This window comes from Pseudomonas sp. QL9 (assembly GCF_041409665.1).
Classification (GTDB): Bacteria; Pseudomonadota; Gammaproteobacteria; order Pseudomonadales; family Pseudomonadaceae; genus Pseudomonas; species Pseudomonas knackmussii.
The window spans coordinates 3,975,118-4,085,926 of the sequence record NZ_CP166971.1; the positions used below are offsets into that span (position 1 = coordinate 3,975,118).

Sequence of the window (110,809 nt, forward strand, 5' to 3'; positions counted from 1 at the left end):
CCTGGACGCGGATCGGTTGCTCGCGGTCCGTCGGGAGTGCCCAGGCGGCGGCGCTGCCGAGGCTGGCGGCGAGGCTGAGGAGTAGGGGGAGGGTATTAACGAACCTCATGCTGACCTCTTACGTTGGACAGCAGGAGCATCCGGCTGTCTTTCAGATACGCTTTCATTCCTATCGCCGTCGTCACGCCGTTGGGCTCGGTGATCTTAACGGGCTGTTCGGTTTGCGCATAATTCTGGTCCGGGAACACGGTCATGCGCGTAGTGGTTAGCAGCAGCGTGCGGTTCTCGGCATCAGTGCGCTTGACGCGGACATCGTCGATCAATTCGACCTGCTTGCCTTCCGGGCCGACCTCGGCGCGCACGCTCTGCACGTGCCAGGGCTGCGGTTGGCCTTCGCGGAAGAAGTACAGGTCGGGCGTGGTGACGTTGGTGACGTCGGTAGCCTTCATGTGTTCCAGGCGGTCGGCGGTCATCTCGTAGGCGAGCGTGCCGTCGATGCGGTACTGAACACTGTGGGCGTTCGCTGCGTAGAAATCGATCGCGTCATTGCTGGGCGGGATCTTGCGTTCGGTGAACAGGTCCAGGCGCACGTTCCAGTAATAGCCCATGGCGATCAGCAGGACCGCGATCAGGGCAAGGAGCAGCTTCTGGCGAAAAGTCTTCGGCATGTTCGGCTCTACAGATAAGCGCTTTGCGCCGCTTCCAGGTTGCCCTGGGCGCGCAGGATCAGTTCGCAGAATTCCCGGGCTGCACCTTCGCCGCCGCGCGCCTGGGTCACGCCGTGGGCGTGCTGGCGAACGAAGGCGTCGGCGTTGGCTACGGCCATGCCCAGGCCGACCCGGCGGATCACCGGCAGGTCTGGCAGGTCGTCGCCCAGGTAGGCGACCTGTTCATAGCCTAGCCCGAGTTCGGCTAGCAGTTGGTCGAGCACTACCAGCTTGTCCTCGCGGCCCTGGAACAGGTGCTGGATGCCCAGGTTCTGCGCGCGGCGCTCGACAACGGCGCTCTTGCGGCCACTGATGATCGCGGTGCGCACACCGGAGGCGATCAGCATCTTTATGCCGTGGCCGTCAAGGGTGTTGAAGGTCTTGAACTCGCCGCCGTCGGGGAGGAAGTAGAGCTTGCCGTCGGTGAGCACGCCGTCGACGTCGAACACCGCCAGGCGCACGCCGCTGGCGCGTTGCAGCAGATCTGCGGTCATTCAGATGACTCCGGCGCGGGTCAGGTCGTGTACGTGCAGTACGCCCACCGGGCGATCATTTCCGTCGACTACGACGAGAACGTTGATCTTGTGGTCGTCCATGATTTTCAGGGCTTCGGCGGCCAGCATGTCCGGGCGCACGGTCTTGCCGTGAACGGTCATGACCTGGTCGATGGTCACCTGGCGTACGTCCAGCCCCTTGTCGAGGGTGCGGCGCAGGTCGCCGTCGGTGAATACGCCAGCGAGTCGGCCGTCGTCGCCGAGGATGATGGTCATGCCAAGGCCCTTGCGGGTCATCTCGAGCAGAGCGCCGCTGAGCGAGGTGCCAGGGGAAACCTGCGGCAGTTCCTCGCCCACGTGCATGACGTTTTCCACTTTAAGCAGCAGTCGCCGGCCCAGGGCGCCGCCCGGGTGGGAGAATGCGAAGTCCTCGGCAGTGAAACCGCGGGCTTCCAGCAGGGCGATAGCCAGGGCGTCGCCGAGTACCAGGGAAACGGTGGTGGAGGAGGTCGGCGCGAGGTTCAGCGAGCAGGCTTCGTGCTCGACGCTGGCGTCCAGGTTGACCGCGGCGGCCTTGGCCAGCGGCGATTCCGGGTTGCCGGTCATGCTCACCAGGGTGATGCCCAGGCGCTTGATCAGCGGCAGCAGGGTGACGATCTCGGCGGTCGAGCCGGAGTTGGACAGCGCCAGGACCAGGTCGTCCTTGGTGATCATGCCCATGTCGCCATGGCTGGCTTCGGCCGGGTGTACGAAGAATGAAGGGGTGCCTGTACTGGCCAGGGTCGCGGCGATCTTGCGGCCGATGTGGCCCGACTTGCCCATGCCGACCACCACCACACGGCCCTTGCACTTCAGCAGGAGCTCACAGGCCAGGGTGAAATCCGCTCCGATTCGCGGCAGGAGGGCATCGACCGAGTCGCGCTCGAGGCTGATGGTGCGCTGTGCCGACTGGATGAAATCGTGATTCTGGCTCATGTTCCATTGGAATGGGGCGAGGGGAAGGGCGAGATTATAACGGTAAAGCGCGATGGGCATCATCCTGCTGCGTTCGATCTTGCGCACAGATTGCTGAACTCCTGCTGAACACGCGGTCTTCAGCGCTTGGGACGGGACCGACGGAGTGCTATAGTTCGCCGCCGTTCGGCCTGTCATGCGTCACCGTGCCTCAGCGGCTTGACGTGGCATTGCAGGGACAGGGCTGTCACGCAAGGAGTTCTATGAGCACCGATGAAAATTACGCTGTCGAATTGAAGGGAGTGACCTTCAAGCGCGGCAATCGCGCCATCTTCGACAACGTGGATATCCGTATTCCGCGCGGCAAGGTCACCGGCATCATGGGGCCGTCGGGCTGTGGCAAGACCACCCTGCTGCGCCTGATCGCCGCGCAACTGCGCCCCGCCAAGGGCGATGTGCTGGTCAACGGGCAGAACCTGCCCACGCTGGCTCGCGCCGACCTCTTCGACATGCGCAAACAGTTCGGCGTGCTGTTCCAGAGCGGCGCGCTCTTCACCGATCTGGATGTCTTCGAGAACGTCGCCTTCCCGCTGCGGGTGCATACCGAGCTGCCGGACGAGATGATCCGCGACATCGTCCTGATGAAGCTGCAGGCGGTGGGCCTGCGTGGTGCAATCGACCTGATGCCGGACGAGCTGTCCGGCGGCATGAAACGCCGCGTTGCGCTGGCCCGGGCAATCGCCCTGGACCCGCAGATACTCATGTACGACGAGCCGTTCGTGGGCCAGGACCCTATCGCCATGGGCGTTCTGGTGCGCCTGATTCGCCTGCTCAACGATGCCCTGGGCATCACCAGCATCGTGGTCTCCCACGATCTGGCAGAGACCGCGAGTATTGCCGACTACATCTATATCGTCGGCGACGGCAAGGTGCTCGGCCACGGTACGCCTGCCGACCTGCGCGATCTCGATGACCCGCGCGTGCGCCAATTCATGAAGGGGATTCCGGACGGCCCGGTGCCGTTCCATTACCCCGCGCGCGACTATCGCGCCGATCTGCTGGGAGAACGCTGATGCGCAAGACTTCACTGCTCGAGCGGATTCGCCTGCTCGGGCGGTCCGGCCTCGATGTGCTTGAAGCACTTGGGCGCTCCACGCTGTTCCTGGGCCACGCGCTGATCGGTCGGCGGGTTCCCGGAGGCATGGGCACGCTGCTGGTCAAGCAGCTCTATGCGGTGGGCGTGCTGTCGCTGGCGATCATCGTGGTGTCCGGCATCTTCATTGGCATGGTGCTAGCCCTGCAGGGCTACAACATCCTCAAGGACTACGGCTCGGAGCAGGCAGTAGGGCAGATGGTTGCCCTGACGCTGCTGCGCGAACTGGGCCCGGTGGTAACCGGCCTGCTGTTCGCCGGACGCGCCGGCTCGGCGCTGGCTGCGGAGATCGGCAACATGAAGTCGACCGAGCAGCTCTCCAGCCTCGAGATGATCGGTGTCGACCCGCTGCGCTACGTGATCGCGCCGCGCCTGTGGGCGGGTTTCATCTCCATGCCGCTGCTCGCTGCGATCTTCAGTGTCGTTGGCATCTGGGGTGGCGCCGCGGTGGCGGTGGATTGGCTGGGCGTTTATGAAGGTTCGTTCTGGGCGAACATGCAGAACAGCGTGCATTTCGGCGAGGATGTGCTCAATGGCGTCATCAAGAGCCTGGTGTTCGCCTTCGTGGTGACCTGGATCGCGGTGTTCCAGGGCTACGATTGCGACCCGACTTCCGAAGGTATCAGCCGCGCAACGACTCGTACCGTGGTCTATGGCTCCCTTGCCGTACTGGGGCTGGACTTCATTCTGACCGCTTTGATGTTTGGAGACTTCTGATGCAAACCCGCACCCTGGAAATCGGTGTAGGCCTGTTCCTTCTCGGCGGCCTGCTGGCCCTGCTGCTGCTGGCCCTGCGTGTCAGCGGACTGACCGTCGGGCATTCCAACGATACCTACCGGCTGTATGCCTACTTCGACAACGTGGCCGGCGTCACCGTGCGCGGCAAGGTGACCATGGCTGGCGTGACCATCGGCAAGGTGGTGGCAGTGGACCTGGATCACGACAGCTATCGCGGCCGCGTGACCATGGAGATCAACCGGGACGTCAACAACCTTCCCGATGATTCCACCGCGTCTATCCTGACTGCTGGTCTGCTCGGCGAGAAATACATCGGTATCAGCGTCGGCGGCGACGATCAGATGCTCAAGGACGGCGGTGTGATCCACGACACCCAGTCCGCGCTGGTGCTGGAGGACCTGATCGGCAAGTTCCTGCTGAACTCGGTCAATAAAGACGACACCAAGAAGTAATCGATGAGGATGAATGCCATGCTGACTCTCCTGCGTCGTGGCCTGCTGGTTCTGCTCGCCACGCTGCCCCTGTTCGCCAATGCCGCGCCTAGCCCGCAGCAAGTGGTGCAGCAGACCGTCGACAGCCTGCTGTCCGACCTCAAGGCCAACAAGCCGGCCTACCGTGCCGATCCCAAGCAGCTCTACGCCGCGCTGGATCGTATCCTCGGTCCGGTGGTGGACTCCGAGGGCATCGCCAAGGGCGTGATGACCGTCAAGTATTCCCGCCAGGCCACGCCCGAACAGGTCAAGCGCTTCGAGACCGTGTTCAAGAACAGCCTCATGCAGTTCTACGGCAACGCCCTGCTGGAATACGACAACCAGGACATCCGCGTGCTGCCGGCCACCGGCAAGCAGGACCCGGAGCGTGCTCCGGTGAACATGGAAATCCGCGACAGCAAGGGCACCGTCTATCCGGTGCAGTACACCATGATCAGCCAGAACGGCACCTGGCGCCTGCGTAACGTGATCATCAACGGCATCAACATCGGCAAGCTGTTCCGTGACCAGTTCGCAGATTCCATGCAGAAGAACGGCAACGACCTGGAGAAGACCATTGCCGGTTGGGACCAGGTAGTGGCCAATGCCAAGAACACCGCCAAGGGCCAGTCGCAAGACGGTGGTGATCAATGACCAGCCAGGCCGGCATCAGTGAAGTCGAGGCCGGCGTGCTGCATCTGAGCGGCGTCCTCGACTACCGCAGCGGTCCGCAACTGCGCGCCGAGGGTCGCAGTCTGATCGCGGCGACCCAGGCTCCGCGCCTGGTGCTCGACTGCTCGGCAGTGGAGAAGTCCAGCAGCGTCGGCCTGTCCTTGCTGCTGTCCTTCCTGCGCGACGCTGACCAGGCGAAGAAGCCGCTGGAAATCCGTGGCCTGCCCAAGGACATGCGTGACATCGCCAAGGTCAGCGATCTGCAGGAAATCCTGCCGCTCAAGGACTGACCGCCCGGGTGGGCGAAAGCCCTCCGTCCGCGAGCGCCATTGGCGGGGTTCGCAGGCGGGGGGCTTTTTTGTATCATTGCCGACCCGCGCGCGTTGAGCGCCGATCGAGGTCGAGCATGCAGGCGATTGAAGTCAAGAACCTCCTGGAAGAAAAACTCCCGGGAACCCAAGTCGAAGTGGAAGGCGAAGGCTGCAACTTCCAGTTGAACCTGATCAGCGATGAGCTGGCCGGCCTTGGTCCGGTCAAGCGTCAGCAGCAGATCTATGCCCACTTGAACGACTGGATCGCCAGTGGCGCCATCCACGCCGTAACCATGAAATTCTTCAGCCGCGCCGCCTGGGCCGAGCGCTCCTGAGTCGCCGGGGAAATACCTGCTATGGACAAACTGATCATTACCGGCGGCTCCCGCCTCGATGGCGAGATTCGCATCTCCGGTGCCAAGAACTCCGCTCTGCCGATTCTTGCCGCCACCCTGCTGGCCGACACTCCGGTCACCGTGTGCAACCTGCCGCACCTGCACGACATCACCACCATGATCGAACTGTTCGGTCGCATGGGCGTGCAGCCGGTGATCAACGAGAAGCTCAACGTCGAAGTCGACGCCAACAGCATCAAGACCCTGATCGCCCCCTACGAGCTGGTGAAGACCATGCGCGCCTCGATCCTGGTGCTCGGCCCGATGGTCGCGCGCTTCGGTGAGGCGGAAGTCGCCCTGCCCGGCGGCTGCGCCATCGGTTCGCGTCCGGTCGACCTGCACATCCGCGGTCTCGAGGCCATGGGCGCGCAGATCACCGTCGAAGGCGGCTACATCAAGGCCAAGGCTCCGGCCGGCGGCCTGCGTGGCGCGCACTTCTTCTTCGATACCGTCTCCGTGACCGGTACCGAGAACATCATGATGGCCGCGGCCCTGGCCAACGGCCGTACCGTGCTGGAAAACGCCGCTCGCGAACCGGAAGTGGTCGACCTGGCCAACTGCCTGATCGCCATGGGCGCGCAGATCCAGGGCGCCGGCACCGACACCATCACCATCGATGGCGTGAAGCGCCTGGGCGGCGCCAAGTACAGCGTCATGCCCGACCGCATCGAGACCGGTACCTACCTGGTCGCCGCTGCCGCCACCGGTGGTCGCGTCAAGCTCAAGGACACCGATCCGACCATCCTTGAAGCAGTGCTGCTGAAGCTCGAAGAGGCTGGTGCCCACATCAACACCGGCAACGACTGGATCGAGCTGGACATGAAGGGCAACCGGCCGAAGGCGGTGAACATCCGCACCGCGCCGTACCCGGCATTCCCCACCGACATGCAGGCTCAGTTCATCTCCCTGAACGCGGTCGCCGAAGGCACCGGCGCGGTTATCGAGACCGTGTTCGAGAACCGCTTCATGCACGTCTATGAAATGAACCGCATGGGCTCGCAGATCCTCGTCGAGGGCAACACTGCCATCGTCACCGGCGTTCCGCATCTGCGTGGCGCTCCGGTCATGGCGACTGACCTGCGTGCATCCGCCAGCCTGGTGATCGCCGGCCTGGTGGCCGAAGGCGACACCCTCATCGACCGCATCTACCACATCGACCGTGGTTACGAGTGCATCGAAGAGAAACTGCAACTGCTCGGCGCGAAAATCCGCCGTGTGCCGGGCTAAGGCTGAGCTGACATGCTGACCATCGCCCTGTCCAAGGGCCGCATCCTCGACGACACCCTGCCGCTGCTCGCAGCGGCAGGCATCGTGCCGACCGAGAATCCGGACAAGAGCCGCAAGCTGATCATCCCCACCACGCTCGATGACGTGCGCCTGCTGATCGTCCGTGCCACCGACGTGCCGACTTATGTCGAGCACGGCGCCGCCGACCTCGGCGTGGCCGGCAAGGACGTGCTCATGGAGTATGGTGGCCAGGGCCTGTACGAGCCGCTGGACCTGAAGATCGCCAACTGCAAGCTGATGACCGCCGGTGCGGTCGGCGCGCCGGAGCCCAAGGGCCGCCTGCGCGTGGCCACCAAGTTCGTCAACGTCGCCAAGCGCTACTACGCCGAACAGGGCCGTCAGGTCGACGTGATCAAGTTGTACGGCTCCATGGAGCTGGCACCGCTGGTCGGCCTGGCCGACAAGATCATCGACGTGGTCGATACCGGCAACACCCTGCGCGCGAACGGCCTGGAACCCCAGGAACTGATCGCCACCATCAGCTCGCGGCTTGTCGTCAACAAGGCCTCGATGAAGATGCAGCACGCCCGCATCCAGGCGCTGATCGATACCCTGCGCGACGCCGTCGAGGCGCGACACCGTCACTGATACTCACCGCGGTCCCATGACCGCGGCCGCCTATCCGTGTCATAGCCAAATTATCTCGGGTGCCCGCACGGTGGGCTTGCTAGTCTAGCGGCGCCCGAGATCACGCCAAATTTAAGAGGCCAGCTATGACCGCACCCTTCGCCATCCGTCGACTCAACGCCGCCGATCCGGACTTCGCGCGTCATCTGGACCATCTGCTGTCCTGGGAAAGCGTTTCCGACGACGCCGTGAACCAGCGCGTGCTGGACATCATCGCCGCCGTGCGCAGCCGTGGCGACGCCGCCGTGGTGGAGTTCACCCAGCGTTTCGACGGCCTCGAAGCGAAGTCCATGGCCGACCTGATCCTGCCGCGCGAGCGTCTGGAACTGGCCCTGACCCGCATCACCCCGGCCCAGCGCGAAGCCCTGGAAACCGCCGCCGCCCGTGTGCGCAGCTACCACGAGAAGCAGAAGCAGGACTCCTGGCGCTACACCGAGGCTGACGGCACCGTGCTTGGCCAGCAGGTCACCCCGCTGGATCGCGCCGGCCTGTACGTACCCGGCGGCAAGGCTTCCTATCCGTCGTCCGTGCTGATGAACGCTATTCCGGCGAAAGTCGCCGGCGTAGCCGAAGTCGTGATGGTGGTGCCGACGCCGCGTGGCGAGATCAACGAGATCGTCCTCGCTGCCGCCTGCATCGCCGGCGTCGACCGCGTCTTCACCATCGGCGGCGCGCAGGCCGTGGCCGCGCTGGCCTATGGCACCGAGAGCGTGCCGCAGGTGGACAAGATCGTCGGCCCGGGCAACATCTACGTCGCCACCGCCAAGCGCCACGTCTTTGGCCAGGTCGGCATCGACATGATCGCCGGTCCGTCCGAGATCCTCGTGGTCTGCGACGGCGGCACCGATCCGGACTGGATCGCCATGGACCTGTTCTCCCAGGCTGAGCACGACGAAGACGCCCAGGCCATCCTGGTCAGCCCGGACGCCGAGTTCCTCGACAAGGTCGCCGCCAGCATCGATAAGCTGCTGCCGACCATGGAGCGCGCCGAAATCATCCGCACCTCGCTGAGCAACCGCGGCGCGCTGATCCACGTCGCCGACCAGGCCCAGGCCTGCCAGGTAGCCAATCGCATCGCGCCGGAACACCTGGAGCTGTCGGTGGCCGACCCCGAAAGCTGGCTGCCGAACATCCGCCACGCCGGCGCCATCTTCATGGGTCGCTATACCGCCGAGGCCCTGGGCGACTACTGCGCCGGCCCGAACCACGTGCTGCCGACCTCCGGCACCGCGCGCTTCTCGTCGCCGCTGGGCGTATACGACTTCCAGAAGCGCTCGTCGATCATCTTCTGCTCGGCTGACGGCGCCTCTGTGCTGGGTGGCACTGCTTCGGTGCTGGCCCGCGGCGAGTCGCTGACCGCCCACGCGCGCAGTGCCGAATACCGCATCAAGAACTGAACCCCGTTTCGCCGCCCCGCGTGGGGCGGCCCTACAACGCATTCGAGGAGAGAAGGGCGATGAGCAAGTTCTGGAGCCCCTTCGTCAATGAGCTGGTGCCCTACATCCCGGGCGAGCAGCCGAAGCTGGCCAAGCTGGTCAAGCTGAACACCAACGAGAACCCCTATGGCCCGTCGCCCAAGGCACTGGCCGCCATGCAGGGTGAGCTTAACGACAACCTGCGCCTGTACCCGGACCCCAACGCCGACCGCCTGAAGCAAACCATTGCCGACTACCACGGCGTGCGCCCGAGCCAGGTGTTCGTCGGCAACGGTTCCGACGAGGTCCTGGCCCATGCCTTCCACGCGCTGTTCCAGCACGAAGGCCGGCCGCTGCTGTTCCCCGACGTGACCTACAGCTTCTATCCGGTCTACTGCGGCCTCTACCGTGTGGCCTTCGAGGCGGTGCCGCTGGACGAGCAGTTCCAGATCCGCATCGAGGACTACGCCAAGCCCAACGCCGGGATCATCTTCCCCAACCCCAACGCACCCACCGGCTGCCTGTTGCCGCTGGAAGCCATCGAGCGCCTGCTCAAGGCGAACCCGGACAGCGTGGTGCTCGTGGATGAAGCCTACGTCGACTTCGGCGGCGAGACCGCCATCAGCCTGGTGAATCGCTACCCGAACCTGCTGGTCGCGCAGACCCTGTCCAAGTCGCGCTCACTGGCCGGGCTGCGGGTCGGCTTTGCGGTGGGGCACGAGGACCTGATCGAGGCCCTGGAGCGGGTGAAGAACAGCTTCAACTCCTACCCGCTGGATCGCGTGGCGCAGGCCGGTGCGATTGCGGCGTTCGAGGACGAGGCCTACTTCCAGCAGACTTGCCAGGCGGTGATCGCCAGCCGCGAGAAGCTGGTCGGCGAGCTGCGCGGCATGGGCTTCGAGGTGCTGCCTTCGGCGGCGAACTTCATCTTCGCTCGTCACCCTCGGCATGATGCTGCCGAGCTGGCCGCCGGCCTGCGCGAGGAGGGCGTGATCGTGCGCCACTTCAAGCAGGCGCGAATCGCCCAGTTCCTGCGCATCAGCATCGGTACCGAGGAGCAGAATCAGGCTCTGCTGGACGCCCTGCGTCCGCGCATCTGAGTCGCTCCCGGCAATGAAGAACGGCGCCCTTGGGCGCCGTTTTTCGTTACTGCTGTTGTTGCTGCGGATTCGGCGCCGGCGGCGGACGCAGGCCGACTTCCGCCTGCAGGGTGAGGTGCTTGCCGTTGCGCAGGATCTCGATGGAAATGTGCTGGTTGGGCTTTGTGCGCGCCACCTGGTTCATCGCCTTGCGCCCGTCGCTGGCCGGCTCGCCATCGATGCTCAGGATGATGTCGCCAGGTAGCATGCCGGCCCGCGAGGCCGGGCCGTCGCGATACACGCCGGCGACCACGATGCCGGCCTTGTCCTGCAGGCCGAAGGACTCGGCCAGTTCCGGCGTCAGCGGCTGTACTTCGACGCCCAGCCAGCCACGGATCACCTGGCCGTGCTCGATGATCGACTGCATCACGTCGATTGCCAGCTTCACCGGGATGGCGAAGCCGATGCCCTGGGAGCCGCCGGACTTGGAGAAGATCGCGGTGTTGATGCCGATCAGGTTGCCGTTGGCATCCACCAGCGCGCCGCCGGAGTTGCCCGGGTTGATCGCGGCGTCGGTCTGGATGAAGTCCTCGTAGGTGTTCAGGCCGAGCTGGTTGCGCCCGGTGGCGCTGATGATGCCCATGGTCACGGTCTGGCCGACGCCGAAGGGGTTGCCGATGGCCAGGCAGACATCGCCGGTGCGGATGCCGTCGGAACGGCCGAGGGTCATGACCGGCAGGTCCTTGAGATCGATCTTGAGCACCGCAAGGTCGGTTTCCGGGTCGCTGCCGACCAGGCTGGCGGTGGTTTCGCGACCGTCGCGCAGGGCCACCACTATCTGATCGGCGCCGGCGGTAACGTGGTTGTTGGTCAGCAGGTAGCCCTCGGGGCTCATGATCACCGCCGAACCGAGGCTGGACTCCATGCGCTTCTGTTGCGGCAGGTTGTCGCCGAAGAAGCGGCGGAACAGCGGGTCGTCGAGCATCGAGTTGGTCGGCTTGCTGACCATCTTGGTGGTGTACAGGTTGGCCACCGCCGGCGCCGCGCGGGTGACGGCGTCGGCGTAGCTGACCGGGCCCTGCTGGATGCGGCTGAGCAGCGGCGCTTGTTGCAGATGCACTTCCTGCTGCGGCAGGCCGACCCACTCGGGGTTACGCTGGATGATCAGTAGCGCCAACAGGACGCCAACAAGCGCGGGCCAGCCGAGAAAACGCAGGGCCTTCAGCATCGGAGGGAATTCCTTGGGGTTGTCCGGCCTGGGGAAGGCCGTTAGGGTGGCCGCCATTATACGAGCGGCGTGCCAAGAAAGTAGCCGTCCGCACTGCAGTCTGGAGGAAAATCAATGACGATCGAGCTAAGTGTTCTGGTCGAAGAAGCCGACCGTTTCCTGGATGCCGCGCGCATCCAGGACTACTGCCCGAACGGCCTGCAGGTGCAGGGGCGTCCGCAGGTGCGGCGCATCGTCAGTGGCGTCACTGCCAGCCAGGCATTGCTCGATGCGGCCGTGGCCACCGAGGCCGATGCGGTGCTGGTGCACCACGGCTATTTCTGGAAGGGCGAGAATCCCTGTGTAGTTGGCATGAAGCAGCGCCGGCTGAAGACCCTGCTCGGCCACGACATCAGCCTGCTGGCCTATCACCTGCCGCTCGACCTGCATCCGGAAGTGGGCAACAACGTGCAGCTGGGCCGCCAGCTCGGCCTGACCATCGAGGGGCCGCTGGAGCCGGGCAACCCGCGCTCCATCGTGCTGGTTGGCGCGCCAGCGGAACCCATGGCGCCGGCCGACTTCGCCCGCCACGTTGGTGCTGTGCTCGGGCGCGAGCCACTGCTGGTCGAGGGCGACCGGCCGATCCGGCGCATCGCCTGGTGCACCGGTGGTGCCCAGGGCTACATCGACCAGGCGATTGCCGCGGGTGTCGATGCGTACCTCACGGGCGAAGTGTCCGAGCAGACCGTGCACAGCGCGCGGGAAAACGGCATCACCTTCATCGCCGCTGGCCACCACGCCACCGAGCGCTACGGCGTGCAGGCGCTGGGGCGTTACCTGGCCGAGCGCTTCGGCATCGAGCATCAGTTCATCGACTGCCCGAATCCGGCTTGACCGCGCGCTAGTTCCCCTTGGCCGCGTAACCGTGGCGCGCCTGGTCCACGGCTTCACCCAGCTTCCACACCGCCATGGCGTAGTGGGTGCTGTGGTTGTAGCGGGTGATCACATAGAAGTTCGGCAGGCCGTACCAGTACTGGTAGTTGCGGCCCATGTCGAGGCGCAGCAGGCTAGCGCTGGCATGGTTGCCGAGGGAGCCCTGCGGGCGCAGGCCCGCCGCACTCAAGGCGGTGACCGAATACTGCGTCTCGAAACCGACGTCCAGCGAGGGCGCCTGGCCGTATGCCGGGACGGCCACTATGTCGCCGGTCCGCCAGCCCTGCTGCTTGAAGTAGTTGGCGACGCTGCCGATGGCGTCGCGCGGGTTCCACAGGTCGATGTGGCCGTCGCCGTCGAAGTCCACCGCGTACTTGGCGAACGAGGACGGCATGAACTGGCCGTAGCCCATGGCGCCGGCAAAGGACCCGCGCAGGGCGAGCGGGTTGTCGTTTTCCTTGCGGCTGAGCAGGAGGAACTGCTCCAGCTCGTCGGCGAAGTAGTCGGCGCGGCGCGGATAGTCGAACGCCAGGGTGGCGAGCGCGTCGATGATGCGGGTCTTGCCCATCACGCGGCCCCAGCGGGTCTCCACGCCGATGATGCCGACGATGATTTCTTCCGGCACGCCATAGGTGCGCGAGGCGCGCTGCAGGTCGGCAGCGTACTGGTTCCAGAAGGCGACGCCGTTCTGCACGTTGTCCGGGGTTATGAACTTTTTCCGGTAGCGCAGCCAGGCACCGTTCGGGCCGTAGCTGCCGGGGTAGCTCACAGCCTGCTGGTCCATCAGGCGGATCACCCAGTCCAGCCGTTCGGTCTGCGCGAACAGCCCCTGCAGCTGCCGGCGGTCGAAGCCGTGCTCGCTGGCCATGCGCTCGATGAAGCGCTGCGCATTCGGGTTATTTGCGAAGTCGCCGGTCAGCGCGCCGCTCGTCTGCGCGCCCTGCCAGGGCACGTAGGTCTTCTGCGGAAGACTGCTGGCGGTGCTCTGTGGGGCGGGCGGCAGCGGAGGTGAAACGGGCTTGCTGCTGCATGCCGAGAGCAGGCACAGCGCGGGCAGGAAGGAAGCGATGCGACGCATGGGAAATCTGCAGGGTAGTGAGGCGGAGGAGGGCTATGGTAGCTCGGCGCGCGGGGCAGGCAAGTGCGGACATGACGCACTTCGCGGACGGTAGGCGAGGGATGTGCTATCCGATGGCCGGCCAGGACGTGTCGACCTGTCCGCTGTAGCCTCCTGGTTCCGGGCTGGAGCCCGCGCCGGGAGTCGCCTGCACGCCTTTGCGGGACTGAATGCGTATGGCTATATCGGTATATTTTTTTGGTATAAACCGCTCCCCGGTTAGAGCCTACGCGCTGTGGTAGAGTGCGCGCTCGTCTACGGCCCGAAGGCCGTCCATAAGCAATTCCGTGAGTAGCCATGGTCGACAAACTGACGCATCTGAAACAGCTGGAAGCGGAAAGCATCCACATCATCCGCGAGGTCGCCGCCGAGTTCGACAACCCGGTGATGTTGTACTCCATCGGCAAAGACTCCGCGGTGATGCTGCACCTCGCCCGCAAGGCGTTCTTCCCCGGCAAGTTGCCGTTCCCGGTGCTGCACGTCGATACCCGCTGGAAGTTCCAGGAAATGTATCGCTTCCGCGAGAAGATGGTCAGCGAATACGGCCTGGACCTGCTCACCCACATCAACCCCGATGGTGTGGCGCAGGACATGAATCCCTTCACCTACGGCAGTGCCAAGCACACTGACGTGATGAAAACCGAGGGCCTCAAGCAGGCGCTCGACAAGTACGGCTTCGATGCCGCCTTCGGTGGTGCGCGCCGCGACGAAGAGAAATCCCGCGCCAAGGAGCGCGTGTACTCGTTCCGTGACAGCAAGCACCGCTGGGACCCGAAGAACCAGCGCCCGGAACTGTGGAACGTCTACAACGGCAAGGTGAAGAAGGGCGAGTCGATTCGCGTCTTCCCGCTGTCCAACTGGACCGAGCTGGACATCTGGCAATACATCTACCTCGAGCAGATCCCGATCGTGCCGCTGTACTTCGCCGAAGAGCGCGAAGTCATCGAGATGAACGGCGCGCTGATCATGATCGACGACGAGCGCATCCTCGAGCACCTCACGCCTGAACAGAAGGCCAGCATCCAGAAGAAGATGGTGCGTTTCCGCACCCTCGGCTGCTACCCGCTGACCGGTGCGGTGGAATCCACCGCCACCACGCTGCCGGAAATCATCCAGGAAATGCTCCTGACCCGTACTTCCGAACGCCAGGGCCGCGTCATCGATCACGATGCCGCCGGTTCGATGGAAGAAAAGAAACGTCAGGGCTACTTCTAAGGTTCTCGCACCATGTCGCATCAATCCGATCTGATCAGCGAGGACATCCTCGCCTACCTGGCCCAGCACGAGCGCAAGGAACTGCTGCGCTTCCTCACCTGTGGCAACGTCGACGACGGCAAGAGCACCCTGATCGGGCGCCTGCTGCACGACTCCAAGATGATCTACGAGGACCACCTCGAGGCCATCACCAAGGACTCCAAGAAAGTCGGCACCACCGGTGACGAAGTCGACCTGGCGCTGCTGGTCGATGGTCTGCAGGCCGAGCGCGAGCAAGGCATCACCATCGACGTGGCGTACCGCTACTTCAGCACCTCCAAGCGCAAGTTCATCATCGCCGACACCCCCGGCCATGAGCAGTACACCCGCAACATGGCCACCGGCGCGTCCACCTGCGACCTGGCCATCATCCTGATCGACGCCCGCTACGGCGTGCAGACCCAGACCCGCCGGCACAGCTATATCGCCTCGCTGCTGGGCATCAAGCACATTGTCGTCGCGATCAACAAGATGGACCTGAAGGGCTTCGACCAGGGCGTCTTCGAGCAGATCAAGGCCGACTACCTGCAGTTCGCCGAGAAGATCCACCTGAAGACCAACTCGCTGCACTTCGTGCCCATGTCGGCGCTGAAGGGCGACAACGTGGTCAACAAGTCCGAGCGCTCGCCGTGGTACACCGGCCAGTCGCTGATGGAGATCCTCGAGACCGTCGAGATCGCCGGTGACCGCAATCTCGACGACATGCGCTTCCCGGTGCAGTACGTCAACCGTCCGAACCTGAACTTCCGCGGCTTCGCCGGTACCCTGGCCAGCGGTGTCGTGCGCAAGGGCGACGAGATCATCGCCCTGCCGTCGGGCAAGGGCAGCAAGATCAAGTCCATCGTCACCTTCGAGGGCGAGCTGGAGCAGGCCGGCCCCGGCCAGGCTGTCACCCTGACCCTGGAAGACGAGATCGACGTATCGCGCGGCGACATGCTGGTGCATGCCGACAACCGTCCGCAGGTCACCGACGCCTTCGACGCCATGCTCGTGTGGATGGCCGAGGAGCCGATGCTCCCGGGCAAGAAGTACGACATCAAGCGCGCCACCAGCTACGTGCCGGGCTCGATCCCGAGCATCACCCACAAGGTGGACGTGAACACCCTGGAAGAGACCGCCGCCAGCGAACTCAAGCTCAACGAGATCGCCCGCGTTAAGGTCAGCCTGGATGCGCCCATCGCCCTCGACGGCTACGCGCAGAACCGCACCACCGGTGCGTTCATCGTCATCGACCGCCTGACCAATGGCACCGTCGGCGCCGGCATGATCGTCGCCGCACCGCAGGCCGGTCAGAGCCACGCCAGCCACCACGGCCAAGGCGCTCACGTGAGCCGTGACGAGCGTTCCGCGCGCTTCGGCCAGCAGCCCGCCACCGTGCTGTTCAGCGGCCTCTCCGGCGCCGGCAAGAGCACCCTGGCCTATGCCGTGGAACGCAAGCTGTTCGACATGGGCCGCGCGGTCTATGTGCTGGACGGCCAGAACCTGCGTCACGACCTGAACAAGGGCCTGCCGCAGGATCGCGCTGGTCGCAACGAGAATTGGCTGCGCACAGCGCACGTTGCTCGCCAGTTCAACGAAGCCGGCCTGATCAGCCTGTGCGCCTTCGTTGCACCGAGCGCAGAAGGTCGCGAGCAAGCCAGGGCGCTGATCGGCGCCGAGCGCCTGGTCACCGTCTACGTGCAGGCTTCTCCGCAGGCCTGCCGCGAGCGTGATCCGCAGGGCTTGTACGCTGCCGGCCAGGACAACATCCCGGGTGAGTCCTTCCCCTACGATGTGCCGCTGGACGCCGATCTGGTGATCGACACCCAGAGCCAGTCGGTGGAAGAAGGCGTCAAGGCGGTCCTCGACCTGCTGCGTCAGCGCGGTGCGATCTGATCGCCGTCGCCTGACGTGAAAAAGCCCCGCTTCGGCGGGGCTTTTTCTTGGGGGCTTTTCGTAGCAGCGAGCTTGCTCGCGAACCGTCTTGCGCGATGCTGTTCGCGGGCAAGCTCGCTCCTGCAGGTTACATTCCTCCAGGCATGAAAAAGCCCCGCCTAGGCGGGGCTTTTGGTCACTGCGGCGCTTACAGCTTGCGCTTCAGGCCATAGGTTTCGTCCAGCGTGCCCGGGCCTTCGCCGGACTTCGGCGCGTAGTCCTTCGGCGCTTCGCCGGCGGCTGGCGGCGTCAGGCGCTCGCGGCGTTCGGGGTAGGCGTTTTCGGCGTGCAGAGCAGCCAGCAGGCGCTGCTTGGTCTGCTCGTCGAGAGCCAGGCGCTCGGCGCTTTCGGAGAGGTGCTCCTGCACGTCCTGGTAGCTCTGGGTGAGCTTCTTCACCAGGCTGGCAGTGGTGTTGAAATGGGTCACCACTTCGCGCTGGTAGCTGTCGAAGCGGTCCTGCAGATCGTCCACTTGGCGCTGCATCTTGTTGGGGGCGGCATTGGGCAGCACGCGAGCGATCAGGAAGCCGATGGCGGCTCCGACGAACAGGGCGATGACCGGCAGCAACCAGGTGGTGAGGGACTGTTCCACGCGAATCCTTCCTCTATAGACGGCTTTGCTTTACGTTAGCGGCTTGCACCTGCGCTGTACACCACGAGGCGAGGCCTCCGCATCGGCGCGGTATCGAGCTAGACGAGACGACCCGCTTCGGGGTCACGGAGTTGTTGTTTGTCCACCCGCGAAATTCCCCTGTTCATCGATGGGCCCGACGGTCCGCTGGAAGCCTTGCACCTGGATACGCCGGATGCCGTCGGGGTGGCGCTGATCTGCCATCCGCACCCGCTCTTCGCCGGCACCATGCAGAACAAGGTGGTCGCCACCCTGCAGCGCATCGCCCGTGACAGCGGCTACGCGACCCTGCGTTTCAACTTCCGTGGCGTGGGCCAGAGCTCGGGGACCTACGCCGATGGCCGTGGCGAGATCGACGATGCCCTGGCTATCGCACGCTGGCTGGGCGACAAGCATCCCGGCCTGCCACTGACCCTGATGGGCTTCTCCTTCGGCTCCTGCGTCGCCGGCAACGCCGCCGCTCGCCTGGAAGGGCAGGGCATCGCCCTGCGTCATCTGTTCATGCTGGCGCCGCCGGTAGAGCGTTTCGAGGTCGATTTGCCGCGTCAGTGCCCGATTACCGTGGTACAGCCCGAAGATGATGAGGTGGTGACGCCGGCGCGCGTCTACGCCTGGAGCGAATCGCTGGCATTGCCCCACGAACTGTTGCGCGTGCCCGAATGCAGTCACTTCTTCCACGGCAAGCTGATCGAGCTCAAGGACCTGCTGCAGCCCCGGCTCGCGCCGGCCGGCGTCGCGGGTTAACATCCGGACCGCTCATTTCCCCGCGTTGATTTCTGGTATCCCATGACGACCCGCATCCTCACCGGCATTACCACCACCGGCACCCCGCACCTGGGCAATTACGCCGGCGCCATCCGCCCGGCAATCGTCGCCAGCCGCGACCCGCAGGCAGATTCGTTCTACTTCCTGGCCGACTACCACGCGCTGATCAAGTGCGACGACCCGCAGCGCATCCAGCGTTCGCGCCTGGAGATCGCCGCCACCTGGCTGGCCTGCGGCCTGGATGCCGACAAGGCGACTTTCTATCGCCAGTCCGACATTCCCGAAATCCCCGAGCTGACCTGGCTGCTGACCTGCGTCTCGGCCAAGGGCCTGCTCAACCGCGCCCACGCGTACAAGGCCTCGGTGGACAAGAACGTCGAGGCCGGCGAAGACCCGGACGCCGGCGTCACCATGGGCCTGTACAGCTACCCGGTGCTGATGGCCGCGGACATCCTGATGTTCAACGCGCACAAGGTGCCGGTCGGCCGCGACCAGATCCAGCACGTGGAGATGGCCCGCGACATCGGTCAGCGCTTCAACCACCTGTTCGGCAACGGCAAGGAACTCTTCACCCTGCCTGAGGCGGTGATCGAGGAAGACGTGGCGACCCTGCCGGGCCTGGACGGTCGCAAGATGTCCAAGAGCTACGACAACACCATCCCGCTGTTTGGCACCAGCAAGCAGCTCAAGGACGCCATCGCCCGCATCGTCACCGACTCGCGCGCGCCGGGAGAGCCGAAGGATCCGGACAACTCCCACCTGTTCACCCTCTACCAGGCCTTCGCCACTGCCGCTCAGCTCGCCGAGTTCCGTGCTGCACTGCTCGACGGACTGGCCTGGGGCGAAGCCAAGCATCGCCTGTACGAGCTGCTGGAAAGCGAGCTGGGCGAAGCCCGCGAGCGCTACCACACGCTGATCGCCCGACCGGGTGACCTGGAGGACATCCTCCTCGCCGGCGCCGCCAAGGCACGCCGCATTGCTACTCCGTTCCTCGGTGAGCTGCGCGAGTCGGTGGGCCTGCGCTCGTTCCGCGAGCAGGCGCAAGTCGCCGGCGAAGGCAAGAAGAAAGCGGCCAAGAGCGCACGCATCGTCAGCTTCCGCGACGACGACGGCAGCTTCCGTTTCCGCTTGCTGGATGCCGCCGGTGAGCAGCTGTTGTTGTCGTCCTCCTTCGCTGACGGCAAGTCCGCTGGCGCGGTGAGCAAGCGCCTGCAAAGTGGCGAAGCCCTGGACCTGCGCGCTGAAGGCAACGCTTTCGCGCTCTGGCTGGACGGCGCGGCCGTGGCGCAGAGCCCCGAGTTCGCCGATGCCGCGGCGCGCGATGCCGCGATCGAACGCGTACGCGAGGCGCTGGTGCCGCAGGAGTAAACCGCAGGCTGCCATCCTCGACGGATGGCCGATTGCCAAGAAGCGGGGCCGTCGCTAAAGTGTCGGCCCCGTTTTCGTTGCCTTGCTACCGATCATGACGCCCCTTCAGCGCTACCAGGAAGACCTCAAACGTCCCGATTTCTTCCACGATGCTGCACAGGCCAATGCCGTAAGGCATCTGCAACGCCTGTACGACGAGCTGCTGGCAGCCGACCAGGCCAAGCCAGGGCTGTTCGGCAAGTTGCTCGGCAAGAAGCCCAGCGGTCCAGTCAAGGGCCTGTATTTCTGGGGTGGCGTCGGTCGCGGCAAGACCTATCTGGTGGACACCTTCTTCGACGCACTGCCGTTCAAGCAGAAGATGCGTACGCACTTCCACCGCTTCATGAAGCGCGTCCACGAGGAAATGAAGACCCTCAAGGGCGAGAAGAACCCGCTGACCATCATCGGCAAGCGCTTCGCCGAAGAAGCCCGGGTGATCTGCTTCGACGAATTCTTCGTCTCCGACATCACCGACGCGATGATCCTCGCAACCCTGCTGGAAGAGCTGTTCAAGAACGGCGTCAGCCTGGTGGCGACCTCCAACATCGTGCCGGACGGTCTGTACAAGGACGGCCTGCAGCGCGCCCGCTTCCTGCCGGCCATCGCGCTGGTCAAGCAGTACACCGAAGTGGTCAACGTCGACAGCGGCGTGGACTACCGTCTGCGCGCCCTCGAGCAGGCCGAGCTGTACCACTGGCCGCTGACCGAGCAGGCCGAGCAGGCCATGTCCCGTGACTTCAACAAGCTCACCCCGGACTGCGCCGCGGCGATCCGCGACGACGTGCTGATCATCGAGAACCGTCCGATCCGCGCACGCCTGACCTGCGACGACGTGGCCTGGTTCGAGTTCCGTGAGCTGTGCGACGGTCCGCGCAGTCAGAACGATTACATCGAGCTGGCGAAGATCTATCACGCGGTGCTGATCTCCAACGTCGAGCAGATGAACCCGGCCAGGGATGACCTGGCGCGCCGTTTCATCAACCTGGTGGACGAGTTCTACGATCGCAACGTCAAGCTGATCATCTCCGCCGAGGTCGAGCTGAAAGACCTGTACGTTGGCGGCCGCCTGGAGTTCGAGTTCCAGCGCACCCTCAGCCGCCTGCTGGAAATGCAGTCCCACGAGTTCCTCAGCCGCCCGCACCGTCCCTGACGGCAGCAGTGCTGCAAGTAAAAAGGGCTGCCCAATGGCAGCCCTTTTTCGTTCTTGCTGGGTGGATTCGCGGACGAGATCCGCTCGTGCATCCTGCCGCGGACTCAGCGCTGCGCGGTCTGTTCCTCGGCCGTCTTCAACAGCTGCTTGGCGCGCGCCACTTCCAGCGCTTCCATGGCATTGATCGGCTTGATCGCCACGGCTTTCTTAAGTTGCTCCAGCGCCTTTTCGTGCTGGTCGTCGCCATACACGTAGCCCAGGGCATTGGCGTATTCGTAGTGGCCGATCGGCAGGTCGTCGCTGGCGCGGAAGGAGCGGGCGAAGTACTGCTCCATCTGGTCGGCGCTGACGCCGTAGGTCATGCGACCGACCAGCTTGCCGACCTTGCGGATCACGCCGGCCTGGTACCCGCCGTAGAGGGCGAGGGCGAACGGCTGGTTGGGGCGCTCGGCGAGGATGGTATCCAGTTCCTTGGGGATATCGCCGGTGTAGCCGCGCTTGAGCACCACCGGTACCGGCAGTTCTTCGGCCAGGCGCGCTTTGGCGTAGGCGCGACCGAACTGGGCGATCGGGTCGGCATTGAGCAACGGGCCGGCCTGGTCGGTGTAGCTGATCACTTCCTCAAGTAGCTGCTGCTTGTCCGAAGCCGGGGCGAGGAACATGGCATAGAGCACCTGGGCGAACATGGCGGGCACCTGGCCGCCGACGCCGAGGGCTAGGCCGTCTTGCTTGGCCTGGGCGAAGTCGCCGCGGAACACCTTGCGCCACACATCCTGCAGCTTCTCGGCGTAGGCCTGGGCTTCTTCCGGCTTGCCGCTGAAGCCGCTGCCACTGGCTACGGTCTTGGTGACCGCGTCGGGATGAGCGGCGGCCATCTTCGTCACCCAGGTGGCGTCGGGGAATGGGTAGCCGCCGAAACCTCGGGTCAGGCGCGGCCAGGCGGCGCGCAGCTTGTCGCCGGAGTAGTCGAAGGCGCTCTGGTCGTAGGGGAAGGGTTTCCAGTTGTCCGCGCCCAGGGCGGGCAGGCACAGGCAGGTGAGCAGGACGAGCAGTAGGCGGCGCATGGCGAGATCCCGTGGTTTTTTGTTCTGCGTGGGGCGGCTCCGATCATAGGCAGCCGCCCCCGCTACGGGACCCATCCTACGGATGGCGTGTTTCAGGCTTCCTTCCGCCGGTACTGGTTGCGGAAATGGTTGGGCGAAAGCTTCGTGTGCTGGCGGAACAGACGGGCGAAGAAGCTCGCGTCGTCGTAGCCGACCTCGTAGCTGATGGTCTTGATGCTCTTGCGCGTCGTCGACAGCAGGCCGCGTGCGGTTTCGATGCGCAGGCGCTGCAGGTAGTGCAGCGGCTTGTCCCCGGTGGCGGCCTGGAAGCGCCGCATGAAGTTGCGGATGCTCATGCCGTGGTCGCGGGCCACATCCTCGAAGCGGAATTTCTCCGCGTAGTGCTCCTCCAGCCACTGCTGGACCTGCAGGATCGCCGGGTCGTGGTGCAGCTTTTGCCCGCCGAAGCCGAGGCGGCCAGGGGTGTAGCTGCGCTGCACTTCGAAGAGGATGTCGCGCGATACGCCCTGCGCCACGCTGGAGCCGCAGAAGCGCTCGATCAGGTAGAGGTAGAGGTCGCGCGAGGAGGTCACGCCACTGGCGCTATAGAGGTTGTCGGCGTCGGTAATGTGCTTCTCGCGGTTGAGCAGCACGGCCGGATAGCGAGCGGCGAAGGCGTCGAAGAAGCGCCAGTAGGTGGTCGCTTCCTTGCCGTCGAGCAGCCCGGCTTCGGCCAGCCAGTAGACGCCGGTGGCCTCGCTGCTGATCGCGCTGCCGGCGGCGTGTCGCTGGCGCAGCCAGGGCACCACTTGTGGATAACGTTCGAGCAGCTGGTCGAAGTCGCCCCAGAAGGCCGGCACTATGACCAGTTCGGAATCATCGAGGGCGCCATCCACGGAGAGCAGGTCGCCGCTGAAGGCTTTTACCGGCTGGCCATCGGGGCTGACGATGCGGGTTTGCAGGAGCGGGGTCAGGCCCAGGCCTTCCTGTCTGCCGAAGCGCAGGCTGGCCATGTGGAGGAAGTCCCTGGCCTGCATGAGGGTGGAGGCGAAGACGCCATCGGTCGCAAGGATACTGACCCGGTTGAGCGGGGATACGGAGAGTTCAGGCATCTTTCTTGTCATTGTTGTTGATCGCAGCGTTTGACGCTTATCTGGTCAAATCGCGGCTGGATCGTCTTATTTTTTGTCGCATGTGTCCAGTGCGCGATGTCGGGGCGCGCCCTACATTCGGCCCTTCGATGGCATCAGCACGGCACCAGGAGGTGACCATGATCCCCAGAACCCTGTTCAGTTCCGATCACGAGTTGTTCCGCGACAGCGTGCGCAAGTTCCTCGAACAGGAGGCCGTGCCCTTCCATCACCAATGGGAAAAGGACGGCCATATCGACCGCGGCCTGTGGAACAAGGCAGGCGAGGCGGGGATGCTTTGCTCGCATATTCCCGAAGCCTACGGCGGCATGGCTGCGGACTTTCTCTACAGCACCGTGGTCATCGAAGAGATCGGTCGCCTGGGTCTGACCGGCATCGGTTTCTCCCTGCATTCGGACATCGTTGCGCCCTACATCCTGCATTACGGCAGCGAGGCGCAGAAACAGCACTACCTGCCGAAGTTGATCTCCGGCGAGATGGTCGGCGCCATCGCCATGACCGAGCCGGGCGCCGGCTCCGACCTGCAGGGCGTAAAGACCACGGCGGTGCTCGACGGCGACGAGTACGTCATCAACGGCTCCAAGACCTTCATCACCAACGGCTATCTCGCCGACCTGGTGATCGTGGTCGCGAAGACCGATCCGAAGGGCGGCGCCAAAGGCACCAGCCTGTTCCTGGTCGAGGCAGGAACCCCGGGCTTCGCCAAGGGGCAGCGCCTGGAGAAGGTCGGCATGAAGGCCCAGGACACCTCGGAGCTGTTCTTCCAGGACGTGCGCGTGCCCAAGGAGTCGCTCCTCGGCCAGCCGGGGCAGGGCTTCATCTACCTGATGCAGGAGCTGCCGCAGGAGCGCCTGACCGTTGCGCTGGGCGCACTGGCCTCGGCCGAGGCGGCGCTGAAGTGGACCCTCGACTACACCCGCGAGCGCAAGGCGTTCGGCAAGGCAGTGGCGGACTTCCAGAACACCCGCTTCAAGCTGGCCGAGATGGCTACCGAGATCCAGGTAGGCCGCACCTTCGTCGACCGCTGCCTGGAACTGCACCTGCAGGGCAAGCTCGACGTGCCGACCGCGGCGATGGCCAAGTACTGGACGACCGATCTGCAGTGCAAGGTGCTCGACGAGTGCGTGCAACTGCATGGCGGCTACGGCTTCATGTGGGAGTACCCGGTGGCGCGCGCCTGGGCCGATGCCCGCGTGCAACGCATCTACGCCGGCACCAACGAGATCATGAAAGAGATCATTGCCCGCTCGCTGTAATGGTGCAGGCATGAAAAAGCCCGGCACTGGCCGGGTTTTTTCGTTGCGGGCGGATCAGGGCGCCGGGTTGGGCTGGTCCTTGTGGATCGCCTCGATGCCGGCCAGTACCTCGTCGGACAGCTTGAGCTCGAAGCTGCCTAGGTTGCTTTCCAGCTGCTCCAGCGAAGTCGCGCCGATGATGTTGCTGGTCACGAACGGCTGGCGGGTGACGAAGGCCAGGGCCATCTGCGCGGGGTCCAGGCCGTGCTGGCGGGCGAGGGTCACGTAGTGCGCGCAGGCGCGTTCGCTCTGCGGATTGGTGTAGCGGGTGAAGCGGCTGAACAGCGTGATGCGCGCGTTGGCCGGGCGTGCGCCGTTCTCGTACTTGCCGGACAGCATTCCGAAGGCCAGAGGCGAATAGGCCAGCAGGCCGCATTGTTCGCGGATGGCGATTTCCGCCAGGCCCACCTCGAAGGTGCGGTTGAGCAGGTTGTAAGGGTTCTGGATCGATGCCGCGCGCGGCCAGCCGCGCTGCTCGGCGAGCTGCAGGAAGCGCATGGTGCCCCAGGGCGTCTCGTTGGACAGGCCGATGTGGCGGATCTTGCCGGCGCGCACCTGTTCGTCGAGCACCTCGAGGGTTTCCTCCAGTGGAGTGAAGTCCTGCTCCTTGTGCTGATAGCCAAGCTGTCCGAAGAAGTTGGTGCTGCGCTCCGGCCAGTGCAGCTGGTACAGGTCGATCCAGTCGGTCTGCAGGCGTTTCAGGCTGGCGTCCAGGGCGGCAACGATGTTCTTGCGGTCGTGCTTGAGCTGGCCGTCGCGAATATGCGCGATACCGTTGCCCGGGCCGGCCACCTTGCTGGCGAGGATCCAGTCTGCGCGGTCGCCGCGCTGGCGGAACCAGTTGCCGATGATCTGCTCGGTACGCGAGTAGGTTTCGGCGCGCGGCGGCACCGGATACATCTCGGCGGTGTCGATAAAGTTGATCCCGGCGGCCTTCGCCCGCTCGATCTGCGCGAAGGCTTCTGCTTCGGTGTTCTGCTCACCCCAGGTCATGGTCCCCAGGCACAGGGCGCTGACTTTCAGATCGGTGCGGCCAAGCGGGCGGTACTGCATGGACTTCTCCTTGTGAAAACAAGTGCATGACGTAGTTGTAAATTCTGCCGAAATCTGCATAATTCCGCAGCCTTTCATCGGTGGGGGATGCCAAGCCTGCCGATCGATACATCTAGTCGTTACGGACGCACACTGACCCGAGCCCCAAATCGTGTCTGTTTCCGGCTGTCCTTGACTTGTCAAGGCAACCACTGTCCAGTAAGATTCGCCGTCTTATTTTCAGGCGGCCCCTGAGGCTATAACGAATGAAAACTTTCACCGCGAAACCAGAAACTGTTAAGCGCGACTGGTTCGTCGTCGACGCTGCCGGCCTGACCCTGGGTCGTCTGGCTACCGAAATTGCTCGTCGCCTGCGCGGCAAGCACAAGCCGGAATACACCCCGCACGTTGATACCGGCGACTACATCGTCGTGATCAACGCCGAGCAGGTTCGTGTCACTGGTGCCAAGACCACCGACAAGATGTACTACCATCACTCGGGCTTCCCGGGCGGTATCAAGTCGATCAGCTTCGAGAAACTGATCGCCAAGGCCCCTGAGCGCGTCATCGAGACTGCCGTAAAAGGCATGCTGCCGAAGAACCCGCTGGGCCGCGACATGTACCGCAAGCTGAAGGTGTACAAGGGTGCCAACCACCCGCACACCGCTCAGCAGCCTCAAGAACTGAAGATTTAACGGGATAGCTCATCATGTCGGCTAATCAAAACTACGGCACCGGCCGTCGTAAGACCGCTACCGCTCGCGTCTTCCTGCGTCCGGGTACCGGCAACATCTCCATCAACAACCGCAGCCTGGACCAGTTCTTCGGTCGCGAAACTGCTCGCATGGTCGTACGTCAGCCGCTGGAGCTGACCGAAAACACCGAGAAGTTCGACATCTACGTCACCGTCGTTGGCGGTGGTGTTAGCGGTCAAGCCGGCGCTATCCGCCACGGCATCACCCGCGCTCTGATCGAGTACGACGAGACCCTGCGCAGCCCGCTGCGTAAGGCTGGCTACGTGACTCGCGACGCCCGTGAAGTCGAGCGTAAGAAAGTCGGTCTGCGTAAAGCGCGTAAGCGTCCGCAGTACTCCAAGCGTTAATTTCGACGCTTCGAAAAAAACGCCCAGATCCAAGAGGACTGGGCGTTTTTTTATGCCTAGGATAAAGGTGGCTGGAAATTTATGCGGCAAGGTGTCGCACGGCTGGAGCGCCCGTGGTGCAAGGGCTGCAGCTTCTTGGTTGCCGGTAATTACCTTGTCAGCTACAGGGCTTTTCTTTACCATTTGGCGAATTTTTTCTGCGGCACACCTTTTACTCAAAGGCCCGAGAAGATAACGGGCTAAAGCTGATGGGAGACGACTGAATGAGTAATGACGGCGTGAATGCAGGCCGGCGTCGCTTCCTCGTCGCGGCCACTTCGGTGGTTGGCGCCGCGGGAGCTGTTGGTGCTGCGGTCCCGTTCGTGGGGTCATGGTTCCCCAGTGCCAAGGCAAAGGCAGCGGGGGCGCCGGTGAAGGTGAACGTCGGCAAGATCGAGCCAGGGCAGCAGGTCATCGCTGAGTGGCGCGGCAAGCCGGTGTTCCTGGTTCACCGGACCAAGGAAATGCTGGATGCCCTGCCAACCCTGAACGGCCAGCTGGCCGACCCCGAGTCAAAGTCCTCGGAACAGCCGCACTACGTCGATCCCCAGCTTCGCTCCATCAAGCCGGAACTCGCCGTCATCGTCGGCATCTGCACCCACCTGGGCTGCTCGCCGACCTTCCGCCCGGAAGTGGCGCCGGCTGACCTCGGTCCGGATTGGAAGGGTGGCTACTTCTGCCCCTGCCACGGTTCCCACTACGACCTCGCCGGCCGCGTCTACAAGGGGCAGCCTGCGCCCCTGAACCTGCCGATTCCGCCTTATGCGCTCGATGGAGATGTGCTGACCATCGGTGTGGACCAGGAGAAAGCCTGATGAACAAGTTCATGGCTTGGGTCGATGCCCGCTTCCCCGCGACCAAGATGTGGGAAGACCATCTGAGCAAGTATTACGCCCCGAAGAACTTCAACTTCTGGTACTTCTTCGGTTCGCTGGCGCTGCTGGTGCTGGTCAATCAGATCCTCACCGGTATCTGGCTGACGATGAGCTTCACCCCGTCCGCGGAAGAGGCTTTCGCCTCCGTCGAATACATCATGCGAGATGTGGACTACGGCTGGATCATTCGCTACATGCACTCCACCGGTGCATCGGCGTTCTTCATCGTCGTCTACCTGCACATGTTCCGCGGCCTGCTCTACGGCTCCTATCAGAAGCCGCGCGAACTGGTCTGGCTGTTCGGCATGCTGATCTACCTGGCGCTGATGGCGGAAGCCTTCATGGGCTACCTGCTGCCCTGGGGCCAGATGTCCTACTGGGGTGCCCAGGTGATCATTTCGCTGTTCGGTGCCATCCCGGTGATCGGCAACGACCTGGCGCAGTGGATCCGTGGTGACTTCCTGATCTCCGGCATCACCCTGAACCGCTTCTTCGCCCTGCACGTGATCGCCCTGCCGATCGTCCTGCTCGGCCTGGTCGTGCTGCACATCCTGGCGCTGCACGAAGTCGGCTCGAACAACCCGGACGGCGTGGACATCAAGAAGAAGAAGGACGAGAACGGCATCCCGCTCGACGGCATCCCGTTCCACCCGTACTACACCGTCAAGGACATCGTCGGCGTAGTGGTCTTCCTGTTCGTCTTCTGCACCGTGATCTTCTTCTTCCCGGAAATGGGCGGATTCTTCCTCGAGAAGCCCAACTTCGAGATGGCGAACCAGTTCAAGACCCCGCCGCACATTGCTCCCGTGTGGTACTTCACCCCGTTCTACGCCATCCTGCGCGCCGTTCCGGACAAGCTGATGGGCGTGGTCGCCATGGGCGCCGCCATCGCCATCCTGTTCGTGCTGCCGTGGCTGGATCGTAGCCCGGTTCGCTCCATCCGCTACAAGGGCTGGCTGAGCAAGATCTGGCTGGTGATCTTCGCGGTGTCCTTCGTGATCCTCGGCTACTACGGTGCGCAGGCTCCGTCCCCGCTGGGCACCACCCTGTCGCGTATCTGCACCATCCTGTACTTCGCCTTCTTCGTCCTGATGCCGTTCTATACACGGATGGAAAAGACCAAACCGGTTCCGGAAAGGGTGACTGGCTGATGAAAAAACAATTCGCCGCATTGATCCTGGCGCTGCTGCCGGTATTCGCTTTCGCCAACGAAGCTGGTCCCGAACTCGATCACGTCGACATCGACCTGACCGACAAGGCCGCGATGCAGGATGGCGCCCGTACCTTCGCCAACTATTGCATGGGCTGCCACAGCGCCAAGTTCCAGCGCTACGAGCGTGTCGGCAAGGACCTGGGGATTCCCGAGGAGTTGATGCTGAGCAAGCTGGTGTTCACCGGTGCGAAGATCGGTGACCACATGGAAATCGGCATGCGTCCGGCGGATGCCAAGGTGTGGTTCGGCGCTGCCCCGCCGGATCTGACCCTGGTGGCTCGTGTACGCGGCACCGACTGGCTCTACACCTACCTCCGCTCGTTCTACGAAGATCCCAAGCGTCCGTGGGGTGTGAACAACAAGGTCTTCCCGAACGTCGGTATGCCCAACGTGCTGGGTAGCGTGCAGGGTCGCCAGGTGATCGGTTGCAAGCAGGTTCAGGTCGAAGAGCATGGCAAGAAGCAATTCGATCCGCTTACCGGCACACCCTTGACCCACGAAGCATGCGATCAGCTCACCGTCCTGCCGAAGACTGGCATGGTCAACGAGGAGCAGTTCGACGAGAAGGTGAAGAACCTGGTGACCTTCCTGGCTTATTCGGCTGACCCGAACAAGCTGGAATCGCACCGCATCGGCACCTACGTTCTGTTGTTCCTGGCCTTCTTCTTCGTGTTTGCCTTCCTGCTCAAACGTGAGTACTGGAAGGACGTGCACTAAGCACGGCCGCAGAAAGCGTCACAAGCGCGCGCCCCCATGGGGCGCGCGCGTTTTTTTTACCGCCTTGAAAAGCGTGTGTGAGGAAGCCCGGCATGGCCGCAGTCAATAAGCTCACCTGTTACTCCGACCCTGCCGATCACTATTGCCATCGAGTCCGTCTGGTGCTGGCGGAAAAGAACGTGGTAGTCGATATCCAGGACATCGAGGCCGGGCGCTGCCCGCCCAAGTTGGCCGAGGTGAACCCGTACGGTAGCGTGCCGACCCTGGTTGATCGTGACCTGGCGCTGTACGAGTCGACGGTGATCATGGAGTACCTTGATGAGCGCTACCCGCATCCGCCGCTGATGCCGGTCTATCCGGTCGCCCGGGCCAATACCCGCCTGCTGATGCATCGCATCCAGCGCGACTGGTGCTCGCTGGTCGATCGCGTTCTCGACGATCGTCAGAAGGATGCCGATCGCGCCTTGGCGCGCAAGGAGTTGCGTGAGAGTCTTACCGGTGTATCCCCGCTGTTTGCCGAGAAACCTTTCTTCCTCAGCGAGGAGATGAGTCTGGTCGATTGCTGCCTGCTACCGGTACTCTGGCGGCTCCCAGTGCTCGGGATCGAGCTGCCGCGCCCAGCCAAGCCGCTGCTTGACTACATGGAGCGGTCGTTCGCCCGGGAGGCCTTCCAGGCCAGTCTGTCCCCCGTAGAACGTGATATGCGCTAAGGAATACCATGATGAACTCCAGTCGCCCCTACCTCGTACGAGCCCTCTATGAGTGGATCGTCGACAACGGTTGTACGCCGCATATCCTGGTGAACGCCGAGTATCCCGGGGTGCGTGTGCCGCCGGGTTACGCCAGCGACGGGCAGATCGTGCTCAATGTCTCGCCGACTGCGGTGCGCCATCTGCAGATGGATAACGAGGCGGTCAGTTTCGAGGGGCGTTTCGGTGGGGTGGCGCAGAGCCTGTACATTCCTTCGCAGGCGGTGATGGCGATCTATGCGCGGGAGAACGGCCAGGGCATGGTCTTCGATCTCGAGCCGCCGGTACCGACCGACGACGAAGACCTGCAGGATGACGAAGGGCCGAGCGACGAGCCGCCGCGGCCGAGTGGGCGCCCCAGCCTGAAAGTGGTCAAGTAAATAAAAAAGGCGATCCGAGGATCGCCTTTTTCATGCATGCGATTGTCAGTCGATGTACTCGAACAGGCGGACGATCCGCTGCACGCCGTCTACGTTTTGCACGACCTGAGTCGCCAGGTCACCTTCGCGCTTGGTAACCAGGCCCAGCATGTAGACGATACCGTTCTCGGTCACCACCTTGATGCGCGAGGAGGGTACGTTGGCGTCGCCGAGCATCTGGGTCTTGATCTTGGTGGTCAGCCAGGTGTCGTTGTTGCGGGCCAGCAGCGAGGAGGGCTGCAGCACCTGCAGCTCATTGTGCACGGTCTTGACCTTCTGCACGCTGCGAGCGGCCTGTTCGGCCTTGGTTTTCAGATCCGCGCGCGGGGTCTGGCCGGCGAGCAGGACCACGCCGTTGTAGCTGACTACGACCACGTGCGAGTTGCGGTCCAGGTCCGGATCGGCCTTGGAGACGTTGACCGCGACCTTGGTTTCGATCAGCGAGTCGTCGATGGTGCTACCGATGGTACGGGTGCCGCGGTTGTCGTCGATCGGCGATTCGCGGGTGGCGCTCAGGAAGCTGCTGCAGCCGCCCAGCGTCAGGCTGAGCAGGAGAGCTGCAACGATCTGCGGGGTACGGCTCATTCTTCGCTCCCGAAGAGTTGACGGTCGATCAGGTCGCACAGGCAGTGGATTACCAGCAGGTGCACTTCCTGGATGCGCGCGGTGACTTTTGCCGGAACGCGAATCTCGACGTCCTCGGGCAGCAGCAGCGAAGCCATGCCACCGCCGTCGCGGCCGGTCAGTGCCACAACCAGCATCTCGCGGTCATGGGCGGCCTGGATGGCCTGGATGACGTTCGCCGAGTTGCCGCTGGTGGAGATCGCCAGCAGTACATCGCCTGGCTGGCCGAGGGCGCGGATCTGCTTGGAGAAGACTTCGTTGTAGCTGTAGTCGTTGGCGATCGAGGTGATAGTCGAGCTGTCGGTGGTCAGGGCTACAGCCGGCAGGCTAGGGCGTTCGCGCTCGAAGCGGTTGAGCAGTTCGGAGGAGAAGTGCTGGGCGTCGCCGGCGGAGCCGCCGTTGCCGCAGCTGAGGATCTTCCCTTCGTTGAGCAGGGCGTTGACCATCACCATGCTGGCCTGCTCGATATGCGGAATCAGCACCTCGGTGGCCTGCTGCTTGGTCTCGATGCTGGCATGGAAGAGCTGGCGGATACGGGATTGCATGTCCATCAGGTGTGACCTTTCGTCGGGCGTCTGATCAGGTGTCAAAGGCGTTGGAGATCCAGTTCAGTTGAGCGGGCGAGTCGCCCGCGGAGTGCTGCACCGCGATGACGTCGAACCGGCATGGGTGCCGGGACCAGCGGGCTTCCTGTTGCAGAAAATGTTCGGCGGCGGCGGTAAGGCGTTGTCGCTTGCGTGCGTCGACGCTTTCCAGGGCGCCGCCCCAGGCCTCATGCCGGCGGCAGCGAACTTCGACGAATACTACTGTATCGCCGTCCAGCATGACCAGATCGAGCTCGCCGCGGCGGCAGCGCCAGTTGCGCGCCAACAGACGCATTCCCTGACCCTGCAAGTGCTCGCAAGCCAGGGACTCGGCCTGGCGGCCGAGCTCCTGGGCATTGCCCCGGCGGAATATCAAGGCGTGCTGTTCTCCAGCGGCTGTACCTGGCCGTTGCGGAACTCGGCCCAGGACAGGTGGCGCATCACGCGTTGGTTGGGTTCGAGGCTGAGGTTGCCCGTCAGGCCATCGATTTCCATGCCGGGTAGGGCTTTGAGCTCCGGCAGGCGCGGGGCCAGGCGGTAGGCGTCAGCCCCCATGGCGTACAGGCGGCCGAGGCTGGTGGCGGCCTGCGGCCACTGGGAGACGACCTGCTGGCGCAGCGGATTGCTGGTCTGCAGCAACCACGGCGTTTCGCAGAAGCGAATGCCGTTGAGGTCCTGGTCCTGCGCCGGATTGCTCGAGCCGGTGTACAGGTTGGAAGTGGCGTAGACCGGCAGGTCGCCGGCGTACTGGAAGGCCAGGGTCGGCTTGATCTGGCGGGCCTGCTGCGGAGTCGCTGCGAGGAAGATGAAGTCGATGTCCTGGCGACGCGACGGCTGGGTGTCGACGCTGCTATCCAGCACGCCCTGCAGTTTCTTGGCGCGACCTTCGCTCTGGCGCAGTTGCAGCAGATCGGCGATCTGTTGGGCGAGCTCGACTGGCTGGTCGACATGCTCGGCGGCGATCAGGGTGCCGCCGGCGGCCTGCCAATCGCGGCTGAAGGCTGCCAGTACTCGATCGCCCCAGTCGCCGCGCGGAACCAGCGCCACGGCACGACGCATGCCATCGCTCCAGGCGCGACGCGAGACTTCGCGGGCTTCATCCTCGGCCGACAGGCCGAACTGGAAGAGTTGCGCCGGGCCGGCCTGAGCGCTGTCGGTGTAGTTCAGGGCCAGGGTGGTGATCGGCAGTTGCGGACGCTCACCCAGTTGCTTGACCAGCGGCTTCTCCAGCGGACCTACGACCAGCTGTACGCCATCGGCTTGGGCTTGGCGATAGAAGTCATCCAGCGAGCGGATCTGGGAGCTGTCGTACATCTGGATCGCCGGCTGCTGTCCGCCGCCTTGCTGGGCTTGGTAGTAGGCCGCCATGAAGCCGTCTTGCAGGGCGCGGGCGACTCCGGCCAGTTGGCCTTGCTGGGGCAGAAGCAGGGCGATCTTGTTCAGCGGTTGCGCGGCCAGCGACTTGAGCTTCTCCAGCGCTTCCGGCATCTGCTTGGCGGCCGGGTGCTGCGGGTTCTGCTGGCGCCAGGCGTCGATGTTGGCCTGCTGCTCCTTGAGTGTGGACGCGCTCTTGACCACGCGCGCCAGCTCCAGCCAGCCGTTCAGGTCGCCTTCGTTGGCGTTGGTTTGCAGTTGTTCGGGCGGCAGACTGGAGACCAGTGCCCAGAGGGCTTCGTGGTTGGCCTTGCTGGCGTCGGCGTTGAGCAGCGGGTCGACGAAGACCCGCTCGCGGGCGGCGGCCAGCGTCTGGCCATCGGCTGCGAGGGCGAGGGCCTTGACCTGGCCGCTGCGGGCCTGCTGCTCGACCGGCAGTTCGCCCAGGTGGCTGAAGCTCGGATGGTCGAACGCCTTGAGCGCGGCCTTCGGTTTGTTGCGGGCCAGGGAGATCTGCGCGTCGAGGGTGCTGGCGAAGATCTGCTGCGCAGGCTTCAGGCTGTCCATCGGAACCTGCTCGAGGATCTGGCTGGCGCGGGCGATGTCCTTCTGCTGGAAGGCCAGGTCGGCGGCCGAGAGTTTCAGCAGGGCGGCTTCGTCAGGCTTGGCGCTGGCGGCCTGTTGCAGCAGTTGCTCGATGCTGGCGTTCGGAGTGCGCGGAAGTTCGCCGAGGTTGGAGGAGGGCGAGCTGGCGCAGGCGGCGAGCAGGGTGGCTAGGCACAGGGCGGAAAGCGGACGCAGTCGAGCGATCATCATCAGGCTTCTCGTGACGCATTCAAAGAGTCGGCAATTGTACCCAAGGCGGCAGGTAGAGGCGATGGCAGGCGCTGGAATCGGGATACAATGCGTGCTTTCCGACCCCGGAATTAAGGAGTGGTTCGTGTCCCTCGGTACCTTGTATGTAGTAGCGACTCCCATCGGCAACCTCGACGACATCAGCGTCAGGGCGCAGCGCACCTTGCGCGAGGTGGCGCTGATCGCTGCCGAGGACACCCGTCACTCGCTGCGTCTATTGCAGCACTTCGGCATAGAGACTCCGCTGGCGGCCTGCCATGAACACAATGAGCGCGAGCAGGGTGGGCGATTCCTGGCGCGCCTGCTGGCGGGCGACAACGTTGCTTTGGTCTCCGATGCCGGTACTCCGCTGATTTCTGATCCGGGCTACCACCTGGTGCGCCAGGCGCGCGCTGCAGGAATTGCCGTAGTGCCGGTGCCGGGGCCTTGCGCTTTGATCGCGGGGCTGTCGGCTGCGGGGTTGCCGTCCGATCGATTCATCTTCGAGGGCTTTCTGCCTGCCAAGACAGTTGGGCGGCGATCGCGGCTCGAGGCGCTGCGCGAGGAGCCGAGGACGCTGATCTTCTACGAGGCCCCGCATCGGCTGCTCGAGTGTCTTCAGGACATGGCCGAGGTGTTTGGCGAAGAGCGCCAGGCGGTTCTCGCACGGGAGCTGACCAAGACCTTCGAGACCATCAAGGGGATTCCGCTCGGCGAGCTGCGGGATTGGGTCGCGGCGGACTCCAACCAGCAGCGCGGCGAATGCGTGCTGTTGCTCGCGGGTTGGGAGGCGCCAGAAGCGGAAGGTGTTGATTCCGAGTCGCTGCGCGTGCTCGATCTGCTGCTTGCTGAGCTGCCGGTGAAGCGAGCGGCGGCGCTGGCTGCGGAGATCACGGGCTTGCGTAAGAACCTGCTTTATCAGGCCGCGCTGGAGCGCAAGGCGGAATAAGACCTTGGTGTCGGCCCAAACGTTCACGCTTGCAGGTGTCGGTTGCTGCCGTTAACCTTGTCGGCGGAGAGTCGATTGGACAGTCGCTGCTGCATGGTTTCCATGTGGGGGAGGAAAGTCCGGGCTCCATAGGGCAGAGTGCCAGGTAACGCCTGGGAGGCGCGAGCCTACGGAAAGTGCCACAGAAAATAACCGCCTAAGCGCATCAGCGCCGGTAAGGGTGAAAAGGTGCGGTAAGAGCGCACCGCACGGCTGGCAACAGTTCGTGGCTAGGTAAACCCCACTCGGAGCAAGACCAAATAGGAATCCAAGGCGTGGCCCGCGCTGGATTCGGGTAGGTCGCTTGAGGTACTCAGTGATGGGTATCCCAGAGGAATGGCTGTCCTCGACAGAACCCGGCTTACAGATCGACTCTCTCCCTATTCCCACTTCTTCCCACTCATGACCATTTGTCGCGCGACGGAAGAAGTTTCAATCTTAAGAAAGTCCTTTAAGTACGAAAGCCCAGTATTTTGAAAATACTGGGCTTTTTGCTGTTCTAAGGTCCGTCAAAACTCCTTCGATCCCCCCGAAAGTTGCGCTAAATCTCCGTCCCGTAAGGATTTTTCCCCGCGAGCCTGCCTTGACGGTGGGGAGCGTGCATTTCTATAGTGTGCGGAAGTGGTACGAAGTGGGTAAAAGTGGGATCAACTGGCACGGAAAGCCAACCACGGGGGAAACGCAGACGTGTTTCGCGGAGCTAACGCCATCAGTCTCGACGCCAAAGGGCGCCTCGCGATGCCGAGTCGGTATCGTGACGAGCTCGTTACGCGTTGCGGTGGCCAGCTCATCGTCACCATCGACGCTGTCGACCCTTGCCTCACCGTCTACCCCCTGCCCGAATGGGAAATCATTGAATCCAAGTTGCGCGAGTTGCCTTCGCTGCGTGAAGAAACGCGGCGCCTGCAGCGGCTGCTGATCGGCAATGCGGTTGATCTGGAGCTGGATGGTGCTGGGCGTTTCCTGGTGCCGCCGAGGCTGCGTGAGTACGCCAAGTTGGATAAGCGCGCGATGCTCGTCGGACAACTGAACAAGTTCCAGCTGTGGGACGAAGATGCATGGAATGCGGTGGCCGAGGCTGACCTCGCCGCCATCAAAGGACCCGGCGGTCTGCCGGATGAATTACGCGACCTTATATTGTGAGCCTGCCTGTGAACGCCACTTACCAACACATCACCGTTCTGCTCGAGGAGGCCGTAGAGGCCCTGAATCCTCGGGCGGGCGGTTGCTATGTGGATGGCACCTTCGGCAGGGGAGGGCACAGCCGAGCCTTGCTCGGCAAGCTGGACCCGGGCGGGCGGCTGCTCGGGTTCGACAAGGATCCCCAGGCGATAGCAACGGGGCAAGCACTGGCGGCCGAAGACGGCCGCTTCGTCGTTGTACAAAGGTCGTTCGCCGAGATGGGCGAAGAGCTGTCCGAGCGCGGCCTGCTGGGCAAGGTCGATGGCGTTCTGCTGGACCTCGGCGTCTCCTCGCCTCAGCTCGACGATCCCGAGCGCGGTTTCAGCTTCCTCAATGACGGCCCGCTGGACATGCGCATGAACCCCGGTCGGGGTGTTAGCGCAGCCGAGTGGATCGCCAGCGCCAGCGAAGAGGAAATCGCCCGCGTCTTCAAGGATTACGGCGAAGAGCGCTTCGCCAAGCGCATGGCGCGCGCCATCGTGCAGCGCCGTGCAGAGAAACCCTTCGAGCGCACCGCCGACCTCGCTGCGGTCATCACCGAGGCCAACCCCGCCTGGGAGAAAGGCAAGAACCCGGCAACCCGCGCCTTCCAGGGGCTGCGCATCCACGTCAACAACGAACTGGGCGATCTCGAGCAAGGTCTGGATTCCGCGCTCGAAGCGCTGTCCGTAGGCGGCCGTCTCGTAGTGATCAGCTTCCACTCCCTGGAAGACCGCATCGTCAAGCAGTTCATGCGCAAGCACGCCAAGGGCGAAGCAGACAACCTGCCGCGCGACTTGCCGATTCGCGCCAAGGTATTCGAGCCGCGCCTGAAGCTGCTCGGCAAGCCGCAGTACGCTTCGGAGGCCGAACTCAAGGCCAATCCGCGCTCGCGCAGCGCTGTCATGCGTGTGGCGGAGAAGCTGCGATGAGCCGCCTGTTCGCCAAGCGCCTGCCCACCGGCAGCTTCATCATGCTGCTGATGTTCATTGGCGTGCTGCTTTCGGCAATCTCGGTGGCCTATAGCGCCTATTGGAATCGCCAGCTGCTCAATACTCTCTATGGCGAGCTGAACGTGCGCGACAAGGCGCAGGCTGAGTATGGCCGGCTGGTTCTCGAGCAGAGCACCTGGACCGCTTACAGCCGCATCGAAATGTTGGCCACCGAACAGCTGAAGATGCGCGTTCCGGATCCGGCAGAAATCATCATGGTGGCGCCATGAAGAACCTTCAGGGCGCTCTCTATCCCTGGCGCTTCCGCGTCGCCATCGGCCTGTTGCTGCTGATGGTGGCCGCCATCGTCTGGCGGATCGTCGACCTGCACGTGATCGATCACGATTTCCTCCAGGAGCAGGGCGACGCGCGCAGTGTGCGTTACATCCCGATTCCGGCCCATCGCGGGCAGATCACCGATCGCAATGGCGAGCCGCTGGCCGTCAGTACGCCGGTCGCCACTCTCTGGGCGAACCCCAAGGAATTGGTGCTTGAGCGCGAGAAGTGGCCGACCCTGGCCCATGCGCTAGGCCAAACCAGCGAAGCCCTCAGCGCTCGCCTCGAGCAGATGGCGGACAAGGAGTTCATCTACCTGGTCCGCGGCTTGACTCCGGAACAGGGCGAGGCCGTGATGGCCGTGGTCAAGGCCAACAAGATTCCAGGCGTCTACTCCATCGAGGAGTTTCGCCGTTTCTATCCGGCAGGCGATGTGACCGCGCACGTGGTCGGCTTCACCGATGTCGACGATCACGGTCGCGAAGGTGTCGAGCTGTCTTATGACGGTTGGCTGGCTGGCGTGGCTGGCAAGCGCCAGGTCCTGAAGGACCGCCGCGGCCATCTGATCCGCGACCTGCAGGTCACCCGCAACGCCAAGGCCGGCAAGACCCTTACGTTGTCCATCGACCTGCGCCTGCAGTACCTGGCCAACCGCGAGCTGCGCAACGCAATCATAGAGAACGGTGCCAAGGCCGGCAGTCTGGTGATCCTCGACGTGCGCACCGGCGAGATTCTCGCCATGGTCAACCAGCCGACCTACAACCCGAACAACCGTCGCGACATGCTGCCGGAAATGATGCGTAACCGCGCCATGATCGACGTTTTCGAGCCCGGTTCGACCATGAAGCCGCTGTCCATGAGCGCGGCGCTGGAGACCGGACGCTGGAAGCCTACCGATACCGTAGAGGTCTATCCCGGTACCCTGCAGATCGGCCGTTACACCATTCGCGACGTATCCAAGACCGAAGGTCCGGTGCTGGACCTGACCGGCATCCTGATCCGCTCTTCCAACGTCGGCATGAGCAAGGTCGCCTTCGATATTGGCGGCCAGGCCATCTACAGCGTGATGCAGAAGGTAGGACTCGGCCAGGACACCGGCCTCGGCTTCCCCGGCGAGCGCGTCGGCAACCTGCCCAACTACCGCGACTGGCGCAAGGCTGAAACCGCGACCCTTTCTTACGGCTACGGCTTGTCGGTGACCGCGGTGCAACTCGCCCACGCCTACGCCGCGCTGGCCAACAACGGCCAGACCGTGCCGCTGACCATGATTCGCGCCGACAACCCGCCCAAGGGTAGCCAGGCCATTCCGGAGCAGGTCGCCAAGACCATCCAGGGCATGCTTCAGCAAGTGGTGGAGGCCCCGAACGGCGTATATCGCGCCCAGGTTCCGGGTTATCACGTCGCCGGCAAGTCCGGTACCGCACGTAAGGCGCAGGTCGGCACCAAGGGATACACCGAGAACGCCTATCGCTCGCTGTTCACCGGCTTCGGCCCCATGAGCAACCCGCGCTTCGTGGTGGCGGTCGTCATCGATGAGCCGAGCAAGGCCGGTTACTTCGGCGGCCTGGTTTCGGCCCCGGTATTCAGCAAGGTCATGTCCGGCACCCTGCGCCTGATGAACATTCCGCCAGACAACCTGCAAGCAACTCCGCAGCAAACCGCCAATGCTGCGCCCGATAAAGGAGGGCGTGGCTGATGCCGATGAGCCTGAACCAGCTGCTCCCGCAAGCGGAAGACAGCGTACTGATTCGTGAACTGACCCTGGACAGCCGTGCGGTCAAGCCGGGCGATCTGTTCCTGGCGATCCCTGGCGCTCAGCATGACGGCCGCGCGCACATTGCCGACGCTCTGGCACGCGGTGCCGCTGCCATTGCCTATGAATCTGAAGGCGCCAGCGGGCTGCCCTCCGGCGCCACGCCGATGGTTGCGATCAAGGGGCTGGCCGGCCAGCTGTCGGCTATCGCCGGACGTTTCTACGGCGAGCCAAGCCGCGGCATCGACCTGGTCGGAGTCACCGGCACCAACGGCAAGACCAGCGTCAGCCAGCTCGTGGCGCAAGCGCTGGATCTGCTCGGCCAGCGTTGCGGCATCGTCGGCACCCTGGGTAGCGGTTTCCACGGCGCGCTGGAAAGCGGCAAGCACACCACGCCTGACGCCCTGGCACTGCAGGCGACTCTGGCCCGTTTGAAGCAGGAGGGCGCTCGCGCAGTAGCCATGGAGGTATCCTCCCATGGTCTCGAGCAGGGGCGCGTGGCTGCGCTCGAGTTCGATGTTGCGGTGTTCACCAACCTGTCCCGCGATCATCTGGACTACCACGGCACCATGGAGGCCTATGGTGCCGCCAAGGCCAAGCTCTTTGCCTGGCCCGGCCTGCATAGCCGAGTCATCAGCCTGGATGACGAATTCGGCCGCCAACTGGCCGCCGAACAGCACGAATCACGGCTGCTGAGCTACAGCCTGGAAGACTCTGCTGCATTCCTCTATTGCCGCGAAGCGCGTTTCAGCGACGCCGGCGTCGAAGCGCAGTTGGTCACCCCGAAAGGCGAGGGCGTACTGCGTAGCCCGCTGCTCGGCCGCTTCAACCTGAGCAACCTGCTGGCAGTGGTCGGTGCCCTGATGGCCCTGGACTATCCGCTTGGCGAAATCCTGCCGGTCATTCCGCAGCTGCAAGGCCCTGTTGGTCGCGTGCAGCGCCTAGGCGGCGGCGAGAAGCCGCTGGTGGTGGTGGATTACGCGCACACTCCGGATGCTCTGGAGAAGGTGCTGCTGGCTTTGCGTCCGCACGTTCATGGCCAACTGCTGTGCCTGTTCGGTTGCGGTGGCGATCGTGATCGCGGCAAGCGTCCCCTGATGGCGCAGATCGCCGAGCGTCATGCCGACGCCGTGCTGGTGACCGACGACAACCCCCGCACCGAAGATAGCGCTCGCATCATCGAGGACATCCGCGTCGGTTTCGCCAATCCCGGCGTGGTGCGTTTCGTACCCGGCCGCGGTGAAGCCATTGCCCAGCTCATCGGCTCTGCTGGCGGCGATGACGTGGTGCTGCTGGCTGGTAAAGGCCATGAGGATTACCAGGAAATCAATGGCATCCGCCATCCGTTCTCCGATCTGGAAGAAGCCGCCAAGGCGCTGGCTGCCTGGGAGGTGAAGAATGCTTAAGTCGTTGCTGCTCAGCGAAGTTGCTGCGTCCCTGCAAGCTCGCGTGATTGGCGCTGATGTCGCGTTCGACGCGGTTAGCACCGATAGCCGTGCCATCGAGGCCGGCCAACTGTTCGTGGCCCTCAGTGGCCCGCGCTTCGATGGTCATGACTACCTGGCGGATGTCGCCGCCAAGGGCGCCGTGGCTGCCCTGGTTCAGCGTGAAGTGGCCGATTCGCCGCTGCCGCAATTGCTGGTCGCCGATACTCGCGTAGCGCTTGGCCAACTAGGTGCGCTGAACCGTGATGCCTTTGCTGGTCAGGTCGTAGCCATGACCGGATCCAGCGGCAAGACCACGGTCAAGGAGATGCTCGCCAGCATCCTCCGCACCCAGGGCGAAGTCCTGGCCACCCGCGGCAACCTGAACAACGACCTGGGGGCGCCGCTGACGCTTCTGCAGATCGGCCCGCAGCATCGTAGTGCGGTGATCGAACTCGGCGCTTCGCGCATTGGCGAGATCGCCTACACCGTCGGCCTGACCCGCCCGCAAGTCGCCATCATTACCAACGCCGGGACCGCCCACGTCGGCGAGTTCGGCGGTCAGGACAAGATCGTCCTGGCCAAGGGTGAAATCCTCGAAGGTCTGCCGGCTGACGGCACCGCCGTGCTGAACCTCGACGACCGCGCCTTCGAAACCTGGAAGGTCCGTGCTGCGGGGCGCCGCGTGCTGAGTTTCGCGCTGAAGAACAGCACTGCCGACTTCCGCGCCAGCGATCTGCAGCGAGATGCCCGTGGTTGCGTGGGCTTCACCCTGCAAGGCCAGGCCGGCGAGGCACGCATCCAGCTGAACCTGCTCGGCGAGCACAATGTGGCCAATGCTTTGGCCGCCGTCGCCGCCGCTTATGCCCTTGGCGTGCCACTGGTCGGGATCGTCAACGGCCTGCAGGCACTGCAGCCGGTCAAAGGGCGCGCGGTAGCTCAGCTCGCGACGAGCGGTATGAGAGTAATTGACGACAGTTACAACGCTAACCCGGCGTCAATCTGTGCGGCCATTGATATACTCGCCGGCTTTTCCGGCCGGACCGTTCTGGTCCTCGGGGACATGGGCGAACTGGGCGCATGGGCTGAGGCTGCACACCGCGAGGTGGGCGCCTACGCCGTGGGCAAAGTCAGCGCGCTCTACGCGGTAGGCCCGCTGATGTTGAACGCCGTCCAGGCGTTCGGTGACGGCGCCCGCCACTTCGCGGACCAGGCCAGCCTGATTCGCGCCCTGGCCGACGAACCCGCTACCACCACCATTTTGATCAAGGGATCGCGCAGCGCGGCTATGGACAAGGTCGTCGCGGCCCTGTGCGCTTCCCCCGAGGAGAATCATTGATGCTGCTGCTGCTCGCCGAGTACCTGCAACAGTTCTACAAGGGCTTCGGCGTCTTCCAGTACCTGACCCTGCGCGGCATTCTCAGCGTGCTGACCGCGCTCGCCCTGTCGCTGTGGCTGGGCCCCTGGATGATTCGCACCCTGCAGATTCGTCAGATCGGCCAGGCCGTGCGCAACGACGGTCCGCAGTCGCACCTGTCTAAGAAGGGTACCCCGACCATGGGTGGCGCCCTGATTCTCACCGCCATCGCCATCAGCACCCTGCTGTGGTCCGACTGGTCGAACCGCTATGTCTGGGTCGTGCTGGTGGTGACCCTGCTGTTCGGCGCCATTGGCTGGGTCGATGACTACCGCAAGGTGATCGAGAAGAACTCGCGCGGCCTGCCGAGCCGCTGGAAGTATTTCTGGCAGTCGGTGTTCGGTCTTGGCGCGGCGATCTTCCTCTACGTGACCGCCGAAACCCCGGTGGAAACCACCCTGATCGTGCCGCTGCTGAAGAACGTCGAGATTCCCCTGGGCATCGGCTTCGTGGTGCTGACCTATTTCGTGATCGTCGGCTCGAGCAACGCGGTCAACCTGACCGACGGCCTCGACGGCCTGGCAATCATGCCGACCGTGATGGTCGGCGGTGCCCTGGGCATCTTCTGCTACCTGTCGGGCAACGTGAAATTCGCCGAGTACCTGCTGATTCCGAGCGTGCCGGGCGCAGGCGAGCTGATCATCTTCTGCGCCGCCATCGTCGGCGCCGGGCTGGGCTTCCTGTGGTTCAACACCTACCCGGCTCAGGTTTTCATGGGCGATGTAGGCGCCCTGGCCCTTGGCGCGGCCCTGGGCACCCTGGCGGTGATCGTTCGCCAGGAGATCGTGCTGTTCATCATGGGCGGCGTGTTCGTCATGGAAACCCTGTCGGTGGTCATCCAGGTCGCCTCCTTCAAGTTGACCGGGAAACGGGTGTTCCGCATGGCGCCCATCCATCACCACTTCGAACTCAAAGGCTGGCCGGAGCCGCGCGTCATCGTGCGCTTCTGGATCATCACGGTGATTCTCGTGCTGATTGGCCTGGCTACGTTGAAACTGCGTTGAGGACTGATCGAGCATGAGCCTGATCGCTTCCGACCAATTCCGCATCGTTGTCGGCCTCGGCAAGAGCGGCATGTCCCTGGTGCGTTTCCTCGCGCGCCAGGGCACGCCTTTTGCCGTCGCCGATACTCGCGAGAATCCGCCGGAGCTGGTCACGCTGCGCAGCCAGTACCCGCAGGTCGAAGTGCGCTGCGGCGAACTGGACGCCGACTTCCTCTGCCGTGCGCAAGAGCTTTACGTCAGCCCCGGCTTGTCGCTTCGTACGCCCGCTCTGATCGAAGCGGCAGCTCGTGGTGTGCGGATGTCCGGCGATGTCGATCTGTTCGCCCGCCACGCCAAGGCGCCGATCGTCGCGATCACCGGTTCTAACGCGAAAAGCACCGTTACCACCCTGGTCGGCGAGATGGCCGCGGCAGCCGGCAAGCGCGTTGCGGTTGGCGGCAACCTCGGGACTCCGGCGCTGGATCTGCTGGCCGATGACGTCGAGCTGTACGTGCTCGAGCTCTCGAGCTTCCAGCTGGAAACTTGCGAGCCTCTGAACGCCGCGGTCGCTACCTGCCTGAACGTCAGCGAAGACCACATGGATCGCTACGACGGCATGGCCGACTACCACCTGGCCAAGCACCGCATCTTCCGTGGCGCCAAACAGGTCGTGGTGAACCGTGCCGACGCCCTGAGTCGTCCGCTGATCGCCGATTCGGTGCCGTGCTGGACCTTTGGCACCGACAAGCCCGACTTCAAGGCCTTCGGCCTGATCGAGGAGGGCGGTGAGAAGTCGCTGGCCTTCCAGTTCGAGACGCTGCTGCCGGTGCGCGAGTTGAAGATCCGCGGCGCGCACAACCAGTCCAACGCCCTGGCCGCTCTGGCTCTGGGCCATGCCGTCGGCCTTCCGTTCGAGCCGATGTTGCAGACTCTGCGTGAATTCGCTGGCTTGGCGCATCGCTGCCAGTGGGTTGGCGAACGCGAAGGCGTGAACTACTACGACGACTCCAAGGCCACCAACGTCGGTGCTGCCCTGGCAGCCATCGAAGGCCTGGGTGCCGATATCGACGGCAAGCTGGTGCTGCTGGCCGGCGGCGACGGTAAGGGCGCCGACTTCAGTGCCCTGCGCGAACCGGTCGCAAAGTTCTGCCGTGCCGTCGTGCTGCTCGGTCGTGATGCCGAGCTGGTGGGCGCGGCACTTGGCGACGACGTGAACAAAGTACGCGTACAGACCCTCGACGAAGCAGTCCGCAAGGCTGCCGAGCTTGCTCAGACGGGCGATGCCGTACTGCTCTCGCCGGCCTGCGCGAGCCTCGACATGTTCAAGAATTTCGAAGAGCGTGGTCGTCTGTTCGCCAAAGCCGTGGAGGAGCTCGCCTGATGTTCTCCTTCCTGCGCCCATACCCGTCCCCGCTGATCAGCCGCAACGGCATCGATCTGGACTTCCCGCTGCTCGCCGGATGCCTGGCGTTGCTCGGCCTGGGGCTGGTGATGGTGACTTCGGCATCCTCGGAAGTCGCGTCGGCGCAGTCGGGCAACCCGCTGTACTTCTCGGTGCGTCACCTGATCTACCTGGCCATCGGCTTCGTCGCCTGCGGCGTGACCATGATGACCCCGATGGAAACCTGGCAGCGCCTGAGCTGGAAGCTGCTCGGCGTGGCTTTCCTGTTGCTCATCGCGGTAATTACTCCCGGCGTCGGCCGAGAGGTAAACGGCTCGATGCGCTGGATCGGCTTCGGTCTGTTCAACATCCAGCCATCGGAGATCGCGAAGGTCTTCGTGGTGGTGTTCATGGCCGCTTACCTGGTCCGCCGCCAACATGAAGTCCGCGAGAGCTGGATCGGTTTCTTCAAGCCCTTCGCGGTCCTCCTGCCATTCGCCGGCCTGCTGCTGCGCGAGCCGGACTTCGGCGCCACCGTGGTGATGATGGGCGCTGCCGCGGCCATGCTGTTCCTCGGCGGTGTCGGCCTGTTCCGCTTCGGTCTGATGGTGGCTCTGGCAGTCGGTGCCGTTGCGCTGCTGATCTGGAGCCAGCCGTACCGGATGGCACGTCTGACCAACTTCAGCGACCCCTGGGCCGACCAGTTCGGCGCCGGCTACCAGCTGAGCCAGGCGCTGATCGCCTTTGGCCGCGGCGGCTGGCTGGGCATGGGGCTGGGCAACAGCATCCAGAAGCAGTTCTACCTGCCCGAAGCGCACACCGACTTCGTCTTCGCCGTGCTGGCCGAAGAGCTGGGCATCGTCGGCGCACTGGCTACGGTCGGGCTGTTCGTCTTCGTCAGTCTGCGCGCGCTCTATATCGGCATCTGGGCCGAGCAAGCCAAGCAGTACTTCTCCGCATATGTGGCCTATGGTCTGGCTTTCCTCTGGATCGGCCAGTTCCTCATCAACGTTGGTGTGAACGTCGGTCTGCTGCCGACCAAAGGCCTGACCCTGCCGTTCCTCAGCTATGGCGGCTCCTCTCTGGTGATCTGCTGTGGCTGCCTGGGCATGCTCCTGCGTATCGAGTGGGAACGCCGTACTGCCGTGGGCAGCGACGAATTTGAATTCAGCGAGGAGGACTTTGCCGATGAAAGGTAATGTCCTGATCATGGCGGGCGGTACCGGCGGACACGTGTTCCCGGCGCTGGCCTGCGCGCGTGAGTTCCAGGCCCGCGGCTATGCCGTGCACTGGCTGGGAACGCCGCGTGGCATCGAGAACGACCTGGTGCCGAAAGCGGGGTTGCCGCTGCACCTGATTAATGTCAGTGGCCTGCGTGGCAAAGGCCGCAAGGCTCTGCTGCGCGCGCCCTTCGATCTGCTCAAGTCGCTGCTCCAGGCGCTGGGCGTGATGCGCCAGCTGAAGCCGGTCTGTGTGCTCGGTCTGGGTGGCTATGTCACCGGTCCTGGCGGTTTGGCCGCGAAGCTGAGTGGCGCTCCGCTGGTGATCCACGAGCAGAACGCTGTAGCCGGCACCGCGAACCGCAGCCTGGCGCCGCTCGCCCGGCGTGTCTGCGAAGCCTTCCCGGATACCTTCCCGGCCAGTGCCAAGCGCCTGACCACGGGCAACCCGGTGCGCGCCGAGCTATTCCTCGACGAAGCCGCTCGCACCGAGCCGACTGGGCGCAAGGTGAACCTGCTTGTCCTGGGCGGCAGCCTGGGCGCCGAGCCCCTGAACAAGCTGCTGCCCGAGGCGCTGGCGCTGGTTCCCGCCGAGCAGCGTCCGGCTGTTCGCCATCAGGCCGGTCGTCAGCATGACGCTGTCACCGCGGAGCGTTATGCGCAGGCCGGTGTCGAAGCCGACGTCGCGCCCTTCATCAGCGACATGGCTGCGGCTTATGCCTGGGCCGACCTGGTGATTTGCCGCGCCGGTGCGCTGACCGTCAGCGAACTGACCGCGGCGGGCCTGCCGTCCTTCCTGGTGCCGCTGCCCCACGCGATCGACGATCACCAGACCCGCAATGCCGAATTCCTGGTACGGGAGGGCGCCGCCCGCCTGCTGCCGCAAAAGTCTACCGGCGCCGCCGACCTGGCCGCGCAGTTGTCCGAGGTACTGATGCATCCCCAATCCCTGAAGCAGATGGCCGCCAGCGCCCGGCGCCTGGCCATGCCCGAGGCTACCCGCACGGTGGTCGATGCCTGCCTGGAGGTGGCCCGTGGTTAAAGAGCCCAACGGCATCACCCGCACCATGCGGCGCATCCGCCGGATCCACTTCGTTGGCATTGGCGGCGTGGGCATGTGCGGTATCGCCGAAGTACTGCTGAACCTCGGTTACGAAGTATCCGGCTCCGACCTCAAGGCCTCCGCAGTGACCGAGCGCCTGGAGAAGTTCGGCGCGCAGATCTTTATCGGTCATCGCGCCGAGAACGCCGATGGCGCCGACGTGCTGGTCGTCTCCAGCGCGGTGAACAAGGCCAACCCGGAAGTCGCTGCTGCCCTGGAGCGCCGCGTGCCGGTGGTTCCGCGTGCGGAGATGCTGGCCGAGTTGATGCGCTATCGCCATGGCATCGCCGTAGCCGGCACCCACGGCAAGACCACCACTACCAGTCTGATCGCTTCGGTATTCGCCGCCGGTGGCCTGGACCCGACTTTCGTCATCGGCGGTCGTCTGAACGCTGCCGGCACCAATGCCCAGCTGGGCACCAGCCGTTACCTGGTGGCCGAGGCCGACGAGAGCGACGCCAGCTTCCTGCATCTGCAGCCAATGGTCGCGGTCGTTACCAACATCGACGCCGACCACATGGATACCTACGGCGGCGACTTCAACAAGCTGAAGAAGACCTTCGTCGACTTCCTGCACAACCTGCCGTTCTACGGACTGGCAGTGCTGTGCGTGGATGATCCGGTAGTCCGCGAAATTCTGCCCCAGGTGGCACGTCCGACTGTCACCTACGGCCTGAGCGAGGACGCCGACGTCCGCGCCATCAACATCCGCCAGGAAGGCATGCGCACCTTCTTCACCGTGCTGCGCCCGGAGCGCGAGCCGCTGGACGTCTCGGTGAACATGCCCGGCCTGCACAACGTACTGAACTCCCTGGCGACCATTGCGATCGCTACCGACGAAGGCATCTCCGACGAAGCCATCGTTCAGGGCCTGTCCGGCTTCCAGGGCGTCGGCCGACGCTTCCAGGTCTACGGCGAGCTTCAAGTCGAAGGCGGCAGCGTGATGCTAGTCGACGACTACGGCCACCACCCGCGCGAAGTCGCGGCGGTGATCAAGGCCGTGCGCGGTGGCTGGCCCGAGCGTCGCCTGGTGATGGTCTACCAGCCGCACCGTTACACCCGTACCCGCGACCTCTACGAAGACTTCGTGCAAGTGCTCGGTGACGCCAACGTGTTGCTGCTGATGGAGGTCTACCCGGCCGGCGAAGAGGCGATCCCTGGCGCCGACAGCCGCCAGCTGTGCCGCAGCATCCGTCAGCGTGGCCAGCTCGATCCCATTTATCTGGAGCGCGATGGCGACCTCGCTGCGCTGCTCAAGCCGCTGCTGCGTCCCGGCGACATCCTGCTTTGCCAGGGGGCTGGCGATATCGGCGGGCTGGCTCCGGCACTGATCAAGAACCCGATGTTCGGCGGCGACGCCACGAGGAAGGCGTGATGAGCGATGCACTCAAATCCACTCTCGATCCGCGTGCCTTCGGCCGCGTCGCCGTGCTCTACGGCGGCAAGAGTGCCGAGCGCGAGGTATCGCTGAAATCCGGCTCGATGGTCCTCAAGGCCCTTCAGGACGCCGGTGTGGATGCCTTCGGTATCGACGTGGGCGATGACCTGCTGCAGCGCCTGACCAGCGAGAAGATCGATCGCGCCTTCATCATCCTCCACGGCCGTGGCGGCGAAGACGGCAGCATGCAAGGTCTGCTCGAAGTCGCTGGCATTCCCTACACCGGTAGCGGTGTGCTGGCTTCGGCCCTGGCCATGGACAAGCTGCGCACCAAGCGCGTGTGGCTGAGCCTCGGTCTGCCGACCCCGGCCTATGCGGTGCTGGCCAGCGAAGACGATTGCCGTCGCGCGGCTGCGGAACTGGGCTTCCCGCTGATCGTCAAACCGGCCCATGAAGGTTCGAGCATCGGCATGGCCAAGGTGGACAGCGTGGAAGCGCTGATCGATGCCTGGCGCGGCGCCGCGCAATACGACTCGCAGGTTCTGGTCGAGCAGTGGATCAGCGGCCCCGAATTCACCGTCGCCATTCTGCGCGGCCAGGTGCTGCCGGCCATCGGCCTCGGCACCCCGCACAGCTTCTACGACTACGACGCCAAGTACCTGGCCAGTGATACCCAGTACCGCATTCCCTGTGGCCTGAGCGCGGAGAAGGAGCGCGAGCTGCAGCAACTGACCGCGCGTGCCTGCGAAGCGCTGGGCATCCAGGGCTGGGCGCGTACCGACGTGATGCAGGACGCCGAAGGGCGTTTCTGGCTCCTCGAAGTCAACACCGCACCGGGCATGACCGATCACAGCCTGGTGCCCATGGCCGCGCGCGCGGCCGGTCTGGACTTCCAGCAGCTGGTGCTGGCGATCCTGGCCGACAGCGTCGAGGCAAGGGGGTAAACCATGAACGGCGCCATGCTCCGTCACTCGCAACCTGGTATCGGCCGCGTGCCTGCACGCAAGCCGGTACCGCGCGGTGCCAGCCGCCTGGTGGCCAAGGAGCCTTTGAGCGCGCGCCTGCCGAAGCCGAACTTCAGCTTCGTGCGCTACCTGATGTGGCCGCTGCTGCTCGCAGTACTGGGTTTTGGCACCTATCAGGGGGCGCAGTACGCGCTGCCGTACCTTGACCGGCCGATCGCCAAGATCAACGTCGAAGGCGACCTCAGCTACATCAGCCAACAAGCTGTGCAGCAGCGCATTGCGCCGTTCGTTTCGTCGAGCTTCTTCACCATCGACCTGGCCGGCATGCGCCAGGAGCTGGAACAGATGCCCTGGATCGCCCATGCCGAAGTGCGTCGTGTGTGGCCGGACCAGGTGGTGATCCACCTCGAAGAGCAGCTGCCCGTAGCCCGCTGGGGCGACGAGGCGCTGCTGAATAACCAGGGCCAGGCTTTTGCGCCGCACGAGGTCTCGCACTACGAGCACCTGCCGCGCCTGTCCGGCCCGCAGTTCGCCCAGCAGAAGGTCATGCAGCAGTACCAGCTGCTCAGCCAGATGCTGCGTCCGCTGGGCTTCACCATCGCCAGCCTGGAGATGAGCTCGCGCGGCGCCTGGACACTGAGCACCGCGCAGGGCCTGGAGATCGTCCTCGGGCGCGACCATGCGGTCGAACAGATTCGCCGTCTTGTGACCATTTACGAGAAGGCATTGAAAGACCAGATATCGAAAATAGCGCGCATCGACATGCGCTACCCCAACGGCCTGGCCGTGGCGTGGCGCGATCCGCTGCCGCAAACGGACGTGGCCCAGGCCACGCCCGCGCAGTGATTTGAGGAGACAGCATTAACCATGGCAAGCGTGCAGAGCGGCAAGATGGTCGTCGGCCTGGACATCGGCACCTCCAAGGTGGTGGCGCTGGTGGGCGAGGTCGCGGCTGATGGCAAGCTGGAGATCGTCGGCATCGGCACCCACCCGTCGCGCGGCCTGAAGAAGGGCGTGGTGGTCAACATCGAGTCGACCGTGGCTTCGATCCAGCGGGCCATCGACGAGGCCCAGCAGATGGCCGGTTGCCGTATCCACTCGGCATTCGTCGGCATCGCCGGCAACCACATTCGCAGCCTGAACTCCCACGGCATAGTGGCGATCCGCGATCGCGAGGTCAGCCCGGCTGACATCGACCGCGTACTCGACGCCGCCCAGGCCGTGGCGATTCCGGCCGACCAGCGCGTCCTGCACACGCTGGCGCAGGACTACGTGATCGACAACCAGGAAGGCGTGCGTGAGCCGCTGGGTATGTCCGGCGTGCGTCTGGAAGCCAAGGTGCACGTGGTGACCTGCGCCGTGAACGCGGCGCAGAACATCGAGAAATGCGTCCGCCGTTGTGGCCTGGAAGTCGACGACATCATTCTCGAGCAACTGGCCTCGGCCTACTCGGTGATCACAGAGGACGAGAAAGAACTGGGCGTGTGCCTGGTGGACATCGGCGGCGGCACCACCGACATCGCCATCTTCACCGAAGGTGCCATCCGTCATACGGCAGTGATCCCGATTGCCGGTGATCAGGTCACCAACGACATCGCCATGGCGCTGCGTACGCCGACCCAGTATGCCGAAGAGATCAAGATTCGATATGCTTGCGCGCTAGCCAAACTGGCCGGTGCTGGAGAAACCATCAAGGTGCCCAGCGTCGGGGACCGGCCACCGCGGGAGTTGTCGCGTCAGGCCCTGGCCGAAGTCGTCGAGCCGCGTTACGACGAGCTCTTCACTTTGGTTCAGGCCGAATTGCGCCGCAGCGGCTACGAAGACCTGATCCCAGCAGGGATCGTCCTGACCGGGGGCACTTCCAAGATGGAAGGCGCCGTCGAGCTGGCCGAAGAGATCTTTCACATGCCGGTGCGCCTGGGCGTGCCGCACGGGGTCAAAGGACTGACTGATGTCGTGCGCAATCCTATCTATTCGACGGGCGTGGGCCTGCTCATGTACGGGCTGCAAAAGCAGAACGACGGGCCGTCCACGTCCGGCAGCAGCTATAGCGATGAACCCAAGACACCTGTGCTGGAACGGCTGAAACGCTGGGTCCAGGGCAACTTCTGATTTACCGGCGCGGTAAATGTAGGCGACACAACTAGAAAGGAAGGAGAGGGGAAAATGTTCGAACTCGTCGATAACGTCCCGCAAACAGCAGTCATCAAAGTCATCGGTGTCGGTGGTGGCGGTGGCAACGCCGTGAACCACATGGCCAAGAACAACGTCGATGGCGTGGAATTCATCTGCGCCAACACCGACGCTCAGGCGCTGAAGAACATCGCAGCTCGTACCGTGCTGCAGCTCGGCCCGGGCGTAACCAAGGGTCTGGGCGCTGGCGCCAACCCTGAAGTCGGCCGTCAGGCCGCGATCGAGGATCGCGACCGCATCGCCGAGGTGCTGGAAGGCGCCGACATGGTCTTCATCACCACCGGCATGGGTGGCGGCACCGGTACCGGCGCTGCTCCGATCATCGCCGAAGTGGCGAAAGAGATGGGCATCCTGACCGTTGCCGTGGTCACCCGTCCGTTCCCGTTCGAAGGCCGCAAGCGCATGCAGATCGCCGATGAAGGCATCCGCTCGCTGGCTGAAAGCGTCGACTCGCTGATCACCATCCCCAACGAGAAGCTGCTGACCATCCTGGGCAAAGACGCCAGCCTGCTGGCCGCCTTCGCCAAGGCCGACGATGTGCTCGCCGGTGCAGTGCGCGGCATCTCCGACATCATCAAGCGTCCGGGCATGATCAACGTCGACTTCGCCGACGTGAAGACCGTGATGAGCGAGATGGGCATGGCCATGATGGGCACCGGCGCCGCCAGCGGCCCGAATCGTGCTCGCGAGGCTACCGAAGCGGCGATCCGCAACCCGCTGCTGGAAGACGTCAACCTGCAGGGCGCCCGCGGCATCCTGGTGAACATCACCGCAGGTCCGGACCTCTCCCTGGGCGAGTACTCCGACGTAGGTAACATCATCGAGCAGTTCGCTTCCGAGCACGCGACCGTCAAGGTCGGCACCGTGATCGATCCGGACATGCGCGACGAACTGCACGTCACCGTCGTCGCCACTGGTCTGGGCGCGCGCCTGGAGAAGCCGGTCAAGGTCGTCGACAACACCGTGCAGACGCAGTCGGTCAGCGCCCAGGCGCCGGTTCAGCGTGAGCAGCAGTCGGTGAACTACCGCGACCTGGATCGTCCGACCGTGATGCGCAACCAGAACCACGGCGGCGCTGCCACCGCGGCCAAGCTCAATCCGCAGGACGATCTGGATTACCTGGATATCCCGGCATTCCTGCGTCGTCAGGCCGATTGAAGCGATTAATCAGGAGTATGGACGTGATTGGTGTTCAGCAAAGGGCGGTTCTGCTATCATCGCCGCCCATTGTTGAAAACAGTTCGCAACTTGCGCGAAAGCGGCCAAAGCCATGATCAGACAACGCACCTTGAAGAACATCATCCGGGCTACCGGTGTCGGCCTGCACTCTGGGGAGAAGGTTTACCTCACCCTGAAGCCGGCTCCGGTTGACTCTGGCATCGTGTTCGTCAGAACCGATCTGGACCCTGCGGTGGAAATCCCCGCCCGGGCCTCCAACGTTGGTGAAACCACCATGTCGACCACCCTGGTGAAGGGCGACGTCAAAGTGGACACGGTGGAGCATCTGCTCTCGGCCATGGCAGGCCTCGGGATCGACAACGCCTATGTCGAGCTGTCCGCGTCGGAAGTACCGATCATGGATGGTAGCGCAGGTCCCTTCGTATTCCTGATCCAGTCTGCCGGCCTGCAAGAGCAGGACGCAGCCAAGAAGTTCATCCGCATCAAGCGTGAAGTGACCGTGGAAGAGGGCGACAAGCGCGCCACTTTCGTTCCCTTCGACGGCTTCAAGGTGAGCTTCGAGATCGATTTCGATCACCCGGTCTTCCGTGGTCGTACCCAGAAAGCCGCGGTGGATTTCTCCAGCACTTCCTTCGTCAAGGAAGTCAGCCGTGCACGGACCTTCGGGTTCATGCGTGACATCGAGTACCTGCGTTCGCAGAACCTGGCACTCGGCGGCAGCGTGGAGAACGCCATCGTGGTCGACGAGTATCGCGTGCTCAACGAAGACGGCCTCCGCTACGAGGACGAGTTCGTCAAGCACAAGATCCTGGACGCCATCGGTGACCTGTATCTGCTGGGTAATAGCCTCATCGGCGAATTCCGCGGCTTCAAGTCCGGCCATGCCCTGAACAACCGCCTGCTCCGTGCATTGATTGCGGACAAGGAGGCCTGGGAAGTGGTCACCTTCGAGGACGCGAGCACTGCGCCGATTTCCTACATGCGACCCGCTGCGGCCGTGTGAGGAAACCCCTCCTTTCAGCTGTACTTTTAAAAGGTCACCTTCGGGTGGCCTTTTTTTATGGGTCTTTTTTGAGCGAAACGTTACTCAGTCTGACTTTTGGCCACGACTGGCCAGGCGCTCGAGAGCAGCTTTCAGACGCGGATTGCTGATGCCTTCGGCAGCCTCGTGAAGCGCCTCAGCGGCGGCGGGGGAGAGCTCTACGGTACGCGGCGGTTTGGCCGGCTCGATATGCGGCTGGACCTTGAAGAGAATGCGTGCCAGGCCGGCGAATTCATCGAATGCCTGCAACTGACGCAACAGGCGGCGTTGTTGGTAGCGCAGCCGCGTGGCCCAGTGGGCGTCGTTAATGACGAGTAGCAGGCTTCCGTCACGCCATGAGGCTACCCGGCAGTGGGGGCGCGCGGCCGGTTGCAACTGGCTGTCGAGCAACTGTTGCAGTTGTCCGAGGCGCTGGGCTTCGTTGAACAGCCCTTTCAACGGTTTGGCTTCGCGCAGCAGCTTGGTGGTGGCCTGGGCTGGGAGCGGGCGGAACGCCATGGCGATTGGTCCGGGACGGTGAGGTGCGATCTTAGCAGAATCGCTTTCGTTTCGGCCTTCGAGGTGACGCGGGTCTCAGTTCGGCCTTGAACTTTACTGGTCCGACACAATATAAAGCAGGCGGACTGCCTGTCCTTCCCTAGCAACTGCTCGGTCGGCGGATGGCTTGAAGTTACCTGTGCTGACATGGCACTTCAATCGTCCACGTTTCCGAGTAGAATGCCCCATTTGCCGTCGCTCCACTCCGCGGCCAGCCAGTCGGGCAGCCCTCCAATCCCCAAGTTCGGATGACCCAGTCGATATGTTTGCGCCTTTGTTGAAAAAACTCTTTGGAAGCAAGAACGAGCGTGAAGTGAAGCGCATGGCCAAGGCGGTCCAGGCCATCAATGCGCTCGAGCCCCAGATGGTGGCGCTTTCCGATGAGCAACTGAAGGCCAAGACCGCTGAGTTCAAGGAGCGCCTGGCCAAGGGCGAAACCCTCGACCAGCTTCTTCCCGAAGCCTTCGCCGTGGCCCGTGAGGCGGGCAAGCGCGTGATGGGCATGCGCCACTTCGACGTCCAGTTGATCGGCGGCATGACCCTGCACGAAGGCAAGATCGCCGAGATGCGTACCGGTGAGGGTAAGACCCTGGTAGGTACCCTGGCGGTCTACCTGAACGCGCTGTCCGGCAAGGGTGTGCACGTGGTCACCGTGAACGACTACCTGGCTCGCCGTGACGCCAACTGGATGCGTCCACTGTACGAATTCCTCGGTCTCACTGTCGGTATCGTCACCCCGTTCCAGCCGCCGGAAGAAAAGCGTGCCGCCTACGCCGCCGACATCACCTACGGCACCAACAACGAATTCGGTTTCGACTACCTCCGCGACAACATGGCCTTCAGCCTGGACGACAAGTTCCAGCGTGAGCTGAACTTCGCCGTGGTCGACGAGGTGGACTCCATCCTCATCGACGAAGCGCGTACGCCGCTGATCATCTCCGGCCAGGCCGAAGACAGCTCCGAGCTGTATATCAAGATCAACAAGCTGATCCCGCGCCTGAAGCAGCACATCGAGGAGGTCGAAGGCCAGGTGACCCAGCAGGGCCACTACAGCATCGACGAGAAGACCCGCCAGGTCGAACTCAACGAGCAGGGCCACCAGTACGTCGAGGAAATGCTCGGCGAGATCGGCCTGCTGGGCGAGGGCGAGAGCCTGTACTCGGCGCACAACCTCAGCCTGCTGACCCACGTCTACGCAGCACTGCGCGCCCACACCCTGTTCCACCGCAACGTCGAGTACATCGTCCAGGGCGACCAGGTCCTGCTGATCGACGAGCACACCGGCCGTACCATGCCCGGCCGCCGCCTCTCCGAGGGCCTGCACCAGGCCATCGAGGCGAAGGAAGGCCTGCCGATCCAGGCCGAGAGCCAGACCCTGGCCTCGACCACCTTCCAGAACTACTTCCGCCTTTACAACAAGCTGTCCGGCATGACCGGCACCGCCGATACCGAGGCCTTCGAGTTCCGCCAGATCTACGGCCTCGACGTGGTGGTGATCCCGACTCACCGCGCCATCGCCCGTAAGGACTTCAACGACCTGGTCTACCTGACCCAGGAAGAGAAGTACGCCGCCATCATCACCGATATCCAGCAGAGCAAGGCTCTGGGGCGTCCGATCCTGGTCGGTACTGCCTCCATCGAGACGTCCGAGTACGTTTCCCAGCTGCTGCAGAAAGCCGGTATCGAGCACCAGGTGCTCAACGCCAAGTACCACGAAAAGGAAGCCGAGATCATCGCCCAGGCCGGTGCGCCGGGTGCGATCACCATCGCCACCAACATGGCCGGCCGTGGTACCGACATCCTCCTGGGTGGCAATTGGGAAGCAGAGATCGCCCGCCTGGAGAACCCCAGCGACGAGCAGATCGCGCAGATCAAGGCCGAGTGGCAGAAGCGCCACCAGCAGGTGATCGAAGCCGGCGGCCTGCATGTGATCGCTTCCGAGCGCCACGAATCCCGCCGTATCGACAACCAGCTGCGTGGCCGTGCCGGTCGCCAGGGCGACCCGGGTTCCAGCCGCTTCTACCTGTCGCTGGAAGATAACCTGATGCGCATCTTCGCCTCCGACCGGGTGAAGAACTTCATGAAGGCCCTGGGCATGCAGTCCGGCGAGGCGATCGAGCACCGCATGGTGAGCAACGCCATCGAGAAGGCCCAGCGCAAGGTCGAAGGCCGCAACTTCGACATCCGCAAGCAATTGCTCGAGTTCGACGACGTCGCCAACGAGCAGCGCAAGGTGATCTACCACATGCGCAACAGCCTGCTGGCGGCAGAGAACATCGGCGAGACCATCACCGAATTCCGCGAGGAAGTGCTGAACAACACCATCAGCCAGCACATCCCGCCGCAGTCGCTGCCCGAGCAGTGGGACATCGCCGGCCTGGAAGCCTCGCTGTACAGCGATTTCGGCCTGAAGCTGCCGATCCAGCAATGGCTCGACGATGACGAGAAGCTCTACGAGGAGACCCTGCGCGAGAAGATCCTCGCCGAGCTGGTCGCCGCCTACAACGAGAAGGAAGACATGGCCGGCGCCGAGGCGCTGCGCACCTTCGAGAAGCAGATGCTGCTGCGCGTGCTCGACGATCTGTGGAAAGACCACCTGTCGACCATGGATCACCTGCGCCACGGCATCCACCTGCGCGGTTATGCGCAGAAGAACCCGAAGCAGGAATACAAGCGCGAATCCTTCGCCCTGTTCCAGGAACTGCTGGATTCGATCAAGCGCGACACCATCCGTGTCCTGTCCTTCGTGCAGGTTCGCCGCGAAGACCCTGCCGAGGAAGAAGCACGTCTGCGCCGCGAAGCCGAGGAAATGGCCAAGCGCATGCAGTTCCAGCACGCCGCCGCGCCCTCGATCGAGCAAGCGATCGCCAGTGCCGAGGAAGAGCATCCGGAAGGCCAGGAAAGCGCTCAGGTCGTGAACCTCGACCCGGTGCGCAACGAGCCGAAGATCGGCCGCAACGAGCCTTGCCCCTGCGGCTCCGGGAAGAAATACAAGCATTGCCACGGCCAGGTGAGCTGATTCTCCTGCCGTAACGACGACGCCGCGACCGGTCCTACCGCTCGCGGCGTTTTTCACATTCGATCCACCCTTTTTGTAAGGAGCACCTCCATGGCTGTCGGTCTCGGCCCGATCTCCACCCTGCACCCGGTCCCCGGCTTCGAACTCGGCATCGCGTCCGCCGGCATCAAGCGCCCAGGCCGCAAGGACGTCGTGGTGATGCGATGTGCCGAAGGCTCAACCGTAGCCGGTGTCTTCACTCTGAACGCCTTCTGTGCCGCGCCGGTGATCCTCTGCAAGCAGCGCTTCCTCGGCCCGGTGCGCTACCTGGTGACCAACACCGGCAACGCCAACGCGGGCACCGGTGAGGCGGGTCTGGCCAACGCTTCGGCGGTGTGCGCCAAGCTCGCCGAGCTGGTCGGTGTCGATCAGAACCAGGTGCTGCCTTACTCCACCGGCGTGATCGGTGAGCCGCTGCCGGTCGCCAAGATCGAAGCCGCCCTGCCGGCTGCCCTGGCCAACCTGGGCGCCGACAACTGGGCCGAAGCGGCCGCCGGCATCATGACCACCGACACCCTGCCCAAGGGCGCCAGCCGCCAGTTCCAGCATGACGGCGTGACCGTCACCGTGACCGGTATCAGCAAGGGCGCCGGCATGATCAAGCCGAACATGGCTACCATGCTCGGTTACATCGCCACCGACGCCAAGGTAGCCCAGGGCGTGCTGCAGGACCTGCTGCGCGATGCGGCGAACAAGTCCTTCAACCGCATCACCATCGATGGCGATACTTCGACCAATGACAGCTGCACGCTTGTCGCCACCGGCCAAGCCCCGCTGCCGGAAATCACCCAGGCCAGCGGTGCGCTGTTCAGCGCCCTGAAGCAAGCTGTGATCGAAGTCTCCATGGAGCTGGCCCAGGCCATCGTCCGTGACGGCGAAGGCGCAACCAAGTTTGTAACCGTGCAGGTCAACGGCGGTGCGAACCACCAGGAGTGCCTGGACGTCGGCTACGCGGTCGCGCATTCGCCACTGATCAAGACTGCGCTGTTCGCCTCCGATCCGAACTGGGGCCGTATCCTGGCAGCCGTTGGTTACGCCGGCGTGCCCAACCTCGACGTCAGCAAGATCGACGTATTCCTCGACGAAGTGTGCATTGCCAGCCGCGGTTGCCGCGCGGCGAGCTACACCGAGGACCAGGGTGCCCGAGTGATGGCCCAGGAAGAAATCACCATCCGCATCGAACTGGGCCGCGGCGATGCCAGCGAGACCATCTGGACCACCGACCTGTCCCACGAGTACGTGAAGATCAACGCGGAATACCGCACCTGATCCTCGGATTCCCGGTTTTCATCCCTGGATGAAAATCGGGAATTTGTCTTGGCGCGGCTCCGCTCGTATGGTCCTTGGATTAGACAAGGACCTATGAGGAGTGACGGAGATGTCCCTGACCCTGGTGATTGGCAGCAAGAACACTTCTTCCTGGTCGCTGCGTGCCTGGCTGGTCATGCAGCTGTCCGGCGCGGAGTTCGACGAGGTGCTGATTCCGCTTGGCGGAGCCGACACCGCCCGGCGCATTCGCGAGCATTCGCCTACGGGCAAGGTTCCGCTGCTCAAGTGCGAGGACGGCCCGATCTGGGATTCGCTGGCGATATCCGAATACATCGCCGAATGCTATCCCGAAGCCTACCTGTGGCCACGTGGCGAGGCTGCGCGGGCGCTGGCCCGTTCGGTCTGTGCGGAGATGCACAGCGGCTTTGTCGCCCTGCGTTCGAACATGCCCATGGACCTGCAGCGGCACCAGCCATTGGCCAAGGTGCCGGCCGAGGTCGAGGCGGACATCGCCCGCATCGTCGAGCTTTGGACGCTGTGTCGCCAGCGCTTCGGCCAGGACGGCCCCTTCCTGTTCGGCCACGCCAGCATCGCCGACGCTTTCTACGCCCCGGTGGCCACGCGCTTCCGTAGCTATGCCGTGGAGCTGCCGCCGCTGGCCAAGGCGTACGTGGACACCATCTACCAGTGGGCGGCCTTCCAGCCCTGGCTGAAGGCGGCCCTGGCCGAGCGGCATTGACCGCCGGCCGCTGAATCGAGGAGCAATGCAGTGAAACGAGTACATGTCGCCGCCGCCGTGATTCGCGGCGCCGATGGTCGGGTGCTGATCGCCCGGCGTCCGGACGACAAGCATCAGGGCGGCCTCTGGGAGTTCCCGGGCGGCAAGGTGGAGGAGGGCGAGCCGGTTCAAGCGGCCCTTGCCCGCGAGCTGGAAGAGGAGCTGGGGATTCGCGTCCAGCAGGCCCGCCCGTTGATCCGCGTGGCCCACGACTATCCGGACAAGCAGGTGCTCCTGGATGTCTGGGAGGTCTCGGCGTTCAACGGAGAGCCCCATGGCGCCGAAGGCCAGCCGCTGGTCTGGGTATCGCCACGCGAGCTGCCGGACTACGACTTTCCGGCAGCCAACCGGCCGATCGTGCAGGCCGCTCGTTTGCCCGAGCGCTACCTGATCACGCCCGATGGCCTGGAGCCGCAGGAGATCGTGCAGGGCATTCGCACCGCGGTGGCGAGCGGTGTTCGCCTGATCCAGCTGCGCGCGCCGAACATGTATTCCCCGGAGTACCGCGATCTGGCGGTGGACGCTGTCGGTTTGTGTGCCGGCAAGGCGCAGCTGATGCTCAAGGGGCCGCTGGAGTGGCTGGGCGACTTCCCGTCCGCCGGCTGGCACCTGACTGCCGAGCAACTGCGCAAGTACGCGCCCAACGGCCGGCCGTTCCCCGTCGATCGCCTGCTTGCCGCGTCTTGCCACAACGCGGAGGAGCTGGCGCTGGCCAGTGCGATGGGCGTGGACTTCATCACCTTGTCGCCGGTGCAGGCCACCGAGAGCCATCCGGGCGAGCCCGCGTTGGGTTGGGAAGCCGCACAGGCGCTGATCGAGGGCTTCAACCAGCCGGTGTTCCTGCTGGGGGGGCTCGGTCCGCAGGATGTCGAGCGTGCCTGGCAGATCGGTGCGCAGGGCGTGGCGGGTATCCGCGCGTTGTGGCCCAAGGCCGAGGGGTAGCGTTCCTTTGTAGGAGCGAGCTTGCTCGCGAATGGCCTCGCTGTGGGGCTGGTTCGCGAGCAAGCTCGCTCCTACGGGGATGTCTGGATCAAGTCGGTTTGTCTGCCGCCTTCCACAGCACTTCCGCGACGCCTTGACGCTTGGCGGCGATGCGCGCGGCGACGAACAGCAGGTCTGACAATCGGTTCAGGTAGCGCAGGCCTGCGCCTTCCAACGGTTCTTCCAGGTTCAGTTGCTGACAGCGGCGTTCGGCCTTTCGCGCCAGGCTGCGGCATACGTGGATCTGCGCCACCAGGCGCGAGCCACCGGGGAGGATGAAGTCCTTCAGCGGTTCGAGCTCTTCGTTCCAGGCGTCGATAGCCTGTTCCAGTCTTTCCACTTCCTGATCGCCCAGGGCGCGGTATTCGGGCATCGCCAGTTCGCCGCCGAGATCGAACAGGCGATGCTGGATGGGCGCCAGCACGCTGGTCAGCTGGTCCAGCGCAGCGCTTCGGGCTTCCTGGAGATCGGCTAGCAACAGGCCCAATTGACTGTTCAGTTCGTCCACGCAGCCGATCGCTTCGATGCGCGGATGATGCTTGGGTACCCGACGGCCATCGGCCAGGCCGGTTTCGCCGGCGTCGCCGGTACGGGTGTAGATCTTCGACAGGCGATAGCCCATGGTTCAGAGCTCCTTGCTGCGTACCGCCGGCAGCAGCGGCGCGGTGGGTGTTTCGTCGGCCAGCGGCAGGCGCAGGGTGAAGCAGGTGCCTTGGCCGAGCTCGGACTGCACCTCCATCTGCCCCTTGTGGTTGTTGGTGATGATGAAGTACGAGACCGACAGGCCCAGGCCGGTGCCCTGGCCGACTTCCTTGGTGGTGAAGAACGGCTCGAAGATGCGTTTGCGCACGTTTTCCGGCATGCCGACACCGTTGTCCTGGACCTGGATTTCGGCCCACGGCGGGTTGTACAGGGTGCGCAGGGTGATGCGGCCCAGCTCGCCTTCCTCTTCGTCGTCGCGCTGGTGGATGGCCTGGGCGGCGTTCTTCAGCAGGTTGAGCAGTACCTGCTCGAGTTCGTTGGCGATCGCCGGCACGGGGCCCAGGCGCGGGTCGAACTCCTGGACGATTTCCAGCGACTTGAAGTCGAAGCCGCCGGCGAGGTCGAAGTCGTTGCTGGCGATCTCCACGGCCTGCTCGATGAGCGCCGGCAGTTCGCAGGGCGACATCTGCCGGTGGCTGCGGCGGCTGAAGGCGAGCATGTGGGTGACGATCTTCGCCGCCCGCGAGCCGGCGTACTGGATGCCATCCATCAGCTTGGGAATCTCGCGTGCTTCGAGGTAGTGATTGAGGTCTTCCAGGTCGATGCCGATCTCCCCGGCCACTTCGAGGTTCTTCGGCAGGTCGTTCGACAGGCGCCGGCGGATGTTCTGCACGTTGTGCAGGATCGCCCCCAGCGGGTTGTTGATCTCGTGCGCCATGCCGGCGGCGAGACCGCCTACCGAGAGCATCTTCTCCGACTGCACCATCAGCTCTTCCATGCCCAGGCGTTCGGTGATGTCGTCGATGCGGATCACCGCGCCACGGCCGGTGCCGCCCATCAGCGGATAGAAGGTCAGGGCGTAGTGGCGCGGCGAGTCGGTCAGCGCCCAGGTCACCCGCTCGACGCGTTCGACCTTGTGTTGTTCGGCGGCGCGGGTGAGCTGCAGGAGGAAGGGCTTGAGCGAGGGGAATGCGAGGAAAACCGGCTGGTTCACCGCGTCGTCGAGGCTGGTGCCGGAGAGGCGGCTGGCCTCTTCGTTCCACTGGGTAACGTAGAGCTGCTCGTCCACCGCGATCAGCGCGGAAGGCATCGAGTCGATGATGCTGTTGAGGTAGTTCTGGAAGCCGGTGAGCTTCTTCTCGATCTTGCTGCGCACCTGGACTTCCAGTTCCAGCTTCCGGTTCGAGCGACGGGTTTCCTCGGCCAGGCCCTGGGCCTGTGCCACGGCTTCCTGGGCGTCGTCGCGGGCGCGCTTGAGCTGCTGCTCGCGGGCTTCGATGCGGGTCAGCATGGTGTTGAAGGCGTCGGCCAGGCGGCCGATTTCGTCGGCGTTGCCGGGCTCGGCGCGCAGCGAGTAGTTCTCCTCGTGGGTCACCTGCAGCGACAGCTCTTCCAGGCTGCGGATCGGCCGGGTGATCAGGCGGCGAATCTGCCGGGCGATGAGCATCCAGAGCAGCACGCTGACTGCGAGGATCGCCAGCGAGGCGCTGAGGGTGCCGGTGTAGAAGGCACCGGGCAGCTCGCTGCTGGCCACCAGCAGCAGGTAGCCGTTACGGCCGCCGGGCTGGGGGAGTTCGAAGAGGGCGTTGAGGCGGTATTCGTGTTCGCGCCAGCGTTCGAGGTGCTCAAGATGCTTGGGCAGCTCTACGGCGCCTTCGCGCGGTGATTGGGCGATGCGCTGGCCATCGGGATCATATAGCGCGGCGGCGCGTAGCGGCTGGTAGTCGTCGAGCTGCTCGAGCAAGGCGTTGGCCTGTTCCGGCGAGCTCAGCGCCGGATAGCTCAGGGCTGGGTTGGCGATCAGGCGGCCGATGGTCTGCAGCGCTTGTGGCGCCACGCTGTCCTGCGAGATCCAGTAGGCGGCGCTGATGAAGGCAAGGTTGGCCACCAGCATGACGGTGGCCAGCAGCACCAGCAGGGCGGCGAGGATCTTCTTGCCGACCGGCAGGTTTTCCAGGCGCTGGCGCAGGTTGACGAAGGAGGGCATGAAGGTTCGCTGTCCGGACGCGGGCGGGCAGGGTAGCCCGCCCGTCAGGCCTCCGGCAATCCGCGCTGGCGCAACAGTTCGCGCAGACGCAGATGCACTGCTTCCAGCCTTGGCTGGGCCAGGTTGCGGCGGCGTCCTTCGTTGCACGCGTGGGCCAGCAGATAGGCGATCTCGGTGCGGCGGCCGTTGGCGACGTCCTGGTACATGGACGAGAAGTTGCGTGCGGTGGCGTCGATTACCCGCTCCACTTCGCCTTGCAGTTCCCGCGCGGCCAGGGTGTAACCGCAGGCGTGCAGCAGATGACCGAGCTCGTCACAGAGCCCGGCGACTTCCTCTGCGTGGTTGGCCAGCTCGCCGTTGCGGCAATGGTGCAGCACGGTCAGCGGGTTGATCGCGCAGTTGAGCGCCAGCTTGCGCCATAGGCGCTCGAGGATGTCGGTGCTCCATTGCACGGGGATCTCGGCGCTGGCCAGGTCTTCCAGCCAGGCTGGCGCCGGGCCGCCGCGTTCGTCACCCAGCCAGGTTTGTCCGCGGCCGGCGAAGACCACGCGGAAGTCGCCGTCACGGAATGCGCCTTCGGTGCTCGATGCGTACAGGCAGCGTGCCCGTGGCAGGTGCGCGGCAACGGCCTGCTGACTGCCCAGGCCGTTCTGCAGAAGGATGATCTCGGCATCCGGGGCCAGGCGCGCGGCGACGCTGGCCGCCGCCTCTTCGGCATCGTAGGCCTTGCTTGCCAGGAGCAGGCGATGGATGGGGGCACCGCCGTGACCGGCGGTTTCCGCGGGAATCGGGTAGAGCGTTTCGCGGCCATCTTCACAGAGGGTGAGGCCGCCGCGTTCGCGATAGGCCGCCAGGCGTTGCCGGTCACGCAGCAGCAACTGCACCGGCTGGCCGGTGCGGGCCAGACGGGTGGCCCAGAGGCTGCCGAGGCTGCCGGCGCCGAGGATGTACCAGATCATGGCAGTGACTTCGCAGAGGTTGTGAATCCAACGCGAAGTCTAGCGCACCCCGGACAGCCGGCTGGCATTGATCCGCCCGCTGGCGAAGGCGTCTGGCAGCAGGGTGCGCCCCAGCTCCAGGAGCTCATCGACCTGCACCGGCAGCGACTTGGCGTCGAGGCCGACCAGGCCGATGCCGGCCTTGAGGGTGATGAAGCCTTCGCGGGTTTTGAATGCCTTGAGGTTGAGGCCTTCGTGCAGGCGGCGGAAGCTGCTCGGCGAGCACTCCTGGAGGTCTTCGAGCAGGGTGATAAGGCCGAAGTGGCACTCGTCGATGCGCGTCAGCACGTCGAGCGGACGCACCAGTTGCTGCAGGCGCCGGCCGATGCCGTGCAGCAGCTCCTGCTGGAAGCCCGGGCCGTGACGCTCGCTGAGCTCATGGAGCTCGGGCAAGCCGATCAGCATGTAGCAGACCGCGCCGCCGCGGGATTCGACCTGGCGGATGCTGTCGGCGAGCTTCTGCCGCAGGTAGCGCAGGTTGCCCAGTCCGGTGGCGCTGTCGACCAGGTTGCGCTCCTCCAGGCTGGTGATGTTCTGGGTCAGCAGGCGGTTCTCCACCAGCAGGCGCTGCAGGGTGTTGCACAGGCGGTCGGCCGCCAGCACGCGTGGTACCAGCTGCTCGCTCATCGCAGCCTTGCTGACGAAGTCGTCGACGCCGCGGTCGAAGGCCTCGGCCAGCACGTTGTCGCCCTCTTTGCCGGTGAGCAGGATGATGTAGGTGTAGTGGTCGCCGCTCTCGTCGAGCTGGCGTACCCGGGCGGTCAGTTCCAGGCCATCCATTTCCGGCATCAGCCAGTCGGCGAGGAGCACGCTGACCGGTTCCTGTTCAAGCAATTGCAGGGCTTCGCTGGCGCTGCTGGCGAAGCGCACGTTGAGGTAGCCGGCCTGGTTCAGGGCGCGGCCGATCATGGCGCTGGAGAACTTGGCGTCGTCGACCACCAGGATGCTCAGATGGTTGTTGGGCATTGGGCAGGGGGCTCGCAGGAGGGGAGGGGCGACCGGTTCTTGGGCAGGGCGCTGGCGTGTAGCTCAGTTATAATGAGCGCGCATTTTTACCGTCAAGCCAGGCGCGTTCCCGAGTGTGAACCTGATCGCGCCGTCCATCTGGAGAGATGACATGCCTTCGTTCGACGTGGTGTCCGAACTGGACAAACACGAATTGACCAACGCCCTGGACAACGCCGGCAAGGAGCTGGACCGCCGTTTCGACCTCAAGGGCAAATGCAGCTTCGAGCCTAAGGACAAGGCCGTGACCCTGACTGCCGAAGCCGACTTCATGCTCGAGCAGATGCTCGACATCCTCCGCGGCAGCCTGATCAAGCGCAAGATCGATATCCAGTGCATGGAGATCAAGGACGCCTTCCCTTCGGGCAAGGTGGTCAAGCAGGAAGTGAACTTCCGCGAGGGTATCGACAAGGAGCTGGCGAAGAAGATCGTCGGCCTGATCAAGGACAAGAAGATGAAGGTCCAGGCCGCTATCCAGGGCGAGCAGGTGCGCGTCACCGGCAAGAAGCGCGACGACCTGCAGGAAGCCATCGCCCTGCTGCGCGGCGAGTCGCTCGGCATGCCCTTGCAGTTCAACAACTTCCGCGACTGAGTTCCGCTACGGAACCTCGCGTGCCGGGCGGCGTCGCAATAGGGCGTCGCCAGGCGAACTCCGATCGCCATGGTCCGCCATGGCGATTGCTTTTTTAAGGACCGATAAACCCAGGGGGCCCGATTCCATGGATATGAATTACGACCAAGTGGTGCGCAGTGCGGAAGCCTGGATGCCAATAGTGCTGAGTTACCTGGGTAACGCCTTGCTGGCGCTACTGACCCTGCTGATCGGCTGGTGGGTCATCAATACCCTGACTCGCCGCATCAGCCGCCTTCTTTCCAGCCGTCACGTCGACGTGACCCTGCAGGGCTTCATTGGCAGCGTGGTGAACATTGCCCTGAAGATCCTCCTGGTCATCAGTGTGGCCTCGATGATCGGCATCCAGACCACCAGCTTCGTCGCCGCCATCGGTGCTGCCGGCCTGGCTGTCGGCCTGGCCTTGCAAGGCAGCCTGGCGAACTTCGCCGGTGGCGTGCTGATCCTGCTGATGCGCCCGTTCAAGGTCGGCGATTCGATCGAGGCGCAAGGCGTGTCCGGCACCGTGGACAGCATCCAGATCTTCCACACCATCGTGCGCACCGGGGACAACCGGACGGTCATCCTGCCCAATGGCGCGCTATCCAACGGCATCATCACCAACGCCTCGCGGCAGGCCAGTCGCCAGGTCATCTTCGACGTCAAATTGGCCTTCGACGCCGACCTGGACAGCGCCCGCGCCATCCTCCTGGAGCTGGCGGAGGACCCGCGCGTTCTGAAAACCCCGCAGCCGGCGGTGGTAGTCGCGGCGCTCGGCGAAAACTCGGTGACCCTGTCGCTGCGTGTTTGGACGGCCAACGGCGATTTCAGTGCGGTGACCTTCATGCTAAACGAGCAAGTGCGTCGCCGCCTGCTCGACCGCGATATCGGCCTGGCCCTGCCAAGCCGCGTGGTGCGTGTGCTGCGTGGCAGCGAGGAAACCAGCCTGGTCGACTGACCGAAGGCGAAATGCAAAGAGGCCGGCGCAATGCCGGCCTCTTTCATTTCTTCTGCGCAGTGAGCTTATCCATGCTCCGTGCGGCCGCTGCTCGGCGCTTGCTCCGGAGACTCTTCCTGCGGGGCGCCATTGGGCATGCCGTTCTTGCGCCGCAGCCAGAGCCAGCCGATCAGCAGCAGGGTCGGGATGCCGAGGAGCGCGGTGAGGAAGAAGAAACGCTCGTAACCCATGTGCTCGACCATGCTGCCTGAGTAGCCGCCGATGAAGCGCGGCAGCAGCAGCATGGTGGAGCTGAGCATGGCGTACTGGGTGGCGGAGAACTTCAGGTTGGTCAGGCTCGACAGGTAGGCGACGAAGGCCGAGGCCGCCAGGCCGCCGCTGAAGTTGTCGAGCATGATGGTCAGCACGAACATGCTGATGTGCGGCTCCATGGTCTTCAGCAGGGTGAAGACATCCTCCTGGATGATCAGCGGATCGCTGATCGGCCCCATGTGCGCGAGCATGGCGAACAGCAGGTTGGTGCCCGCCGAGGCGGCGCCGGCCAGGAACAGTATGGGCAGGATGTTGAAGCGGGCGATGAGGATACCGCCCGCGCCTGCGCCCAGCAGGGTCATGATCACGCCGAACAGCTTGCTGACGGTGGCGATGACTTCCTTGGAGAAGCCCATGTCGATGTAGAAGACCCCGGCCATAACGCCCATCACGGTATCGGACAGGCGATAGGTGGAGATCAGCCCTAGCAGCAGCAGCGCCTGCCAGCGATAGCGGCGGATGAACTCGGTGATGGGCGTCAGCACCGGCGCCATCAGCAGGCGGCCGGGCGCCGAGAAGCAGCTCAGGGCGATCAGTAGATACAGGCTGGCCAGCCACCATTTGCCCGTGCTCGCGCAATTGAACATGGCAGTACCGGTGACCAGCAGGATGATCAGCACGATCACCGAGACGGCCTGGTGCACGAAGTCGAATTGCGGGATGCCCTTGCCGTGCGCAGCGACGAGCAGCGGACGACGCACTCGCGAGAGCAGTTCGCGCACCGGACGGATCTGTCGGCGGCCGCCCGGGCTCAGGCACAGCACGATGAACAGGGCGTACAGCCCCGCTCGCGGCCAGGCCTGGTTGGTCAGCGCAGTGAGCATGGCGGGCAGCGAGATCAGCAGCACCAGCAGCTGCAGTACCGAGAACAGCTGGTGGTTGAAGGCGTAGGCAGAGTTGGCCACAGGTTGCGGCTGCACGTTCACCGGTGGTTCGCGCATTAGCAGGCTGCTGATCAGCCCGGGCAGGATGAGCAGCGAGAACAACCCGTAAGTCAGGCTCCAGGCGCTCTGGCTGTAGTGCAGGCTGCTCGAGCCGAACCACTCGGCGAGGAAGAGCGCGCCGGCACTGGCCAGCAGCACGGCGGCGCGATAGCCGGTCATGTAGCACGCAGCGAGCGCAGCCTGGCGGGTGTTTTCGGCGATCTCCAGGCGATAGGCGTCGATGGCGATGTCCTGGGTGGCCGAAGCGAAGGCCACTAGCAGCGCCAGGCCGATCAGCCAGGCCAGGTGGTACTGCGGGTTGCACAGCGCCATGCCGAGCAGGCCGATGGCGATCATCGCCTGCGAGGACACCAGCCAGGAACGACGCCGGCCGAGCTTGCCGATCCAAGGCAGGCGCCATTGGTCGAGCATCGGCGACCAGACCCACTTGAAGGCGTAAACCAGGCCCAGCCAGCTGGCGAAACCGATGGTTTCCCGCGCCACGCCGGCTTCGCGCAACCACACCGAGAGGGTGGTGAAAACCAGCATCGTAGGCAGTCCGGCGGCGAAGCCGAGCATCAAAAGCGCGAGGCTGGCGAGAGATTTATAGGCAACCAGCGCCTCTCGCCAGGAATGCTGTTTCATGAAGGGGGTTCCAGCACGCAAAAATTATCGCGGACTTTACTAGGACTGCCCGGCGCTAAGCCAGCCATGCCGACGTATGTCCACCCGATCGTTATGGATTCGGACCCCCTCGGCACGCAATCGTGCCCGCTGCTCTTCGCCACCTGGGGTGCCCTGCGGAAGGCTGATGCGGCCGCCAGCAGCGATCACCCGGTGCCAAGGCAACCGCGAGCCTTCCGGCAACTGGCTGAGGATGCGTCCGACCAGGCGCGCCGAGCGTCCCAGGCCGGCCAGGCGGGCCAGCTCGCCGTAGCTGATGACGAAGCCCTCTGGCACCTGGGCGAGCGTCAGGTAAATGGCCTCTCGACGAACCTGCAGGCTTTCCAGCCCGAGATCGGCGGTCGGTTGGGAAATGGAGGGCTGTTTGGGCGGGCTCATGGGACTGATACCGAGGCTGGCGAGGCTGCCGTACAGCATATCGGACGCCGCTGTGCGGGTAACGCCCGGGAGAACGCCCTTTGTCAATGCAGTTGAACTCAGCGCATGAGTGCCCGGTCAGTGTTTGCGACGGGGCTGGGTCCCTGGATAATGCCCGGCTTTTTTCTCACTCCCGCAAGTTGAATGCTGCTCATGTTGTCGCGATTACTGCTATGCCTCGCTGTTGCCTCAACCCCGCTCACCGTCCTGGCCGATACGGTCTGGTTGAAGAACGGAGACCGCCTCACCGGCAAGATCAAGCTGTATGACGGCGGACGCCTGGTGCTGGCGACCGACTATGCCGGGGAGGTCACGCTCACCGGCGACAAGATCGCCACGCTGCAGACCGATCGCAACCTGCTGGTCAAGCATGACCAGGACGCCACCGGCGAACACTCCAAGGGCCTCAAGGCAGCGGACTCGGGCAAGGTCACGCTGGTCAACGGCAGCGAGCAGACGGTGCCGATCGCCAGCATCGAGCAGATGGTGCCGCCGCGGCCGTTGCTGGAGGACTGGGTCTGGAAGGGCCAGGTGGACTTCTCCGTCGATCACACCATGGCGGAGAACGATGTCGAGGACTACGACATCAACTTCAAGACCAACGCTCGGCACGGCATGTGGCGGCACAACCTGCAGGGCGAATACAACCGCGAGAAGAAGGACGACTCGGTCAGCGTCGACAACTACTCGGCCGAGTACGCGCTGGATCGTTTCCTCGATGAGCATTGGTTCTGGCAGGGGCAGGCGCAGTACAAGCGCGATTGGGTCGAGGACCTGGAGAAGAAGCGCACTGTGGGTACTGGCCCCGGCTACCAGTTCTGGGACAACGAACTGGGCTCCTTCTCTTTGGCCGGACTGGTTAACCGCAACGACTACGAATTCAGCGACGACGAGAAGGACCACTTCTATTCGACGAGTGTGAAGTGGGACTACAACCGCTACTTGCTGGCCAAGCAGTTCGAGCTGTTCACCAACGGTGAGGTGAGCAAGCCGCTGACCTCGAAGGTCGAGTACGAAGTGGAGAGCGAGGCGGGCATTCGCTACAAGCTGACTTCCTGGGCCTCCTTGAGTCTGAAGGGTGAGTGGGATCGTCTGAGCGCCGAGGACGGCGGGGTGAATCAGCGCCGCTATACCCTTGGCCTGGGTGTGGGCTGGTAATTCACGCTGCAAGAAAAGAAAAAGCCCCGCACTGCAGGCCGTGTGAAACACGCTGTGAGCAAGGCAAAACAAACGCCCCGACTGGTTCGGGGCGTTTGTTTTTCGGAGGGATCAGCCCATCAACTCGATCAGGCGACGCGCGCCGAGCACCTGAATCGCGCGCTTGAGGTTGTAGGCCTGTACTGCCAGGGCCATTTCCGTACTGGCGCCCGCTAACTGTCGAAGCAGGAAGCGGCCGTTGCCGAATACCCACTGTTTCAGGTTACCGAAGGGGTGTTCGACGATCGCCCGGCGCTTAGCCATCATCTCCGGCCGGGCCTTCAGGCGTTGCTGCCTGCGCCTTGCTGAAGCCAAGTCGCTGCAGATCCAGTCGTGCCACATAGGCCTCGATCACGCGGACCAGATGTTCTTCAGGGACCAACTCATCCAGCGACACCGGAAACAAGCTGCCCTGAACACGCCCTTCACCGCGGATATAGCCCATGAACGACAATGCCCGTATCGATCAATACGGGCATTGTCTTTGGCTTGCACTCAGACCGCTAGGTTTTCACACAGTCTGCAAGGCGGGGCTTTTTCATGGAAGCGAGGGAGTTAGAGGCGCAGGCCGCCGTCCAGCTCGAGCACGCGACCGGTGTAGTAGTCGTTCTCGAGGATGTAGGCCACCGAGTGGGCGATCTCGTCCGGACGACCCAGGCGCTTGAGCGGAATTCCGCTGGTCATCTTCTCCAGCGCTTCGGGTTTCATGCTGGCGACCATGTCGGTCTCGATGAAGCCCGGAGCCACGCCGGCCACGCGGATGCCGTAGCGTGCCAGTTCCTTCGCCCAGACCACGGTGTCGGCAGCGACGCCGGCCTTGGCCGCGGAGTAGTTGGCCTGGCCCATGTTGCCAGCGCGGGAGATCGAGGAGATGTTGACGATCGCGCCCTGGTTGTTCAGCTCGATCATCTTCGCCGCTACTTCGCGGGTGCAGAGGAATACGCCGGTCAGGTTGACGTCGATTACCGCCTGCCACTGGGCCAGGCTCATCTTGCTCAGCTCGCCGTCCTTGACCTTGATGGTCAGGCCGTCGCGCAGGATGCCGGCGTTGTTGACCAGGCCGTTGATGGCGCCGAAGTCGCTGGCGACCTGAGCCACCATGTGGGTAACCTGTTCTTCATTTGCCACGTTGCACAGGTAGGCGCGGGCGTCGCCGCCGGCGGCCTTGCAGGCAGTGACCGCCTCGTCCAGCTTCTCCGCGTTGAGGTCGACCAGCGCCAGTTTCGCTCCCTTGGCTGCGAGGAACTCGCCCATGGCGCGGCCCAGGCCCTGGCCGCCGCCGGTGATGATGATGACCTTGTCTTGCAGTTGCATGGTTGAAACCCCACGGCAATATCGGTGAATGGCCTCGCCGGCAACGGTGAACGAATTTTCAGTGCCCGTCCGTTTGCGACGGATTCTTAGCGAGGAGTCATAAGGTGAGCGCGAAAGCTGCCAAGCATGCCCGAGAAATGCTGCTCAAGGAATACCGCGGGGTGCTCTCCACCCAGTCGAAGAAATGGCCGGGCTTCCCCTTCGGCTCCGTGGTTCCATACTGCCTCGATGCCCTGGGGTGGCCGCTGATCCTGATCAGCCGTATCGCCCAGCACACGCACAACTTGCAGGCGGACGACAAATGCTCGCTGCTGATCGGCGAGCGCAATGCAGATGACATCCAGGCTGCCGGTCGACTGACCTTGCTGGCCGAGGCGCGGCAACTGACCGATATCGGGGAAATCGAGGCCGCTGCCGTTCGCTACTACCGCTATTTCCCCACCTCGCGGGACTATCACAAGGCCCATGACTTCGATTTCTGGGTCCTGCAGCCGGTGCAGTGGCGCTACATCGGCGGATTTGGCGATATCCATTGGCTGGCGGCGGACAGCGTGCCGCAGCCCAACGTCTTCGCCGGGGCGCAGGAGGGTGGGATGATCGAGCATATGAATCGCGATCACGCCGATGCCATCCATCACTACTTGGCGCTGGCCGGGCTGCCTGCGGGCGAGGAACCGGAAATGGCGGGAATTGATTCAGAAGGTTTCCACTTGCGCGTCGGATCGACCCTACACTGGCTGCCTTTCCCCACGCCCTGCCTGGATCCTGGCGCGGTTCGCCAGGCGCTGGTGCAGTTGGCGCGAGCTGAGGCCTGGCCGGGTAGCGAGGTCATCCAGGCTTGAAATAGGCGGGCGGCGGCGCCAACTACGGAAAGTACCCGGGCTGCTGCCCCGCCAAGGACCCAGATAATGCGAGTTTCCCTGTTCTTCCTGCTGCTTTTCCCGCTGATCGAACTGGCTGTACTGATCAAGGTGGGCAGCATCATCGGTGTCGGCCTGACCCTGCTTCTGCTGATCGCGAGCGCCTTCCTCGGCGCAGCCGTGATGCGCGTGGCGGGTCTTGCGACCATCTGGCGCGCCCGCGAGCGCCTGGCCCGTGGCGAGCTGCCCGAGCAGGAAATGCTCGAAGGGTTGCTGATCGCTGTCGGTGGCGGCCTGCTGATGCTGCCGGGCTTCATCAGCGACGTCATCGGCCTGCTCTGCCTGCTGCCGATTACCCGCCGCCTGCTGCTGGGTGGGGTGAAGAAACGCATGCGTGAACAGGAAGAGCGCCGCCGTGCATTCGCCGGCGACCCCAACGCCCAGGCGCGCGGTCCGCAAGGTCCGAATGTCATCGAGGGCGAGTTCGAGCGCCGCGACAACGATCGCCTGCGCTGAAAATTTTTTTCGCGACGGCCTTGAAATGCCCTGCACCGACCTTATGTAGCAGGCACCGCAAGGTCCCTGTCGTTCAGACAGGCTGTCTCTCGCGACTCGCCAGGCGGGCCGCAAACCGGCCAAGCCGGCCTCAATAAAATTCGCCGGGCACAGCACCGGCAGTTAGAAACCACTGTTTGGGAGAGTTACGACTATGAAGCTTCGTCCTCTGCATGACCGCGTCGTCATCCGTCGCAGCGAGGAAGAAACCAAGACCGCAGGCGGCATCGTGCTGCCGGGTTCCGCCGCCGAGAAGCCGAACCGTGGCGAAGTGGTCGCCGTCGGTGGTGGCCGCGTGCTGGACAACGGCGAAGTTCGCGCTCTGGCAGTGAAAGTGGGTGACAAAGTGGTGTTCGGCCCCTACTCGGGCAGCAACGCCATCAAGGTCGACGGCGAAGAACTGCTGGTGATGGGCGAGTCCGAGATCCTCGCTGTCCTGGAAGACTGATCAGTCCGTCCAATCCCCCCCCCACTGAATTCGATTTTGAGGAAAGAGAACATGGCTGCCAAAGAAGTTAAGTTCGGCGATTCCGCTCGCAAGAAAATGCTGGTCGGCGTAAACGTCCTGGCCGACGCTGTTAAAGCCACCCTCGGCCCGAAAGGCCGTAACGTGGTACTGGACAAGTCCTTCGGCGCTCCGACCATCACCAAGGATGGCGTATCCGTTGCCAAGGAAATCGAACTGAAAGACAAGTTCGAGAACATGGGCGCCCAGCTGGTGAAAGACGTTGCCTCCAAGGCCAACGACGCTGCCGGTGACGGCACCACCACCGCTACCGTTCTGGCTCAAGCCATCGTCAACGAAGGCCTGAAGGCCGTTGCCGCCGGCATGAACCCGATGGACCTGAAGCGCGGCATCGACAAGGCCACCGTGGCCATCGTTGCCCAGCTGAAGGATCTGGCCAAGCCGTGCACCGACACCAAGGCGATCGCCCAGGTCGGCACCATCTCCGCCAACTCCGACGACTCCATCGGCAACATCATTGCCGAAGCCATGGACAAGGTCGGTAAAGAAGGCGTGATCACCGTTGAAGAAGGCTCGGGCCTGGAAAACGAACTGTCCGTCGTAGAAGGCATGCAGTTCGACCGTGGCTACCTGTCGCCTTACTTCATCAACAAGCCGGACACCATGGTTGCCGAGCTGGAAGGCCCGCTGCTGCTGCTGGTCGACAAGAAAATCTCCAACATCCGCGAAATGCTGCCGGTGCTGGAAGCTGTCGCCAAGGCCGGTCGCCCGCTGCTGATCGTTGCTGAGGACGTCGAAGGCGAAGCCCTGGCTACCCTCGTGGTCAACAACATGCGCGGCATCGTCAAAGTTGCTGCCGTCAAGGCTCCGGGCTTCGGCGACCGCCGCAAGGCCATGCTGCAGGACATCGCCATCCTGACCGGCGGCACCGTCATCTCCGAAGAAGTCGGCCTGAGCCTGGAAAGCGCCACCCTGGAGCACCTGGGCAACGCCAAGCGTGTTTCCATCAACAAGGAAAACACCACCATCATCGACGGCGCTGGCGCCCAGGCTGACATCGAAGCCCGCGTTGCGCAGATCCGCAAGCAGGTCGAAGAGACCTCTTCGGACTACGACCGTGAGAAGCTGCAAGAGCGTCTGGCCAAGCTGGCTGGCGGTGTTGCGGTGATCAAGGTCGGCGCTGCCACCGAAGTCGAGATGAAAGAGAAGAAGGCCCGCGTCGAAGACGCCCTGCACGCTACCCGCGCTGCGGTGGAAGAGGGCGTGGTTCCTGGCGGTGGCGTTGCCCTGGTGCGCGCTCTGCAGGCCATCGCTGATCTGAAAGGCGACAACGAAGACCAGAACGTCGGTATCGCTCTGCTGCGTCGCGCTGTCGAAGCTCCGCTGCGCCAGATCGTCGCCAACGCCGGCGACGAGCCGAGCGTAGTGGTCGACAAGGTCAAGCAAGGCTCCGGCAACTTCGGCTTCAACGCCGCTACCGGTGTCTACGGCGACATGATCGAGATGGGCATCCTGGACCCGGCCAAGGTCACCCGTTCGGCTCTGCAAGCTGCTGCTTCCATCGGCGGCCTGATGATCACCACCGAGGCCATGGTTGCCGAAGTGGCTGACGACAAGGCCGCTCCGGCCATGCCGGACATGGGCGGCATGGGCGGCATGGGCGGCATGATGTAAGCCACCCAGTCCCTGGCTGTGAAATAGCCCCGCTTCGGCGGGGCTTTTTCTTTATGGACTCCGGGGTTCTGCGGCTTGGGGCTTTATGCCAAGATTCGCGATTCAGGAGATGGCATTCCTCCTTTAACCGCCCCTGGGGCTGATGATGCCTACGCATTCACCTGGAAAGGCGCGTAGGCGTTTGCCTGCGGCCTGTCCAAAGCCCTTCGGAAGGACAGGATCATGTGGAAACCCATTCTCGCCATCGCCATAGGCTCGGCACTCGGCGCACTGCTGCGCTGGTTCCTGGGCCTCAAGCTGAATAGCCTTCTACCCTCGATTCCGCCCGGCACCCTGACTGCCAACCTGGTTGGCGGCTACGTCATCGGTGCGGCTGTCGCTTACTTCGCCGCGGTACCGGGATTGGCACCAGAATGGAGATTGTTGATCATCACCGGCTTCTGCGGTGGCCTGACCACTTTCTCCACCTTCTCCGTCGAAGTGGTCACCCTGCTGCAGGAAGGTCGCCTGGCGTGGGCGATGGGAGCGATCGCCGTGCACGTCACCGGCTCCCTGCTGATGACGCTGCTGGGCCTGGCTTCGATGAACTGGCTGATGGGGAGATAAGACCGAGGAGGGTGCGATGGACGGCTTTCAGCTGACTTTCTTCACCCAGCAGGACCGTCGTCATAACGGCCTGCCGCTCGCTCAGTGGCTGCTCGAGGAGGCGCGTCGGCAGAAGATACGCGGCGCGACCTTGCTCGCCGCCAGCGAAGGATTCGGCCACAGTGGTCGCATCCATGCCTCCCGCTTCTTCGAACTGGCCGATCAGCCGCAGGAGGTGACCATGGTCGTCACCGCGGAAGAGGCTGAGCGCTTCTTCACCTGCCTGCGCAACGCGCGTGTCCGTCTCTTTTATGTCAAGACGCCAATCGAGTTCGGAATGATTGGGGAAGACCCGGGCTAGAGCGCCGCGTCGCCCGATACCAGGTGCCGAGCGTGTCCAACCTCCTAAACAAACGTGAAAAAAATGTGAAAGACGCTTAAGTTCCGGTTAAGCGAGCTAGGCTAGTCTGCCCGGCAAGGAGAGGAACATGCGGATTTTGTTGGTTGAAGACAATCGGGACATCCTGGCCAATATGGCGGATTACCTGGGACTCAAGGGTTACACGGTGGACTGCGCCCAGGACGGATTGTCCGGGCTGCACCTGGCAGCGACCGCGCACTACGACCTGATCGTTCTGGACGTGATGCTGCCCGGTCTAGACGGATTCACCTTGTGCCGGCGCCTGCGCGAAGACGCGCGCCGCGATACTCCAGTGATCATGCTGACGGCGCGCGACCAGCTCGACGATCGCCTCCAGGGTTTCCGTTCCGGTGCTGATGATTATCTGCTCAAGCCCTTCGCGCTGTCCGAACTGGCCGCGCGCATCGAGGCCGTGCTGCGACGCACCCAAGGCGGTGGTCGCCGCGAACTACAAGTCGCCGACCTGAGCTACAACCTGGACACCCTGGAAGTGAACCGCTCGGGCAAGGCGCTGAAGCTCAATCCCATTGGCCTCAAGCTGCTGGCGGTGCTGATGCAGAAAAGTCCCCACGTGGTGCGTCGCGACGTGCTGGAAGAAGCCGTTTGGGGGGACGACTGCCCGGATAGCGACAGCCTGCGCAGCCATGTCCACCAGTTGCGCCAGGTGATCGACAAGCCATTCGCCATGCCGTTGCTGCACACCGTTCACGGTGTTGGCTATCGCCTGGCGGAGGAAACGAATGGAGTATAAGCAGAGCCTTTCCCGTCGGATTGTCTTTGCTTTCGTATTCATGACCGCCCTCGTCGGCGGGCTGTTTTCGGTGAGCATCGTCGGCGTGGTGCACGTGGTCGAGGAGCGCCTCATCTCCCGCGATCTGGGTGGCGAGCTGGATCGCATCATCAATGAAGACCTGCGCAACGGGCAGGGGCCGCGCCTGGACCCCGGCATGCGCTTCTTCATCAGCGACGGAGTTGGTGTCTATGCGATGCCGCCGGCGCTGCAGAACCTGGACGACGGTTTCCACGAGGTCTTCGACGGCGAGCTGTCGTTCCATGCCCTAGTTCACGACAGCGACGGGCGACGCTACGTCCTGCTGCAAGATCAGAGCGATTTCGAGGCGCGTGAGCAGGTACTGTACGCGGCGGTTGTGACCGGCTACGTGCTCAGCCTGGCGCTCGCCGGCCTGCTTGGCTGGCTGTTGTCGCGCAAGGTCATGGAGCCGGTGGCGCGCCTGGCACGCCAGGTTCGCCATCGCGATCAGTTGCTGGAGCTGGCTCCGCCGCTGGCGCCGGACTACGCCAACGACGAAGTGGGAGAACTGGCGGCGGCCTTCGACTATGCGATGGGCCAGCTGCATGACGTATTGAACCGGGAGAAGTTGTTCACCAGCGACGTCAGCCACGAGCTGCGTACGCCCCTGATGGTCATCGCTACCAGTTGTGAACTGCTGGCCGAGGACCCTGGGCTCGGGCCGCGCGCGCGAACCCAGTTGGCCAGGATCAGCTCGGCTAGCGAGGAGATGCGCGACCTGGTGCAAACCTTCCTGATGCTGGCGCGTTCGCGAGCCAAGAGCCTGGCCATCGCGCCGCAGGCGGGGTTGCGAAGCATCGCCGATGACCTGGCGGCGCAATGGCGCGAGCCGATCGAGGAGAAAGGACTGGAGCTGATCTACGAGCCTGGCGGCGCGCCGCAAGGGCAGTTCAATGCGGCCTTCCTGCGCTCGGTGATGAGCAACTTGCTGCGCAATGCCATGCACTACACGGATGCCGGACACATTCGCTTGCAATTGTCCGAGTCCGGTTTCGTGGTCGAGGACAGCGGCGAGGGGATTCCGGAAGAGCAGCGCGAGCGCGTCTTCCAACCCTTCGTGCGAGGCAGCTCGCAGCGCGGAGAAGGCCTGGGACTGGGGCTTTCGCTGGTGAAGCGGATTTGCGCCTCGGAAGGTTGGGAGGTCGGCCTGCAGCCGGCGAAGCCGCATGGTTGCCGCTTCGAAGTGCGGCTACTGAAGAGGGAATGACGTTTTCTTCACCGGTGCTTGACCACTGTATTACAGGGTTCGCCTTAGTTTTTCGTATAAAAAATGAACAGGTATCCAACCATGAGCGACAAGCCCGTCGACCTCGAGTTTTCCCAGAAGTACGACCGTGCGCACGCCGAGCGCTACCTGCGTAAGCACCGCAGCGGCCTGTCCCGCAAACTTTCCCACTGGCGCGATGTCCAGATCGCCCGTCAGGCGCTCAAACTAGCCGGCCAGCCGAATCTGGTGCTGGACCTGCCGTGCGGCGCCGGGCGCTTCTGGCCGATGCTGGCGGAGAAGGACAATCGCGTGATCATCGGCGCCGACAACTCGGCGGACATGATCGCGGTAGCCTGCGCCGGCCAGCCGGCCGAGGTTGTCAAACGGGTCAGACCTTTGCAGACTTCGGCATTCGCCATCGATCTGCCGGACAACGCCGTCGATAGCATCTTCTCCATGCGGCTTATGCACCACATCGGTGAGCCAAGCGATCGCATGACGATGCTGCGCGAGTTCCATCGGGTGACCCGCGACAGCGTGATCCTGTCGCTGTGGGTCGACGGCAACTTCAAGGCCTGGAAACGCCGGCGTGCCGAGGCTTCGCGCAAGAAGCACGAGTACCAGAACCGTTTCGTGATCCCCGCTCGTACCATCGAGGAGGAGTTCCGCCAAGCCGGATTCGTGGTGCAGAACCATATCGATTTCGTCCCGCTGGTCCACATGTGGCGGGTCTACATATTACGTAAGGAGTAATGATGGGCGCTGATTTGGCAACTCTGCAGCGAATTTCCGGCGAAAACGCTATCGAGCGTTGGTTGCAGATTCCCGGCAAATGGGTAGAGGAACCCAATCGGCGGCGTGGTGGCGAAAGCGGCGTGCAGCGGGTTCTCACCGATGACGGCCGCCTGCTCTACCGCAAGCAGCAAGTCGGTCATATTTACCGCGATTTGCTGCATCCCTTCGGTTATCCCACCGCCATTCGTGAGCGCGATGCACTGAAAGCCGCAGCTGCGCTGGGCGTGAAGGTACCGACTCTGATCTATGCCGGCTGCCGCAAGGTCAATGGCGAGTGGCAGGCCCTGCTGGTCACCGAGTCCCTGGATGGCTACAGCAGTCTGGAAGATTGCTATGCCAATGGCGACCGCGAGCGCTGGGGCGAGCCACTGCACCAGCGCATCCTCCAGCAGTACGGCGCGACTCTGGCCAAGCTCAATGGCGGCCGTTGGCAGCATGGTTGCCTGTATCTCAAGCACGTTTTCGTCAAGGTCGATGGCGAGCACATCGATATCGCCCTGATCGATCTGGAGAAGGCCCGCCAGCGTTTCAGCGCCAAGCGCGCTGCCCGCCACGACTTGCGCCAGGTTAAGCGCCGTTCGTCGTGGACCGACACGCAATGGCAGGCCTTTGTCTATGGTTACGAAGCGGCGTTTGGCAGCGCCATCAAAGGCTTGCAGACATGAAACTAGAAATCACGCGAAGTTTGCTTCTCGTCGGTGCCCTGGGGGTCGCGACCTTGGCCGCGGCTGCCTGGCACGAACCTGGGCCCGAAGTGATCGATACCGTCGGCCAGCAATCGCTCTGCCACGTTCCACCGAATGTGCGAGCCAAGCAGGCGGCGAGTCCCGATCATGATTTGCTGCTGTTCCTCTTCGGACTCTCCCAGGGCGGCGCTAGCGCTCCGCGCTGAGCAGGATGCTGCAATGAAAACCCCGCTTCGGCGGGGTTTTTTGTCGTTGATCCCTTAGACTGCCTGCAACTAGGGCATGAGAGGCGAGCATGGGCGACAGCGCGTTTTCCCCGCTTGGCGTACAGAACCTGCTGGACACCGATTTCTACAAGCTGAGCATGATGCAGGCGGTGCTGCACAACTACCCCAACGCGGAAGTGGAGTGGGAGTTCCGCTGCCGTAATGGTGAAGACCTGCGCCCGTACCTTGCGGCCATTCGCGAGCGCGTCGAAGCACTGGCCGGGCTGAGCCTCAGCCGCGAGGAACTGGGCTTCCTCGAGCGCATTCCGTTCTTCAAGGCGGACTTCATCCGCTTCCTCGGCCTGTTCCGCTTCAACATGCGCTACGTGGAAAGCGGCATCGAGAACGGCGAGTTCTTCCTGCGTCTCAAAGGCCCGTGGCTGCACGTGATCCTCTTCGAGGTGCCGGTGCTGGCGAGCATCAGCGAAGCGCGCAACCGCCAACGCTATCCGTCGATCACTTTGAGGGCCGTCCGCGAGCGCGTTAAAGAAAAATTCGCCTGGTTGCGCAAGGAAGCCTCGGTGGAGGAGCTGGCCGGCTTCAAGATGGCCGACTTCGGCACCCGCCGGCGTTTCTCCTATGCAGTGCATGAGTGCGTGGTGGACGAGCTCAAACATGGCTTCCCCGGGCACTTCGTCGGCACCAGCAACGTCCATCTGGCGCGCAAGCTTGACCTCAAGCCGCTGGGCACCATGGCCCACGAATGGCTGATGGCGCACCAGCAGCTCGGTCCGCGGCTGATCGACAGCCAGAGCGCAGCGCTGGACTGCTGGGTGCGCGAATACCGCGGCCAGTTGGGCATCGCCCTGACCGATTGCATCACCATGGATGCCTTTCTGCGCGACTTCGATCTCTACTTCGCCAAGCTCTTCGACGGCCTGCGCCACGACTCCGGCGATCCGCTGGTCTGGGCGGAGAAGGCGATCACCCACTACGAGAAGCTCGGCGTCGACCCGCGCAGCAAGACCCTGGTGTTCTCCGACGGCCTGGATCTGCCTCGCGCGCTGGAAATCTACCGAGCGCTGCGCGGGCGCATCGACGTCAGCTTCGGCATAGGCACGCACTTCACCTGCGACATTCCAGGCGTCGAGCCGATGAACATCGTGCTGAAGATGACCGCCTGCAACGGCCAGCCGGTGGCGAAGATCTCCGATACGCCGGGCAAGATGCAGTGCAGCGACGAGAATTTCGGGCGCTACCTCAAGCATGTGTTCCGCGTCGATGAGGCGCAGGCCTGAATCTGCCGTTTCGCGTTGCGCACTTGGCCGCGACGCGCCAGTCTTGCTGGGTGACTTGACCTTCGATCAGGGGAGCAAGGATGTCAGCAAGCAACGAACTCATCATCGGTGCCGGCACCGACGGCCAGCCCATCACCCAGCCGTGGAAACTGGCTAACCGCCACGGCCTGGTTGCCGGTGCGACGGGCACCGGCAAGACAGTCACCCTCCAGCACCTCGCCGAGAGCTTCAGCGATGCCGGTGTCGCGGTGTTCGCCGCCGACATCAAGGGTGACCTTTGCGGCATTGGCGCCGCCGGCAATCCGCAGGGGAAGGTGGCCGAGCGCATTGCCGGCATGCCGTGGCTGAACTACCAGGCGAAGGCCTATCCGGTCAGCCTCTGGGATGTCGCCGGGCAGAGCGGCCATCCGCTGCGCACCACCCTCAGCGAGATGGGGCCGCTGCTGCTAGGCAACTTGCTGGAGCTGACCGACAGCCAGCAGGCCGCGCTTTTCGCCGCTTTCAAGGTGGCCGACCAGCAGGGGTTGTTGCTGCTCGACCTGAAGGACCTCAAGGCGCTGCTGGGCTACCTAAAGGACCATCCTGAGGTGCTTGGCGAGGATCAGGCGCTCTTCACTGGTGCCTCATCGCAGGCCCTGTTACGCCGCCTGGCCACCCTGGAGCAGCAAGGCGCCGAGGCCTTCTTCGGCGAGCCGGCGCTGCAGCTGGAGGACATCCTGCGCCTGGAGCCGGACGGCCGCGGGCGTATCCATCTGCTCGACGCCAGCAAGCTGGTGCACGAGGCGCCCAAGGTCTACGCGACCTTCCTGCTGTGGCTGCTTTCCGAGTTGTTCGAGCAGTTGCCCGAGCGCGGCGACGCCGACAAGCCGGTGCTGGCGCTGTTCTTCGACGAGGCGCACCTGCTGTTCAACGGTACGCCCAAGGCGTTGCACGACCGCCTGGAGCAGGTGGTGCGGCTGATCCGCTCCAAGGGCGTGGGCGTGTACTTCGTCACACAGTCGCCGGGCGACCTGCCGGACGACGTGCTGGCCCAGCTCGGCCTGCGCATCCAGCACGGTCTGCGGGCATTCACCGCGAAGGAGCAGAAATCGCTGCGCGCGGTGGCCGACGGCTTCCGGCCGAACCCGGCGTTCGACACGCTGCAGGTGCTCACCGAGCTGGGCATCGGCGAGGCCCTGGTCGGCACCCTGGAAGAGAAGGGCACGCCGTCGATGGTTCAGCGCGTGGCGATCGCTCCGCCGCAGTCGCGCATCGGGCCGCTCAGCGAGACCGAGCGTGCCGCGTTGATCCGTTCCTCGCCGCTGGCCGGGCGCTACGACAAGCCGATCGACCGCGAGTCGGCCTACGAGCGCCTGACCGGGCGCACCGACGACAAGATGGCGCCGAGCCAGGCCCCGGCCGATTCCGGCAGCAACTTGGGCAACATGGCCGGCGAGCTGCTTGGCAGCCTGGCCAGCCAGGCGATGAAGACGGTGGTGCGGCAGGCGGCCAACCAGATCGGCCGTGAGCTGGTGCGTGGGCTGATGGGGTCGTTGCTGGGCGGGAAGCGGCGGTAGACGGTGGTTCGCGAGCAAGCTCGCTCCTACGAGCGAGCTTGCTCGCGAACGAAAAAGGCGCCCTGGGGCGCCTTTTTCGTTTACGCGATGGATCAGATGCGGAAGCTGTCCACCAGTTGGCGCAGGCGGCCGGCCTGGTTTTCCAGGTCGGCGCAGGCGCGCAGGGTGGCCTGGAGGTTCTCCACGCCTTCCTGGTTGAGGGTGTTGATCTCGGTGATGTCCATGTTCAGCGAGTCGACCACGGCGGTCTGCTCTTCGGTGGCGGTGGCTACCGACTGGTTCATCGCATCGATCTCGCTGATTCGCCCGGTGACGCTGGCCAGGCGCTGGCCGGCGCGGTTGGCGATCTCCACGCTTTCCTGGCTGAAGCGCTGGCTCTCGCTCATGGTGGTCACGGCTTCGCGGGCGCCGACCTGCAGCTCTTCGATCATGCCCTGAATCTGCTGTGCGGCCTCCTGGGCGCGGTGCGCCAGGTTGCGGACTTCGTCAGCCACCACGGCAAAGCCACGGCCTGCTTCACCCGCGCGAGCAGCCTCGATGGCGGCGTTGAGGGCCAGCAGGTTGGTCTGCTCGGAGATGCCTTTAATGACTTCGAGGATCTGCCCGATGTTCACCGTGCGGCTGTTCAGCGTCTCGATGTGGGTGCTGGCGTAGCTGATCTTCTCGGACAGGAGGTTCATCGCGCTGATGCTCTGTTCCACCACCTGGCGACCGTCGCCGGCCTGCTGGCTGGCGTCGCTGGCGTGGTGCGAGGCATCGGCGGCGTTGCGGGCGATTTCCTGGGCGGCTGCGCCCAGTTCGTTGATCGCAGCAGCGACGCTGTTGGTGCGGGTGGCCTGTTCGTCGGAGTTGGCCATGGAGGAGTTGGAGGCGTTGACCACCAGTTGCGAGACGTCATGTAGCTGGCGGGCGGTGCCGGCGACTTCGCGGATCGACTCGTGGATACGCTCGACGAAACGGTTGAAGGCGTTGGCCAGGGTGCCGAACTCGTCATTGCTGGCGACGCTCAGGCGTTTGGTCAGGTCGCCCTCGCCCTGGGCGATGTCCTGCATGGCGCGGCCCATGGCGGTCAGCGGCTGCATGAGCACGCGGATCAGCATGCCGAGCAGGAAGATGATCGCGACTATGGCCACCAGCGCTGCTACCACAGCGGTAGTGCGGAACTTGCTGAGCATGGCGTAGGCCTTGTCCTTGTCGATGGACAGGCCGATGTACCAGTTCACCGAAGGCAGGCCCTTGACCTGGGTGAAGCTGATCAGGCGGGTCGAGCCCTTGAGCTCGGTCTCGCTCAGGCCTGCGCCGATGCGCGGGGTGTCCTGCGGGTAGATCTCGCCCAGGTTCTTCATCACCTGATCCTTGTCCGGGGCGACGAGCACCTTGCCGTCGCCGCTGACCAGGAAGGCGTAGCCCATGCCGTTGAAGTCGAGCGAGTTGATGATCTGCACGATGGCTTGCAGGCTGAGGTCGCCGCCAACCACGCCGATGGTCTGCCCGGCCGATTGCGCAGGGGTGGCGACGGTGATGATCAGCTGGCTGGTCGCCGCGTCCACGTAGGGTTCGGTCAGGGTCGTGCCGCCGGCGTTGAGGGCGTCCTTGTACCAGGGGCGGGTACGCGGGTCGTAGCCGTCGGGCATCTTGTCGTTCGGGCGCATGGTGAAGCTGCCGTCGGCCTGCCCGAGATAGGTGAAGTTGAAGGTCGAGGTCAGCGCCTTCTGCTCGAGCAGGGCGCCGAGGCTTTCCGCCGAGTGGTCACGGCTGGCGGTCTGCGCGACCTGCTCGACCAGCAGCAGACGCCCGCTGAGCCAGTTCTGGATGTTGCTCGCGGTCACTTCACCCATTTCATGCAGGTAGTCCTCCAGGTCTGCGCGTATGGCGTTGCGCTGGAGTGCGTCGTTGTACAGGGTGAAGAGCGCGAAAGCGGTGAAAACCACCAGGGAAGCGGCCAGCAGAATCTTGTGGCTGAACTTCAGGTTTTTCATCATTTCGTAGTGCATCCAGGAGGAGTGGGGCCAGTGAATGGCGGGTCTCGGCGATGGGTCCGATTTCTTCTTGTAGTGGGCGCGCACACCGGGTCGGTGGCGTGCCCGGCAGGAGCGGGGATGACGCGCCTGCCGCAACGCAATGGCATTCCTGTGCCTGGATATCCGTGTTCGGGAGGCCAATGCCCGCGAGGAGGGCGTGAATTGGCTCACACTAGAAGTCGGCCAAATCTGCTCGAAGCTTTAACGAGGCGGACGAACGGTCGATTCCTGGCGCCGTAGGGCGTACAACCGTTCGCGGTTGTACGCCGATACACCTGTCCCCCTGAGCCGCTCCATGGCTGAGCTGAGCGAGCCCTCCGCCGGAACCGATCTCTAGCCATGGCCAGGCGGCGCATAACGCGGAGCGTTATGCGCCCTACGTTCGTGCATGAAAAAGGCGCCCGCAGGCGCCTTTTTCGTCCGCGCGACGGATCAGATGCGGAAGCTGTCCACCAGATGGCGCAGGCGGCCGGCCTGGTTCTCCAGGTCGGCGCAGGCGCGCAGGGTGGCCTGGAGGTTCTCCACGCCTTCCTGGTTGAGGGTGTTGATCTCGGTGATGTCCATGTTCAGCGAGTCCACCACGGCGGTCTGCTCCTCGGTGGCGGTGGCTACCGACTGGTTCATCGCATCGATCTCGCTGATCCGCCCGGTGACGCTGGCCAGGCGCTGGCCGGCACGGTTGGCGATCTCCACACTTTCCTGGCTGTAGCGCTGGCTTTCGCCCATGGTGGTCACGGCTTCGCGGGCGCCGACCTGCAGTTCCTCGATCATGCCCTGGATCTGCTGGGCCGATTCCTGCGCGCGGTGCGCCAGGTTACGGACCTCGTCAGCCACCACGGCAAAGCCGCGGCCCGCTTCACCGGCGCGGGCGGCCTCGATGGCGGCGTTGAGGGCGAGCAGGTTGGTCTGCTCGGAGATGCCTTTGATGACTTCGAGGATCTGCCCGATGTTCACCGTGCGGCTGTTCAGGGTCTCGATGTGCGAGCTGGCGTAGCTGATCTTCTCGGACAGCAGGTTCATTGCGCTGATGCTCTGCTCGACCACCTGGCGGCCGTCGCCGGCCTGGTGGCTGGCGTCGCTGGCGTGGTGCGAGGCGTCGGCGGCATTGCGGGCGATCTCCTGGGCGGCTGCGCCCAGCTCGTTGATCGCGGCGGCGACGCTGTTGGTGCGGGTCGCCTGCTCGTCGGAGTTGGCCATCGACGAGTTGGAGGCGTTGACCACCAGCTGCGAAACGTCATGCAGCTGGCGGGCGGTGCTGGCCACTTCGCGGATGGATTCGTGAATACGCTCGACGAAGCGGTTGAAGGCGTTGGCCAGGGCGCCGAACTCGTCGTTGCTGGCGACGCTCAGGCGCTTGGTCAGGTCGCCTTCGCCCTGGGCGATGTCCTGCATGGCGCGGCCCATGGCGGTCAGCGGCTGCATCAGCACGCGGATCAGCATGCCCAGCAGGAAGAGGATGGCGCCGATGGCGATCACCGTGGCGATCATCGCCGAGGTGCGGAAGTCGCTGAGCATGGCGTAGGCGGCGTTCTTGTCGAGCACCAGGGCGACATACCAGCTGACGCCCGGCAGGCCCTCGACGCGGGTCATGGAGACCAGCTGGGTCTTGCCGTTGAACTCGACTTCCTGCATGCCGGCGCGAACCTGGGGCGCTCCCTGCGGGTAGACCTCGGCGAGGTTCTTGAACACCTGGGCGCTGTCCGGGTGCAGGAGGATCTTGCCGGCGTCGCTGACCAGGAAGGCGTAGCCATGGCCCTCGAACTTCAGCGAGTTGATGATCGCGGTGATGGACCCCAGCTTCATGTCGCCGGCGGCCACGCCGAACAGTTGGCCATTGCGCATGATCGGCTTGGACATGGCGAGGATCGGCTGCTTGGTGCCGGCGTCGAGGAAGGGCTCGGTGACGATCAGCTGGCCGGCGGCCACGGCGTCCTTGTACCAGCCGCGCTGGCGCGGATCGTAGCCGGGCGGCATGGTCTCGTCGGGGATGGTCCGGAAGACACCGGTGGCGGCCTCGCCGATGAACATGTCGTCGAAGTTCTTCTGGAACACGTCCTGCGCCAGCACGCGGTGGATCTGTTCGGGGCTGCCATCGCTTTCCGCGAGCAGCGCGGTCTCCATTTCCACCAGGTGGATGCGGCCTTCCAGCCAGCTCTGGATGTTGCTGGCGGTGAGGCTGCCGAGCTGGTTCAGGGTCGATTCGGTATCGGCGTGGATCGCTTCGCGCTGTCGGAAGTCGTTGAAGAGGATGAAGCAGGCGAAGGCGAAGATGACCACGAGGGAGGCCGCCAGAAGGATCTTCTTGGCGAAGGACAGCGAGCGAAGCATGGGCAAAGCATCCTGCAGATGGAACGAGTGGGCAGGATGTATCGGCCGCTCTGGCGCGGGCTTTAGCGCAGATGGCGATTTAATGGCGTGAAAAAGCTGGCGCGACAACGCAGGCCACCGCGCGGGTGGTCTGCGTTATCAGGAAAAAGCAGGGAAATACTTGGTGAAAGTTGCGCTGCTAATTTTTTCCGGACTTACGGAAGTGCAGCGGAGATCTGTTCGAATATTCCGTTAAGTTGCGGGCCGAGCACCTGAAGTGTGCCGACGATTGCAACGACAATTAGCCCGGCGATGACTGCGTATTCGATGGCGGTGGCGCCTTCTTTGTCTTTGGCGAATGCTTTGACTTTGCAATAAACATTCAACGAGAAATCTTTAAAGTTCATGGCCGTAGCTCCTTGCCCGTCCCACACCCAGGGCGGATGCCCCGAATACGTGGTCAGGCTAGGCGCAGCGCGAACGAATGCAAGCGGTCAAATGTAATTAGCACGGACGGATTAATCCTTTGGATATAGTTCCAAATTCTCTAGGCAAATGGCCATCAAAGGGTTTGACGGTCATTGTCCACCAGCTAGATTCTGAGGCGTAACAAAGAATTTCCTGTTATCGGGAATAGTTATTAAACATGAGGCGGCAGCGGTCGATGAAAAGCTAAGTCGCCGATCGAAAGTTTGCTGACCGCGTACCGGTTGCTGCGTTTGTTCGAACTCCTGAATTCCCGACGCTGTGCAAGGAAGTAGCCATGAATAGCAAGGTGCTGATGGTTTTTGCCGGGTTGTTGTTGGTCGGGGCTGTCGTCGTCGGCTATGTCGGGGTTTCCCTGAGCAAGCCGGCCAAACCGGTCGCCAGCAGCGAAGCCCCCGCCGCCGTGATTCCCTCCGAAGTCGACAAGCTGCAGCGCACCCCCGTGGTGATCGTGACCCACGACCTGCCGGCGCTCGCCGTGCTTACCGCGAAAGACCTGCGCCTGGAGTACCTGCAGACCGCGCCCGCCGGCAGCTTCGCCAAGCTCGACGCGGTGGTCGGCCAGCGCGTCTGGGTGGCGGTGCCGGCCGGCAGCATCCTTTCCGCCGCGATCACCGAACCCGGTGGGCCGCTGGCGCGGACCATCCGCCCGGATGAGCGGGCCATGGCCATCGCCGTCGACGAGGTCATCGGTGGCGGCGGCTTCGTGCTGCCGGGCGACTACGTCGACGTAATGCTCTTTGTTGCGGACCAGAGTAACGGGACGCGCGACCTCAGTGCCCAGGTCGTGCTGCCTGGCGTGCGCGTACTGACATACGGCGAGCAGATCGCGGTGGCCAATGACGGCCAGGCGCACCAGACCGCCGACGGCAAGGATGACAAACAGAAAGAACGCAAGGTGCCGCGCACTGCGGTGCTGGCGGTTCCGGCCGAGTCGGTCGCGCGGTTGATGCTGGCCAGCCAGGCCGGCTCGCTGCGCCTGGCCGTGCGCAGCAAGGACGAGCAGCTCTACGAGAAGGATCAGGAAGGTCGCTATCTGCACGCCTCGCTGAACCCGGCGGGCAGCGAGCCGATCAGCCTCGATCAATTGCTCGGCCGGCGCGCGCCGGCGAAACCGCAGGCCACTCGACGTGAGATCGCGCCGTCGGCGGTGAGCGGCGTGGTGGTGTATCGCGGCAGCAAAGTGACGCATGAAGCGCCTTGAGAAGTCTCTCTGCAGGGAGTAGTGCCATGGTTCGGGGAGTGCAGGCCAAGCGGCGTATCGACCGGCTTGGCGTGTGTCTGGGGGGAATGCTGGCGCTGTCCACGCTGGTCTCGGCGCAAGCCGCGCCCAGTGCCTGCGCCGGTCTGATGTTGCAGAAGCTGGTTCTGGACGTGGAGCAGGGCGGCCAGCGCGACCAGCAGTTGCCGTTGCCGATCAAGCGCCTGGCCATCGGCGATCCGCAGGTCGCCGACGTGCAGTTACTCGACAAGCGCAGCTTCCTGCTCACCGGCAAGGCGCAAGGTGATACCAGCCTGCTGGTATGGAGCGGGTGCCCTGGCGACCCATTGCGCGCCCAGGTGCGTGTCGCGCCGCGCGCCTTGGCTGATGTCGCCGCGGCGGCGGACACGGCCGGCGCACCCCTGGCCAACCAGGTGCAGACCGACATCCGCTTCGTCGAGGTCAGCCGGACCAAGCTCAAGCAGGCGAGCACCTCGCTGGTGCGGCGCGGCTCCAACCTCTTCGTGTTCGGCTCGCCGGGCAGCCTCGATGGCATCGGCGTCGGCCAGGACGGTAGCGTGAGTGGCAACTTCGGTGGTAGCGGCAGCGGCTTCAACATCATCTGGGGCGGCGGCAGCAGCAAGGTGCTGGGCTTCCTCAATATGCTCGAGGGCAGCGGCTTCGCCTACACCCTGGCGCGCCCGAGCCTGGTCGCCACCAGCGGGCAGAGCGCGTCCTTCCTGGCCGGCGGCGAGTACCCGATTCCTGTGCCCAACGGCGATAACAACAACATCACCATCGAATACAAGGAATACGGCGTGCGCCTGACCCTGACGCCGACGGTGATGGGCAGCGGGCGCATTGCTTTGAAGGTAGCGCCGGAGGTCAGCGAGCTGGACTTCACCGCCGGCATCAAGACCGCCGGCATCTCGGTTCCGGCGCTGAACGTGCGGCGCACCGACACCAACGTGATCCTCGGCGACGGCGAGAGCTTCGTGATCAGCGGCCTGGTCAGCAGCAACACGCTCAGCAACGTCGACAAGTTCCCCGGCCTGGGCAACCTGCCGGTGATCGGCGCGTTCTTCCGCTCCTCGCAGCTGAGCAAGGACGACCGCGAACTGCTGATGGTGGTCACCCCGCACCTGGTACAGCCGCTGGCCGCCAATGCCAGCCTGCCGAAGCTGCCGGGCGAGGGCCTGCGCAAATACGATCCCGGTTTCGGCGAGTTCTACTTCCTCGAGAACGGCAAGTTCGACGGTCGCGGCAGCAGCAGCGGGATGTCCGAGTGATGGCCGGGGATCCGGTAAGTCGTCCCGCCGCCGGCTCGGCGTCGGGGCAGAGCAGGAGCACCAGCATGAGCCAGACCTTTGTCGCCCTGACCGAACACGCCGGAGAGCTGGAGTGGCTGCAGAGCAGCCTGGCCAGCAGCGGCCAGGTGATCGCCGCCGGCAGCGGCACCCTGGAGGAGCTGCTCGCGCTGCTCGATGTGACTGCTTCCAGCGTGCTCTTCATCAGCCTGAGCAAGGCCAACCTGGTGGTGCACAGCGCACTGGTCGAGGGGCTGGTGTCGGCCCGTCCGATGCTCTCGGTGGTGGCCGTCGGCGACGGCTTGGACAACCAGCTGGTGCTAGCAGCGATGCGCGCCGGCGCCCGCGATTTCGTCACCTACGGCGCCCGCGCCAGCGAGCTGAGCGGGCTGATCCGCCGTCTCGGCGGGCGCATGCCGAGCGTGCCGGTCAGCGCCGCGCGCCAGGGCGAGCTGTACAGCCTGGTGAGCGCTCGGCCCGATGCCGATGGCGCCTTCGTCGCCCTGCACCTGGCGCTGGCCCTGCAGGCGCAGCCGGAAAATCAGGTGCTGTTGGTGGACATCGGCCAGCCCTCCGGCGAGGCCCTGGCGATCCTCGGGATGGAGTCGGCATTCAACTTCTCCGATGCGATGCGCAACCTGCGTCGTCTCGACCAGACCCTGATCGACAGCGCCTTCACCCGCCACGAGTCCGGCCTGCGCGTGCTCAGCCTTTCCGACGAGCCGGGCGTGCTGGAGCGGGTCAGCACCGCCGAGCTGTATCTGCTGCTGGGCAGCCTGCGAAGCGCGTTCAGCCACGTCCTGATCAACCTCACCGGCGCTGCCGAAGGGGAGCTCAGCAGCCAATTGCTGCAGCAGGCCAGCCGGGTGCTCTGGCTGGTCGACCAGAGCGTGCCGTCGTGCAAGAAAGGCATGGAACGCCTGCGCCGTTTGCGTGAGCGCAACCAGGTGCTGCCGCGCATCGAGCTGCTGATAGAGCGTTACCTGCCGGCCGTACCGCCGGACCAGCAGGCGCTGTGCCGGATGTTCGGCCTGGAGCCCTTTGGCGTCCTGCCGGCCTCGGCCGAGGCGCGCCTGCGGGCGAAGAACCTCGGCCGCAGCCTGTTCGAGATCGCACCGCGCGATCCGCTGGCGGTGAAGCTGCGCGACATGGCCGATGCACTCGGCGTGGCCAACGGCGAGCGGCGCAAGCGCTTCGCCTGGCTCGGCTGGCCGCGGGCGGTGCGCTCATGAGCTACGCGACCGGCGCCGGCGGCTTCGCCAGCAAGCACGACCAGGAGATGCAGGCGCTGAAGATGCGCCTGCACCGCTACATCATCGACGAGATCGACGAAGACGGCATGAACCTGCTGGAGGGCGCGCGCCCGGCAGTGGCCCAGTACGTCTCCGAGAAGGTCTGCGAATACGCCGCGCGGCGCCAGTTGGCGATCTCCCGCTACGAGCTGGACCGCCTCGCCGAGGAGGTGGTCGACGAGCTCACCGGCTTCGGCCCGCTGGAGATCCTCCTGCGCGATCCGGGCATCAGCGAGATCCTGGTCAACGGCCCGGACCGGGTGTTCGTCGAGCACCAGGGCCGGCTGTACCAGAGCGACCTGCGCTTCATCGACGACCACCATGTGCAGCGCGTCATCCAGCGCATCCTCGCGCCGCTGGGCCGGCGCCTGGACGAGTCCAGCCCGATGGTCGACGCACGCCTGCCCGACGGCAGCCGGGTGAACGCGATCATTCCACCGGTGGCGCTGGACGGCCCGTGCATCTCCATCCGCAAATTCAGCAAGGAGCTGCTGCAGAGCGCCGACCTGCTGGCCTACCAGAGCGTCGACGAGGCGCTGCTGGGATTCCTCCGCCAGGCCGTGGAGAACCGCTGCAACATCCTCATCAGCGGCGGCACCGGCACCGGCAAGACCACGCTGCTGAACGTGCTGAGCAGTTTCATCGACGAGCGCGAGCGCATCGTCACCATCGAGGACACCGCCGAACTGCAACTCGGCCATGACCACGTGGTGCGCCTGGAAACTCGTCCGCCGAATGCCGAGGGCTATGGCGAGGTGACCGCCCGCGACCTGATCCGCAACGCCCTGCGCATGCGCCCGGACCGCATCATCCTCGGCGAGATCCGCGGCGTCGAAGTGCTCGACGTACTGCAGGCGATGAACACCGGCCACGACGGTTCGATGAGCACGGTGCACGCCAACTCGGCGATGGACTCGCTGCTGCGCATGGAAATGCTGGTTGGCCTGACCGGGCACAAGGTGCCGGAAAGCACGCTGCGGCAGATGATCTGCGCGGCGCTGGACATAGTCGTGCAGATCACCCGCCAGGCCAACGGCCGGCGCTGCATCAGCGAAGTGCTGGAAGTGCTGGAAGTGCGTGACGGCATCTATGTGACCAACTCGCTGTTCAGTCTGGATCGCCGCGGCACCGGCCAGTTCGTCCGCACCGGCGGGCCGTCCGGGTTGAAGTTTCGCCAGGTGTTGGCATGAGCGCCGGCGCCGCGGTGCTGCTGACGGTCAGCCTGGCGCTGGTTGGCCTGGCCTTCCTGCTCGCGGGCCTGGGCATGCGCGCGCGGCACAACGAACAGGTGGTCATGCGCCTGCAGTCGGGGCCGGCGACAGCCGAAAGCACCGCCGTCCGGCAACGCAGCCAGCACTGGTTGGCCAAGCGCATGCGTCGCGCCGGCATCGTCGATATGCGCAAGTGGCTGCTGGGTGTCGGAGTGGTCGCGGTATTGCTGGCTGCCGTGGCCTTTCGCCTGGGCAATGTGATTGGCGCGCTGCTGGCGCTGTTGCTGGTGCTGACACTGTTCAGCGGCCTGCTCAACCTGCTCTACCGCCGGCGCCTGCAGCGCATGATCCGGCAGATGCCGAGGTTTCTCGATCAGGTGGTGCGCAGCCTGCACGCCGGCCGCACCCTGGGCGACGCGCTGGAGCAGGCAGTGGCCGGCGCCGAGGTGCCGCTGCGGGAAATCTTCGCGCGGGTCAACAACCACGTGCAGCTGGGCATCAGCCTGCCAGAGGCGCTGCAGGAGATCGCCGACCTCTATGCGGTCGACGAACTGCACATCCTCGCCCTCGGCGTCTCGGTGAACTACCGCTACGGCGGCAACACCACCGAGCTGCTGGACAACATCATCAAGGTCATCCACGAGCGCGAGAAGATTTCCCGCCAGCTGCATGCCATGACCGGCGAAACGCGGCTGAGCGCTGTGGTCCTGGCGGTGCTGCCGGTGGGCCTGGGCGGCTACATCCTGGCGGCGAATCCGGGCTACCTGATGACCATGTGGACCGACCCTGTCGGCCGCTGGATGCTGCTGACCTCGCTGGGGCTGCAGCTGCTCGGCTGCTTCCTGCTGTGGCGCATGCTGAAGAGCGTATAGGAGAGGGACATGGACGCATCCTGGTACGTGGCGCTGGCCGTGCTTCTGCTCTTCGCCGCGCTGACCCTGGCGGTGTCGCAGAGCCGCGCGGCCAACCGCGAGCAGCGCCTGATCGAGCAGCGCCTGGGCGGCGGTATGCAGCCGGGGGCCGGTCGCTGGGGCAGCGAATTGCTCGAGCGCGTCAGCGGCAGCGGCCTGGGCCGCCGCCTGCGCCTGCGCGACCAGGAAGTGCGCGAACTGCTGGCGCGGGCCGGCTGGAACGGCACCCTGCCGCGCAGCCTCTACCAGACCCTGCAAGTGAGCCTGCCGCTGTTGTTCTGCGCGCTGGTGGGGCTGTTCGGGATCATCCAGGCAAGGCCGCCGCAGTCGCTGCTGCTGCCGCTCGCCTTCGCCGCCGGCATCGGCTTCCTGCTGCCCAAGCGGGTCCTCGCGCACCTGGCGGCCAAGCGCTGCCAGAAGCTGTCGGAGGAAGTGATCCTGTTCATCCAGCTGATCCGCATCCTGTTCGACGCCGGCCTCACCGTGGAGCAGACCTTGCGCGTGGTGCAGCTGGAGGGCCGAAGCATCGTCCCGGTGCTGACCGAGGAGCTGGCGACGGTGCTGCAGCATGCCGACAGCGGCCTGGACCTGGCCGAAGAGCTCGACCAGCTCTCGCGGCGACTGCAGGTGGCTGAGTTGTCCGACTGCTGCAACGTGTTGCGCCAGATGCTGCGTCAGGGCGGCAGTGCGCGAGCGTCGCTGCAGACGCTCAAGGAACTGTTCGAAGACCGGCGCCTGACCTCGCTGCAGGAAAAGATCAGCAAGCTCTCGGCGAAGATGAGCATGGTGATGATGGCGCTGCTGTTCCCGGCGCTGCTGATCATCCTCGCCGGGCCGGGGTTCATGGCGATCACCAAGGCACTGGGGGGAATCAAATGAAGAGGCTGAGTGTGCTGGGACTGTCCGTCCTGTTCCTGGGGGGCTGCGCCAACCTGCCGGGCGCGGGGCCGACGGTGGGGCAGAGTTGCGACGAACACTTGAGCCAAGCGCAACAGCTGCAGCTGGACATGGCCCGCGACATGCTCAAGGACGGCCGCCTGCATGCCGCATTGGCCAACCTGGAAACCATGCCGCCGCAGCTGCTCGATGTGCGCGAGAGCAAGGCTGTCGCCCTGCGCCGCATCGGCAGTCCCAAGGCCAAGGCGCTGTACCAGGGGCTGCTCGACAGCTGCAAGGCCGGCGAGGCGCACCACGGCCTGGGGCAGATCGCCCTGCGCGACGGGCACCTGGCCGAGGCCGAGCGCGAGATGCGTGAAGCCGCGCGGCTGCAGCCGACCGATGGCCTGATCCGCAACGACCTTGGCGTGGTCTTGCTGCGCAAGGGCGACCGCGAGGGGGCGCGTTTCGAATTCCTCACGGCGGTCGAGCTCAACGAGGGGGACAAGCTGCCGGCGACCAACCTGCTCAGCCTGTTGTTCCTCGAAGGCGAGGACAGCCAGGCGGCGGCGCTGATCGACAAGGCGCACTTGTCCGACGATCAGGTCCGCCAGGCGCATTCCCGCGCCGATGCCTTGCGGCCCGGCGCGCCGACACATCCGGTCGCCGCCGAAGGCGTGGTGCAGGTCGAGGCGCAACCGGCGCGGCCACTGCCGCCCGCATTGGTCAAGGACGCGGAAGCCGAGGCGCACGACGCCGGGCTGCTGGTCAAGGCGCACTGAGAGGGCCCGTGAGCGGGCCGGGAGAATGACGATGAAAGGGATGATCCTGAGCGGCCTGCTGCTGCTCTGCCCGCTGGCCCTGCAGGCGGCCGAGCCACGGCCGCAACCGGGGACCAGCGCCTACGACCAGGCGGAGATCGACCACTGGATGGAGCTGCAGCGCAGCGGCCAGGTGGCCTCGGCCAACAAGCAGAGTGCGACGCCGGCGGAGCGCGATCGTGCCTACCAGCGTTACCTGAAGGGCTACACCCACCCGATTCCCGAGTACCTGCAAAGCAACTATCAGGACTTCAGCACCGGCAGCAAGTGACGGCCCGACGTCGAGGAGTCCCCCATGTACCGTACCCGGCAGCGCGGTGCCATCGGCATCATGGCGGCGGCAACCCTGTTGCTGTCGCTGGTGTGCCTGGCGCTGGTGGTGGATACCGGTCGCCTTTACCTGGAGAAGCGCAAGCTGCAGCGGGTGGTCGACATGTCGGCCATGGAAACCGCCGCGCAAAGCGGGCTGTGCGGCGTGCAGAGCGCCGGCGGGGTGCAGGCCTTCGCCCAGGCCAGTGCGCAGAAGAACGGATTTCCCGCTGACGGCACGCTGGTCGCGACGCTTGGCGATGTGAACTTCGATGCCAGCAACACGCGCCGGCAGTTCAGCCCGGGCGGGCAGTGGAACGACTCGGTGCGCGTGGTGGCCGACCGCACAGTGGCTTCCAGCCTGATCCTCAACGTGGCCAAGGTGTTCGGCGCCAACGTCTCGACGACCACCACCCTGAGCGCCACGGCGGTGGCGCGGCGCGAGGCGTTGGGTGCGCTTTCCGCCGGAAGCGGGCTGCTGCGCCTGGACAGCTCCAACTCGCCGCTGCTCAACGCGCTACTCGGCGGCCTGCTGGGGACGAGCCTGTCGCTCGACGTGGTGACCTACCAGGGCATCGCCGGCGCCAACATCAGTCTGTTGTCCCTGGGGCAGCAGTTGCAGGCTGCCGGGGTGAGCCTGGACCTGGGTTCGGTGGACAGCCTGCTCGGTGCGAACGTCAGCGTCGCGCAGCTGCTGACCGCCATGGTCGATGCGGCCGATGCCTCGCAGGTGGCAGGGGTGAATACGGCGCTGCTGCGCAGCTCGCTGGCTTCGATCAGCGTTCCTACCGCCAACCTGACACTGGGCCAGATCCTCAGCGTGGTGGCGCCGGACAGCGCCCGCGACGCGGCGATGGGGGCGGACGTGAACCTCATGGATCTGCTGATGGCCACGGCGCTGGTGGCGAACAAGAACCATGCGCTGACGCTGGACGTCACCAGCCTGGCTGGGCTGAGTGGGGTGATCGGTTCGGTGACGCTGGGGCTGACGGTAATCAGCCCGCCGCAGATCGCCATCGGCTATCCGGGCAAGGATGCCGGGGGCAACTGGCGGACCAAGGCCACATCGGTACAGGTGGCGCTTAATGTGAAGGCGGACATCGATCTGCTGAACCTGCATCTGGTGGTAGCGCACATCAACCTGGGGGCGACGGTTGCCCAGGGCTACGCGGCGCTGGACAGCATCCAGTGCGGTGGGGTGGGGCGGCCGGTGACAGTCAACGTCAAGGCGCAGCCCGGAGTGGCGTCTTTGACCATCAGCAACCTCACGCTGGGCCTGCTCGGCAACGGCACCTCCTATCTGGCGACTGCCACCGTCAATACCAGCAATGCCACCGTTGCCGTCGCCGTTCCGGGTGAGCAGCCGCTGACTTTCCTGGTCGACTCGCCGGACGATCTGCCCAGTGCCGTGCAGACGGTTCAGAGCCCGTTGGGGAGCTCGCTGGGAGCGGGCCTTACCAGCTTGTCCAACAACTTGAAGATTTCGGTCACCCTGACGCCCAACGGACAAAAGTGCGAACTGCCGCTGATCGGTTGGCTGCTCTGTCCGCTGGGGCAATTGCTGAATGGCGTGGTGGGGGGAGTGGTCAATTCCGTGGCCGACCTGGGCGCGCTGCTTACCGATGCGCTGGGAAGCGTCATCACCGCGCTAGGCAATGCAATCATCGACCCGCTGCTCAAGCTGCTCGGCATCCAGACCGGCATCCTCGATGTGCGCCTGATCGACGTGCAGACCGCCGGCGCTCAACTGCTGATCTGAGCAATAGAAAAAGGCGCGACCAAGAAAATGGCCGCGCCTTCGAGGAAAAGCGTCAGTGGACCGCGCGGCTGCTCTGGCTGTTGCTGGGGGAGAGCGCCAGGGCCAGCTGGGTGCGGTTGTGCATGTGCATCAGGCGCAGCACCTGGGAGACGTAGAGCTTCACGGTGTTTTCGGTGATGCCCAGCTCGTAGGCGATCTGGTAGTTGGTCATGCCCTTGCTGACCAGGCGAGCCACCGCTTGCTGGCGTGGCGAGAGCTTGCTGAACAGCGGGTTGTTGATCGGCTCGGGAGCGATTTCGCCGGCGCTTTCCAGCGGCAGGCTGGCGGCGAGGTCGTCGGCCTCCGGACGCAGCGCGCCGGGCTGGTTGCCGTGCACTTCGTACTTGATCTTGTGGATGTCCCGCGAGATGGAGTTCAGCGACTCGGCCAGGTATTCCAGGCGCTGGTTCACGTGGCTGAGGCTGAGCTGGTTGCGGGTGCGTTCGTGCAGGCGCTGTTCCAGGCGCTCCAGGCCCTGCAGCAGCTCCTGGGGCGACACCGGTTTCTGGTAGTAGTCGGCGGCGCCTACGCGCATGGCGTCGATGACTTCCTGGCTGCCCTTCTGCCCGGTGAGGATCACCACCTCGAACAGGCGCCCGGCACCCGCGGCTTCCTTGAGTGCCTCGACGACACGAATGCCGTTGTCGGTGCCCAGGCCAAGGTCGCAGATGACCAGGCCGATGCCCTGGTCGGCGCGGAACTTCTCCAGCGCGCTGTCCCGGTCGTTGCTGCCGATGCAGCGGTATCCCTGATTCTCCAGCAACTCGCAGAGTTCGCTGGTGACCTGCGGCTCGTCGTCGATAACCAGCACCGCGAAACGACGATGCACGTTCTTGTCCATGGCTGCACGCTCCTTGCCATCTAGCCTTTGTATTTTCTTTTTTATGGTTACTGCCGGGGCGAATTACCGGTATGACGAAACTTTTGCCTTGGCTTGCTCACGGTATTAGCCCAAAGCATATAGTTCCTAAGTTAGGTAGTCGGCAAGTCAGTAAAGGAATTTACTGATGAACAACAGATCGAGCAGATATCCGACGAATAGCGCGAAGATGAAGGGGAAGGGTTTCGAGTTTCCGACGCTAATGCTTCTTAAATGCCGCGCGATGGGTTGGGAAATATTCGCATTGCGCAGTAGCGAGCGGCTGCCGAGCATCAGCAGCACCGTGACCAGGCAGGCCAGGGCGAAGGTGTTCATCAGCGTCTGCGGGCCGGTGGCCAGGCCCAGCGCCGGGAGCAGCTTGACGTCGGCTGCGCCGAGCTTGCCGAGCAGGTAGCCGGGCACTGTCAGCAGCAGCGCCAGGACCGCTGCCAGCAGGGCCGCGGGCACGCTGTGGCCGGTCAGGCTCCGGTGTTCGAGGATCAGCCAGAGGGCGGCGAGGGCGCCGCCGCCGAGGGTCAGCAGGTTGCTGACCCGGCGCCTGCGTACGTCCTGGTAGGCGGCCAGCATCAGCCACAGAATGATGCAGGGTTGAATGTATATAAGAGTGCTATTCATGAATCGCCAAAAGGAATTAATACTTTTTGCCGGGATGCCGACTCCCACAAGATAACTAGTATTAGTCAACAGCCGAGAAAGTTGGGCACGACTTTGTGCGGGAAGTACTTAAAGCTCGAAACTGTTCGAGCGTTCAATCAGGTATTTCCGTCTCTCACAGGAGTGGATGCAATGGGCGGATCTGGTCTGGGCAGGCGGCAGGGCGGTGCGATCGCCATCGAGTTCGCCGCGGTATTCATTCTCTTCTTCGCCATCCTCTACGGTTTGCTCGCCTACTGCGTTCCGCTGCTGATGTTGCAATCGTTCAACGATGCGGCGGCGGTCGGCGCGCGGGTGGCGGTGTCGGTGAACAGCTCGCTGAGCAGCGCGCAGTACCAGGCGGCGCTGCAGAGCACGGTGAGCCAGGCGGTGGCCGATCGGCTGAGCTGGATGCCGGCCAGTTGGTACACCGGCTGCAACGGCGGCAACTACATGGCTACGCCGGTCACTGAAGGCAACTTCACGCGGATCACCGTCTGCGTCCGCTATCCCTCAGGCAATTCCCCCGTGGTGCCGGTGCTGACCTTGCCGGGAATCGGCGCGGTGCCGCGCCTGCCATCTGTGTTGCAGGGCCAGGCGAGCCTGCTGCTGTGAGCGACGGCATGTTCGACTTCATCCGCAGCATCGCCGGTGGTAGCGCTTCGGGGAACGACGAGTCGGCGCAGGAGTCGCACTCGTCCGTACCCCTCTGGCGGCCCATAGACGCGCGTGAAGAACTCTGGGCACCGAAGGTCGCGCACTGGGATATCTGCCTCGAAGTGGACGGCGGCGACCGGGTGCTGCGCATCGGCGGGCGCGAGGCGCATCGCCTGCAGCGGCCGGCGGAAGGCGGGCCGCGGCCGCTGTGCGACTACCTGGAACGGCGCGCCGGCAACGAGCAGTCGTTCGGCGGGCTGCGCCGGGGCGAGCGAGTGGACCTGCTGCTGCGCAGCGTCGGCGACTTCCCGCTGGTCTGCCGCGTGCAGGGCATCGCCCAGGACAACGACCATTACCTGCTGGTCGGCACGGACATTTCCGATCTCAACTGGCAGACCGAAACCCAGGAACACAAGCTGCATTGCCTCAACCTGAGCAAGCTGCTGCTGTCGCGCCTGCGCCACGTCACGCCGGCGCGTCTGCCGGAGGCGGTGAGCGAGGTGCTGGAGTCGTTCGCCACGAGCTATGGCATGCGCGCCATGGCTTTGCTGCTGTCCGGGGAAACGGGACGCGCCAGGGTATTCGCCTGTTTCGTCCGTGCAGGCGCCGACAGCCTGCTGCGCCAAGGACTGGAGCTGCCCGACGGGGAACTGCGCGGTCTCTCCGTCAGCACGCTGCTGAACGTGGCCGATGGCCGTTCCGCGCTGCTCGACGCGCTCTGCAGCGAGCAGGTGCTGGCGGTGCCGGCGTTGACCCGCGGCGGACAACTGGCGTGCCTGCTGGGTGAGCCGCTGGTGTACGAGGCGCGGCTCTCGGGGCCGTCGCCGGGTGACTGGCAGCATCTGGCGGAACAGCTGGCCAACCAGGTCCTCGAACGCCTGAACCGCGACCTGCTGCGCGACGACAACCGCAAGCTGAGCCTGCTGCAGGATATGGTCGGCGGCGGCTGGTGGCGCTTTCGCCCGGACCGCGCGCAGTTCGAGCTGTCGTCGGCGGTGGCGGGCAGCCTGGGCCTGCCCGCCGGGCAGACCCAACTGGCGCTCGACGACCTGTTGCAGCGCCTGCATCCGGCGGATGCCGACGAGCTGGCGCTGCGCCTGCGCAAGCTGGCCCCTGGCGCCGTGCTGGAGCAGGTGCTGCGTCTGCGCCCTGAAAGCGGCGCCGGCGTGCGCCGCTGGATGCGCCTGCAAGGGCGGATGCAGGGCCGCGATGAAGACGCCGTGCTCAATGGCGTGCTGCTGGACATCAGCGAAGGCAAGGAGCAGGAACAGAAAGCCATGGCCGCCCACGCGCGGCTGCGCAGCCTGATCGACAGCGCGCCGGTGGTGATCTATGTGCAGCGCGTCGAGGAGGGGCACCTGATCCCCGAGTTCTACAGCGAGAGCGCCGGCAACCTGCTGGGCCTGGACCTGCAGGCGCAGAGCTGGCAGGCGTTGGCCGAGCGGGTCCATGCCGATGACCTGGACCTGTTCCTCGAGCGCGGCCGCGAGCTGCTGCGCGAAGGGCGCGTGCAGGCCGAATACCGGATGCGCGACGGCGCCGGGCAATGGCACTGGCTGTACGACGAGGCCAAGTTGTTGCGCGACGCCCAGGGCATGCCGCGCGAGGCGGTCGGCCTGTGGCTGGATGTCACCGAAAGGCACCAGGCGGCGGAGCTTATCGCCGCCAGTGAAGAGCGCTACCGCGTGTTGGTGGAGGACTCCCCCGCGCTGATCTGCCGTTACTCCACGGATCTGGAGCTGACCTTCGTCAACCGCACCCTCGCGGACTTTCTCGGCGAACCGGTGCAGGCGTTGCTGGGCCGGCGCCTCGATCACTGGCTGGCCGAGCACGACTGCAGCGCCCTGCGTGCGCGTCTGGTCGGTGCCTCGGTGGGGAGCGCCGAAGCCTCATGGGAACTGCGCTTTGAAATGCCCGGCCAGCAGTTCCGCTGGCTGGTGTGGAGTGACCGCCTGCTCTTCGATGACCAGGGCCGGGTGCGCGAAGTGCAGGTGGTGGCCAGCGACAACACCGCCGTGCGGCGTGCGCAGCAGCAACTGGCGCAGGGCGCCAAGATGGCCAGCCTGGGCGAGATGGTCAGCGGCATGGCCCATGAGATGAAGCAGCCGCTGCACGTCATGCGCATGGCGCTGTTCAATGCGCGGCAGCGCCCGGACGACGCGCAGTACCTGAACGAGAAGCTGACCCGCGCGGACGCTCAGATCGACCGCTTGAACCGGGTGATCAGCCACATGGGCGTGTTCAGTCGCCGCTCGGAGCTGGACATGGCGCCCTTCGATCCCTTCCACGCCTGCGAGGAAGCCCAGCAGCTGCTGGGCGAGAACCTGGCGCAGCAGGGCATCACCCTGGAGCTGCAGCCGCCGGGGCAGCGCTTCCAGGTCAACGGTTTCGCCGACCAGCTCGAACAGGTGCTGATCAACCTGCTGGCCAACGCCCGCGATGCGTTGCTCGGGCGAGAAGAGCAGGGCGCCCGCTGGATCGGCGTGAGCCAGGTCGCCTGCGCTGAACCCGGCTGGCTGGAGCTGCACGTGCGCGACAACGCCGGCGGCATCGACCCGGCCTTGCAGGAGCGCATCTTCGAGGCGTTCTTCACCACCAAGCCGGCGGGCAAGGGCACCGGGCTCGGGCTGTCGGTGAGCTTTGACCTGATCCGCAACATGGGCGGCAATCTGTCGGTGGATAACTTCGCCGGCGGCGCCCGCTTCGTCATCCGCCTGCCGCTGCTTTCCTCATCCTGAAAAGCACAACGCCTGCACGAGGCAGGCGTTGTGGGGGAGGCGAAGCGCGCTATCAGAGGAAGCGCGAGGCCAGCCAGAACAGCCCGGCCGCCAGGGCCATGGACACCGGCAGGGTGAGCACCCAGGCCAGCACGATGTTGCGGATGGTGCCGCCCTGCAGGCCGCTGCGGTTCGCGACCATGGTGCCGGCGACGCCGGAGGACAGCACGTGCGTGGTGGATACCGGCAGGCTGTAGAGGTTGGCCATGCCGATCATCGCCGTGGCGGTGATCTGGGCGCTGATGCCCTGGGCGTAGGTCATGCCTTGCTTGCCGATCTTCTCGCCGACGGTAAGTACCACGCGCTTCCAACCGACCATGGTGCCGATGCCTAGCGCCAGGGCCACCGCGATGATCACCCAGAAGGGGGCGTATTCGGTGGTGGTGGTCAGGTCCTTGCGCAGCTTCTCCAGGTCGGCCTTCTCGCGGTCCGGCAGGTTGCTGAGTTTGCCAACCTTCTTCGCAGTGTCATCCAGGCAAAGCAGGTAGCGACGCACTTGAACGCGGGCGTCGGAAGACAGCTCGGTGTAGCTGGAGATGCCCTGGATGTCGTTCAGCAGGCCCTTGAGGGTCGCGTCCGTCTGCTTCGGCTCGCAACGATACAGGTCGGGCATCTCGCTACCGTCGCCCTTACCCAGGGCCAGCATGTCGCCGAGCACGTCGGTGTGGCGCTGGTAGAACTGGCCCAGGTGGATGGCGGCGTCACGGGTGCGCTCGATCTGGTAGGTGGTGCTGTTCAGGTCGAGGACGAACTTGGCCGGGACGATGCCGATCAGCACCAGCATGATCAGGCCGATGCCTTTCTGGCCGTCGTTGGAGCCGTGCACGAAGCTCACGGTCATGGCCGAGAGCACCAGCACCAGGCGGTTCCAGAACGGCGGGTGCTTCTTCTCGTCGACTTCGCGGCGGGTTTCCGGCGTCTTGTGCATGTTCGACAGCGGATACAGCCACTTCAGGCCGATCAGCAGCAGCGCGGCGACCAGGAAGCCGGCCAGCGGCGAGAAGATCAGCGACAGGCCGATGTCGATCGCCTTCTGCCAGTTCACCCCGGCCCCGATGGGCACGTCGGTGATCAATGCGTTGGCCAGGCCGACGCCGAGGATCGAACCGATCAGGGTATGCGAGCTGGACGAGGGGATGCCGAAGTACCAGGTGCCGAGGTTCCAGGCGATGGCCGCTGCCAACAGTGAGAAGACCATGGCCAGGCCGTGGCCGCTGTTGACGTTGATCAGCAGCTCCACCGGCAGCAGGTGGACGATGGCGTAGGCCACGCCGACGCCGCCGAGCAGCACGCCGAGGAAGTTGAAGATCCCGGAGAGGATCACCGCGCGGTAGGGCGACATGGCCTTGGTGTAGATAACCGTGGCCACCGCGTTGGCGGTGTCGTGGAAGCCGTTGATGAACTCGAAGGCCAGGACGAATGCCAGCGCCAGAACAAGGCTGACGCCTACCCAGAAATCGATTCCGCTGAAGAGATCGAACATGAAGTTTATGTGACAGGTCGGGACGGGGCGGCGATTATGCCAGAAGCGATAGCGAATCGCCCAAAAGCTGAATGCATTCTCGAATAGTCGCGACGCCCGGTCGCAGTCCGAATCACCGGCGGGCTACCCCGCGAGGCGGCCGCCCCGCGGGCGCGGCGCTCAGTCAGCTTCTTTCTGCTGCGCCTTCTCTCGCTCCACGCGCATCTTGTCCAGCTCGCGGTCGAAGGCCTTGTCCTGCACATTGGGGCGCTTGCGCCAGGGCTTTTTCTCGGGGTCGGGTTGCGCGGCGTAGAGGGTGACTTCTCCGCCGTAGACATCCTTGTAGCGTTCTTCCTGGCGCTGCAGTTCCGCGCGCAGTTCGTCTTTGGTCACGGGTGATCCTGTTGCTGGTTCTGGAGATTCCTGCCGCCCGGCAGGCTGTGCATTGCAGTGTAGCGGCTGGCGGGGGAGGCGCGATTATAGCGGCCAGATGCTGCGGGGGAACCCGTTTTGGCCTGCGGCACATGGACGTAGCCAACGAAGGTTCGGGATGCTGGGGCGTGGCTCGCGCAAATGTAACAAGCGGCTACGCTCAGAAAGTGATCAATAGCCCGGGAGACCTCTCCATGTTCAAGATCCGCGTTCCGCTGCTCATGCTCGCATTGCTGTTTTCCGCCCAGGGCTTCGCGGCCAACACGGCGCAACAGGAAAAGATGAAGACCTGCAACGCCGACGCCACGGCCAAGTCGCTCAAGGGCGATGAGCGCAAGGCCTTCATGAGCACCTGCCTGAAGGCCGGTGGCGGCGCCGATGCGGCGAAGAAGATGACGCCGCAGCAGGAGAAAATGGCCCAGTGCAACAAGGACGCTGGCGCAAAGGCCCTGAAGGGCGACGAGCGCAAGGCGTTCATGAGCAACTGCCTGAAGAAGTAGCCGAGAGCGCGGTAAACAAAGGGCAGCCTCGGCTGCCCTTTTGCTTTTTCCTACCCGTAGGAGCGAGCTTGCTCGCGAACCGCACGGCACGAATGCCGAGCCTGCAGGGCCGCTCGGCTGTCGGGGTTCAGATACCCGAGCAGAGCAGCCAGGCGACAGCCAGCACGTAGAACAGCCAGGTGTTGTCGTCGAACAGGGTCGAGCGTTTCAGCCATTGCGTGTTCATGCGTGCACCACCGCCGACCAGTAGCCTTGCGCGTTGCGGAAGGGCTGGCGGGTCATTTGTTCGGGGCGGGTGACGCCGGCGGCGAGCAGGGCGTTGACCAGGGCCGAGAAGGATTTCGCGGTATAGCTCATGGCGGGCTCCTTGCGTTCCGTCAGTGGGGGACGGAGCTATGAAACCGCGCCGGGGGGTATCGGCGGAAATGGATGTTTCTGCTTTTGATTATTGATGGAATCGATGAAGCGCCGTTTCACCAGTCCAGCTGCAACTGGCTCTCGAACTCGCGGGGCTCGCCGCTGAGCGGGTCGTCGAAGGCCAGGTGGCGGGCGAGCAATTGCAGTGGGCGGGAGTAATCGTCGCTACGTCGCTGGTCTTCCGGCAGCAGCTGTGGATAAAGCGGGTCGTTGCGCAGGGCCGCGCCGAGGGCGGACATGTGCACGCGCAGCTGGTGGCGCTTGCCGCTCACCGGATAGAGCGCGTAGCGCCACCAGTGCTCGCGACGCTCCAGCACCTCGATGCGCGTCTCGCTATTGATCGCGCCCTCGGTCTCGCACATGACGATGAAGGGATCGCCCTCCACCAGCCGGCTGCGTCGCACGTGGGGGAATTCCAGCTGCGGCAACGGCGGGGCGATGGCCTCGTAGCGCTTGTGCATGCGCCGCTCGCGGAACAGCGCCTGGTACGCCGCGCGGCTCTCCGGGTTGGCGGAGAACAGCACCAGCCCGGCGGTCGGCCGGTCGATGCGGTGCAGCGGCACCAGCAGTGGATTGCCCAGGCGCCGCGCCAGGCGCGCCAGCAGGGTTTGCTCGACGTACTGCCCGGACGGCGTCACCGGCAGGAAGTGCGGCTTGTCGGCCACCACCAGGTGCTCGTCGACGTGCAGGATGCGCTCCTCGAAGGGGATCGGCGCTTCCGCTACCACTTCGCGGAAGTAGTGCACGCGCAGACCTTCGCGGTAGGCGCTGGTGGCGTCCAGCGCCTGGCCGTTGGAGTCCAGCACGCGGCCGCGTTCCATGCGTTGCAGCCAGGTCTCGCGGGAGATGGCCGGGAAGTGCGCGCACAGGCAGTCGAGCACCGTGGACCAGGGCCCGGCGGGCAGGTGCAGGGTGCTGGCGCGGTGCTGGGCGGCGGAAAACGGCTTCTCGGACATGGGGCGCGGGCGGCTATCGGGGCGTGCATTAGGCCGCAGCCGGCCGCCCGCGTCAAAGGCCGCCGGGCGGCTCAGGCCGGGTTGACCTCGACGGTCACGTGGACCAACTCCTCGTGCACGCCGAGCAGCACCTTGAAGTCGACCGGGCGCGCCTCGCTGCTCGTGCTCAGGCTGAGGATGCAGGCGTACTGGCGCTTGCCCACCCGCCACAGGTGCAGGTCGGTGATCCGCGCGGGGTAGGGGCCGGCGGCGATGGCCTCGTGTATCTCGACGATCACCGGGGCGTCCATCTCGGCGTCCAGCAGCACGCGACTGCTCTGGCGCAGCAGGCCGATCGCCCAGACCGCCACCAGCACCGCACCGACGATGCCCATCAGCGGGTCGAGCCAGGCGGCACCCCAGAGGCTGCCTCCGAGCAGGGCGAGAATCGCCAGCACCGAGGTGGCGGCGTCGGCCAGCACATGCAGGTAGGCGGCGCGCAGGTTCAGGTCATGGCCGTGGTGGTGGTCGTCATGCCCGTGGTGGTCGTGGCCATGGTGATCGTGGCCATGGCCGTGATGGTGGTGGTGATCGTCCTTGAGCAACCAGGCGCAGACCAGGTTGACCAGCAGGCCGAGCGCGGCGATGGCGATGGCCTGGGTGTAGTGGATTGGCGACGGGCTGATCAGCCGTTGCACCGATTCGAACAACATCAGTGCCGCCACGCCGATCAGCAGCAGGGCGCTGCTGTAGCTGGCCAGCACTTCGATCTTCCAGGTGCCGAAGGCGAAGCGCTTGTCACCCTTGAGCCGGCGCGCCGCCACGTAGGCGAAGAAGGCCAGGCCCAGGGCCAGCGCGTGAGAGCTCATGTGCCAGCCGTCGGCGAGCAGGGCCATGGAGTTGTAGTACCAGCCGCCGGCGATCTCCAGGACCATCATCACGGCGGTGAGAATCACGGCGCGCAGCGTGTTGCGCTCGGCGAGCGGGTTGCTTTCGTGGAAATCGTGGTGGTGCGTGTCGGGGCTGTGGGCGTGCATGAGACAATGTCCGGAAAGCCGATTTATATACTATACCCCAGTATACTTTCACGGAGGGAGCTCATGGCCCATACCGTTCGCGACAAGCGCAAATTGCTGACCCGCATTCGCCGCATCAAGGGACAGAGCGAGGCGCTGGAGCGCGCCCTGGAAAAGGAGGACGGCGACTGCGCCGCCGTGCTGCAGCAGATCGCCGCCATCCGTGGCGCGGTCAACGGGCTGATGGCCGAGGTGCTCGAAGGGCACCTGCGCGAGCATCTGCTGGAAGAGGGGCGCACCCCGCGCGAGCGCGAGGACGACCTGGATCAGGTGATGGGCGTCCTGCGCTCCTACCTCAAGTAGCCACTAGCGCGAGGCGCTCAGCGGCTCAGGCGGCAGGCCAGTTCGTCGACTTCCTCGGCCCAGTCGGAGTCTTCCTCCAGGGCCTCGCGCAGGAACTCGGCCTGGGCCGCGTTCCAGAAAGGCGCGTCGGCCAGCGCCTGGCCATCGGCAAGGCGGTGGGCGGCCAGGAAGGCGTCGATCTCCTGGTGACTGTTGGGCAGGCCGAGTTGCTTGAACAGGGCGGCGAAGTTGTGCGGGCTGGTGTCCATGGCGGGCCTCCTCGGGTTGGGCGTCCATCAACTATAGGCGCTGGTCGCGACCCGCTCGGCGGCAGATCGATAGGGAGCTTTCAATTTTCCCGGCGCCGGGCAATGATGACGGCTGTCATTTCACCGCCCTTGCGCCAGGCCCGTTCATGAGCTCGCCCGAGCAGCGTCCGATCGCCGTCACCCTGCAGATCGTCTCCATCGTCAGCTTCACTTTCCTGCTGTTCCTCTGCATCGGTTTCCTGTTGCCGGTGCTGCCCGGCTTCGTCCATCACGACCTCGGTTTCGACGCCACCACCGCCGGCCTGGTGATCGGCACCCAGTACCTCTCGACCCTGGCCTCGCGGCCGCTGGCCGGGCGCCTGACCGACACCCTCGGGGCCAAGCGAGCGGTGGTCTACGGCTTGCTGGCCCTGGCAGCCGGCGGCCTGTTGGTACTGCTGGCAACCAGCCTGCCGACGCTGGTCTGGGCCAGTTTGACTTTGCTGCTGGCGAGCCGCGTGCTGATCGGCTTCGCCCAGGGCCTGATGGGCATAGGCACGGCGAGCTGGGGTATCGCCCGGGTCGGCGCGCAGAACACAGCCAAGGTGATCTCCTGGAACGGCATCGTCTGCTACGGCGGGATCGCCCTGGGCGCGCCGCTGGGCGTGACCCTGGCAGGCCGCCTGGGGCTCTGGAGCCTGGGCGCGGGCATCCTTGCGCTTGCTGCCCTCGGCTTGTTGCTGGCGCGCGGCAAGCCGGCCGTGGCGGTCGTCGCCGGCCAGCGCATGGCCTTCCTGCAGGTGCTTGGCAAGGTGCTGCCCTATGGCCTGTGCGTGGGGCTGGGCTCGATCGGCTTCGGCAGCCTGGCAACTTTCATCACTCTCTATTACGGCAGCCGCGGCTGGGCCGATCCGGCCTGGTGCCTGAGCCTGTTCGGCGTCAGCTTCGTCGGCGCGCGCCTGCTGTTCTCCTGGACCGTCAACCGCTTCGGCGGCTTCAACGTCGCGGTGCTCTGCCTGCTGCTGGAAAGCCTCGGCCTGCTGCTGTTGTGGCAGGCGCCGAGCCCGGCCTTCGCCCTGCTCGGTACGGCGCTGACCGGTGCCGGGCTGTCGCTGGTCTACCCGGCGCTGGGCGTGGAAGCGGTGCTGCGCATACCGGCGGCCAGCCGCAGTTCGGCGCTGGGCGCCTATGCGCTGTTCTTCGACTTAGCCCTGGGCGTGGCCGGGCCGCTGATGGGGGCTATCGCCGCCCACAGCGACTACGCCAGCATCTTCCTCGTGGCGGCGCTACTCGCCGCCTGCGGGTTCGCCATCTGCCTGGTGCTGTTGCGCCGGACCCAGCAGAACCACGAGGAATTGCACTTCGACTAGACTGGCTCGCCCATGGACATCGATCTCGCGCGCACCTTCCTGGAAATCGCCCGCTACGGCAGCTTCGTCGCTGCCGCCGAGCGCCTGCACGTGACCCAGACAACGGTCACTGCGCGGGTGCGCAACCTGGAGACGCAGCTCGGCTGCCGGCTGTTCCAGCGCAGCCGTGCCGGCGCAAGGTTGACCGCCGAGGGCGAGCGCTTCCTCGGCTACGCCGACCAGCTGGTGCGTACCTGGGAGGCGGCGCGCCGCGACCTGCCGCTACCCGATGGCTTCCGCGAGGTGCTGAGCATCGGCGGCGAGCTGAGCCTGTGCAATCCGCTGATGCTCGGCTGGACGGTGCGCCTGCGCCGGCAGATGCCGACCCTGGCGCTGCACGTCGAGATCGGCAGCGGCGAGCAATTGCAGAAGCAACTGGGGCAGGGCCTGCTCGACGCCGCGCTGGTCTACCGCCCGGACTACTGGCCTGGCATGCAGGTGGAGCAGGTGCTGGAGGAGAAGCTGATCCTGGTGCGTTCGGCCCAGCAGCCCGAGCCCTATCTCTATATCGACTGGGGCCCGGAATTCCGCCGCCAGCACGATGCCGCGCTGCCGGAGCGGGCGCACGGCGCGAGCAGCTTCAGCCTGGGTCCGCTGGCCTTGCAGTACATGCTGCAGTGCGGCGGCAGCGGCTACTTCCGCACGCGGGTGGTGCACAGCTACCTGCAGGCCGGGGTGCTCGAACGTGTGCCACAGGCCCCGGAATTCATCTTCCCGACCTACCTCGTGTACTCGCGCGACAAGGACTCCCCAGCCTTGCAGCGAGCCTTCGCCGTGCTGCGCGAAGTTGTCGCGGAAGACATCGACTGGTCGCAGCGCTGGGACTACGAAACCTAGACTGCCATCCGTTGCGGCTCCGCCGCTGGCTGCAGCCAGAGGTGGCGGAAGGCGGCGATCAGGTCGCTCTGGCTGAGCATACCGGCCAGTTGTCCCTTCTCGTCGAGCACCGGCAGGCAATGCCAGCCCTGGTCGGACAGCCGCTCGATCAGCTCCGGCAGCGGCGCGTCAGCCCGCAGCGTCTGCACCTTGTGCGTCATCAGGTTGCCCACCCGCTGGCCGAACGGCGAGCTCAGGCGGCGCTGGCCGCGGAACAGGTCGCTGAGGGTGAGGATGCCCACCAGGCGACCGCGGTCGAGCACCGGCAGGGCCTTCAGGTGGTGGGAGTCCAGGAGCGTCCAGGCCTGCTCGATGCGCGCGTCCGGGCTGGTCGAGCGAATGTCGCGGGACATGATGTCCTTCGCGGTGATGCCGCCGAGCAGGCGTTCGCTGGCGTGCTTCTCGGCAACGTGGAGCAGGCGCTCCAGGTCGTCGCGGGTGACGTCGACGAAGCCGCCGACGCTGGCCAGGGCTTGCTCCAGATCATCGCTACGGAACCCCAGACGCTCGCCGGGCAGCGGGTCGCGGGTGTGGTGCGGATTGCTCGCTGGCGCCACCAACTGGCGAGGGTAGGGTGCGCGAGTGAGGTTGTTGTAGAGCAGCGCCAGGCCGATCAACGTCAGCGAGCCCACGGCCACTGGCAGCAGAAGATGCAGCAACTGCTGATCCACCAGCGGGCCGCCCAGGCACAGGCTGAAGGCCATGGCGGTGCTAGGCGGATGCAGGCAGCGCAGGCCGAGCATGAAGAACACGGCAAGGGCCATTGCCAGCGAAGCCTGCGGCCAGCTGTGGCCAAGCCAGTGGCCGACCAGCAAGCCGACCAGCGCCGCCACCAGGTTACCGCCCAGCAGTGACCAAGGCTGCGCCAGCGGGCTGGAAGGCACGGCGATGGCGAGCAGTGCGGAAGCGGCCAGCGGCGGGCCGACGCGCAGCACGGAGTCGACGCCGAACAGCCAGGCGCAGAAAGGCATGCTGAGACCCAGCGCCAGGCCACAGCCGAGCACGGCGCGCAGCCACTCACGGTTGGAAGAAGGCCCGGCACAGGGCGCCAGGCACCGAAGCCAGCTGGAGAAGGCAGCGGAAATCAACTCGGCACCTCGCCACCACGGGCGCGGCCGAAACTCAGGGCAGTCAAAGCTTGCATGGCACTCGGGCGCCACCTGGTAACGCCCTCAGAGGGGCGGAGTCCGGCGAGCGCTTCCTGGAAAGTCGATGGAACGGCATCCGCGCCAGGGCGGATGGCGCCCATGCTAGGCAGGTGCCAGCATTGCATCCAATGAATGTTGCTGCTGGTTAAGTGCAAAAATTTTGCACTGTGAGGGCGGATTGGCCCGTAGGAGCGGATCTCATCCGCGAAGACTCCTGCGCCGATGCCGCTGTAGGAGCGAGCTTGCTCGCGAACGGCGTGTCCCGGACACATCGGGGTTTGGATATGGCGCCGTTCCCTCTCCCCAACCCTCTCCCGCAAGCGGGAGAGGGGGCCGTTCGGCGTGGGCGGGGGTATCGGCGTCACCTTGTAGGAGCGGATTCATCCGCGAAAATCCCCGCACCGATTCCAACCTGTAGGAGCGCGCCATGCGCGCGAATCGCGGACAAGGTCCGCTCCTACGGGGGAGCGCCTTGCCGTGCGGTTCGCGAGCAAGCTCGCTC

General features: G+C 64.5%; 111 protein-coding genes, 1 other RNA gene, 2 pseudogenes and 1 riboswitch (1 of these 115 cut by a window edge). Of the genes and pseudogenes, 77 read left to right on the forward strand and 37 right to left on the reverse strand.

Translation table 11 applies throughout. The features are described 5' to 3' along the window. The 4 genes in view from lptA to ACA097_RS18625 are tightly spaced (at most 8 nt apart) and all read right to left on the reverse strand, a layout consistent with a single transcriptional unit that may run on beyond the window. A protein-coding gene (gene lptA, locus ACA097_RS18610; protein ID WP_043254662.1) for a lipopolysaccharide transport periplasmic protein LptA crosses the window boundary here: on the reverse strand, positions 1-109 show its 5' portion. Its footprint begins 428 nt before the window's first position; only the first 109 of its 537 coding nucleotides appear in the window; the start codon lies at positions 107-109; its stop codon lies off the left edge, out of view. Continuing rightward, a complete protein-coding gene (gene lptC / locus ACA097_RS18615; protein ID WP_043254660.1) occupies positions 96-668 on the reverse strand; it encodes an LPS export ABC transporter periplasmic protein LptC in 573 nt (190 codons plus the stop codon). The genes lptA and lptC overlap by 14 nt, the downstream gene beginning before the upstream one ends. 8 nt (positions 669-676) lie before the next feature. Beyond that, the gene (locus ACA097_RS18620; RefSeq protein WP_043254658.1) at positions 677-1,201 is read right to left on the reverse strand and encodes an HAD family hydrolase; all 525 of its coding nucleotides are present in this window, start codon (positions 1,199-1,201) and stop codon (positions 677-679) included. Next, on the reverse strand, positions 1,202-2,176 hold the full coding sequence (locus tag ACA097_RS18625; RefSeq protein ID WP_371365145.1) for a KpsF/GutQ family sugar-phosphate isomerase: 975 nt from the start codon (positions 2,174-2,176) through the stop codon (positions 1,202-1,204). Between the two features lie 242 nt (positions 2,177-2,418). On the opposite strand from ACA097_RS18625, the gene ACA097_RS18630 reads away from it, so the two are divergent. The 10 genes from ACA097_RS18630 (at position 2,419) to hisC (ending at position 10,323) form a co-directional block, all read left to right on the forward strand. Then, positions 2,419-3,228 (forward strand): ABC transporter ATP-binding protein, encoded by an 810-nt coding sequence (locus ACA097_RS18630; RefSeq protein WP_043254654.1) that lies wholly within the window; start codon positions 2,419-2,421, stop codon positions 3,226-3,228. Further along, entirely contained in the window at positions 3,228-4,025 is a 798-nt protein-coding gene (gene mlaE / locus ACA097_RS18635) for a lipid asymmetry maintenance ABC transporter permease subunit MlaE (protein ID WP_043254653.1), read from the forward strand. Before ACA097_RS18630 ends, mlaE begins: the two co-directional genes overlap by 1 nt. Further along, positions 4,025-4,498 carry an outer membrane lipid asymmetry maintenance protein MlaD gene (gene mlaD / locus ACA097_RS18640; RefSeq protein WP_043254650.1) on the forward strand — a complete coding sequence of 158 codons (474 nt, stop codon included), beginning with the start codon at positions 4,025-4,027 and terminating at the stop codon, positions 4,496-4,498. The genes mlaE and mlaD overlap by 1 nt, the downstream gene beginning before the upstream one ends. Positions 4,499-4,516: 18 nt before the next feature. Beyond that, complete coding sequence (locus ACA097_RS18645; protein ID WP_371365148.1) at positions 4,517-5,170, forward strand: phospholipid-binding protein MlaC; 654 nt, start codon at positions 4,517-4,519, stop codon at positions 5,168-5,170. After that, positions 5,167-5,478: a lipid asymmetry maintenance protein MlaB gene (locus ACA097_RS18650; protein WP_043254648.1), complete on the forward strand. Its 312-nt coding sequence runs from the start codon at positions 5,167-5,169 to the stop codon at positions 5,476-5,478. The genes ACA097_RS18645 and ACA097_RS18650 overlap by 4 nt, the downstream gene beginning before the upstream one ends. 116 nt (positions 5,479-5,594) lie before the next feature. Beyond that, complete coding sequence (locus ACA097_RS18655; RefSeq protein ID WP_043254646.1) at positions 5,595-5,834, forward strand: BolA family protein; 240 nt, start codon at positions 5,595-5,597, stop codon at positions 5,832-5,834. A 21-nt stretch (positions 5,835-5,855) separates the two neighbouring features. Continuing rightward, the gene (gene murA / locus ACA097_RS18660; protein ID WP_371365150.1) at positions 5,856-7,121 is read left to right on the forward strand and encodes a UDP-N-acetylglucosamine 1-carboxyvinyltransferase; all 1,266 of its coding nucleotides are present in this window, start codon (positions 5,856-5,858) and stop codon (positions 7,119-7,121) included. A gap of 12 nt (positions 7,122-7,133) precedes the next feature. Further along, on the forward strand, positions 7,134-7,769 hold the full coding sequence (gene hisG / locus ACA097_RS18665; protein WP_043254643.1) for an ATP phosphoribosyltransferase: 636 nt from the start codon (positions 7,134-7,136) through the stop codon (positions 7,767-7,769). Positions 7,770-7,894: 125 nt separating this feature from the next. Continuing rightward, entirely contained in the window at positions 7,895-9,205 is a 1,311-nt protein-coding gene (gene hisD / locus ACA097_RS18670; protein ID WP_043254641.1) for a histidinol dehydrogenase, read from the forward strand. A 59-nt stretch (positions 9,206-9,264) separates the two neighbouring features. Beyond that, positions 9,265-10,323 (forward strand): histidinol-phosphate transaminase, encoded by a 1,059-nt coding sequence (gene hisC, locus ACA097_RS18675; RefSeq protein WP_371365152.1) that lies wholly within the window; start codon positions 9,265-9,267, stop codon positions 10,321-10,323. A 46-nt stretch (positions 10,324-10,369) separates the two neighbouring features. Here the strand turns inward: hisC and algW are convergent, their stop codons facing one another. After that, positions 10,370-11,530, reverse strand: a complete 1,161-nt coding sequence (gene algW / locus ACA097_RS18680) for a Do family serine endopeptidase AlgW (protein WP_043254637.1) — start codon at positions 11,528-11,530, stop codon at positions 10,370-10,372. Positions 11,531-11,644: 114 nt separating this feature from the next. Between algW and ACA097_RS18685 the strand changes: the two genes are divergently transcribed. Then, on the forward strand, positions 11,645-12,403 hold the full coding sequence (locus ACA097_RS18685) for a Nif3-like dinuclear metal center hexameric protein (RefSeq protein WP_371365154.1): 759 nt from the start codon (positions 11,645-11,647) through the stop codon (positions 12,401-12,403). A gap of 7 nt (positions 12,404-12,410) precedes the next feature. Here the strand turns inward: ACA097_RS18685 and mltB are convergent, their stop codons facing one another. Continuing rightward, on the reverse strand, positions 12,411-13,520 hold the full coding sequence (mltB, locus tag ACA097_RS18690; protein WP_371365156.1) for a lytic murein transglycosylase B: 1,110 nt from the start codon (positions 13,518-13,520) through the stop codon (positions 12,411-12,413). Positions 13,521-13,856: 336 nt separating this feature from the next. On the opposite strand from mltB, the gene cysD reads away from it, so the two are divergent. Beyond that, a complete protein-coding gene (gene cysD, locus ACA097_RS18695) occupies positions 13,857-14,774 on the forward strand; it encodes a sulfate adenylyltransferase subunit CysD (RefSeq protein ID WP_043254631.1) in 918 nt (305 codons plus the stop codon). Positions 14,775-14,786: 12 nt separating this feature from the next. Next, positions 14,787-16,688, forward strand: coding sequence for a sulfate adenylyltransferase subunit CysN (gene cysN / locus ACA097_RS18700; RefSeq protein WP_371365159.1), 1,902 nt, complete (start codon positions 14,787-14,789; stop codon positions 16,686-16,688). A gap of 187 nt (positions 16,689-16,875) precedes the next feature. On the opposite strand, the gene ACA097_RS18705 is transcribed toward cysN, so the two are convergent. Further along, complete coding sequence (locus tag ACA097_RS18705; RefSeq protein ID WP_043254626.1) at positions 16,876-17,319, reverse strand: YhcB family protein; 444 nt, start codon at positions 17,317-17,319, stop codon at positions 16,876-16,878. Positions 17,320-17,457: 138 nt separating this feature from the next. Between ACA097_RS18705 and ACA097_RS18710 the strand changes: the two genes are divergently transcribed. From ACA097_RS18710 to zapE, 3 genes are all read left to right on the forward strand, one after another. Beyond that, entirely contained in the window at positions 17,458-18,102 is a 645-nt protein-coding gene (locus tag ACA097_RS18710; protein ID WP_160288172.1) for an alpha/beta hydrolase, read from the forward strand. A gap of 42 nt (positions 18,103-18,144) precedes the next feature. Beyond that, entirely contained in the window at positions 18,145-19,491 is a 1,347-nt protein-coding gene (locus ACA097_RS18715) for a tryptophan--tRNA ligase (protein WP_371365162.1), read from the forward strand. A 94-nt stretch (positions 19,492-19,585) separates the two neighbouring features. Continuing rightward, positions 19,586-20,680, forward strand: coding sequence for a cell division protein ZapE (gene zapE, locus ACA097_RS18720; protein ID WP_043254621.1), 1,095 nt, complete (start codon positions 19,586-19,588; stop codon positions 20,678-20,680). A 104-nt stretch (positions 20,681-20,784) separates the two neighbouring features. Here zapE and ACA097_RS18725 read toward each other — a convergent pair whose 3' ends face one another. Both ACA097_RS18725 and ACA097_RS18730 read right to left on the reverse strand, forming a co-directional pair. Next, positions 20,785-21,744: a hypothetical protein gene (locus ACA097_RS18725; RefSeq protein ID WP_371365165.1), complete on the reverse strand. Its 960-nt coding sequence runs from the start codon at positions 21,742-21,744 to the stop codon at positions 20,785-20,787. A 92-nt stretch (positions 21,745-21,836) separates the two neighbouring features. Next, a complete protein-coding gene (locus tag ACA097_RS18730; RefSeq protein ID WP_167333395.1) occupies positions 21,837-22,736 on the reverse strand; it encodes a GlxA family transcriptional regulator in 900 nt (299 codons plus the stop codon). 257 nt (positions 22,737-22,993) lie between these two features. Here ACA097_RS18730 and ACA097_RS18735 point away from each other — a divergent pair, with 257 nt between their 5' ends. After that, positions 22,994-24,130 (forward strand): acyl-CoA dehydrogenase family protein, encoded by a 1,137-nt coding sequence (locus ACA097_RS18735; protein WP_043254616.1) that lies wholly within the window; start codon positions 22,994-22,996, stop codon positions 24,128-24,130. Between the two features lie 54 nt (positions 24,131-24,184). Here the strand turns inward: ACA097_RS18735 and ACA097_RS18740 are convergent, their stop codons facing one another. Continuing rightward, entirely contained in the window at positions 24,185-25,222 is a 1,038-nt protein-coding gene (locus ACA097_RS18740) for an NADP(H)-dependent aldo-keto reductase (protein ID WP_371365167.1), read from the reverse strand. Between the two features lie 245 nt (positions 25,223-25,467). On the opposite strand from ACA097_RS18740, the gene rplM reads away from it, so the two are divergent. The 7 genes from rplM to ACA097_RS18775 all read left to right on the forward strand — a co-directional run bounded on the left by rplM (position 25,468) and on the right by ACA097_RS18775 (position 30,276). Next, positions 25,468-25,896, forward strand: a complete 429-nt coding sequence (rplM, locus tag ACA097_RS18745; RefSeq protein ID WP_043254612.1) for a 50S ribosomal protein L13 — start codon at positions 25,468-25,470, stop codon at positions 25,894-25,896. Between the two features lie 14 nt (positions 25,897-25,910). Then, positions 25,911-26,303 (forward strand): 30S ribosomal protein S9, encoded by a 393-nt coding sequence (gene rpsI, locus ACA097_RS18750; protein ID WP_043254611.1) that lies wholly within the window; start codon positions 25,911-25,913, stop codon positions 26,301-26,303. Positions 26,304-26,566: 263 nt separating this feature from the next. Further along, positions 26,567-27,157: a ubiquinol-cytochrome c reductase iron-sulfur subunit gene (gene petA / locus ACA097_RS18755; RefSeq protein WP_043254609.1), complete on the forward strand. Its 591-nt coding sequence runs from the start codon at positions 26,567-26,569 to the stop codon at positions 27,155-27,157. Then, entirely contained in the window at positions 27,157-28,368 is a 1,212-nt protein-coding gene (locus ACA097_RS18760; RefSeq protein ID WP_043254607.1) for a cytochrome bc complex cytochrome b subunit, read from the forward strand. The genes petA and ACA097_RS18760 overlap by 1 nt, the downstream gene beginning before the upstream one ends. Then, complete coding sequence (locus ACA097_RS18765; protein WP_043254605.1) at positions 28,368-29,147, forward strand: cytochrome c1; 780 nt, start codon at positions 28,368-28,370, stop codon at positions 29,145-29,147. Before ACA097_RS18760 ends, ACA097_RS18765 begins: the two co-directional genes overlap by 1 nt. A 92-nt stretch (positions 29,148-29,239) precedes the next feature. Next, positions 29,240-29,857 (forward strand): glutathione S-transferase N-terminal domain-containing protein, encoded by a 618-nt coding sequence (locus tag ACA097_RS18770; protein ID WP_371365171.1) that lies wholly within the window; start codon positions 29,240-29,242, stop codon positions 29,855-29,857. Between the two features lie 11 nt (positions 29,858-29,868). Beyond that, positions 29,869-30,276 carry a ClpXP protease specificity-enhancing factor gene (locus ACA097_RS18775; protein ID WP_043254602.1) on the forward strand — a complete coding sequence of 136 codons (408 nt, stop codon included), beginning with the start codon at positions 29,869-29,871 and terminating at the stop codon, positions 30,274-30,276. Between the two features lie 45 nt (positions 30,277-30,321). On the opposite strand, the gene ACA097_RS18780 is transcribed toward ACA097_RS18775, so the two are convergent. Genes ACA097_RS18780 through ACA097_RS18795 form a run of 4 tightly spaced genes read right to left on the reverse strand, consistent with a single transcriptional unit; the run spans position 30,322 to position 33,710 of the window. Then, the gene (locus tag ACA097_RS18780; protein ID WP_043254601.1) at positions 30,322-30,900 is read right to left on the reverse strand and encodes a BON domain-containing protein; all 579 of its coding nucleotides are present in this window, start codon (positions 30,898-30,900) and stop codon (positions 30,322-30,324) included. After that, positions 30,897-31,490, reverse strand: a complete 594-nt coding sequence (locus tag ACA097_RS18785) for a phosphoheptose isomerase (RefSeq protein WP_043254599.1) — start codon at positions 31,488-31,490, stop codon at positions 30,897-30,899. The genes ACA097_RS18780 and ACA097_RS18785 overlap by 4 nt, the downstream gene beginning before the upstream one ends. Before the next feature lie 28 nt (positions 31,491-31,518). Further along, entirely contained in the window at positions 31,519-31,896 is a 378-nt protein-coding gene (locus ACA097_RS18790; protein WP_043257661.1) for a YraN family protein, read from the reverse strand. Further along, a complete protein-coding gene (locus ACA097_RS18795; protein WP_371370541.1) occupies positions 31,896-33,710 on the reverse strand; it encodes a penicillin-binding protein activator in 1,815 nt (604 codons plus the stop codon). Before ACA097_RS18795 ends, ACA097_RS18790 begins: the two co-directional genes overlap by 1 nt. A gap of 127 nt (positions 33,711-33,837) precedes the next feature. Here ACA097_RS18795 and rsmI point away from each other — a divergent pair, with 127 nt between their 5' ends. From rsmI to lpxC, 18 genes are all read left to right on the forward strand, one after another. Then, a complete protein-coding gene (gene rsmI, locus ACA097_RS18800; RefSeq protein ID WP_371365175.1) occupies positions 33,838-34,680 on the forward strand; it encodes a 16S rRNA (cytidine(1402)-2'-O)-methyltransferase in 843 nt (280 codons plus the stop codon). Between the two features lie 67 nt (positions 34,681-34,747). Continuing rightward, an RNA gene (gene rnpB, locus ACA097_RS18805) (RNase P RNA component class A) lies at positions 34,748-35,099 on the forward strand. 307 nt (positions 35,100-35,406) lie between these two features. Further along, on the forward strand, positions 35,407-35,862 hold the full coding sequence (gene mraZ / locus ACA097_RS18810; protein ID WP_043254598.1) for a division/cell wall cluster transcriptional repressor MraZ: 456 nt from the start codon (positions 35,407-35,409) through the stop codon (positions 35,860-35,862). 8 nt (positions 35,863-35,870) lie between these two features. Then, positions 35,871-36,812: a 16S rRNA (cytosine(1402)-N(4))-methyltransferase RsmH gene (gene rsmH, locus ACA097_RS18815; protein WP_371365178.1), complete on the forward strand. Its 942-nt coding sequence runs from the start codon at positions 35,871-35,873 to the stop codon at positions 36,810-36,812. Then, positions 36,809-37,102, forward strand: a complete 294-nt coding sequence (gene ftsL / locus ACA097_RS18820) for a cell division protein FtsL (protein WP_043254597.1) — start codon at positions 36,809-36,811, stop codon at positions 37,100-37,102. The genes rsmH and ftsL overlap by 4 nt, the downstream gene beginning before the upstream one ends. Beyond that, complete coding sequence (locus ACA097_RS18825) at positions 37,099-38,844, forward strand: penicillin-binding protein 2 (protein WP_043254595.1); 1,746 nt, start codon at positions 37,099-37,101, stop codon at positions 38,842-38,844. Before ftsL ends, ACA097_RS18825 begins: the two co-directional genes overlap by 4 nt. Further along, entirely contained in the window at positions 38,844-40,307 is a 1,464-nt protein-coding gene (locus ACA097_RS18830; RefSeq protein WP_371365181.1) for a UDP-N-acetylmuramoyl-L-alanyl-D-glutamate--2,6-diaminopimelate ligase, read from the forward strand. The genes ACA097_RS18825 and ACA097_RS18830 overlap by 1 nt, the downstream gene beginning before the upstream one ends. Next, positions 40,300-41,664, forward strand: a complete 1,365-nt coding sequence (gene murF, locus ACA097_RS18835; protein ID WP_371365183.1) for a UDP-N-acetylmuramoyl-tripeptide--D-alanyl-D-alanine ligase — start codon at positions 40,300-40,302, stop codon at positions 41,662-41,664. Before ACA097_RS18830 ends, murF begins: the two co-directional genes overlap by 8 nt. Beyond that, positions 41,664-42,746 (forward strand): phospho-N-acetylmuramoyl-pentapeptide-transferase, encoded by a 1,083-nt coding sequence (gene mraY / locus ACA097_RS18840; protein WP_043254591.1) that lies wholly within the window; start codon positions 41,664-41,666, stop codon positions 42,744-42,746. Before murF ends, mraY begins: the two co-directional genes overlap by 1 nt. Before the next feature lie 13 nt (positions 42,747-42,759). Continuing rightward, positions 42,760-44,106, forward strand: a complete 1,347-nt coding sequence (gene murD, locus ACA097_RS18845) for a UDP-N-acetylmuramoyl-L-alanine--D-glutamate ligase (protein WP_371365185.1) — start codon at positions 42,760-42,762, stop codon at positions 44,104-44,106. Further along, positions 44,106-45,305, forward strand: a complete 1,200-nt coding sequence (gene ftsW, locus ACA097_RS18850) for a putative lipid II flippase FtsW (protein ID WP_371365187.1) — start codon at positions 44,106-44,108, stop codon at positions 45,303-45,305. The genes murD and ftsW overlap by 1 nt, the downstream gene beginning before the upstream one ends. Continuing rightward, a complete protein-coding gene (murG, locus tag ACA097_RS18855) occupies positions 45,295-46,368 on the forward strand; it encodes an undecaprenyldiphospho-muramoylpentapeptide beta-N-acetylglucosaminyltransferase (protein WP_043254586.1) in 1,074 nt (357 codons plus the stop codon). The genes ftsW and murG overlap by 11 nt, the downstream gene beginning before the upstream one ends. Continuing rightward, positions 46,361-47,803: a UDP-N-acetylmuramate--L-alanine ligase gene (gene murC, locus ACA097_RS18860; protein ID WP_371365190.1), complete on the forward strand. Its 1,443-nt coding sequence runs from the start codon at positions 46,361-46,363 to the stop codon at positions 47,801-47,803. Before murG ends, murC begins: the two co-directional genes overlap by 8 nt. Then, entirely contained in the window at positions 47,803-48,750 is a 948-nt protein-coding gene (locus tag ACA097_RS18865) for a D-alanine--D-alanine ligase (protein ID WP_371365192.1), read from the forward strand. Before murC ends, ACA097_RS18865 begins: the two co-directional genes overlap by 1 nt. Positions 48,751-48,753: 3 nt before the next feature. Then, complete coding sequence (locus ACA097_RS18870; RefSeq protein WP_043254581.1) at positions 48,754-49,617, forward strand: cell division protein FtsQ/DivIB; 864 nt, start codon at positions 48,754-48,756, stop codon at positions 49,615-49,617. Between the two features lie 21 nt (positions 49,618-49,638). Then, positions 49,639-50,883 carry a cell division protein FtsA gene (ftsA, locus tag ACA097_RS18875; protein WP_043254580.1) on the forward strand — a complete coding sequence of 415 codons (1,245 nt, stop codon included), beginning with the start codon at positions 49,639-49,641 and terminating at the stop codon, positions 50,881-50,883. A 54-nt stretch (positions 50,884-50,937) separates the two neighbouring features. Then, on the forward strand, positions 50,938-52,122 hold the full coding sequence (gene ftsZ / locus ACA097_RS18880) for a cell division protein FtsZ (protein ID WP_043254578.1): 1,185 nt from the start codon (positions 50,938-50,940) through the stop codon (positions 52,120-52,122). A gap of 112 nt (positions 52,123-52,234) precedes the next feature. Further along, complete coding sequence (gene lpxC / locus ACA097_RS18885; RefSeq protein WP_043254576.1) at positions 52,235-53,146, forward strand: UDP-3-O-acyl-N-acetylglucosamine deacetylase; 912 nt, start codon at positions 52,235-52,237, stop codon at positions 53,144-53,146. 84 nt (positions 53,147-53,230) lie between these two features. Here lpxC and ACA097_RS18890 read toward each other — a convergent pair whose 3' ends face one another. Further along, positions 53,231-53,683 carry a DciA family protein gene (locus tag ACA097_RS18890; RefSeq protein WP_043254575.1) on the reverse strand — a complete coding sequence of 151 codons (453 nt, stop codon included), beginning with the start codon at positions 53,681-53,683 and terminating at the stop codon, positions 53,231-53,233. 301 nt (positions 53,684-53,984) lie between these two features. Between ACA097_RS18890 and secA the strand changes: the two genes are divergently transcribed. From secA to ACA097_RS18910, 4 genes are all read left to right on the forward strand, one after another. After that, positions 53,985-56,741, forward strand: a complete 2,757-nt coding sequence (gene secA / locus ACA097_RS18895) for a preprotein translocase subunit SecA (RefSeq protein WP_043254573.1) — start codon at positions 53,985-53,987, stop codon at positions 56,739-56,741. 90 nt (positions 56,742-56,831) lie between these two features. Continuing rightward, the gene (gene argJ / locus ACA097_RS18900; protein ID WP_043254572.1) at positions 56,832-58,049 is read left to right on the forward strand and encodes a bifunctional glutamate N-acetyltransferase/amino-acid acetyltransferase ArgJ; all 1,218 of its coding nucleotides are present in this window, start codon (positions 56,832-56,834) and stop codon (positions 58,047-58,049) included. Between the two features lie 109 nt (positions 58,050-58,158). Beyond that, complete coding sequence (locus tag ACA097_RS18905; protein WP_043254570.1) at positions 58,159-58,788, forward strand: glutathione S-transferase family protein; 630 nt, start codon at positions 58,159-58,161, stop codon at positions 58,786-58,788. 30 nt (positions 58,789-58,818) lie between these two features. Then, positions 58,819-59,769, forward strand: coding sequence for a Nudix family hydrolase (locus tag ACA097_RS18910; RefSeq protein ID WP_371365196.1), 951 nt, complete (start codon positions 58,819-58,821; stop codon positions 59,767-59,769). An 88-nt stretch (positions 59,770-59,857) separates the two neighbouring features. On the opposite strand, the gene ACA097_RS18915 is transcribed toward ACA097_RS18910, so the two are convergent. From ACA097_RS18915 to ACA097_RS18930, 4 genes are read right to left on the reverse strand one after another with little or no spacing between them, the layout of a single operon-like run. Then, positions 59,858-60,430, reverse strand: coding sequence for a cob(I)yrinic acid a,c-diamide adenosyltransferase (locus ACA097_RS18915; protein ID WP_043254566.1), 573 nt, complete (start codon positions 60,428-60,430; stop codon positions 59,858-59,860). A gap of 3 nt (positions 60,431-60,433) precedes the next feature. Beyond that, entirely contained in the window at positions 60,434-62,497 is a 2,064-nt protein-coding gene (locus ACA097_RS18920; RefSeq protein WP_043254564.1) for an ATP-binding protein, read from the reverse strand. Between the two features lie 44 nt (positions 62,498-62,541). After that, on the reverse strand, positions 62,542-63,456 hold the full coding sequence (locus ACA097_RS18925) for a putative 2-dehydropantoate 2-reductase (protein ID WP_371365199.1): 915 nt from the start codon (positions 63,454-63,456) through the stop codon (positions 62,542-62,544). A 39-nt stretch (positions 63,457-63,495) separates the two neighbouring features. Beyond that, entirely contained in the window at positions 63,496-64,461 is a 966-nt protein-coding gene (locus ACA097_RS18930; protein WP_043254561.1) for a response regulator, read from the reverse strand. 151 nt (positions 64,462-64,612) lie between these two features. Between ACA097_RS18930 and ACA097_RS18935 the strand changes: the two genes are divergently transcribed. Both ACA097_RS18935 and ACA097_RS18940 read left to right on the forward strand, forming a co-directional pair. Beyond that, entirely contained in the window at positions 64,613-65,092 is a 480-nt protein-coding gene (locus tag ACA097_RS18935) for a YajQ family cyclic di-GMP-binding protein (RefSeq protein ID WP_043254559.1), read from the forward strand. Between the two features lie 127 nt (positions 65,093-65,219). Further along, positions 65,220-66,068 (forward strand): mechanosensitive ion channel family protein, encoded by an 849-nt coding sequence (locus ACA097_RS18940; protein ID WP_043254557.1) that lies wholly within the window; start codon positions 65,220-65,222, stop codon positions 66,066-66,068. Positions 66,069-66,133: 65 nt separating this feature from the next. On the opposite strand, the gene ACA097_RS18945 is transcribed toward ACA097_RS18940, so the two are convergent. Further along, entirely contained in the window at positions 66,134-67,948 is a 1,815-nt protein-coding gene (locus ACA097_RS18945; protein ID WP_371365202.1) for an AmpG family muropeptide MFS transporter, read from the reverse strand. Between the two features lie 39 nt (positions 67,949-67,987). Beyond that, positions 67,988-68,365, reverse strand: coding sequence for an MGMT family protein (locus tag ACA097_RS18950; protein ID WP_371365204.1), 378 nt, complete (start codon positions 68,363-68,365; stop codon positions 67,988-67,990). Positions 68,366-68,557: 192 nt separating this feature from the next. Here ACA097_RS18950 and ACA097_RS18955 point away from each other — a divergent pair, with 192 nt between their 5' ends. Continuing rightward, entirely contained in the window at positions 68,558-69,562 is a 1,005-nt protein-coding gene (locus ACA097_RS18955) for a DUF481 domain-containing protein (RefSeq protein ID WP_160288152.1), read from the forward strand. 111 nt (positions 69,563-69,673) lie between these two features. Here the strand turns inward: ACA097_RS18955 and ACA097_RS18960 are convergent. From ACA097_RS18960 to ACA097_RS18970, 3 genes and pseudogenes are all read right to left on the reverse strand, one after another. After that, positions 69,674-69,901: pseudogene (locus tag ACA097_RS18960) on the reverse strand (transposase); the annotation flags it as partial. Continuing rightward, the gene (locus ACA097_RS18965; protein ID WP_371365206.1) at positions 69,858-70,046 is read right to left on the reverse strand and encodes a hypothetical protein; all 189 of its coding nucleotides are present in this window, start codon (positions 70,044-70,046) and stop codon (positions 69,858-69,860) included. The pseudogene ACA097_RS18960 and the gene ACA097_RS18965, both read right to left, overlap by 44 nt. 110 nt (positions 70,047-70,156) lie before the next feature. Beyond that, positions 70,157-70,915, reverse strand: coding sequence for an SDR family oxidoreductase (locus ACA097_RS18970; RefSeq protein WP_043254551.1), 759 nt, complete (start codon positions 70,913-70,915; stop codon positions 70,157-70,159). A 104-nt stretch (positions 70,916-71,019) separates the two neighbouring features. Between ACA097_RS18970 and ACA097_RS18975 the strand changes: the two genes are divergently transcribed. The 13 genes from ACA097_RS18975 to ACA097_RS19035 all read left to right on the forward strand — a co-directional run bounded on the left by ACA097_RS18975 (position 71,020) and on the right by ACA097_RS19035 (position 82,035). After that, on the forward strand, positions 71,020-71,757 hold the full coding sequence (locus ACA097_RS18975; RefSeq protein ID WP_371365208.1) for a HugZ family protein: 738 nt from the start codon (positions 71,020-71,022) through the stop codon (positions 71,755-71,757). A 66-nt stretch (positions 71,758-71,823) separates the two neighbouring features. Then, positions 71,824-72,291 (forward strand): FxsA family protein, encoded by a 468-nt coding sequence (locus tag ACA097_RS18980; protein WP_043254548.1) that lies wholly within the window; start codon positions 71,824-71,826, stop codon positions 72,289-72,291. Positions 72,292-72,484: 193 nt separating this feature from the next. Continuing rightward, on the forward strand, positions 72,485-72,778 hold the full coding sequence (locus tag ACA097_RS18985; RefSeq protein ID WP_043254546.1) for a co-chaperone GroES: 294 nt from the start codon (positions 72,485-72,487) through the stop codon (positions 72,776-72,778). A 51-nt stretch (positions 72,779-72,829) separates the two neighbouring features. Then, positions 72,830-74,470 (forward strand): chaperonin GroEL, encoded by a 1,641-nt coding sequence (gene groL, locus ACA097_RS18990; protein ID WP_043254544.1) that lies wholly within the window; start codon positions 72,830-72,832, stop codon positions 74,468-74,470. Between the two features lie 96 nt (positions 74,471-74,566). Beyond that, positions 74,567-74,629, forward strand: a riboswitch (Fluoride riboswitch). Positions 74,630-74,692: 63 nt separating this feature from the next. After that, positions 74,693-75,076 (forward strand): fluoride efflux transporter CrcB, encoded by a 384-nt coding sequence (gene crcB / locus ACA097_RS18995; protein ID WP_371365211.1) that lies wholly within the window; start codon positions 74,693-74,695, stop codon positions 75,074-75,076. Positions 75,077-75,092: 16 nt separating this feature from the next. Next, positions 75,093-75,416: a DUF190 domain-containing protein gene (locus ACA097_RS19000; RefSeq protein WP_371365213.1), complete on the forward strand. Its 324-nt coding sequence runs from the start codon at positions 75,093-75,095 to the stop codon at positions 75,414-75,416. A 127-nt stretch (positions 75,417-75,543) separates the two neighbouring features. After that, the gene (locus tag ACA097_RS19005; protein WP_043254537.1) at positions 75,544-76,227 is read left to right on the forward strand and encodes a response regulator transcription factor; all 684 of its coding nucleotides are present in this window, start codon (positions 75,544-75,546) and stop codon (positions 76,225-76,227) included. Next, positions 76,217-77,494, forward strand: a complete 1,278-nt coding sequence (locus ACA097_RS19010) for a HAMP domain-containing sensor histidine kinase (protein ID WP_160288149.1) — start codon at positions 76,217-76,219, stop codon at positions 77,492-77,494. The genes ACA097_RS19005 and ACA097_RS19010 overlap by 11 nt, the downstream gene beginning before the upstream one ends. 81 nt (positions 77,495-77,575) lie before the next feature. Further along, positions 77,576-78,247 carry a class I SAM-dependent methyltransferase gene (locus tag ACA097_RS19015; protein WP_043254530.1) on the forward strand — a complete coding sequence of 224 codons (672 nt, stop codon included), beginning with the start codon at positions 77,576-77,578 and terminating at the stop codon, positions 78,245-78,247. A 2-nt stretch (positions 78,248-78,249) separates the two neighbouring features. Then, positions 78,250-78,954 carry a lipopolysaccharide kinase InaA family protein gene (locus ACA097_RS19020; RefSeq protein ID WP_371365216.1) on the forward strand — a complete coding sequence of 235 codons (705 nt, stop codon included), beginning with the start codon at positions 78,250-78,252 and terminating at the stop codon, positions 78,952-78,954. Continuing rightward, positions 78,951-79,181 (forward strand): hypothetical protein, encoded by a 231-nt coding sequence (locus ACA097_RS19025; RefSeq protein WP_084166701.1) that lies wholly within the window; start codon positions 78,951-78,953, stop codon positions 79,179-79,181. Before ACA097_RS19020 ends, ACA097_RS19025 begins: the two co-directional genes overlap by 4 nt. Positions 79,182-79,270: 89 nt before the next feature. Further along, positions 79,271-80,479 (forward strand): nicotinate phosphoribosyltransferase, encoded by a 1,209-nt coding sequence (gene pncB / locus ACA097_RS19030; protein WP_043254527.1) that lies wholly within the window; start codon positions 79,271-79,273, stop codon positions 80,477-80,479. Between the two features lie 80 nt (positions 80,480-80,559). Then, positions 80,560-82,035, forward strand: a complete 1,476-nt coding sequence (locus ACA097_RS19035) for a helicase HerA-like domain-containing protein (RefSeq protein ID WP_371365218.1) — start codon at positions 80,560-80,562, stop codon at positions 82,033-82,035. Positions 82,036-82,127: 92 nt separating this feature from the next. Here the strand turns inward: ACA097_RS19035 and ACA097_RS19040 are convergent, their stop codons facing one another. The 4 genes and pseudogenes from ACA097_RS19040 to ACA097_RS19055 all read right to left on the reverse strand — a co-directional run bounded on the left by ACA097_RS19040 (position 82,128) and on the right by ACA097_RS19055 (position 86,770). Continuing rightward, the gene (locus ACA097_RS19040) at positions 82,128-84,017 is read right to left on the reverse strand and encodes a methyl-accepting chemotaxis protein (protein ID WP_371365221.1); all 1,890 of its coding nucleotides are present in this window, start codon (positions 84,015-84,017) and stop codon (positions 82,128-82,130) included. A gap of 471 nt (positions 84,018-84,488) precedes the next feature. Then, positions 84,489-85,253: a methyl-accepting chemotaxis protein gene (locus ACA097_RS19045; RefSeq protein ID WP_371370542.1), complete on the reverse strand. Its 765-nt coding sequence runs from the start codon at positions 85,251-85,253 to the stop codon at positions 84,489-84,491. Positions 85,254-85,343: 90 nt separating this feature from the next. Continuing rightward, a pseudogene (locus ACA097_RS19050) lies at positions 85,344-86,384 on the reverse strand (cache domain-containing protein); the annotation flags it as partial. A gap of 194 nt (positions 86,385-86,578) precedes the next feature. Further along, positions 86,579-86,770, reverse strand: coding sequence for a Flp family type IVb pilin (locus ACA097_RS19055; RefSeq protein ID WP_371365224.1), 192 nt, complete (start codon positions 86,768-86,770; stop codon positions 86,579-86,581). A gap of 356 nt (positions 86,771-87,126) precedes the next feature. Here ACA097_RS19055 and cpaB point away from each other — a divergent pair, with 356 nt between their 5' ends. From cpaB to ACA097_RS19100, 9 genes are all read left to right on the forward strand, one after another. After that, entirely contained in the window at positions 87,127-88,053 is a 927-nt protein-coding gene (gene cpaB, locus ACA097_RS19060) for a Flp pilus assembly protein CpaB (protein WP_371365226.1), read from the forward strand. Positions 88,054-88,139: 86 nt separating this feature from the next. Further along, complete coding sequence (locus ACA097_RS19065) at positions 88,140-89,339, forward strand: type II and III secretion system protein family protein (protein WP_371370543.1); 1,200 nt, start codon at positions 88,140-88,142, stop codon at positions 89,337-89,339. 65 nt (positions 89,340-89,404) lie between these two features. Next, the gene (tadZ, locus tag ACA097_RS19070) at positions 89,405-90,589 is read left to right on the forward strand and encodes a type 4b pilus Flp biogenesis protein TadZ (protein ID WP_371365228.1); all 1,185 of its coding nucleotides are present in this window, start codon (positions 89,405-89,407) and stop codon (positions 90,587-90,589) included. After that, positions 90,586-91,839 carry a type 4b pilus Flp biogenesis ATPase TadA gene (tadA, locus tag ACA097_RS19075; protein ID WP_371365230.1) on the forward strand — a complete coding sequence of 418 codons (1,254 nt, stop codon included), beginning with the start codon at positions 90,586-90,588 and terminating at the stop codon, positions 91,837-91,839. The genes tadZ and tadA overlap by 4 nt, the downstream gene beginning before the upstream one ends. Continuing rightward, entirely contained in the window at positions 91,836-92,732 is an 897-nt protein-coding gene (locus ACA097_RS19080) for a type II secretion system F family protein (RefSeq protein WP_371365232.1), read from the forward strand. The genes tadA and ACA097_RS19080 overlap by 4 nt, the downstream gene beginning before the upstream one ends. 9 nt (positions 92,733-92,741) lie before the next feature. Next, entirely contained in the window at positions 92,742-93,650 is a 909-nt protein-coding gene (locus tag ACA097_RS19085) for a type II secretion system F family protein (RefSeq protein WP_371365234.1), read from the forward strand. Continuing rightward, the gene (locus ACA097_RS19090; RefSeq protein WP_371365236.1) at positions 93,647-94,429 is read left to right on the forward strand and encodes a tetratricopeptide repeat protein; all 783 of its coding nucleotides are present in this window, start codon (positions 93,647-93,649) and stop codon (positions 94,427-94,429) included. The genes ACA097_RS19085 and ACA097_RS19090 overlap by 4 nt, the downstream gene beginning before the upstream one ends. Before the next feature lie 31 nt (positions 94,430-94,460). Then, the gene (locus ACA097_RS19095) at positions 94,461-94,739 is read left to right on the forward strand and encodes a DUF3613 domain-containing protein (RefSeq protein WP_043254506.1); all 279 of its coding nucleotides are present in this window, start codon (positions 94,461-94,463) and stop codon (positions 94,737-94,739) included. Positions 94,740-94,763: 24 nt separating this feature from the next. After that, a complete protein-coding gene (locus ACA097_RS19100) occupies positions 94,764-96,536 on the forward strand; it encodes a pilus assembly protein TadG-related protein (RefSeq protein ID WP_371365238.1) in 1,773 nt (590 codons plus the stop codon). Positions 96,537-96,588: 52 nt separating this feature from the next. Here the strand turns inward: ACA097_RS19100 and ACA097_RS19105 are convergent, their stop codons facing one another. Together ACA097_RS19105 and ACA097_RS19110 are read right to left on the reverse strand one after the other, a co-directional pair. Continuing rightward, complete coding sequence (locus tag ACA097_RS19105; RefSeq protein ID WP_043254502.1) at positions 96,589-97,416, reverse strand: response regulator transcription factor; 828 nt, start codon at positions 97,414-97,416, stop codon at positions 96,589-96,591. A gap of 147 nt (positions 97,417-97,563) precedes the next feature. Then, positions 97,564-98,070, reverse strand: coding sequence for a prepilin peptidase (locus ACA097_RS19110; RefSeq protein ID WP_371365240.1), 507 nt, complete (start codon positions 98,068-98,070; stop codon positions 97,564-97,566). A gap of 171 nt (positions 98,071-98,241) precedes the next feature. Between ACA097_RS19110 and ACA097_RS19115 the strand changes: the two genes are divergently transcribed. Both ACA097_RS19115 and ACA097_RS19120 read left to right on the forward strand, forming a co-directional pair. After that, positions 98,242-98,703, forward strand: a complete 462-nt coding sequence (locus ACA097_RS19115; protein ID WP_371365242.1) for a TadE/TadG family type IV pilus assembly protein — start codon at positions 98,242-98,244, stop codon at positions 98,701-98,703. A gap of 8 nt (positions 98,704-98,711) precedes the next feature. Further along, positions 98,712-101,483: an ATP-binding protein gene (locus ACA097_RS19120; protein ID WP_371365244.1), complete on the forward strand. Its 2,772-nt coding sequence runs from the start codon at positions 98,712-98,714 to the stop codon at positions 101,481-101,483. 52 nt (positions 101,484-101,535) lie between these two features. On the opposite strand, the gene ACA097_RS19125 is transcribed toward ACA097_RS19120, so the two are convergent. Both ACA097_RS19125 and ACA097_RS19130 read right to left on the reverse strand, forming a co-directional pair. After that, positions 101,536-103,005: an inorganic phosphate transporter gene (locus tag ACA097_RS19125; protein ID WP_160288133.1), complete on the reverse strand. Its 1,470-nt coding sequence runs from the start codon at positions 103,003-103,005 to the stop codon at positions 101,536-101,538. Between the two features lie 159 nt (positions 103,006-103,164). Continuing rightward, positions 103,165-103,377 carry a hypothetical protein gene (locus ACA097_RS19130; protein WP_043254497.1) on the reverse strand — a complete coding sequence of 71 codons (213 nt, stop codon included), beginning with the start codon at positions 103,375-103,377 and terminating at the stop codon, positions 103,165-103,167. A gap of 233 nt (positions 103,378-103,610) precedes the next feature. Between ACA097_RS19130 and ACA097_RS19135 the strand changes: the two genes are divergently transcribed. Continuing rightward, positions 103,611-103,916, forward strand: coding sequence for a PsiF family protein (locus ACA097_RS19135; RefSeq protein WP_160288132.1), 306 nt, complete (start codon positions 103,611-103,613; stop codon positions 103,914-103,916). 222 nt (positions 103,917-104,138) lie between these two features. On the opposite strand, the gene ACA097_RS19140 is transcribed toward ACA097_RS19135, so the two are convergent. The 3 genes from ACA097_RS19140 to dmeF all read right to left on the reverse strand — a co-directional run bounded on the left by ACA097_RS19140 (position 104,139) and on the right by dmeF (position 106,305). Further along, positions 104,139-104,273 (reverse strand): hypothetical protein, encoded by a 135-nt coding sequence (locus ACA097_RS19140; protein WP_269090590.1) that lies wholly within the window; start codon positions 104,271-104,273, stop codon positions 104,139-104,141. Positions 104,274-104,389: 116 nt separating this feature from the next. Beyond that, a complete protein-coding gene (locus ACA097_RS19145; RefSeq protein ID WP_371365247.1) occupies positions 104,390-105,289 on the reverse strand; it encodes a pseudouridine synthase in 900 nt (299 codons plus the stop codon). A 71-nt stretch (positions 105,290-105,360) separates the two neighbouring features. Beyond that, complete coding sequence (dmeF, locus tag ACA097_RS19150; protein WP_371365249.1) at positions 105,361-106,305, reverse strand: CDF family Co(II)/Ni(II) efflux transporter DmeF; 945 nt, start codon at positions 106,303-106,305, stop codon at positions 105,361-105,363. A gap of 63 nt (positions 106,306-106,368) precedes the next feature. On the opposite strand from dmeF, the gene ACA097_RS19155 reads away from it, so the two are divergent. Next, entirely contained in the window at positions 106,369-106,647 is a 279-nt protein-coding gene (locus ACA097_RS19155) for a metal/formaldehyde-sensitive transcriptional repressor (RefSeq protein ID WP_043254490.1), read from the forward strand. A 17-nt stretch (positions 106,648-106,664) separates the two neighbouring features. Here the strand turns inward: ACA097_RS19155 and ACA097_RS19160 are convergent, their stop codons facing one another. Continuing rightward, complete coding sequence (locus ACA097_RS19160) at positions 106,665-106,895, reverse strand: DUF2789 domain-containing protein (protein ID WP_043254487.1); 231 nt, start codon at positions 106,893-106,895, stop codon at positions 106,665-106,667. A gap of 146 nt (positions 106,896-107,041) precedes the next feature. Between ACA097_RS19160 and ACA097_RS19165 the strand changes: the two genes are divergently transcribed. Next, positions 107,042-108,244: an MFS transporter gene (locus tag ACA097_RS19165; protein ID WP_371365252.1), complete on the forward strand. Its 1,203-nt coding sequence runs from the start codon at positions 107,042-107,044 to the stop codon at positions 108,242-108,244. A 12-nt stretch (positions 108,245-108,256) separates the two neighbouring features. Next, positions 108,257-109,120, forward strand: a complete 864-nt coding sequence (locus ACA097_RS19170; protein ID WP_043254483.1) for a LysR family transcriptional regulator — start codon at positions 108,257-108,259, stop codon at positions 109,118-109,120. Here ACA097_RS19170 and ACA097_RS19175 read toward each other — a convergent pair. Next, positions 109,117-110,247, reverse strand: a complete 1,131-nt coding sequence (locus tag ACA097_RS19175; RefSeq protein WP_371365254.1) for an HPP family protein — start codon at positions 110,245-110,247, stop codon at positions 109,117-109,119. The genes ACA097_RS19170 and ACA097_RS19175 overlap by 4 nt on opposite strands. Positions 110,248-110,809 lie beyond the last annotated feature (562 nt).

Bases quoted from the DNA above. Each gene is read 5' to 3' on its own strand.
- ACA097_RS18775 (WP_043254602.1), top strand. From the start codon at position 29,869: ATGAACTCCAGTCGCCCCTACCTCGTACGAGCCCTCTATGAGTGGATC.
- ACA097_RS19145 (WP_371365247.1), bottom strand. From the start codon at position 105,289: ATGTCCGAGAAGCCGTTTTCCGCCGCCCAGCACCGCGCCAGCACCCTG.
- rpsI (WP_043254611.1), top strand. From the start codon at position 25,911: ATGTCGGCTAATCAAAACTACGGCACCGGCCGTCGTAAGACCGCTACC.
- cysN (WP_371365159.1), top strand. From the start codon at position 14,787: ATGTCGCATCAATCCGATCTGATCAGCGAGGACATCCTCGCCTACCTG.
- ACA097_RS19000 (WP_371365213.1), top strand. From the start codon at position 75,093: ATGGACGGCTTTCAGCTGACTTTCTTCACCCAGCAGGACCGTCGTCAT.
- argJ (WP_043254572.1), top strand. From the start codon at position 56,832: ATGGCTGTCGGTCTCGGCCCGATCTCCACCCTGCACCCGGTCCCCGGC.
- tadA (WP_371365230.1), top strand. From the start codon at position 90,586: ATGAGCTACGCGACCGGCGCCGGCGGCTTCGCCAGCAAGCACGACCAG.
- ACA097_RS19045 (WP_371370542.1), bottom strand. From the start codon at position 85,253: ATGGCCAACTCCGACGAGCAGGCGACCCGCACCAACAGCGTCGCCGCC.
- ACA097_RS19165 (WP_371365252.1), top strand. From the start codon at position 107,042: ATGAGCTCGCCCGAGCAGCGTCCGATCGCCGTCACCCTGCAGATCGTC.
- ACA097_RS18685 (WP_371365154.1), top strand. From the start codon at position 11,645: ATGACGATCGAGCTAAGTGTTCTGGTCGAAGAAGCCGACCGTTTCCTG.
- ACA097_RS18945 (WP_371365202.1), bottom strand. From the start codon at position 67,948: ATGAAACAGCATTCCTGGCGAGAGGCGCTGGTTGCCTATAAATCTCTC.
- ACA097_RS19155 (WP_043254490.1), top strand. From the start codon at position 106,369: ATGGCCCATACCGTTCGCGACAAGCGCAAATTGCTGACCCGCATTCGC.
- ACA097_RS18630 (WP_043254654.1), top strand. From the start codon at position 2,419: ATGAGCACCGATGAAAATTACGCTGTCGAATTGAAGGGAGTGACCTTC.
- ACA097_RS18620 (WP_043254658.1), bottom strand. From the start codon at position 1,201: ATGACCGCAGATCTGCTGCAACGCGCCAGCGGCGTGCGCCTGGCGGTG.
- ftsL (WP_043254597.1), top strand. From the start codon at position 36,809: ATGAGCCGCCTGTTCGCCAAGCGCCTGCCCACCGGCAGCTTCATCATG.
- ACA097_RS18890 (WP_043254575.1), bottom strand. From the start codon at position 53,683: ATGGCGTTCCGCCCGCTCCCAGCCCAGGCCACCACCAAGCTGCTGCGC.
- lptC (WP_043254660.1), bottom strand. From the start codon at position 668: ATGCCGAAGACTTTTCGCCAGAAGCTGCTCCTTGCCCTGATCGCGGTC.
- murF (WP_371365183.1), top strand. From the start codon at position 40,300: ATGCTTAAGTCGTTGCTGCTCAGCGAAGTTGCTGCGTCCCTGCAAGCT.
- zapE (WP_043254621.1), top strand. From the start codon at position 19,586: ATGACGCCCCTTCAGCGCTACCAGGAAGACCTCAAACGTCCCGATTTC.
- ACA097_RS18645 (WP_371365148.1), top strand. From the start codon at position 4,517: ATGCTGACTCTCCTGCGTCGTGGCCTGCTGGTTCTGCTCGCCACGCTG.
- pncB (WP_043254527.1), top strand. From the start codon at position 79,271: ATGGGCGACAGCGCGTTTTCCCCGCTTGGCGTACAGAACCTGCTGGAC.
- ACA097_RS19160 (WP_043254487.1), bottom strand. From the start codon at position 106,895: ATGGACACCAGCCCGCACAACTTCGCCGCCCTGTTCAAGCAACTCGGC.
- ACA097_RS18825 (WP_043254595.1), top strand. From the start codon at position 37,099: ATGAAGAACCTTCAGGGCGCTCTCTATCCCTGGCGCTTCCGCGTCGCC.
- ACA097_RS18980 (WP_043254548.1), top strand. From the start codon at position 71,824: ATGCGAGTTTCCCTGTTCTTCCTGCTGCTTTTCCCGCTGATCGAACTG.
- ACA097_RS19095 (WP_043254506.1), top strand. From the start codon at position 94,461: ATGAAAGGGATGATCCTGAGCGGCCTGCTGCTGCTCTGCCCGCTGGCC.
- ACA097_RS19090 (WP_371365236.1), top strand. From the start codon at position 93,647: ATGAAGAGGCTGAGTGTGCTGGGACTGTCCGTCCTGTTCCTGGGGGGC.
- ACA097_RS19015 (WP_043254530.1), top strand. From the start codon at position 77,576: ATGAGCGACAAGCCCGTCGACCTCGAGTTTTCCCAGAAGTACGACCGT.
- ACA097_RS18830 (WP_371365181.1), top strand. From the start codon at position 38,844: ATGCCGATGAGCCTGAACCAGCTGCTCCCGCAAGCGGAAGACAGCGTA.
- ACA097_RS19035 (WP_371365218.1), top strand. From the start codon at position 80,560: ATGTCAGCAAGCAACGAACTCATCATCGGTGCCGGCACCGACGGCCAG.
- ACA097_RS19135 (WP_160288132.1), top strand. From the start codon at position 103,611: ATGTTCAAGATCCGCGTTCCGCTGCTCATGCTCGCATTGCTGTTTTCC.
- ACA097_RS19105 (WP_043254502.1), bottom strand. From the start codon at position 97,416: ATGGACAAGAACGTGCATCGTCGTTTCGCGGTGCTGGTTATCGACGAC.
- tadZ (WP_371365228.1), top strand. From the start codon at position 89,405: ATGAGCCAGACCTTTGTCGCCCTGACCGAACACGCCGGAGAGCTGGAG.
- murD (WP_371365185.1), top strand. From the start codon at position 42,760: ATGAGCCTGATCGCTTCCGACCAATTCCGCATCGTTGTCGGCCTCGGC.
- ACA097_RS18760 (WP_043254607.1), top strand. From the start codon at position 27,157: ATGAACAAGTTCATGGCTTGGGTCGATGCCCGCTTCCCCGCGACCAAG.
- hisD (WP_043254641.1), top strand. From the start codon at position 7,895: ATGACCGCACCCTTCGCCATCCGTCGACTCAACGCCGCCGATCCGGAC.
- ACA097_RS18985 (WP_043254546.1), top strand. From the start codon at position 72,485: ATGAAGCTTCGTCCTCTGCATGACCGCGTCGTCATCCGTCGCAGCGAG.
- crcB (WP_371365211.1), top strand. From the start codon at position 74,693: ATGTGGAAACCCATTCTCGCCATCGCCATAGGCTCGGCACTCGGCGCA.
- ACA097_RS18905 (WP_043254570.1), top strand. From the start codon at position 58,159: ATGTCCCTGACCCTGGTGATTGGCAGCAAGAACACTTCTTCCTGGTCG.
- ACA097_RS18915 (WP_043254566.1), bottom strand. From the start codon at position 60,430: ATGGGCTATCGCCTGTCGAAGATCTACACCCGTACCGGCGACGCCGGC.
- ACA097_RS18765 (WP_043254605.1), top strand. From the start codon at position 28,368: ATGAAAAAACAATTCGCCGCATTGATCCTGGCGCTGCTGCCGGTATTC.
- ACA097_RS19085 (WP_371365234.1), top strand. From the start codon at position 92,742: ATGGACGCATCCTGGTACGTGGCGCTGGCCGTGCTTCTGCTCTTCGCC.
- ACA097_RS18925 (WP_371365199.1), bottom strand. From the start codon at position 63,456: ATGATCTGGTACATCCTCGGCGCCGGCAGCCTCGGCAGCCTCTGGGCC.
- ACA097_RS19120 (WP_371365244.1), top strand. From the start codon at position 98,712: ATGTTCGACTTCATCCGCAGCATCGCCGGTGGTAGCGCTTCGGGGAAC.
- ACA097_RS19020 (WP_371365216.1), top strand. From the start codon at position 78,250: ATGGGCGCTGATTTGGCAACTCTGCAGCGAATTTCCGGCGAAAACGCT.
- lpxC (WP_043254576.1), top strand. From the start codon at position 52,235: ATGATCAGACAACGCACCTTGAAGAACATCATCCGGGCTACCGGTGTC.
- algW (WP_043254637.1), bottom strand. From the start codon at position 11,530: ATGCTGAAGGCCCTGCGTTTTCTCGGCTGGCCCGCGCTTGTTGGCGTC.
- ACA097_RS18950 (WP_371365204.1), bottom strand. From the start codon at position 68,365: ATGAGCCCGCCCAAACAGCCCTCCATTTCCCAACCGACCGCCGATCTC.
- ACA097_RS18935 (WP_043254559.1), top strand. From the start codon at position 64,613: ATGCCTTCGTTCGACGTGGTGTCCGAACTGGACAAACACGAATTGACC.
- ACA097_RS19170 (WP_043254483.1), top strand. From the start codon at position 108,257: ATGGACATCGATCTCGCGCGCACCTTCCTGGAAATCGCCCGCTACGGC.
- ACA097_RS18740 (WP_371365167.1), bottom strand. From the start codon at position 25,222: ATGCAGTACCGCCCGCTTGGCCGCACCGATCTGAAAGTCAGCGCCCTG.
- ACA097_RS18965 (WP_371365206.1), bottom strand. From the start codon at position 70,046: ATGGGCTATATCCGCGGTGAAGGGCGTGTTCAGGGCAGCTTGTTTCCG.
- hisC (WP_371365152.1), top strand. From the start codon at position 9,265: ATGAGCAAGTTCTGGAGCCCCTTCGTCAATGAGCTGGTGCCCTACATC.
- secA (WP_043254573.1), top strand. From the start codon at position 53,985: ATGTTTGCGCCTTTGTTGAAAAAACTCTTTGGAAGCAAGAACGAGCGT.
- ACA097_RS18785 (WP_043254599.1), bottom strand. From the start codon at position 31,490: ATGGACATGCAATCCCGTATCCGCCAGCTCTTCCATGCCAGCATCGAG.
- groL (WP_043254544.1), top strand. From the start codon at position 72,830: ATGGCTGCCAAAGAAGTTAAGTTCGGCGATTCCGCTCGCAAGAAAATG.
- ACA097_RS18650 (WP_043254648.1), top strand. From the start codon at position 5,167: ATGACCAGCCAGGCCGGCATCAGTGAAGTCGAGGCCGGCGTGCTGCAT.
- ACA097_RS18730 (WP_167333395.1), bottom strand. From the start codon at position 22,736: ATGGCCAGCCTGCGCTTCGGCAGACAGGAAGGCCTGGGCCTGACCCCG.
- ACA097_RS19080 (WP_371365232.1), top strand. From the start codon at position 91,836: ATGAGCGCCGGCGCCGCGGTGCTGCTGACGGTCAGCCTGGCGCTGGTT.
- ACA097_RS19125 (WP_160288133.1), bottom strand. From the start codon at position 103,005: ATGTTCGATCTCTTCAGCGGAATCGATTTCTGGGTAGGCGTCAGCCTT.
- ACA097_RS19055 (WP_371365224.1), bottom strand. From the start codon at position 86,770: ATGAACTTTAAAGATTTCTCGTTGAATGTTTATTGCAAAGTCAAAGCA.
- ACA097_RS19140 (WP_269090590.1), bottom strand. From the start codon at position 104,273: ATGAGCTATACCGCGAAATCCTTCTCGGCCCTGGTCAACGCCCTGCTC.
- ACA097_RS18955 (WP_160288152.1), top strand. From the start codon at position 68,558: ATGTTGTCGCGATTACTGCTATGCCTCGCTGTTGCCTCAACCCCGCTC.
- ACA097_RS18655 (WP_043254646.1), top strand. From the start codon at position 5,595: ATGCAGGCGATTGAAGTCAAGAACCTCCTGGAAGAAAAACTCCCGGGA.
- mlaD (WP_043254650.1), top strand. From the start codon at position 4,025: ATGCAAACCCGCACCCTGGAAATCGGTGTAGGCCTGTTCCTTCTCGGC.
- petA (WP_043254609.1), top strand. From the start codon at position 26,567: ATGAGTAATGACGGCGTGAATGCAGGCCGGCGTCGCTTCCTCGTCGCG.
- ACA097_RS18725 (WP_371365165.1), bottom strand. From the start codon at position 21,744: ATGCGCCGCCTACTGCTCGTCCTGCTCACCTGCCTGTGCCTGCCCGCC.
- murG (WP_043254586.1), top strand. From the start codon at position 45,295: ATGAAAGGTAATGTCCTGATCATGGCGGGCGGTACCGGCGGACACGTG.
- ACA097_RS19040 (WP_371365221.1), bottom strand. From the start codon at position 84,017: ATGATGAAAAACCTGAAGTTCAGCCACAAGATTCTGCTGGCCGCTTCC.
- ACA097_RS19065 (WP_371370543.1), top strand. From the start codon at position 88,140: ATGCTGGCGCTGTCCACGCTGGTCTCGGCGCAAGCCGCGCCCAGTGCC.
- ACA097_RS18920 (WP_043254564.1), bottom strand. From the start codon at position 62,497: ATGCCCTCCTTCGTCAACCTGCGCCAGCGCCTGGAAAACCTGCCGGTC.
- ACA097_RS18795 (WP_371370541.1), bottom strand. From the start codon at position 33,710: ATGATCGCTCGACTGCGTCCGCTTTCCGCCCTGTGCCTAGCCACCCTG.
- ACA097_RS18735 (WP_043254616.1), top strand. From the start codon at position 22,994: ATGATCCCCAGAACCCTGTTCAGTTCCGATCACGAGTTGTTCCGCGAC.
- ACA097_RS18940 (WP_043254557.1), top strand. From the start codon at position 65,220: ATGGATATGAATTACGACCAAGTGGTGCGCAGTGCGGAAGCCTGGATG.
- mltB (WP_371365156.1), bottom strand. From the start codon at position 13,520: ATGCGTCGCATCGCTTCCTTCCTGCCCGCGCTGTGCCTGCTCTCGGCA.
- mlaE (WP_043254653.1), top strand. From the start codon at position 3,228: ATGCGCAAGACTTCACTGCTCGAGCGGATTCGCCTGCTCGGGCGGTCC.
- ftsW (WP_371365187.1), top strand. From the start codon at position 44,106: ATGTTCTCCTTCCTGCGCCCATACCCGTCCCCGCTGATCAGCCGCAAC.
- murA (WP_371365150.1), top strand. From the start codon at position 5,856: ATGGACAAACTGATCATTACCGGCGGCTCCCGCCTCGATGGCGAGATT.
- mraY (WP_043254591.1), top strand. From the start codon at position 41,664: ATGCTGCTGCTGCTCGCCGAGTACCTGCAACAGTTCTACAAGGGCTTC.
- dmeF (WP_371365249.1), bottom strand. From the start codon at position 106,305: ATGCACGCCCACAGCCCCGACACGCACCACCACGATTTCCACGAAAGC.
- ACA097_RS19025 (WP_084166701.1), top strand. From the start codon at position 78,951: ATGAAACTAGAAATCACGCGAAGTTTGCTTCTCGTCGGTGCCCTGGGG.
- ACA097_RS19005 (WP_043254537.1), top strand. From the start codon at position 75,544: ATGCGGATTTTGTTGGTTGAAGACAATCGGGACATCCTGGCCAATATG.
- ACA097_RS19010 (WP_160288149.1), top strand. From the start codon at position 76,217: ATGGAGTATAAGCAGAGCCTTTCCCGTCGGATTGTCTTTGCTTTCGTA.
- ACA097_RS18865 (WP_371365192.1), top strand. From the start codon at position 47,803: ATGAGCGATGCACTCAAATCCACTCTCGATCCGCGTGCCTTCGGCCGC.
- ftsZ (WP_043254578.1), top strand. From the start codon at position 50,938: ATGTTCGAACTCGTCGATAACGTCCCGCAAACAGCAGTCATCAAAGTC.
- ACA097_RS19110 (WP_371365240.1), bottom strand. From the start codon at position 98,070: ATGAATAGCACTCTTATATACATTCAACCCTGCATCATTCTGTGGCTG.
- ftsA (WP_043254580.1), top strand. From the start codon at position 49,639: ATGGCAAGCGTGCAGAGCGGCAAGATGGTCGTCGGCCTGGACATCGGC.
- ACA097_RS18970 (WP_043254551.1), bottom strand. From the start codon at position 70,915: ATGCAACTGCAAGACAAGGTCATCATCATCACCGGCGGCGGCCAGGGC.
- ACA097_RS19100 (WP_371365238.1), top strand. From the start codon at position 94,764: ATGTACCGTACCCGGCAGCGCGGTGCCATCGGCATCATGGCGGCGGCA.
- rplM (WP_043254612.1), top strand. From the start codon at position 25,468: ATGAAAACTTTCACCGCGAAACCAGAAACTGTTAAGCGCGACTGGTTC.
- cpaB (WP_371365226.1), top strand. From the start codon at position 87,127: ATGAATAGCAAGGTGCTGATGGTTTTTGCCGGGTTGTTGTTGGTCGGG.
- ACA097_RS18780 (WP_043254601.1), bottom strand. From the start codon at position 30,900: ATGAGCCGTACCCCGCAGATCGTTGCAGCTCTCCTGCTCAGCCTGACG.
- hisG (WP_043254643.1), top strand. From the start codon at position 7,134: ATGCTGACCATCGCCCTGTCCAAGGGCCGCATCCTCGACGACACCCTG.
- ACA097_RS18715 (WP_371365162.1), top strand. From the start codon at position 18,145: ATGACGACCCGCATCCTCACCGGCATTACCACCACCGGCACCCCGCAC.
- ACA097_RS18770 (WP_371365171.1), top strand. From the start codon at position 29,240: ATGGCCGCAGTCAATAAGCTCACCTGTTACTCCGACCCTGCCGATCAC.
- ACA097_RS18930 (WP_043254561.1), bottom strand. From the start codon at position 64,461: ATGCCCAACAACCATCTGAGCATCCTGGTGGTCGACGACGCCAAGTTC.
- ACA097_RS18625 (WP_371365145.1), bottom strand. From the start codon at position 2,176: ATGAGCCAGAATCACGATTTCATCCAGTCGGCACAGCGCACCATCAGC.
- cysD (WP_043254631.1), top strand. From the start codon at position 13,857: ATGGTCGACAAACTGACGCATCTGAAACAGCTGGAAGCGGAAAGCATC.
- ACA097_RS19115 (WP_371365242.1), top strand. From the start codon at position 98,242: ATGGGCGGATCTGGTCTGGGCAGGCGGCAGGGCGGTGCGATCGCCATC.
- ACA097_RS18870 (WP_043254581.1), top strand. From the start codon at position 48,754: ATGAACGGCGCCATGCTCCGTCACTCGCAACCTGGTATCGGCCGCGTG.